We start from the raw sequence: 115,343 nt of genomic DNA on the forward strand, positions 1-115,343 counted from the left end.
CTCATCAATTACTGACAAAAAATTCTCAAATAAACTTCGAGTAATTTCTACCAATCAATCAATGATAATATTTCATCAACTCAACCAGTAAAAATCCACACAAGTTGTTCTTCATAATCTCTTAATGATTCACTTTCTACTTCGTCAGCAGCAAGCTAGGTCGGCTATATTACTCTCTATTTCCAGAAAGTCAACTGAAATATTAAATTATTTCAAACTCATAAATCTAAGTAACTTTCAGATCAATCTACTCTCAGTAAATCATCCTACTTGCCTAACCACTTGATTTATCAGAAGTTTTATTTAACATCACCGCCGATGGATGTGCATTATAGGCTAATTTTTTTAGACTGCAAGGGCTTTTTACAGGTTTTTTTACTAAATGTCTATTTTTTAATCAAAACTGCATTTTTTAACGATTTTTTAAGCGAAATATACGCTTTAAACAATTTTCAAATAAATACTGATAGAATACAAAGCATACGGTTCTGGTCAACTCAGACTTTTCCACCTTATTAATATATCTATATATTCAGGGTATTATATGCATCGATATCATTTATTATGGCTCAGTATAGTCAGCATAAGTTGGGCATCTACGGTAAATGCACAAGAAAAAACATTAGATAATCCAAGTAATACCTCTCTTGATAATCAAATTGTGGTGAAGCAAGCCGAAACAAATGTTATTCAAGATACTGAAACAAAAACCGCCCAACCTTCAGTAATGAAGGAACTTAAACAGCTTAAGTTCCAAGATCTCAAAGTGAATGCTAATGCCGCACAAGCAGATGAAGTAAAAGATCCATTACAAGCACTCAATCGTGAAATTTTTAAGTTTAATGATATGCTTGATCGGAATATTGTTCGTCCTATTTCAGTACAATATGTCACTAAAGTGCCTGAAGATGTTCGTAGCTCTTATCGTCTCTTTAGAAAAAACATGGCTGAACCTTGGAATGCAACAAACCAAGCTGTGCAGGGACGCCCAATGCGTGCCCTTAAATCTATTGGTCGTTTTACGGTGAATACTTTAACTTCTTTGGGTATGGCAGATCCTGCTCGACGTATGGGGTTAACAACTGAAGAAGAAAGTCTAGGTACCACTTTAGGTTATTATAACGTCCCTACTGGTCCTTACCTCATGCTACCCGTTTTGGGCCCAAGCACACTAAGACACTCTTTGGACTATGTTGTTGAAGGATATGCTCGACCAATTAACTGGGCATTTATCAACAATAAACAATATGGCCTTGAATTAGCTTATATGTCATTAAATGGTATTGATGCGCGTGCGCAATTCTTAGATCTTGAAAGTGCGCTTCAAGGAGATCGTTATGCCGCAATGCGTGACATCTACCTACAACGTAAAAGTTTTGAAATCTCTGAGAAAAAAGGTAATGATGCTGAACCAATGAGTTTTGTTGGTGATGATGATGCTGATAATGAAGAAAACTAATCATTCTAAGCACCATCTCAGTCAATATTGATAAACTTTTTTACAAGTATGCATTAGGTTAAGGCTGGTCAGTTCACAATCGCTGCGAGTATAGTAATTTACTTAACCTTAAATTTTTCACTAATTCCTAACAGGATATCGTATTCACTCTATGTATTTCATTCAGCCAACGCGAAAAATTGTAAACTTGGAACAGATGTTAGAAACGCTGCCCAATTTACAGATGATTAACATAGAGGATATACATCTGTATGATCCCACAATTATTGCGATTGCTGATGTTCAAGATTTTCTTGTTCATCAATGGTCTTTACCAACAATTGTTATCGCACATGAAAATGAAGGTAATGCACTGTCGCAGGCTTGGGAATTAGGTGCATTGGCAGGTTGGATTTGGAATAAACTTCCAGCCCACCCAGAGCATTCTTTACTTAAAATTGATGCGCAATACAAACGCAATCAGGACAGCCGAGACCTACCATCAGCAGCTGATCTACAAAAGCGCTTACTACCTAATCCAATTCAAGTTTTAAACTACCAAATAGAAACGTTTTTTCAGCCTTCGGCATATCTTTCTGGAGATTGGTACGATTATTGGAAAATCAGTGACAAAGAAATTTTGTTCTATTTAGCCGATGTCTCTGGTCATGGTGTCACTAGCTCATTACTGACTTCTTGGATGGCTGCATTTCACGGTCGATCAAAAACACCACGTGAATTAATTAAAAAATTGAATGGAATGCTAGTTCAAGAAAATATTGAGAAGCACATCACAATGATTGCTGGCACACTCAATTTTGAAAGTCATGAATTGCGTTGGTCGAGTGCAGGACACTATCCTCCTGCGATTATTTTTGAACCAGATCAAGCACCAAAAATTTTAAATACCAGTAGCTTCCCTTTGGGTCTCACTGAAGATTTAGAAGTTGAGGAATTTGTGTGCCAATTAACACGACATGCACGCTTTATTATTTGTTCTGATGGTGCGCTAGAACCCTTTAGTGGCGGACTAAATGAACAATTTTCCCAACTGGTTTATCACCTGCAAAACCAGTCATTCCAAGCACCAGAACACGTCGCAGATGATATTGCAATCTTAAGTTTGCGAAGAATGAATTAGCCATACAATCAAAATATTACAAAACAAATCCCCTTACCATCAGCTCTGAACACTTGAGTATAAAGATTGGCTATGGGATAATTTTGCCATCCTTTCTTCAAATGGCATTTTTATGTCAACAGGTCATATTGAATATGCAAGTTTGGATGGAACACATATCTTCAAAATTATTGGAGAAGTACGTGCCCAATCTTGTATTAGTCTAGACAAACTTTTGGCAAGGATTGAACAACAAAGTAACGTCGTTGGCGCAATTGTTGATTTAACCCAAACCACCTTTATAGACAGTACGGTACTCGGTGTCTTAGCTAAATTAGGCTTAAAGCTTAAACAAGCTCACCAAATCCAAGCTGTAATGTTATCTACCAATGCAGATATCACCACTCTGGCCAATAGTATGGGGCTAGGGCAGGTATTTGTTATCTTAAATTATTGTGGGGATCCTAATGTCTGCACTCGCGCCCTCATAGATGAGCACATTTCACAAAATGCAATGCTCTCTACAGTATTGGACGCACATAAGACATTAATGAAACTTAACAAAAACAATCAAAACATGTTTGAACCGCTTGTTAAAAAGTTAGAAGAACATCACGACACAATGGATTCTGTGTCTGATCAATAAAACGCAAATATAACTTAAACATGGAAATGTTATGACTCTGATTTCTATTGCCCAAATGAATTCTCAAAATGATATCGAAGAAAACTTCGATACCGTTGAGCAGTTATTACAACAGAGTCAGAGTCAAGGTTCTAACCTGCTTGTGCTGCCAGAGAATTTCATTTGTTTTGCTGCGGGTAAACAACGTGAAACAGCTGCACAGTTTGAAGATATTCAAGCACGATTAGAATCACTAGCACATCGTTATCAAATATGGATTGTCGCAGGTACATTACCATGCCCTTTTCGCCCAGATGGTACGCCTGTTCCAGATGGACGTGTTCGTACGAGTAGTCTTTGCATCAGTCCAGAAGGTACTGAAGCTCGTTACGATAAAATTCACTTATTTGATGTAATGGTCGCCGATGCCGTAGGTGGATATCAAGAATCTAAATTTTTTGAACCAGGCACAGAAATAGTCACTGCAACATCACCATTTGGGCAAATTGGCCTTATGGTTTGTTATGATCTACGTTTCCCTGAACTTGCACTTAAACTTAGAACACAAGGTGCCAATATTCTCACTGCCCCAGCCGCATTTACTTATGCAACAGGACAATTGCATTGGCAATTGTTATTACAAGCAAGAGCAATGGACAGTCAATGTTTAGTTGCAGGTGCAGCTCAACAGGGGTGGCATGGGGCAAAACGCCAAACTTGGGGACATACTGCTGCTGCAGATAGTCGTGGCCAGCTACTCAGTATGATTCATACTGATGGTACTGGACTCATTCACGTAAACTTTGATTTGGCTGAACAAAACCATATTCGTGCATCTATGCCTTTGATACAACATCGTAGACTCATTCAATTATAATTAAAGTAATTTACCCTAACGCCAAGAAGACTAATACAAATGACTCCCCCTCAAAGGCTCCGTATTTATTTATCGGATCACTTTATGTTGAAAGTGCTTATTTTAGCTTTGAGTACAATGCTACTCAGTACGATCACTCAAGCAAAACAAGAACTGTCACAGGCTCAGCTTAATTTTGACAACAACTGTGTACGTGCCTTAGCCACCCCAGCCCTGATTAAAGAAAAGTTACAACAACATCAGTTTAAACTTGAAAATACTGAAGGCAATCTACACATTCCTTTTGGTATAGAAACGGCCCAACTTGGACAAAAGCAGTCCATACAACTCAAAAATAGTGGCTGCGAATATTATACTTTTGATATCACATTGATTTTAAATGCTGAAAAAATTGAGCGTCAGCAAAAACTCTGTCAACAATGTTTAATTACTGAACTGAAAAATATCGGACAATACTTTCAACTAGAGGAACGTCAATTTTATCTCTCTGGAATTGAAATCTTAGAACAACAATTCAAACAACAAAAATCCTTCCAGGTCGGTAAAAGTTATCAGCTCAATGATGATGAAGAAATGCCTCAAGTTTTTCTATTTAATCAAATAAAAAAACAAAGTAATGGGCAATATTCGATTAAGTTTAGCAACACCTTAGGGCCTCTTTAAACCGTTTTGTCCCCAGATATAAAAATGGCGCATCAATTGCGCCATTTTTAATGATATACATCATTCTGCAGACTTATTGGTTACACGTAAAACTTCTTCAACTGTGGTCTTACCTGCCAATACCTTACGCAAACCATCATCACGAATAGAACCAGCATGTTGACGTGCATAGTTTTCCAATTCAAATTCAGCAGTATTACTATGAATTAAACGTCGCATTTGATCATCAACAGGAACTATTTCATAAATTGCTGTACGACCACTAAATCCAGTATGTGAACACTGCTCACATCCCTGTGGCTGCGGTAGCTTTAAGACCGTATCCGTTTGCTTATGAATAAACTTAAACATTTCGGCCTCTGTACCATCAGCATCATACCAAGTATGGCAATGTGGACATAAAGTACGGACTAAACGCTGTGCAATTACACCAATTAATGAGCTTGCCAACAAAAAGGGTTCAATACCCATATCTTGCAAACGTGTCACAGCCCCAATAGCAGTATTCGTATGTAGGGTTGATAAAACCAAGTGCCCTGTTAGTGATGCCTGTACCGCTATTTCTGCTGTCTCTAAATCACGAATCTCCCCCACCATCACCACATCAGGGTCTTGACGTAACATGGCTTTAAGTGCACGAGCAAAAGTCATATCTACTTTTGTATTCACTTGTGTTTGCCCAATCCCCTCAAGTTGATACTCAATCGGATCTTCTGCAGTTAGAATATTTCTAGAACCATCATTTAAATCTGATAATGCTGCATATAAAGTTGTAGTTTTACCTGAACCCGTTGGCCCTGTGACCAAAATAATACCGTGTGGTCTCTGTACTAAATGTGATAACCGCTGATAGTCATCTTGGATCAATCCTAAGTGTGTCATATTCAAGCGACCGGCCTGCTTATCTAATAAACGCATCACAACACGCTCACCATGAGAAGAAGGTAAGGTTGACACACGAACATCAACCTCACGCCCAGCTAGACGAAGTGAAATACGACCATCTTGGGGAACACGTTTTTCTGCAATATCAAGCTTTGCCATGACCTTAATACGTGAGACTAATAATGGTGCAAGTTCACGGCGTGGCTGAACAATTTCACGCAATTGCCCATCAACACGCAGACGTACAGACAATTTCTTTTCAAAAGCTTCAATATGTATATCTGAGGCATTTACTCGTATCGCCTCAGACAAAAGTGCATTAATCAATCTCACTATAGGTGCATCATCTTCCTGATCCATCAGATCCTCTGTTTCAGGAACTTGATCTGCGAGGCTCAGTAGATCTGGATGATCTTCTAATCCCGCAGCTACCTGTTGAGACTCCCCTGTCTCTCCGACATAACTTGAACTTAATAATTGATTAAAATCACTTTCACTACATAATTCATGTTGGGCAGCTCGCCCTAAGAAACGACGTGCTTCCTGCAGTGCAATTTTTGCGGTATCTTGACGACGAACGATATATACTTGATCGCCTTCATAACGCAATATCACACCATGCCTTTTTGCAAAACTATATGGTATTTGTAATTGTTTCAAAACTTGCATGATAAAAGCATTTATCTAATAAATTGCTTTGAGTGTACTCCAAGCTTATGACACCGTGAAGTCTGTAGTGAAAAAAGAAAAGCATTAGAGGAAACAGATCAATTGACTGAACATATACAGCCAAATTCACCACATATAAAATGGTGGGGTGAAGAAACATTTGAGCTGAATCAAACCAAAACATGGCAATTTGGTTCGCTACTTTTTCGTTTGACACGTGGCCTACAAGAATGGCGACTTGAATATCATCGTCCCAGTATTCAATTTGACTATGAGCAGCAATGGTGTCGTATTCATGATATTGAAATGCCATTTCCTCAACCCACGCATATAGAGCGTTACATGTTCAAGGAAACCCATCGGACCTTCCTGTTAATGCCTAGACTTTCAGATCGCTCTGTCGTGATTCGACCAACAGATCCAATCTACATTCCTGCAGGTCAGCGTGGCACCTTATTTATCAGCACCCCTCTTTGGCTATCAGGTTTTGTACAAAGCCAAAAAGATCCTTTATTTGATATTCCAGTTATTTTACCCAAAGACACATGGTTTGGACCTGATAAACGTAGCGGTGAAATGTGTTATGCCACTAAAGTTGATGGACGTACAGATTTAAATCAATTACGTACACGTGCCTTCCGAGCAATTACACCAATAGATTTTCACAACGTGAGTAATCACCAACTCCGTTTTGACAAAATGAATGTCCCTGTTACAGCTTTACCTCTATTTTATAGTGAAAGTACAGGGCGTTTATGGACATCACAAATAAAAGTCTTTCATGAAAATTCAAACACACCGCCTCGAATTAAAATTGAAAGCCGTACACCACCTTTGGCTGGTGAAGTTAGTTATGTACACCCTCCACGTGCACCAGGCAGTGCACTATTTAATATGTTTGATTCATTCTTTTAAGGGGAAGCTATGCCAACCAACCCCAATTTAACCCAAGATTTAAGCAAAAGTATTAATAGTATTATCGGCAGTATTAATACCAGCCGCATAAGTGAAATATTGGTCGCTCTAATTCTCTGTTTATTTGGTTTCTTTTTAGCACGACTCATCTCCAATGGTTTTATTAAAACAATTGGTGTTCGTTTCAATGCGCATCAACAACTCGTATGGCGTCGAGGCATTTTTTATTTTATTTTTATGCTATTTGTTATGGCTAGCCTAAAAGAGGCTGGTTTTAAACTCAGCGTATTCTTAGGTGCTGCTGGTATTCTTACAGTCGCCATTGGCTTTGCATCACAAACATCTGCCTCAAACTTAATTAGTGGGTTATTTCTCATTGGTGAAGGCTCTTTTGAAATTGGCGATACCATTCAAATTACCTTAATTCGTGGACATACAATTGAAGGTGAAGTGATTTCTATTGATTTACTTTCAGTTAAGTTACTTACTTGGGACAATGTCTATGTACGCCTTCCTAATGAACAACTGATTCGAGCACCTGTACATAACTTATCTAAATTCCCAATCAGACGTATTCCCATCAGTATTGCCATTAATTTTGATCAAGATATCAACAAAGTACGTGAGGTACTTATGAAAGTTGGCGAACATTATCCGTTGGCCTTGGCTGATCCTAAACCACGTATTAGTGTGACTTCTTTTGGTGAATCCTCAATTGAGATTTTATTTGCGTTGTGGTGTAGACAAGAAAACTTTATGCAGGTCAAAGATGAAATGCACGAGTTAATTCGCAATGCTTTTGTGGAAAATAATATTGAAATTCCTGTGCCCAAAATTGGATTTGTTGATCATCCACTAACACCACACAGCGCGCTTTCACCAGATGATATCGATCAATATGCCAATCATCAGGCCATAAAAAAAGAACCTAAACTTTAACACTCAATCGATTACTGTATTCATTCGATAAGGCGGTGGGGCCATTTTGCCCCACCGCATTTTTCTAAGCTTCATTTTCTTTTTTAAGTTCAGGCATGGGTGCTATATAGGCAATAATAAGCATAATTAGACCAGCCAATAAAAATGATCCGACACGTAACAAGGTTCCAATATGAGATAAATCAAATAGAACCAATTTCAACGTTACAATGACCAACAAGCTTGCTCCCAACAACCATAATGCACGAATCGCTTTTTTGGTTGCCAGTGTCATCGTAATAAAGGCCAAACTTACCCAAAGCATAGTCAAACTGAACTGTACCGTAGCATTTTGCCATAATTGTATTTGATTATAAGGTGTGTCCAAATACACATGTAATGCACGAAGCAGCACATAGCTACTTAACCACAATACGCTCAGCACAACCATAATTGCCAGAAGCCCTTGATCGACCTTGCGTTTTAACTGCAAATTCAGCATCCATAAGAAACACAGCAACATGGCCATAGAAACTGCATCAAATGGATTAATTAAAGGCAGAAGATAACTGTTAAAACTCGACTGTGCAAAGAGCTGCGAAGTGATGATCCAAACAGCAATTAAATATAATGCACTATAAGATTGCCAAATCAACACTAGATTTAACTGTTGTTTTGAACCTTTCCAACTCCATAGTGCAAATAAGGCGATTAAAATAACGACACTTACATATGGCATACTTGGAATCAATGCCAAACTCGCTAAACCCAAACTAACTAAAATAGTAAAACTACTCAATTCTCGTGTTTGTTGCAGGGTTAAACGAGTCCGTAATATTAATAGCACCAGCAACAGGCCACTCAGTACAAATAAGCCTCTCTGTAAGCCATTTGGCCAAATTAATTGGCCTGATTCAGCATATTCATACAGACTAACAATGGCATAAAAGTAAATAGGTACAATCGCTGCACACTGTACAATCCACCAACTCCACATTGCTTGAGTACGATACATCCATTCATTAATACACAGTAGAGCACACACCAGTAACAACAACACACCAGCTTCTGGTTGGTGTAAAGCAAGCGCATCTATAATGAGCCACATCAATACAGACATAGCACTAAACATTTGTAAAACATGCTGTACTAACATCGGTAGATCGTATTGTTTACGATAAGATGCACATGAATTGGCAATGAGTACCATGGCAATTGCCACTAAACTCAAACACCAATATAGACTACGTGGAACAAACTGTTCTGCCAACAGATAATAAACACCTGACAAGCCTGCAACCACACTGAGAGCCATGGCAAGATAACGTGCTATTTTTGATTGGCGCTGTAAAGCAAAAATAAAAATCAGCAATGCCTGTATAGACCACCCCATTGCACTCCAATAACCTTCCGCTAAAATTGGTGGAATAAATGCAATAAAAATGAGCATTAAACTAAAATAACTCTGTGCAATTACATTCACTGTCTGCATACGTTTCGCTAGCAGATAAAGCACCGCATAAACAGCCACAAATAATAAGCTTAAACTAGCTTGCCAGAATCGTTGTTGGAAATAGATGAGATAAATTAGGCCATAAGAGACCATCGGAACGCCAAAAACCAGTGCTAAATCGAGCATCGGTTTTAAGTTAAAGTGTTGTAAATCTTGCTTGGCCAACAACTGACTGTAGCGAAACCCTAACCAAATAAAAATAGCACCATGTGCCAATATCGCAACAACCAATTGAAATTGTTCAGCATATGGATGCAGCATCCCATAAATCGTGCCAATGAACACTGTCAATAAACATGTAATCTGAGTCAGTACTTTCCAAGGTCTTAAGCTACTTAACAATGCAACGGCTAAATTAACCAGCCAATAATATGCTAATAATTCAACACTACTCATTTCTCTTATTGGCAGAGTAAAAGGCGCGATATATGCAATAATGATTGCCATCAACGCTAATTCTATAGATTGTTGTTTAAGACTAAAACGTACTGTAATCAACATCAAGACAACGAATAATAGAGCAGCAACAATCAAATTGGGGATGAGTTGATTGTAATAGGCAAAGAAAAGGTTTAGGCATAGACCCGCCATCCCCAACCCTTCAAGCCCAAGAGCAAAGCCGCGGTTTTTATCAAATAAACGCTGTCCTAAAAGAACCACTGCCGCACATACCACACCCACAACAGTTAATTGTACAGCAAGCTCTAATTGCCAATGCTCTGTTGCAAAACGCAGAAGTAAAATAATGCCAATTAACAATATGCCAATTGCCACTTTAAGTACTGGATTACCTTTAAAAATCCACTGTTGCAGTTGTTGATATAGATTTAACGGCTCGCTGTTGTTTGCTTCAGTACGTTGGGTAGAATGGATACGACCTGAAGATGACAATACAGCACTTGTCACTGTCTTTTCATTCACAGTATCAGTCGCTACATTATGTATGACATGAGCTTGAGCGCTTGATGCTATTTCATTGGCATCATTTAGTGTGATATCACTTAAAGGGATTGTTTCTAATAGCTCGGTATGAGCTGGCACTGCTACAGAAGTATCCTCAAATTGCGATGGGACAACCATAGCCTCTGCTTGATCTTGCTTTGTCATCATATGAGGCTGATGTTGTTGCTGTATTTGCTGTTGAAGCAATGCCAGCGTACGTTCCACTCGTCCTAACCACCTCAGAAAAAAATAGATCCAAATCATCAACCCAACCACAGTCATCCAATGTCGATCTATAAATAAACCAGCCCCAATGAGCAATACGGCCAAATAAAGTGGCGTTTTTGAAAATGTAGTCATTGTTATCTGTTGATGCTGTGCAAGTTTAAGGCTTGTTTGCTGAGTGGTATCTACATAGTGCATTACACTCAGCACAAATGCTAAACCGCAAAAATAGCTTAACAATGGAATCGACAAAAACCATGAAATTATCCCCATCATGACAAGCAACACTAACCAAATGATTCGTATCTCACTATGTACACCCAGCATTTTTTTTATATTCTCTATTTTCAATAAACAAATCATAGCGGAAACTTAACCATAACATTGTGTTTGTTCTTTTATTCACATAGATATAACAACAACATTATTTTTCAACTTAGCGAACTCTGTGCAACACGTCAAAATCACGTACAATAGTCGAGTTAATTGATGAGGATTGTTGTAATGCCACCATTTGTATTGGTTGATGGATCATATTTTTTATTTCGTGCATACCATGCGCTTCCACCACTGACTACATCTACTGGTCTACACACCAATGCAATTCGTGGAGCTATTTCTGCGATACAAAAATTGATGCGTCGTATTCAGCCTACCCATATGGCAGTCATCTTCGATACCAGTGAACCAACATTTAGACATGCACTATCACCTATCTATAAAGGTGATCGGCCAAGCATGCCTGATGAATTAGCACAGCAAATTCCTTATTTGCATCAGTTAATCCAAGCGCTCGGAATCCCATTACACACACTTCCAGGAGCGGAAGCAGATGATGTTATTGGGACGCTTGCCAAACATGCTGAAAAAGTTGGTCACCAAGTGCTCATCTCAACGGGTGACAAAGATATGGCGCAACTTGTGACAGACAAAGTCACTTTAGAAGATAGTTTTAAAGATAAACCCATGAACGTCGATGGCGTATTTGAAAAATTTGGTGTTTGGCCACATCAAATTATCGACTATCTCACACTTATGGGTGATGCCTCTGATGGTATTCAAGGTGTCCCTGGCGTAGGTGCAAAAACCGCAGCAAAATTGCTTACAGAATATGAATCCCTTCAAGGCATTTTAGCTAACGTTGATAAAATCAAGGGTAAAGTCGGCCAAAGCTTAAAAGACAACGTGGAAAATATTAAACTCGACCACCAGTTAGCAAGTATCGTATGTGATCTTGAGCTTAGTCTAAGTTTTGACGATTTAAAACTTGCCCAACCGAATGTTAATGAACTACGTCGTTTATATACAGAATTAGAATTTCGTAATCAATTACAATCTTTAGATCATCCAAACAATCCAAATGGCAAAAACTATCAGCAAAGCATACAAGCATCAAGTTCGACTGCAACTGAAAATGTAGTTGTTACAAATGATCAAGCCAGCAGTAGCAGTATTGATGATCAACTTGGCCAAGCCAATTACCACACAATCTTAACAGAACAACAGTGGGACAGCTTTTTTGCCCGTTTAAGTAATGCTAAACGTTTTGCAATTGATACTGAAACAACCAGTTTGGATTATCGTATTGCTCAATTGGTTGGTTTTTCTGTAGCTTTCGATGCTCAAGATGCTTATTACATTCCTTTAGCTCATGATTATGAAAATGCACCAAAACAACTTGATCGTGAACAAATATTATCCCTGATCAAACCAATACTGGAAAATCCACAAGTAGAAAAAATTGGTCATCATTTAAAGTACGATGCACATATTTTTGCGAATCATGGTATTCAACTTCAGGGTTGGTATTTTGATAGTATGCTAGCTTCTTATGTACTCAATGCTGCGGCAACACGTCATGGTATGGATGATGTTGCTCGATTGTATCTAAGTCATCTCACTACAACTTTTGAACAAATTGCTGGTAAGGGTGTGAAACAAAAGACCTTTAACCAAATTGATATTGAGGTTGCAGCCCACTATGCCGCAGAAGATGCACATGTCACCTATCGCTTATATGAAGTACTTGATGAGAAACTTAGCCAAAATCCTGAGCTAAAACATATACTGCACAATATTGAAATGCCTGTAGCCAGTGTACTGACCAAAATGGAAGAAAATGGCATACAGCTTGATCTAGGCTTCCTCGACCAGCTCAGTGTTGATTTTAATCAACGTATTACTGAACTTGAGCAAAATATTCAAGAAATTGCTGGAGATAGTTTTAATGTCAGTTCTCCCAAGCAGGTGGGCGAAGTCCTTTTTGATAAATTAGGTCTAAAAGGTGGCAAAAAAACAGCAACTGGACAATATAGTACCAGTGAGAGTGTACTTGAAAAAATCGATCATCCAATTACTGAGCTTATTTTAGACTATCGAGGACTCACGAAGCTAAAAAGTACTTATACTGATGGCTTACAAAAACAAGCGAATGATGAATCACATCGAGTCCATACCAGCTATCACCAAGCCCTAACAGCAACTGGCCGTTTATCTTCAACTGATCCAAACTTACAAAACATTCCAATTCGTACTGAAATTGGTCGTCAAATTCGTAAAGCATTTGTTGCTCCTGAAAACCGTATTCTACTCGCTGCCGACTATTCACAAATCGAGTTACGGTTAATGGCACACTTCTCCCAAGATGAAGCTTTGCTTGATGCTTTCAAAAATGGTCAAGATGTACATCGCCGTACGGCTGCTGAGGTGCTAAATATTGCACTTGAAGATGTCACATCCGATCAACGTCGCCAAGCAAAAGCGGTAAATTTTGGTTTACTTTATGGTATGTCAGAGTTCGGCTTGATTCGCCAGCTCGGTTTTACCCGTGAAGAATCACAAAATTATATTAAACAATATTTCCATCGCTACCCAGGTATCTATGAATATATGCAACGCACCCGCCAAGTGGCTTCGGAACAAGGTTTTGTTGAAACAATCTTGGGACGCCGTTTGTATACACCAGAAATTGATGCTCGAAACATGATGGTACGTAAAGCAGCTGAACGTGCTGCAATTAATGCACCATTACAAGGAAGTGCGGCTGAAATCATTAAACTTGCAATGATTCAAGTCAACCAAATATTAGATCCTCAGCACGCTAAACTCTTGCTTCAAGTTCACGATGAATTGGTGCTTGAAGTTGATCAATCAATGGCAACGGAAGTTGCTCATACAGTACAACAAGCAATGCAAAATGTTGTTGAGCTGTCTGTTCCTTTAATCGTAGAAGTTGGTCAAGGGATCAATTGGGACGAAGCGCATTAAAATAAAAAGAAGGCTGCCTTTAGGCAGCCTTCTTTTTATACTCTGTAAGTGGATAATCTATTAAAATCCACTAAGTAAGCGTATTGCGACCTCGCTCATTAATCTATCTGCAATCACCAGCGCTAAAATCGCTAAGATTGGTGACAAATCAATCATCCCCATATTAGGTAAAATACGACGAAAAGGTGCCAATAATGGTTCAGTTAACTCTTGTACCACCTCAATATAAGGTGAACGTGACTGAGTAAACATGACCACCCAACTTAAAATAATTGTTGCAAAAATCAAATACTTAAGAATACGAATAAGTGATTGTATACTTTCCATCAAGGTTGCAACCAATAAGAAAGTACCGTTATACAGTGGCAATCCACTCAAGTGCATTACACCAAACTTTTTCAATAAACATAGCAACAATAATAAAATGAGTGCGGCAATATTCACTCGCCCTTTTGCAATTGTCGGAAAAATTCGACTAAAAACATCAACAACCTTTGTCGCTTTGATTGTTGACATAACGACAGGGTTATAAGGGTTAACTACTGCCAATTGCATTAAAAAACGGAAGAAAACCAGCAATATTGCGACGTTCATGATGATTGCAAAAATATCAGCAGATTGCGCCATATTTAAACTTTCCTAATAATAATAAAAGTTACTTAACACTTTCACTTAAGTCACGTGCTAACTCTTGGCTACGTTTTTGTGCTGCAGCCAAAGCAGCTTGAATATTTTGTGAAACCTGAGCACGGTCAAATACTTCCAAAGCTGCTTGTGTAGTGCCATTAGGAGAAGTCACATTTTTTCTCAATTCAGCTGGAGTATTTGAGCTAGTAATAGCCATTTGTGCTGCACCTAATGCAGTTTGCAAAGTCAGTGCTGTAGCTACCTTTTCATCTAGCCCAAGATTTTTTCCTGCACGAATCATACTTTCCATCATGTAGAAGAAATATGCAGGCCCTGAACCAGATACAGCTGTTACAGCATCAATCTGAGCTTCATTATCCAACCAAAGTGTTAAACCTGTTGCTGCCAATACCTGACTTGCCAAATCACGCTGCTCAGCGGATACAGCATTCGTCGCAAACATCCCATGTGCTCCAGTTTGCACCAATGCAGGTGTGTTTGGCATTACACGTACAATTTGATCAGTTTCTAATAGGTGCGCAATACTATCAATTTCAGCACCAGCAACAATTGAAATGATGAGTTTATTTTGTAACAGACCCTTTAAAGGGCTCAATACTGTAGTTAAAACTTGTGGTTTTACAGCAAGTACGACCACATCAGCTTGTTGCACTGCAGCCAAATTGTCATCAGTAACATGTAATTCCTTCTCAAGAAGAACCTGTCTTACTTTTTCAACGGGATCTGCAACTGTAATGCGAGTTGCAGGCATACCACGACTTAACAAGCCTCCAATTAAGGCTTGAGCCATATTACCGCCGCCAATAAAACTGATATTACAATTTAAAACTGCACTCATAAATCACGCTCAACATAAAATTTAGAATGGCTTGGGATCAATTGAGGTATCCATCCCCCTGCCTCACAATACTCGGACTGACTTAGCCAAAAACCCTTCGGAGTAAAAACACCAAGCATAACATTATCTATACTTAATATTTGAATTGTATGACGTTGCCAAGGGAAAATATGTGCTTCTTGTACGGCTTTCTTCAATGGCCAACGACCGATACGACCATGAAGGTGTATTTTTTCTCCACCTCGGCGTACCTGCAAACAGAGATTCTGCTTCAACAATTTGGGATGCAATCCCATAGCTGTATTTTGAATTTGAAATTGTCCTGATGCAAGCGACAATTTCTGTGACAGTTCGAGCTTTAAATCGCAATCATGAATATCATTGTCCTGCTTAGATGCCAAATATTCTTGTTGTTGTAAACGATAAATTACACCTTGATAACGTACATAATAATAACCATTACTATGCAATGCCGCTTGAGCATCAGTTTTTGCAGCAATCACTTCCTGTTGTAACCTTTCTACCATCTGCAAAGCAGGCCGATAGTTCTGCTCACCTTTCATCCAAGCTGACAAAAGCTGGCGTTGGCGTGCTATGGATAAACAGCACAGCTTTTCAAGATTCAATTCTTGTGCATTACCGCAATTTTCCCAATCTTGTTGCAAAACTTCTTGTAAAATTTGATCAGCATCGTGCATTAACTCACTACAACGTGCCAATGCAGATTGCATTTTGGGATAACGTTGTTGCAGCATAGGCCACAACTCAGCACGACACCAAGCTCGATCATAATGTAAGTCAAAATTACTCGGATCATCAACAAAAGGAAGTTGTAACTCCCCAACCCATTGCGCAATTTGCTCACGTGTTAACTTTAAAAAAGGTCGCCAAAGTTTAAATTGATCACGTGATTCATAAGGCTGCATTGCAGCTAGCCCTTTAACACCTGTACCAGTCAATAGTCGAAGAAACATCGTTTCTGCTTGATCTTGTTGATGATGAGCGAGAACCAATATCTCGTGCTGAGAGAGGTGTTGAGAGAATGCTTGATAACGCGCATTTCGGGCTTGATTTTCTAGATTACCCTGTTGAACATCAACAGCTTGCACAATACATTCCACCCCTATTTTTTGGCAAAATGTTTGCACAAGCTCACCCCAAGATGTACTTGGTGCCTGTAATTGATGATTAATATAAATTGCCCGTATACGGTCTGGAAAAATTTCAGATAGTAAAAACAATAACAGCATGGAATCCATGCCGCCACTACATCCAACTAAGAAGCGAGCCTCTGTAGAGAAACTCGCTGTTTGTGTTAAGCAGTAAGACCTAAATTCTCGCTGCCAAATTTCATTAAACGTTGATAACGTGCTTCGCATCGCTCATCTGCATCCATAGGTTGCAACTGCTGCAAAGCTTGCGTCAGTACAACTTTAAGTTTATCCATGACCTCTTGAGGGTTAATATGCGCCCCCTCACCTTCATCGATCACGTCCTCAACTATACCCATTTTTTGCAGTTTGTCAGCTGTTAATGCTAAAGCTTCACTGGCTTGTTCTGCTTTCTCTGCTGTTTTCCAAAGAATAGAAGCACAACCTTCTGGAGAAATCACAGAGTAAATACTGTGAGAAAGCATAACAACGCGATCGGCAACGCCTATACCAATAGCACCACCAGAACCGCCTTCACCTAAAATTGTGGCAATGACTGGAACACGTAAATTAGACAATTGAGCCAAATTTACAGCAATTGCTTCTGCTTGCCCACGCTCTTCTGCACCAACACCAGGGTAAGCACCCATGGTATCTACAAAAGTAAATACAGGAAGGTTAAAACGCTCAGCCATATCAAATAGGCGTTGAGATTTACGATAGCCCTCAGGATTACACATACCAAAGTTATGTTGTAACTTTTCACGAGTACTACGACCACGATGTTGGCCAACAACCATTACCGCTTGTCCATCTAAACGCGCCAAACCACCAATCATCGCACCATCATCACCATAGAGACGATCGCCATGAAGGGCATCAAATTCGGTAAAAATTTCACTCACATAGTCCAAAAATTGTGGACGATCTGGATGACGTGCAACTTGGACTGTTTTCCAAGCCTTAGATTGAGCTGCTTTATTTTTCATATGTCGATCATTATCCCTAAATTAACTCAAATTTCGGTTAACTGATAAATTGTTCCGACTGAATATTCAAGTCAATATCCCAGTGCTTGAACTGGATTTGCTCATCATGCAAATCGGCAACAAGCAGTGGCCATTGTTTGGCATCACCAGAAACGCTAAGCTGCCATTGTTGCGCATCTATAGCAGTCAATTCAATGGCAGGAAGCATCGCATCGCTACGACTATGATTAAGACAAACTGCTAGCCTTAAAATCAAACAAAGGTGCATAAGCTTGCGGCTACCAGCACGAATAACATCAACTTTATCATCGGTGCGGAGTTTGCGACGATGATGACCGACCAAATGTGCCAAATGAATTTGATCAATTTGTGAGAAGCCTGGAATATCTGAATGCTGTAACAAATACGCCCCATGACGATGATAGCCACCATGACTGATTGCTAAACCAATCTCGTGCAAATAAGCAGAGCGTCTTAATAGGTCACTATCTTCAGTATTAAAATCAAATTGTTCAGCAATATTCGCTAAGAGCTGCTGAGCAACATCATCAACACGACGAGCCTGTTTCAAGTCCGCCCCATAGCGTCCCATCAGTGCTTGAACACTACGATCTCGGACATCTTCATGTTGAAAACGTCCTAAAAGGTCATACATCACACCTTCACGTAATGCACCATCTGAATACACGAGCTTATCAATCTCTAGTACTTCAAAAATAGCGTATAAAATAGCAAGCCCAGCAGGTAGAACCCATCGACGATCGTCTTTTAATCCATCGAAATCAAGTTCAGAAACATGTTTAAATTTGAGTAGTTTTTCTTTTAATTTTTCTAGGCCTTCGCGTGTTAAGTTTTCCTTATCATCACTCCACCCCATGTTAATGGTAATTTGACGACAAGCTTTAATCGTACCGCTCGAACCAACGACTGTATCCCAACCTGCTTCACGGTAGGTATTGGCAATACCTGACAATTCTTTACGTGCAGCCACAACTGCTTTATCAAAATCTTTCTGGCTAATCTCACCATTTGGGAAAAAAGCTTTACTGTATGCTACACATCCCATTTGTAACGATTCAGTATGAATTGGCTCAAATTCTTCACCAATAATCAATTCAGTTGAACCACCACCAATATCAATCACTAAACGACGACCGCTGTTAGCCAAAGTATGAGAAACGCCCAAATAAATTAAACGCGCTTCTTCACGGCCTGCAATAATTTCAATAGGCTTGGGTAAAATTTCAGCTGCTTTTTGAATAAATTCATGACCATTTTTAGCCTGACGTAAAGCATTGGTTGCAACAATTCGTAAACGATTAGGTTGTACAGAACTCAAACGACCAACAAAACGCGCAAGACAAGCCAAACCACGTTGTTGCGCAGCTTCCGTTAAATTTTTATTTTCATCTAGACCGGCAGCGAGTTGCACTTTTTCTGACATCGAAGCGACTTTTTTTACTTCACCGTGATCCACTCGAGCAATCGCCAAATGAAAACTATTTGATCCCATATCAATCGCTGCGAGCAGCTCTTCATCAATCAAAAAATCAGACATTATCTATACAAACCCTTGCAGAATTGTGCCTAGATTAATTCACATAACTGTAATTTAAAAGCCATTTATGTAGACTTATCGATGAGTACTTAATTTTTGTCTATATGTGACATTAATGTGACAACTAAAACCCTCCGATCAAGTAAATCGGCAAGCTCAATTGGACAAATGAGCAATTAGAAATCAAAATTCAAATGATTCTATACATTGTTAATGATGTCTGTGTAATACTAAATCTATTCTAGATTATCCTTCATTTTAATTATTTTGGAGCAACAACTATGTCAGGCAACATCGTTAATACTACTGACACAAATTTTGAAACTGATGTACTCAAATCAGATGTCCCTGTTTTAGTAGACTTTTGGGCTGGCTGGTGTGCGCCATGTAAAGCAATCGCACCAGTACTTGAAGCACTATCAAGCGAATTTGAAGGTAAAGTAAAAATTGTAAAAGTTGATGTAACTTCATGCGAAGCAACAGCAGTAAATTACAATATCCGTAATATCCCAGCACTATTGATGTTTAAAAATGGTGAAGTTGTTGCACAACAGATTGGTGCAGTGCCTAAATCTAAATTAACGGCATTTATCGAAGAGCATATCTAATATTTTTTTGATTAATCAAAGCCATTAAATGCGTTATTTTTTATAACGCATTTTGCATTGTCAAATTGACAAAGCCTCATATCTCCCTTATATTGCATGCTCAAGAAACGTGAAGATCTTTACTACGTCGTTTCTTAAGGACATAGAACATAAATCGCCGCTCGGCAACAGGAATTGTGTCATACATTTCTCCTTGAAAGTATATATTCGATTTTGAGTTTAGATTGGCCTCCAATCAGCCTTCTCATATCTTGCATTGCGGACGATTTTTTTTACTTTTTCCCCCTATCTGTGTATCACACACATCCTAATATCTATCTGATAATTTATGAACTTAACTGAACTCAAGAAAAAACCTATTGGCGAACTCATAAAAATTGCTGAGTTTATGGGCCTTGAAGGAATGGCGCGTAATCGTAAGCAAGATATTATCTTCGCCATCTTGAAACGCCATGCCATGAATGGTGAAGAAATTTTTGGTGATGGTGTACTAGAAATTCTCTCTGACGGTTTTGGTTTTTTACGTTCGGCCGCTGGCTCTTACCTCGCGGGCCCCGATGATATCTATGTTAGCCCGTCACAGATTCGTCGTTTTAACCTACGCACTGGTGATACGATCACGGGTACGATTCGCCCCCCGAAAGAAGGTGAACGTTATTTTGCTTTATTAAAAGTTAATCAAATTAACTACGACACTCCTGAAAACTCACGTAATAAAATCCTATTTGAAAACCTCACACCACTTTTCCCAACTGAACAATTGGTAATGGAACTTGGTAATGGTACAAGTGAAGATTTAACAGCACGTGTTGTTGATCTCATCGCACCAATTGGTAAAGGACAACGTTCAATTATTGTTGCCCCACCAAAAGCTGGTAAAACCATGCTTTTGCAAAATATCGCTCAATCCATTGTACGCAACAACCCAGAAGTATTCCTTATCGTTCTTCTTATTGATGAACGTCCAGAGGAAGTCACTGAAATGGAACGTACTGTTCGTGGAGAAGTTGTTGCTTCTACCTTCGATGAATCCCCTGCACGTCATGTCCAAGTTGCAGAAATGGTGATCGAGAAAGCAAAACGTTTGGTTGAACACAAAAAAGATGTTGTCATTCTACTTGACTCGATTACACGTTTAGCACGTGCTTATAACACCGTTATTCCATCTTCAGGTAAGGTGCTTACAGGTGGTGTTGATGCACACGCTCTAGAACGTCCTAAGCGTTTCTTTGGTGCAGCACGAAATATTGAAGAAGGTGGTTCATTAACAATCATTTCTACAGCCTTAATTGAAACAGGCAGTAAAATGGATGAAGTGATCTACGAAGAATTTAAGGGTACAGGTAACCAAGAAGTTACTCTTGATCGTCGTATTGCTGAAAAACGTGTTTTCCCAGCAATGAACATCAAAAAATCAGGTACTCGTCGTGAAGAGCGTCTAATGGACGAAGATAAACTACGTAAAGTTTGGATTTTACGTAAACTTCTCCACCCAATGGACGAACTTGCGGCTATGGAATTCTTACTTGATCGCATGAAAGAAACCAAAACAAATGATGATTTCTTCGATCAGATGAAACGTAAAGCAGCAAACTAATTTATTGTCGCGCAAAAGTATCATTTTTTGTACATTAAGCCCTTGTTAATCTTGGGCTTTTTTATTGGTTGACTTGAGATACATATAATTACAATACGTCTTTAGAAGTGTAATTTTTATTGCCAAAGAAATTCTTCATAATTTTTAATATCTTTAACTCTATAATTTTAAAGAATTAATAATTTATAAAACCCAAAAAGCAATGAATTATTATTGTAATTTCCTGTTAATAATGCCAGTTTTTTTAATGGAGAGAGTAGCAATTCGTTTTGCTCAGTGATAGCATATCCCCAGACCAGTTAGGCTGCTCATGCGTTGTTAACCTCTTGCGGGTTTTAATCAATAAAAGCACACAACAGACTAACTAAGGTTTTTTTTATCTCAATTTATTTTTATGAGAGTGATGCCATGTTATTCAAAAAAATCGCTATTGCTGCTGCAGTTGCTACTACTCTAGCTTTCGTTGGTTGCTCTAAGAAAGAACAACCTGCTGATACAGCCGCTGCTTCTGAAGCTTCTGCTGCTACTGAAGCTTCAACTGTTACTCCAGACGTAACTACTGCTGCTTCTGAAGCTACTAACGAAGTTTCTGCTCCTGTTGATGCTGCTCCTGAAGCTTCAGCTCCAGCTTCTACAGCTGCTCACTAATAATCTTTTAGATTATTAGCAAAAGAAGGGAACCTTATGGTTCTCTTTTTTTATGCTTAAAATTTTGTACCACAAATAAAAAAACTCCAAACCGATAACGATTTGGAGTTTAGTCATTTAGAATGATTCAATTGAAATTAATCATCAACCTGTTCATTACCAACACGCTGTCTGAACTTTTGACCAGCACGGAAGGTCACCACACGACGAGCAGAAATTGGAATTTCCTCACCCGTCTTTGGATTACGTCCTGGACGCTGGCGTTTATCACGCAGTTCAAAGTTACCAAACCCAGAAAGCTTTACATGCTCACCGGAGATTAGTGCTTGACTAATTTCATCAAAAAACAACTCAACCATTTGTTTCGCTTCACGACGATTTAAACTCGTGAGCTCACTTAAATGATCAGCCATTTCTGCTTTTGTTAATGCTGTCATGAGGCCCTCAATGTCGCCTTATAAGTGTCTTCCAACACCTGTATTATATGCTCCATACCCGATTTTACTTCTTGATCTTCAAGAGTACGTGATGGATGCTGCCATAAAATTGCAAATGCTAAAGAGCGCTTGCCCTGTTCAACACCTTGACCAGTATACACATCGAATAACCAAGTCGAACTCAAGAATTCGCCACCCGTTTTTTCGATAAGTTGCTGAATTTCACTGACATTAATATTATCATCAATTAAAAGCGCAATATCACGTCGAACCGATGGAAAACGTGATATTTCTGTAAAATTGGATACATAACTTTGCAAAACAGCCTGTTGATCCAGTTCAGCCACCCAAGTTTGGCCTAAATCCAACTCATTTTCTAAGCTTGGATGTAAACGACCAAAATAGCCAATCGATTGACCTTGATAAATAATTTCAGCAGATTGACCAGGGTGCAACATTTCGCGTGTAGAACGTTGATACTCAACCTCTAAACGACCAGCAGCTAAAATATTCTCAATTTCACCTTTTAGGTCAAAGAAATCCATCGCTTGGTTTTTAGCATGCCAAGATTCATTAACATAAGGTCCAACCGCAATCATCGCCAATGTCGGAATTTGTTTTAACTCATCAATAGAGTTCGCATTCTGATAATCAAAACGTAAACCTAATTCAAAGAAACGTACACGACTTTGTTGGCGATTCAAGTTATGTTGCACACAAGGAATCAAGCTAGAAAGTAATGTTGAACGCATTACCGCTAAATCACTAGAAATAGGATTCGCTAGCTTTAACAACTGTCCAGTTGGATTTAATTGTTTCTCTAGTTTCTCATCTGCAAAACTAAAGCTAATCGCTTCCTGATATCCTAAACCAACCATCAACTGACGTAATTGAGGTAATTCAAATTGATCCGCATGTGCTGCAAATTTCACATCAATTTTCGGCAAGCTAATTTGAATATTATCGTAACCATGAATACGTGCAACTTCTTCAATTAGGTCTTGATAAATAGCCAAATCATAACGATATGATGGTGGAATTACCGACCACTGCCCTGTTGCTAAAGTCGTTACTTCACAGCCCAAGCGAGTTAAAGCATTCGCAACAAACGTACTGTCTATTGAATAACCTAAAAGTGTATCAACTTGCGCTTGTTGTAATGCAATTGCAGTACGTTTAGGTAAAAGATCTGTATTTTCTACAGTCGTAATTGGACCAAACTCACCGCCCGCCAGCTCTTGAATCAATTGAGATGCGCGTTGCATTGCCAATAATGGCAACTCAAAATCCACACCACGTTCATAACGCTGTGAAGCATCAGTATGCAATCCATAACGACGAGCGCGACCAACGACAGCCAATGGAGCAAAGAATGCTGATTCAAGGAAAATATCTTGTGTATCATCAGTTACAGCAGAACTTAACCCACCCATGACACCAGCCATTGCCAAAACTTTTTCATCGTCAGCAATGACCATAACATCTTCACTTAACTCAACATCTTGTTCATTAAGCAGAGTCAGTTTTTCTTGCGCTTTCGCTTGACGGACGGTTATAGCACCTTGAATTTTAGCAGCATCAAATGCGTGCATCGGTTGACCCAATTCCATCAAGACATAATTCGTCACATCAACAAGAAGGCTATGTTGACGAATTCCTGAGCGTGCTAAAGCTTGTACCATCCATTCTGGAGTAACCGCTTTAATATTTACATTCTTAATGAATCGACCTAAATAACGCGGACAGCCATCCGTTGTTATCTGAATCGTTTTTTGGTCTTGAATCGTTGCTTCAATATCATTGATGCTTGGTGCTTGAGCTTGTAATTCATTGATTACAGCTATTTCACGTGCTACACCACGAATACTAAAACAATCACCACGGTTTGGAGTAATACTGATATCAATCACATGATCATCAAGTTTTAGATATTCACGTATATCCACACCAATTGGCGCATCCGCTGGCAATTCAAGCAAACCATCTATTTTATCTTCAAGATCAATTTCAGATGCACCGCATAACATGCCGTGAGATTCTACGCCACGTAATTTACCTTTCTTGATTTTAAAATCACCTGGTAAAACAGCACCAATCATCGCCACAGGCGCTTTCATACCTGCACGTACATTTGGAGCACCACAAACAATTTGCAATGTCTCAGCCTGACCTATGTTCACTGTAGTAACACGTAAACGGTCTGCATCTGGATGTTGTTCAACAGTTAACACCTCACCCACAACAACCCCTGTAAATGGTTTTGCAGCAGGTGACATTTCATCTACTTCTAGTCCAAGCATAGTGAGTTGATTAGATAACGTTGTGCTATCAATAGTTGGGTTCACCCAAGTACGTAACCAATTTTCGCTAATTTTCATCTTATAAAAACCTTAAAATTCGAAATGTGTTTAAGCAAATTGGCGTAAGAAACGCACATCGTTTTGGAAAAATAATCGCAAGTCATTAATCCCATAACGCAACATAGCAAAACGCTCAACCCCAAGACCAAATGCAAAGCCTTTATATTTATCAGGATCTACACCAGAAGCACGCAGTACGTTCGGATGAACCATACCGCAACCTAACACTTCTAACCAACACCCCTGTTCATCCATAATATCGACCTCAGCACTAGGCTCAGTGAATGGGAAATAAGATGGGCGGAAACGAACTTGTAGATCTTTCTCGAAAAATTCGTTTAACAAGTTGATCAATAGGCCTTTTAGCTCAGCAAAGTTAGTATTCTCCGCAATGTATAAGCCCTCAATCTGATGGAACATTGGAGAATGCGTCTGATCTGAGTCACAACGATAAACACGGCCTGGACAAACAATACGAATTGGCAGACTTTCAGTTTCCATGGTACGTACTTGTACTCCTGAAGTATGCGTACGCAATAAATGTGTCGCATCAAAATAGAAAGTATCATGCATTGCACGTGCTGGATGGTAGTCTGGGATGTTTAAGGCTTCAAAATTATGATAATCATCTTCAACCTCTGGACCAGTTGCCACAACAAATCCAGCTTTAGTGAAGAATTGACAAATACGTTCACGCACTTGAACAACAGGATGAATACTTCCCAAAGTTTGACCACGGCCAGGCAAACTAATATCAACCTGTTCGCTTTCTAATTTTTGCTGTAAAGCAGCTTGTTGCAGTTGGGTTTGCTGTGCAGTGAGTGCAGCATTAATTGCTTCGCGCACTGAATGCAATGCAGCACCTTGAATCTTACGTTGTTCTGGGTCCATTTTACCCAGAGCTTTTGATTGTTCCGCAAGCTGGCTTTTCTTCCCTGTAAATTGCACTCGAACTTGGTCCAGTGCAGCAAGGTCTTGAGCTGCTGCTATTGCAGCAAGCGCTTCGGTGGTCAAGGCTTCCAGTGACATATAAACTCTCAAAGCTACAATTTAATAAAACAATATGATTGGTGGTTTAGGCTACCGAACTTAGGCACGATCGACCACCCCAAATGAATGACATCTGAAAAATAAAACATCAATCTGATAGAAATAAACTCAAAAATCACTCAAATAGCGATAAACGTCATAAGAGTAAGGGTTTACTGCTTAGTTATTACACAGAATGTATCAAAATATCGTATGCATTCTAACAGTTTTTACTCAATTGAATGAAGCCTCCTAGACAGGAAAATCCAATTAACGTTATGATCGTTAAATCGCCTAAAATATGTGCTCTATCAAAGAGATCACCTTATGAGTTTAGATCAAATTTGGAAACAACAACTCGCCCTCGTTAGCTATGGCAATGAATACCTAACAGGTCAAATTGCAATGCAACAATGGCTACAACATCAAATTTTCAATCTACATCAATTTTCTTTTCGTGATCTAAATACTCAGCATCTACTGGCTCAGCATTTTCAAGTCTGGTTAGAGACCTTAAAAAAACAAGGCGTGCAACGTATCAGCTTGCACCACTCAAATATTTTAAGACAAGAACAGAATCCAAATGCAAATGTAGAGTTACTTTCCTTTGCACACTTCATCGTAAGCCATCACGATACTCATATGACAGCTTGGATTTTTGGACAAGAACTCGCTGAGTGGTATAACGCTGAAGAAGATTTTATTATTCCAGAATCACAACGTTCAGCCGTGCGTAGCATGACGTATTGGCGTTTCGAGTTAAATCACAAACTCACTAAACAGATAAAACAAGATCTCACCCAACCCAATTGGGATGAAATTCAGAGTTTCACTAAAGCAGAATTGTTTCAACATCACTATGCTCAGGACTTCAAATATGATTCTAAAGATGAACGCTTTTACTATGGCTACTCAATAACCGAGCAGCACAGTACTAATACAATCGCTCCTCTTCCCTTGTTACCAAGCCATATTCCTGCGCCATATGCGCATGAAATGCTTTACCAACTAGAAGATCTTTCGACTTTTATTGAACAAAAAATTAACCATCCTTATGACGAACATGGTGTGATTATTAGTCCTGAACAACAGCTTAATCTCAGACACTTTTCAGAAAAAATTGATGACATTACGGCAAAATTCATTGTAAAAGTTGCTAACCACTATCCAACGGCAAAATTAACCGTTACAGCTGTGCAAGAACCTTTCGATGAAACTATGCAAATTCAACTACCTTCCACACAAGCTACCCAGCGCCCCACTGAACAGCAAAGTAAAAAAATGAGTGTATTTACATTAATCATTGTCACTGCACTACTGTGCTTAATTGCGTTTTACTATGGCTTCTAAGCAATCAGACTCTCATAGACCGTGATCTACACCTTGTTGCAATTGTGTACGAACTTGCATTAGTGCAAATCCTAGCAAATTTAAACCTTGCCAATGTTCTGGCTGCTGAGCAAATTCGTGATTTGCAGCCAGACCAATCCCCCAAATTTTGTCTACAGGTGAAGCCTCAACCAAAACTCGCTCATAAGTATTTAATAAATATTTTTTTAAAGCTGAGTTTTGACTAAATTTAGCCAAATTACCCTCTACCACAATATCAAAACAATGTTGTTGCCAAATACATTCGTCATAATTCTTAATTTTTCTTCCCAATGCTTTGACCTCACCAGGATTATTACTTGCCAAAATCTGCCGATATATATCTTGATCCTTAAAAAGCTCTGCTTTTTTTGCCATCATGAATTGTTCTGCTGAGCAAAATGCCACACCCTCAACACTAAACTGTGCTGGAAACCATTGACTCAAACAGCTCGCATCAACATGTTGTGGGCTTTTAGGAGTATGCCCCCAAAAACATAAATATTTAAAATATTGACCTTGTTGTATAGATAAAATTCAGCACAAAAAAAAGATCGCCTTCGCGATCTTTTTTCTATCATCAATGATGATTAAGCAGCTAAAGCGCCTTTTGCTTTTTCAGCAAGAGCAGCAAATGCTACTGAATCATGCATTGCGATATCAGCAAGTACACGACGGTCGATAATCACTTGAGCTTTTTTCAAGCCAGCGATCATACGGCTGTAAGATAAGCCATTTTGACGCGCACCAGCGTTGATACGAGCAATCCATAAAGCACGGAATTGACGTTTCTTTTGACGACGGTCACGGTAAGCATATTGACCTGCTTTAATTACCGCTTGGAACGCTACACGATAAACACGTGAACGCGCGCCATAGTAACCTTTAGCACGAGCAAGAATTTTTTTATGACGGCGATGAGCCTGTACACCACGTTTTACACGAGCCATTTATAATCTCCTTAGATGTATGGGCACATACGACGAACTGAAGCAACGTCACTTACGTGAACCATTACACAGCCGCGCAATTGACGGATACGCTTAGCAGATTTTTTGGTCAAAATGTGGCGTTTAAACGCTTGTTTACGCTTGAAACCGTTTGCAGTCGCTTTGAAACGCTTAGCTGCACCACGGCGAGTTTTTAACTTTGCCATAACAACCTCTTTAAGCACCTGTTCGGCACGCGTGCACCATTGCAACGACGACCTGCAGGTAAGGGAGGCAGTATTCTAATCTATATATGGATAAAACAAAAGCATTTGCTTCTTGTAGAAACAATTTTATCTAGCGCAAATATTAGATCATCCCCAATGTAATCCAACAAACAAAAAGATAACGCCCAATTTTTGCAAGACTCACCATAAATAAAAATCGTGTAAATTTTTCCTTCAGTAAACCTGAAATTAAAGTAATAGGATCACCAATAATTGGTACCCAACTTAATAATAATGACCAATAACCATATTTTTGATAAATTCGCTCAGCTTTAAGCATTTGTCGTTCTGAAACTGGAAACCACTTGCGATCTTTATATTTCTCTATTTTTATTCCCAAATACCAGTTCACACAGGAACCCAAAATATTACCAATACTCGCAGAGAGCAAAAGTATGCTAACCCAATATTTTTCTTGTAATAACAGACCAACTAAAACCGCTTCTGATTGAAGCGGCAATAACGTTGCAGATAAAAATGCGCTAGCAAATAAAATTAAGTACGCCACGGTGAAAACTATTGAATCATTTAAAGTTGGATTGCCAAAGCTTTTTGCACTGCTGGTCGTGCTTTAATACGTTCAAAATAATCTTTGACCTGTGGATAATCTTCTAGATTAATCTGTTGCCAATCATGGGTAATAATCCAAGGGAAAATTGCCATATCGGCAATTGAATACTCACCTGCCACATATTCTTGACCGATCAATTGCTGATTTAATACACCATATAATCTTTTGCTTTCATTCACATAACGATCAGTCGCATATGCAATACGCTCTGGCGCAAATTGACTAAAATGATGATTTTGCCCCAACATTGGCCCAAACCCACCCATTTGCCACATTAACCATTGTTCAACCTCAACACGTGCTTGTTCATCATGAGGGTAAAACAAGCCTGTTTTACGTCCAAGATATTGTAAAATTGCACCAGATTCAAAAATAGAGATGGGCTGATGATTCGGCCCATTTTGATCGACAATTGCAGGAATTTTATTATTAGGTGATATTTTCAGAAAATCAGCCTGGAATTGATCATTTTCTAAGATATTTATTGGATAAATATGATATTCCAAACCCATTTCTTCTAGGGCTATTGAAATTTTACGGCCATTTGGCGTAGCCCAATAATACAAATCAATCATATTTTAACCTAGTCATCAGTTGCTCTACTTTTATATACATCTTTCTGAACAAAAAAACCATCTCATAAGTGACACAGAACATAGCATTTAAGATAGCAATGATTAATCTAGTATTAACTATTTATCATTTTTCATTTCCAAATATTGGTTTGTTTGCAAACCCAAATAACGACGTCCTGGATTGTCTCCCTGAATCCACTCCTCAACCGTAAATAAATCAAACAAACCCACTTTAAGCAAAGTAGGAATAGCCAGTTTTAACTCGACCTCTACTTCACCACGCTCGCCATTATTGTAGCGTTGAATGTTTGCCAACATTGTTGCAACAGTCCCTGTTTGGACACGACTGCCATCTTTCAACCTCACTTCCGGCAAATACTCACCTTCTGCTACAACTTTTTGATTTGCTTGAGCCAATTCTTGGTTATTACTTTTAAATGACATTATGTACCTCTTAACCACTAGACTTCATTGAGCTGGATGAAATTTAGACACAAAAAAGCACCGCGATTGCGATGCTTTTTATACGGGAGATTACTTTTTCTTTTTCGGTCCAAGTAACATACCCATTTGACGACCTTCCATTTTCGGTGCTTGCTCAACAACACCACATTCAGCAACGTCAGCTTCAATTTTTTGTAATTGAGCGAGACCTAACTGTTGGTGAGCCATTTCACGACCACGGAAACGTAGAGTAATTTTGACTTTGTTGCCTTCTTCCAAGAAGCGAAGAATAGCACGCAGCTTCACATTGTAATCACCAACATCAGTACCAGGGCGCAATTTAATCTCTTTTACTTGCACTTGATGCTGTTTTTTCTTGGCATCTTTTTGCTTTTGCTTTAGATCGAACAAATGCTTGTTAAAATCCATGATTTTACAAACAGGTGGTTCAGCATTAGCAACAATTTCAACCAAATCTAGATCAACTTCTTCTGCAGCACGTAAAGCCTCAGTTAGTGAAACAATACCTCTTTGCTCACCATCTGCTGCAACGAGGCGAACCTCTTTTGCACGGATTTCATCATTAAGCGCAGGACGATTGCTTTTCGCACCTTGTTGTTGGTTACGTTCAGGCTGTTTAATCTTTCTTACTCCACAATATACCGGCCACGTTCGGCAACGGCGACATTTACTAGGTCAATAAAGGCATCTACTGACATAGTCCCTAAATTTTTTCCAGAGCGAGTACGAACGTTTAACGTACCCTCTTCCACTTCTCGATCACCAAGGACAACGAGATAAGGAATGCGCTCTAATGTACGCTCACGAATCTTAAAGCCGATCTTCTCATTTCTCAAGTCTGAAATGGCACGAATTCCATTTTCTTTGAGTTTTGCGACCACTTGCTCACAAGCTGCAGATTGAGAATCGGTGATATTCATCACACATGCTTGGATTGGAGCCAACCATGGTGGCATAAAGCCAGCGTAATGTTCGATAAGTATACCAATAAATCGCTCGAAACTACCAAGAATTGCACGGTGCAACATGATTGGGTAATCACGATCATTATCTTCAGTTACAAAAGTTGCGTCTAGGCGTTCAGGCATATTTGGGTCACACTGAATCGTACCACATTGCCATACACGACCGAGGCAATCTTTCAGTGAAAATTCAATCTTAGGACCATAGAATGCACCTTCACCTGGTTGTAATTCCCAAGGTAAACCAGCTGCATCTAATGCATCTGCAAGTGCTTTTTCAGCTGTATCCCACATTTCTTCGCTACCCACACGTTTTTCAGGACGTGTTGAAAGCTTCATCTGTACTTCATCAAAACCAAAGTCACGATACACATCAAGTGTTAACTGAATGAATTTCGCCACTTCCTCTGCAATTTGATCTTTAGTACAGAAAATATGAGCATCATCCTGAGTAAAGCCACGTACACGCATGATACCGTGTAAAGAACCCGATGGCTCATTACGATGACAAGAGCCAAACTCAGCCAAACGAATTGGCAATTCACGATAAGACTTTAAGCCTTGGTTAAAGACTTGTACGTGACACGGACAGTTCATTGGTTTTACAGCATATTCACGGCTTTCAGAATGAGTCGTAAACATATTCTCGGCATAGTTTTCTGCATGCCCAGATTTTTTCCATAAACTTAAGTCAACGACTTGTGGTGTACGAATTTCTTGATAACCATTGTCCTGTTGTACTTTTCGCATATATTGCTCAAGCACTTGGTAAATAGTCCATCCATTTGCATGCCAGAACACCATACCTGGTGCTTCTTCTTGCATATGAAATAGATCAAGTGCCTTACCAATTTTACGGTGATCGCGTTTTTCCGCTTCTTCAATACGTTTGATATAAGCCGCTAATTCTTTTTTATCAGCCCAAGCTGTACCATAGATACGTTGTAATTGCTCATTTTTAGCATCACCACGCCAATATGCACCTGAAATTTTAGTCAACTTAAATGACTTTAAAAATTTAGTATTTGGCACATGTGGACCACGACACATATCTACATATTCTTGGTGGAAGTACAAGCCCATTGCTTGCTCATCCGGCATATCTTCAACTAAACGCAATTTATAATCTTCACCGCGCTCAGTAAATAACTTAATTACTTCGGCACGAGGAGTCATTTTTTTAATGACATCATAATCTTGGTCGATCAGTTGCTTCATACGTGCTTCGATCGCTGCCATATCATCTAAAGTAAATGGTTTTGGCATCCAAATATCGTAATAGAACCCTTCTTCAATAACCGGTCCAATTACCATTTTTGCTTCAGGAAACAGTTGCTTAACAGCATGACCAACCAAATGTGCGCATGAGTGGCGAATAATTTCCACTCCTTCGGCATCTTTTGGGGTAATAATTTGTAGTTTCGCATCTTCGCTAATCAGCTCGCATGCATCAACTAGACGATCATTGACACGCCCTGCAACCGTGTTTTTAGCAAGTCCCGGCCCTATACTTTTCGCTACATCTAATACAGATACAGCTTGATCGAAACTTTTTTGGTCGCCATTTGGCAGTGTGATAATTGGCATATAAAAATCCTTAAGGAGTGATGCCCCATACTCAAGAGCATATCACCGCGAGATTATGATCGAGGCTTAACCCCAAAATAAAAACGGTGGAAATAGTTTAAGTCCAAATTTTACACGCTTCGCCCAAATTAATAAACCTTTGAATGTATATTTACTTGCCTGCTTATATAAAAATATTTTAATTATACTTGTTACTAATTTCTTAAAATAAAATGATAGATTTATTTTAACTTGTTTTATATTAACCACATAGTTATAAACTTAAAATGAAGGCGAACCTTCATTTTAAGTTAGAATCCCTGTTCAAAAATGTATTAAACTGATTCAGATGAATTACTCTTAATTAAAGCATCAATTTGACAACTAATATGTTGCCCCAATTTATGACTTCTCTCTATTTTTCGAATTATTTCAATTCGTTCAAAAGCTTTCATTTCTAACCAAGCAGTTAATAAAGCGCTTTCAACCATAGCGGTAAACTCACTATTATCTAGATAGCTTTTTACTCGAAATAAAATTTCATCGAAACTGTTTAGAATCTGTTCACGGTATGTGGGATATTGAATTGAAAGCTTAGCCAAACTCTCAGTTAAAATAAATAACAGATCAAACTTAATATAACGGCACGCTTCAATTAAATATGGAATGACCTTTTCCCCCAGCATTTCAAATACATTAATATAATTTGAAATCCATTCATCACCCCTATTCATACGATTTAAATGTGCCAAAATCTCTGGACACTCTTCAACTTGTCTTAATGCCCCCCAAGCGTAGAGTGCATAATACATAGCGAAAAACTCTCGATCACTCCCATAATAAAGTTTATCATCTGTCGCAATAGAAACTAACTCTTGAATATCCTTCAAATCAATTTGATATTGCGACAAAGAGGTAGAAAATTGATAAAATAACGCTAGATTACCCACAGGACTTGGTAGCTGAAGCAACCGATTAAGAAGCATAATGTCGCACCTCTGAACTCCCCCCAAAGAAAGCCTATAGAACAGCTCAGAATTATAATACTTTTACTTAAGCATTATAAATAGATTTTTCACCCCGTATTCTATTGATTTATTTTAAATTGTCTTTATTACAAATAAGTAACTTTATATATATTACATCTATTATTTTCTTATTTTTGACCTCATTATTGTTATGGCAATACTCGACTAAAGCATAAATGCAAGATAGATTTGAACTACATATCTTAATATCAGCACAAAATAATTAAATGGAGTTAATTGAAATGAGTGCATATGATGAATTAGAACGTAATCCTGCTAATTTTGTAGCACTTTCACCGCTACGTTATTTAGAACGCGCGGCATATATATACCCAAAACAAGATGCCATTATTCATGGTACGAGACGCATTAATTGGCATGATATACCTATCAACGTTGCCGTCAATTTGCTCATCAACTCAAACAGTTAGGGATTGGTAAAAATGATACGGTTTCGGTATTACTCCCCAATGTTCCTGCAATGATTGAAGCTCACTTTGCTGTTCCTATGGCTGGGGCAGTCTTGAATACGCTCAATACCCGCTTAGATGCGAAGACAATTGGTTTTATGCTCGAACATGCTGAAACCAAGGTATTATTGGTTGATCCTGAATTTTCAAACTTAGCCAAAGAGGCGGTTGCCCTACTTTCTCATGATATTTACATTATTGATGTAGCAGATACTGAATATGAATTCCAAAACACAACTACGGGTATTGGACAAATTGAATATGAAGACTGGATTGCAGCAGGTGACGAAAATTATGAATGGCACCTCCCCCAAGATGAATGGGATGCAATTAGCTTAAACTATACTTCTGGCACAACAGGAAATCCTAAGGGAGTTGTTTACCATCACCGCGGTGCATACATTAATGCAGCCAGTAATATCATTGCCTGTGGCATGACTCCACGCGCCAAATATTTATGGACCTTACCTCTTTTTCACTGTAATGGTTGGTGCTTTGCATGGACAATCGCAGCCAATGGTGGAACCAATATTTGTTTAAGAAAAGTTGATCCTGCCCTAGTCTTTAAACTCATAGAAACCCACCAAGTCGATTATTTTTGTGGTGCGCCAATTGTGCTTTCTATGCTGATTAATACTCCAAAACAACAACAAATTCAATTTAAACATCATGTTGAAGTCATGGTTGCTGGGGCTGCTCCACCTGCTGCAATTATTGAGGGCATGCACCATATTGGTATACAGGTCAATCATGTTTATGGTTTAACAGAAACCTATGGTCCTTCCGCACTTTGTGCTTCTCAAGCGGGCTGGAGTGAACTCTCCATTCAAGAACAGGCTCAACTACACTCACGTCAAGGTGTACCTTATCCTTTACAAGATGGTATGCGAGTTTTAGATCCAGATACCATGCAACCTGTCCCTAATGATGGCACAACCATGGGAGAAATTATGTTCCGTGGCAACATTGTTATGAAAGGCTATCTGAAAAACCCTGAAGCAACAGCAGAAGCATTTAAAGGTGGTTGGTTCCACACAGGTGACTTAGCAGTATGTCAACCTGATGGCTATGCCAAAATTATGGATCGTTCAAAGGATATTATTATTTCTGGAGGAGAGAATATTTCATCATTAGAAATTGAAGATGTACTTTATACTCATCCTGCAATTATGACGGCTGCTGTTGTTGCCAAACCAGATCCACGCTGGCAAGAAGTGCCTTGCGCTTATGTTGAGCTCAAACCTGATGCGAGTACCACTCCTGACGAAGTCATTGAGTTTTGCCAAAAACATCTTGCTCGCTTCAAAGTGCCGAAGGAAGTCATTATTACCGAAATTCCAAAAACATCGACAGGTAAATTACAGAAGTTTATCTTAAGGGAATGGGCACAAAATAGTCTAGATAGTGCAATTAAATAGAACACAAGTATTGAGTAAAAATAATCCGGCATTGCCGGATTATTTGTATCAAACGATTACTTTGTATTATCAGAAATCAACGCGACTTGCTGTACATAGTTAAATAATTTAAGTTTAGAAGCTGCAATTTGCTCTTCATCGGCTTGTTGACTCATATCACGATGAACTCGCAATAAATGTTGTCGTAAAGTATGCCGCTCAGTAGCATTATACATTTTAGCAAACTCATTAATGACTGGGTCGCCTTGCGCAATGATACGATCGACCCAACGCTGTAATTGGGCTGTTTTCTTTAAACCTTGTTGCGGCGTTAAATAAGATAAAATGACGGTTTCATCTTCATTACGTAATAGTTTACCAATACGCTGAAATTGACGACGACGTGCTTCAAAAGAAGTAATCAGTTGTACATCCAACAGCGCATCAATTAAACGCTCCTCGACAGGAAGCTGCTGAATTTGTTTTTTGGACAAATTCGCCAATTGCTCACCCAATGCAGCCATACGTTGTACAGCCTTTTTTTGTTCTGTTTTGCTTGCACGCCCCTCTAAAGATTCAAAATCATCTTCATTAAAACGCTGTTGCGGACGTCGTGCCACGATTAATCTGCCTCATAAAATTTTGCTGCAAACAATGCTTGTATCTCTTGCAATGCCTGCTCTTCATCCACACCTTCGATCACCAATCTCAAGGTAGACCCTTTGCCTGCCCCCAGCATTAATAAAGATAGAATATTTTTGGCATCCACCAATTTATCTCCTTTACCAATTTGAATAGTTGAACGAAATTTGGTAGTGATTTCAATCAAACGACCAGATGCGCGTGCATGTAAACCGAGTTTATTAATTACATCAATCTGAGTGTCAATCATGACCAGTGCTTCATTTCTCTATGTAAAACTTGGATCGGCCAATCTTTTGCAAGAGCCTTTGTCAGCCGATCAACCATATATACTGAACGGTGCTGTCCTCCAGTACAGCCTAACGACACAGTAAGATAGTGTCGATGACCTTCTGCAAAAGTTGGCAACCACTTTAACAACAACTGATAAATATCATTGAACATCTCATTGGCAACTTCACTCTGAGAGAGAAATTCAACCACAGGTTGATCTAGACCTGAAAGTTTACGCAGTTCTAAATCCCAATGCGGGTTCGGTAAATGACGCACATCAAACACAAAGTCGGCATCCAAAGGGATGCCATATTTATAACCAAAAGATTGTAAAATTAAAATCAAGCGATCAGACTGACCCAATTTCGTCAATAATACATCTTTAAGATCATGCACCGACTTATCGGTAGTATCAATTTGCACAGTCGCTTTGAGTTGAATTGGAAGTAAAAGGTTCTTTTCTGCCTGAATACACTCATTAAGACTTTGAAAGCGCATTGATAATGGATGTGGTCTTCTTGAAGCACTAAAACGCGAGATCAAACCTTGGTCTTGCGTACTTAAGTAAATCACATCCACAGTACCATGTTTTTGTAACTGCTGGAAAACCTGTTCAAAACCTTGCAGATCTTCTTGAGTACTACGAACATCTACTCCTAGTGCCAACTGCTCCAAATTGTTTTCTTTATCTAGTTTTCCAACAATTTCTGGAAGTAGTGCCAAAGGCAAATTATCGATGCAGTAGTAACCCAAATCTTCCAATACCTGCAAAGCAGATGATTTTCCTGAACCAGATTGTCCTGTAACGATAAGAATACGCTTCATGGCAGACTGTCCTAACCAATTAACTTTGAATATTTAACCACCAAATTATCGATCAAACGCGTATTACCGAGTTTGGCCGCGACAAACAATACAACATCTTGCTCAAAACTTTCAACATGCGATAAATTTACAGCTCTAGCTTCGACATAATCAACAACAAAACCAGCTTCTGTAAGTGATTGTCTTATATCTCTCAGTACCATATCTAAAGTTGCACCTTCTTTCAATCGAGCAGAAGATGTTTGTAATAACTGATAAATAATAGGAGCTATTTTGCGTTGTTCAACAGTGAGATATCCATTGCGAGAACTTAAAGCAAGACCATCTCCAGCACGTGTAATGGGTACACCAATAACATCAACAGGAATACTTAAATCTTGCACAAACTGTTTAATAACAGCTAGTTGTTGATAATCTTTTTCGCCAAAGAAAGCATAAGTTGGCTGCACAATATTCAACAACTTCGTTACGACCAAAGCTACACCATCAAAATGGCCTGGACGTTGTAAGCCACAAAGATCTTCAGTAATTTTTTCGACATGAATAGTCGTTAAACGCGGTTGAGTGCCATACATTTGCTCTACAGAAGGCGCAAATAAAATATCACATTCAACTTCAGCCAATAGATGACTATCCTGTTCTAAAGTACGAGGATAATTATCAAAATCTTCATTTGGACCAAACTGAGTTGGATTCACAAAAATACTGACAACAACAACATCACATAAACGACGCGCTTCACGTACTAAGTTTAAATGACCTTCGTGTAAATTACCCATGGTTGCAACAAAGCCAATTACTTTACGTGCAGCACGAGCTGTCTGTAAGGATGCAGAAAGACCTTGTATAGTGGTTTCAGTTTTCATGATTCAAAGCTCAACCTGGAAAGTATGCTCTATAGCTGGAAATTGGGCTGTTTGTACAGCTTGATGATAAGATTTAAACGCATCATGAATGGCTTGTGGGCCTGACTGCTCTTGCATAAAGTTACGAACAAAACGTGCCACATGGCCTGAGTTGAGCCCCAACATATCTTGTACCACTAAAACCTGACCATCGGTATCTACACCAGCACCAATGCCAATCACAGGAACATCAGCAAACATTTCCGCAATTTCTTTACCTAGTTTTGCAGGCACACATTCTAATAAAAGTATTGCGGCCCCTGCTGCTACAACAGCTTGACAATCGGCAATCAACTGATCTGCGGCAGCACGAGTTTTACCTTGCACTTTATAACCACCAAACACATGTACAGACTGGGGTGTCAAACCTAAATGTACACACACAGGAACGCCATTACGTGTTAAGACCTCTACAGTCTCAGCCAACCAAGCACCACCTTCAATTTTAACCATTTGCGCGCCTGCCTGCATAACAGCTCGGGCATTGCTAATCGTATCATTAATATTTGCATAACTTAGAAATGGCAAATCAGTCATTAAAAAAGCATGGCGATTACCACGGCGTACAGCTGCAGTATGATAAACCATATCGGCGACACTCACAGGTAATGTAGAGTCGTGCCCCTGAATAACCATTCCTAATGAATCACCAACCAAAATACTATCAATTTCAGCGCGTTCCATGACTTGAGCCATACTGGCATCATAGCAAGTTAAACACGAAAACTTTCGACCTTGCTGTTTGAATTGTCTTAAATCGCTGAGACTAATCATCACACTTTTCCTCTCATGGTCTATGTTGTGTATTACACCGTTGGTTCTTGTATCCAAGGACAATCTGCAAGTACATTAAGTTCTGAGTTTCGAACCACAGGCAAGTCTCTTAATAATTGCCCTTTTAACGTCATATCAGGCGCTAAATCAAGTAAAGGGATCAAAACAAAATCACGAAGCATAATTCCAGCATGTGGAACTTTTAAACGTTCATGTTCAATTTCTTGGTCTGCATAAAGAAGCAAATCAAGATCCAGAGTTCGCTCTCCCCAATGACGTAAACGAACACGTCCTGCTTGCTGTTCAAATGCTTGTAATTGATCTAATAACTGTAACGGTTCCAATGTTGTATACAACTCAACCACCGCATTATGAAAATGTGGCTGATCTTGAGGCCCCATAGGTGCACTATGATACAATTTGGAAACGCGTACATCCCCTAAACTTGTTAATTTATAAACAGCATCACTTAATATCTGTAGTGAATCCCCGAGATTACTCCCCAGACCAATATAACTTAGTTGTTTCATTATTGCGTTGGCCCAAAAATTACATGGCTTAAATCACGCTGCACGCGCTTACGTCTTAAAATAGGATGATCCATATCAATCGCTTTTGGATCAGTCGCCACTGTACTTGATTCGAACTGTGAAGAATGCGAATGATCCGATGAACGTTTACGTGTCTGAGCATCTCTAGATTTTCGATTTCGACGTGGACGTTCAAGTTCTTTCACCAGTGGTTCAACTTGTGTAGAGTTGGTCTTATCTTGTTCCACATCAACTGTAGCAGTGTTCTTACGACGAGACTTAGCACGTTGACGATTGTAAGCACTAATCGCTTTTTCTTTTTCATCAATGCTTAGGTTTTGATAATTTTCCCACCAAGCAGCCATTCCCTGAGTCGTATCATCACCCGATTTTTCTCGCAACAACATAAAATCGAATCCGGCACGGAAACGTGCATGCCCAGACAGTGCTTCAATTTGTTGCGGTTTTGGATTCAGTAAACGACTCTGCATTTCCCAGACTTCACGAATAAAAGTCTCGGCAAAACGAGGTATAATTGTCCGTGTTGCTTGACGTTTAAGTACATCCAAACCTGCTTGAGCACGAGATTCAGTTGGTGGTAAACCACGCCCCTGATAAAAAGCACAACGTTGTAAAAACGGTTCCCAAAGCATTACTGCATAGAAAAAAGCAGGGTTAATGGTTTTACCCATTTGAATTCGTTGATCCGTGTTTTTTGCAGCACGACGTATAAATGGGGTGAGCTGTGCAGGAATATCTGCAAACAGTTGTTTCCACACACCAAACTCAATCAACATATCTAGAACACGTTCTAAATGTCCCATCGTAAAGAGTTTTTGTGACTCGTCATAAAGACGATGAGGAGAAACATCACCCAACAAACGTGCAAGCTCTGGTTTAAAAACCTGAAGAATTTCTGGTGCAATACTGAAATTCAATTTTGCTGCAAAACGTAGTGTACGTAACATACGTACAGGGTCTTCCTCAAATCGAACTAATGGATCACCTAATAGACGTAAAGTTTTTTGTTTAATATCGTCTACAGCATGACAAAAATCTAATACGATGCCCTTATGTGGTTGATAATACATTGCATTAATTGAAAAATCTCGGCGAGCAAAATCTTGCTCAATGCTTCCCCAATTATTATCACGTAAAATCATCCCAGCAGCTGAAGTCACTGCTTTCTTTGGCGGTGCTCTGAAAGTCGCAACCTCAATAAGTTCACGACCAGAATACACATGAGCCAATTCGAATCGACGGCCAATAATTCGGCATCGTCTACCAAAAACCTCTTTCACTTGTGAGGGTGTCGCATTGGTCACTGCGTCAAAGTCTTTCGGCTTTAACCCCAACATTGAATCACGCACGCCACCACCCACGATATATGCTTCGTAGCCTGCTTTAGTTAAACTTTCTATAACATCTAAAATTGAAGAAGGTAATTGAGCGGTGGATAATCCACACTTTGACGCACGCAAAGTTTGCAAAAGACATTGTCTCCCACGTCGGGACGTAAAAAAATAATTATGCTAATCATATCTCTTACACAATCAAACGGCAATTTGAATCTTTAGTCGGGTCAGAAATAATCCGTGAATTGGTTCAAATGTATTTTTGTTCTTTTTAAAACGAAGTAGTTAAAGACTCAACTGTGCTTTATTTTTTAAATAGATATTTTCACCAATACCTTTAACCTGCTTAAGTTCCTCTATATGTTTAAACATGCCATGTTGTTGGCGATATTCAATAATTGCTCGTGCCTTTCGCTCCCCGATGCCTTTAAGCTGTTGTAACTGTTTTTCATTTGCCTGATTTAAACTCACCATGACCAATGCACTCTTTACATCAGTCATAGCAGCAACTTGCTTGGTTTTCACAACAGCAACATCCTCGCTGGGCATAGGCGTTGGCTGCTGATCTAAGCTTTGTTTTTCACGAGATAAGCGTTGATCATGCAACTCCTGTTGAGCTTTCCACGCTAAATACTGATGATCAAACGGCTCAGCCAACACTGATGGAGAAAATAATGCAGCTCCTATAATCAAAATAAAATGCGCCCAATAGTAAAAACACAAAGGATTATTTTTCATAATCAACCCAATCAAAACTGGCCTATGTATGCAGTTCTAGTTGTTTTGCTTGTTGCCAAAACTGCTCCATTTCCTCAAGACTCAATTGTTCTATATTTTTATTTTGCTGCTGAGCTTGAGTTTCGATGTAAGCATAACGTTGTCTAAACTTCGCAACTGTTGCAAGTAAAGCAGACTCACTCGACTGATTCAGTTTACGACCGACATTCACCAAAGAAAATAGACAATCACCCAGTTCGCCCTGTATCTCATCGGAATCCCCTTCAGCCATTGCTTGTTGTAATTCAGCCAACTCCTCCTCTAATTTGCCGTAAGCTTGCTGAGCATCTTCGAAATCAAAACCAGATTTCGCTGCAATCTTCTGAATTTCATGTGCTTGCAAAATTGCAGGTCCAGGTTTGACCTGATCTAAACTCAGACTAACTTTGCCACGCTTTTCTTCAATTTTTATTTTTTGCCACAGTTCACTAACTTCATCTGCAGATAAACTTTGAAACTTTTCAGCCTGAAAGACATGTGGATGACGGCGCACCAATTTATCAGATAGTGTTTGTACCACGTCTGAAAAATCAAAAGCCCCTTGTTCTGCGTACATCTGAGATTGAAAAACAACCTGCAATAACAAATCACCTAACTCTTCACGTATTGCTTGCACGTCACCAGAGCGAATCGCTTGTTCAACCTCATAAGCTTCTTCAATTGCATAAGGCGTTAAGCTCAATGGTGTCTGAGCTTGATCCCAAGGACATTGCTCACGTAGTTGCTGCATTATTTTAAGCAATTGCTCCATTCTGTAGTTCCTCTCATCTCACTTTAAAACCAGCATTACTATCATAGGCCTGCAATCATTCTTGTATTGACGACTGAGTTAAGGCCACGTGGAGATCATTAGCTCACCCATGACGAAAATCACTTGCTATATTTGATCCATTACCATAATAAGCAAAAAACAAAAAAGACACCCTAATGGATGTCTTTCTTAAAACCACACGCTCTAACCACCTTGAACCAAACGGCGCGCTGAAATAATGCCAGGTTGCTGCTCTAAACGAGCCAACAATCTAGATAACTGCGCAAGCCCTTTAACCTCAATGAGTAGCTTCATGTTGGCAATACCATCAGACTCAGAAATTGTATTGACCTGACGAATATTAATTTGATCAGAAAAGATCACTTGGGTTAAATCTTTAAGTAAGCCACGGCGATCATAAGCCTCAACCACAATTTGTACGCTCTGTCCGCGTGTTGGTTGCATTTCCCAATCAGCTTCAACTGCACGTTCAGGCTCTAAACCAATCATACGAATATAATCAGGACAAACCACCTTATGGATGCTCACGCCACGATTTAAAGTAATATACCCAGCAATAGGCTCACCATGCACCGGCTGACAACATTGCGCGATATGCAATTCAACATTATCTAAACCATCAATTAAAATACCGTGGGCAGATAAAGTATGACTAGCACGAGGATTAAGTGTTGGTTTTAACACCAACTCAGGCTCGTCTAAGTCAGGATGCATATGACGATTGACCTGATTAATGAGTGCATGCAGACTAATGTCACCACTCACCAATGCCACTAAGATATCATCGCCTGTTTTAACATTGAAATGACCACAATAATCACCCAAATCAATACTCTTTGGATGAATTGCTAAACGAGCCAATTCTTTAGTTAATAAATCTCGCCCAACTTCAAGGTTTTTACTGCGATCTTGTTGTCTAAACCAATGACGAAGCTTATCTCTTGCTCTCGGAGTCTTAATATAACCTAAAGAGTTCACCAACCAATCACGATTTGGCTCACGATCTTTTTTGGTTAAAATCTCAACCTGCTCACCAGTTTTCAGCGTATATGTCAGTGGAACATAACGTTGATTGACACGTGCTGCATAACATTTATTGCCCACTTGAGTATGTACATGATAAGCAAAATCGAGCACTGTCGAACCTTGTGGCAACTCTTTAATATCGCCATCACGACTAAAAACATAGATTTTTTCAAAACCAGCAAAGTCTTGTAAACGATCAAAATCTTCAGTCTCATCCTCATTCGGATGTGCACTAGTCTCATTTCGCTCTTGATAATGCTCTAGAACTGAACGCAATGAATGTAAACGGTGATTAAAAGAGTAGTCTGTACTTTTCGCACCTTCTTTATAGTTAAAATGCGAACACACACCGAGCTCTGCTTCTTCATGCATTTCGTGTGTACGAATTTGTATTTCTAAAGATTTGTTTTCAGCAATAACGGCTGTATGCAATGATCGATAACCATTAGGTTTTGGATTGGTAATGTAGTCATCAAACTGGTGCGGAATATGCCGCCAAATCTGATGAGCAATCCCCAAAGCGTGATAACACTCTGGTACGCTCTTCACTAATACACGTACAGCACGAATATCATAAAGCTGATCAAAGCTTAGGTTTTTACTCTTCATCTTTCTGTATATCGAGTAAATATGCTTCACTCGACCAGAAATTTCCGCTTCAATACCATGTTTAGCCAGTTCAGTTTTTAATTCATCAACAACAAACTGAATGTACTGCTCTCGCTCTAAACGCTTTTCATTTAATAGAGAAGCAATCTCTTTATACCGATCAGGCGCTAAGAAACGAAATGCTAAATCTTCTAGCTCCCATTTCAACTGAGCAATACCCAAACGGTGCGCTAGAGGTGAATAAATTGTTAAAATTTCTCGCGCTACACGTTCCTGACGTTCACGTGGAGATTTTGCCAATTCACGTAGTGAATAAGTCCGTTCAGCCAGTTTAATCAATACCACACGTACATCTTCGGTGACCGAAATCAGCATCTTATAAATGCCGCTTAAATGCTCGCGCTGGTTATTATTAAAATGATCCTCAAGGCGTTTATTGTTTTCGATTAATTCTGATAATTTACCCATGGCCAAAGTACCTTTGACCAAATTTGCAACTTGCTCACCAAATTTCTCTAAAATCTCATCCATGGAGATAATTTCTTCACGAACACTACGATAGAGAATAGCAGCAGTTAACGTACTTTCATCAACATGAAGGTGGGCCAAAATATCAGCCATACCCAAACCTGTTGCAAAGGTATTCGGATGATTGCGATTGGTCTGATGTGCAGACATCAGCTCTTTATCAAGTAAAAGTTGGCCTGCCGCAGCCAACTGCTTTAGTTCACTCTCGCCTAAAATTTCACATACACGACTTAACCAAGATATTAAGCCCTGCTGTGCTTCGACGGCATGTTCTACAGTCGTTTCTTCTGCCAACTCACTTAGTTGCGCAGGTAAAAGTTCACGTACTGTGACCATCCCTTTCTCCTATCAACCCAATCTCAATGTAACGCAGCTCATATGGACTGCGTTGTTAATTTTTCAAATAAAGTAATAGATTCAACATGCCCTGTATGAGGAAACATATCAATTACCCCTGCTTTTTTTAATTGATATCCGTGCTTCACTAAAATACCAGCATCGCGTGCCAAAGTTGCAGGGTTGCACGACACATATACGATTCGTTTCGCATTGAAATGATGGAGATAATGCATTACTAACTCGGCACCAGATCTGGGCGGGTCTATCAATAATGCATCAAACCCTTGATTTACCCAAGGAAATTTAGAAAAGTCTTTTGTTAAATCTTGTGTATAAAACTTTAAGTTACCGATTTTATTACGTTTTGCATTTTCAGCACCACGTCGTACCATCGCTTCACTTCCCTCAACCGCTACAACACGGCCACTCTCGCCAACGGCTTGTGCCAATGGTAATGAAAAATTACCCAAACCACAGAACAAATCCAGTACAGATTCGCCTTCTTTTAGATCTAGCAACTCACATGCCAGTTTAACCATTTTTTGGTTAACAGCTGGATTGACCTGTATAAAATCAGTTGGATGAAATGCCAGTGTTAACTGTTGTGTCGACTCACCCAAATGATAGTGCAATCGACTTTCAGCCTGAGGTTGGTCTATTCTTTTTACACTATTTATATCATGAGCTTGCAAATACAGCTGCCAAGACCGTTGCTGAGCAAATAAACGCAATGCTTGTAAATCTGCAGCAACCAAATCTGCGGTATGTCTGACCAATAGAGCAATTTCAGTGGTGCCTTTACTTAACTCAATGTGACCAATATCAGCACATCCCTGCAATTGCTTTAACAATTGGTGTAAGGCTGGTAAAGCTTGATCAAGCTCTTTATCTAGCACTTTACAGGTCTTAATCGGAGTTAAATGATTACTTTTTGCTTCACGAAAACCCATCACCAGTTGTTTTTGCTTAGCCAAGTAACGCACGCCAATTCGCGCTTTATGTCGATAATCCAAACGTGGTGAACGTAGTGCATCCAACCACGTTTCTGGTGTTAACTGAGCAAAGTGAAGTAAATGAGATTGTAAGGTTTGCTGTTTTAACTCAATCTGCATGTCACCTGACATATGCTGCATAGTACAACCACCACACTTAGTAAAATGTGGACACACGGGTTCTACACGTTCAGCACTGGTAGTTCCAAGCACTTCAATTAACTCTGCCTCATCAAGCTTTTTACTTTGATGAGTCAATTGTGCACGTACAGTCTCACCTACTAGTGCCTGAGTAATGAATACATTTTTACCTTGCTTATCTACAGGATGCCCAAAATCATCTGAATAACGAGCAATTCCTCGCCCTTCATGTGATAGACGTTCAACCCGAAATGTATAACTGGGTAATTGTGTTGTTTGAGTTTTAACTCGACCTTTCAAAGGAATATCCTAACTGGATTGAACTGGAAAATCAGCGGCGCTAAAAGCTGTTCGTTGAGAACTTTCACGCCACACATTTAAAAACGCTTGTTGCTGCGGTTGAGTGCTTAAATATTGAATCGTTGCTTGTACCCAAGCCTGATGCTCATGAGTGAGTAATTGACCTTTCAACAATAGCCAGCGCAAATAGATCAGCCAAGTATTCAGCACATCGCCCTCACAATAGCTAGTCAACTTCAACCACTGTTGTTGTTTCACATACTCAGGAACAAAATAGCCTGCATTATCACGTTTGCCGGGATAACCTAGCATTTGCGCTATATCATCAAGTTTTTGAAAATTACGGCCATTAAACATTGCCATCACATCCATCAAATCGACATGACGCTGGTGATAGCGATTTTGATAGTTATTATAGCGTTTTTGTTGATTACTCTCACCCTGATCAAATAGGCTCATTGCACTCAAACCATGATACATCGCACGGAATAAGATTACGGGCAAATCAAATTGAGAGCCATTCCAACTCACTAATGTCGGTTCACGTTTATCGAATATAGATAAAAATTTAGCCAATATTTCAGCTTCACTATATTGTTCTTGGCTAAATGAAAACAAACGCATTGTGCCGTTTTCGTCCACCCAAAAACCTGAAATACAAACAATTTCATGTAGCGGTATTCGCTGAAAATCCATACCTGACTCTTGGCGACGCAGCTTAGCAAGTGCCTGCTCTAGATCAGCATCCGCCAAGTCTAGCCCATACAAATGTGCACCTGTTTTCAAGTCAGTTAAGGTTTCAATATCAAAAACCAAAATCGGTAAACGCATACTGCAACACCATATCAATCTTTATTTTTGGCCACATCATTGTTGTAGCACCACAGATTAATCCTCTACAGAGTACAGCCCTGTAGATAAATAACGATCACCACGGTCACAAATAATACAAGCAATCACTGCACCAGGGTTTTGTTCAGCCAATAAAAGCGATGCCCACACAGCCCCACCCGAAGAAGTACCCGCAAAAATACCTTCCTCACGCGCCATTTTACGCATGGTTTTTTCTGCTTCGATCTGAGGAATATCAATAATTTGATCAACTCGACTACGATCAAAAATACTTGGTAGGTAAGCTTCTGGCCATCGACGAATACCCGCAATACTTGAACCATCTTCAGGTTGCAAACCCACAATTTGTATCTCAGGATTTTGTTCTTTGAGATATTTTGAAATGCCCATGATGGTTCCAGTTGTTCCCATGGCACTGACAAAATGAGTAATTTTACCAGCTGTTTGCTGCCAAATCTCTGGCCCAGTTGTTAAGTAGTGTGCTTGTACATTATCAGGATTACCAAACTGATTAAGTACCAAACCTTGACCTTGTTTTTGCATTTGTAAGGCCAAATCACGAGCACCTTCCATACCTTGTTGCTTAGTCACTTCGATGAGTTCTGCACCATAGGCACGCATAGCATCTTTGCGCTCCTGACTCATGTTATCAGGCATAATTAATTTAATTTTATATCCGCGCATAGCAGCAACCATTGCCAAAGCAATACCCGTATTACCACTCGTTGCTTCAATCAAAGTATCACCAGGACGAATCTCACCACGCCTTTCTGCTTGCATAATCATATTGTAGGCTGGACGATCTTTCACAGAGCCTGCAGGATTATTACCCTCTAGCTTTGCCAATACCGTTGCTTGAGTATGACTTGCCATTCGTTGTAAACGTACTAAGGGAGTATTACCGACAAAATGATCAAGAGTAAATTCGTCAGCAGAAAAATCAGTTTGAGAATAAAGCATGGCTTAAACCTATAACGCGCTGGCGGCTATTGTATGAAATATTGCCCCCCACTGCACCCATTTCCATAGCTTTTTCATCAATATGCTTAAACTGCCGCCATTTGCAGTAAAGCATGTTAATATTTAGCGCAAGGGAAAAAGTGACTCCAGTCATGCAGAACATCAACAAAACACTGTATAAACGCTTAAAGCTCAACCATGCTTATGGTCAACTCATTGCACTGATTTTTGTGCCTATTATGGTTCTTGCTTGTGTTGGGGCTTTACTCGTCCTACACGAAACCTCGCATTCAGCAAAGGCGCAGCAACAGTCAGCTGCCATTGCAATTTTGAGTCGTTATCAGCACATTGCTGAGCTTTTATTGCAACAACAATTTGTAGAAAACACCATACTAAGTCAGCAAGTTACAAAAAACTCACTACAAAACATGCTACAAGAAAAGTCATTAGTGAGCGTTGCTATTATTGATGCCAACAACCAAAACTTGAGTAGTATTGGCTTTCGTAGAACTGATCAATGGCCACAAATTCCAACCAATATTGAAAGCTTTGGCCCAATTCAAAGTCAGGGCAATTCAATCTATGGTATTCAGCTGAATGTTCCTCAAGCATCACGTCATCTTTGGCTCGTCATTGAACTTGACAACCAGCCATTACAATTATCACGTTATCGCGTTTTTATTGTTTTAATCACAACAGGTTTATTAACCCTATTACTCCTCGTACTGTGCCTAAACTTCTATTCACGGCGTTGGATTGCTCCAATGTACGAGATTCGCATGCAATTACAGCGTCTAAGTGCAGATACACTTGATCAACATGTACTCGTCAACAGTACAGGAGAGCTACGTTTACTCCAACGAGACATTGCCAATGTTGTCAAACGATTACACTTTAGTTTTTTAGAGCTAAAAGAACATACTGAACAAACGGAAGATGATTTACGCCGTACACTCGATACGCTTGAAGTACAAAATATTACCTATAAGCAAGCACGCGATCAGGCAATCTCATCTAACCAAGCCAAATCAGTCTTTCTAGCCAATATTAGCCATGAATTACGCACACCACTCAATAGTATTGATGGGTTTATTCATTTGATGTTGCGACAAGACAATCTAACTCACGATCAAAGTCTCTATTTACAAACGATTCGTAAATCCTCAGCCCATCTTTTAGCACTCATTAATGACGTGCTTGATTTCTCTAAAATAGATGCAGGCAAACTTGAACTTGAAACAGCACCTTTTGACTTAGAAGAAGCTGTTTTTGACGTTATGGATATGCTGTCACCCTTAGCAGCGCAAAAACAAATTGATATGGCATTTTATTATGCTGACAATGTACCTCAACACGTTATTGGTGATGCCTTACGTGTTAAACAAATTTTAACCAACCTCATTTCAAATGCGATTAAATTTACCCCTGATGGTGAAATTATTGTACGAGTGCGTGTTGAACAAGATCTACAACAACACTTCCTCTTACACTTTAGTGTTCAAGACAGTGGTATTGGCTTAAGTGGGACTGACCGTAAACGTTTATTTGAATCATTCTCTCAAGGAGATGCATCTGTAACTCGTCAATTTGGCGGAACCGGACTTGGTTTAGCTATTTCTAAGCAGCTTGTTAGCCTTATGCAAGGGCAAATTGGCTTCGAAGATAACCAAGAGCGTGCACCAACAGAAAAAGGTTCAACCTTTTGGTTTACTGCAAACTTTGAATGTCCAGCACGCAACAATTTAGTACATCCATCTTTCCCAGATATGCATGTAGTGTCTTACGTTGCACACCCAGCAACAGCAACAGTGTTACGTCATTATTTAGAAAACTATCAAGTTCAGCATACCGAGACACAGTCCATCTTGGATTTGTTTAGCCGTCTAAATGGTCTTGACCACACATCTGACAATACTTGGCTCATTGTAGATCACAGTGGTGACACTGAAGCCATGTTGAAAGAAATTCGAGGTCGCTATCAGGGTAACTTAGCAGTATACGGCTACCAAATGATGCTTGATCCAAATATGTTGCATCAATTTAAAGCCCGTGCACTTTATCAACCAATTAGTCGTAGTGCCTTATTAAATCTGTTGGAAAACAAGCCACTCTTTGAAGCAGAATCACACACTAAATTTGAAGGACGCGATTTACAGGTACTCATTGTTGATGATCACCTCCCGAACCTGATTGTATTGGAAGCGCTATTAGGTGAGTTAAAAGTTGAAGCGATTAAAGCCATGAGTGGGCAAGAAGCATTACAGATTATCCAACAACGTATTGAACAAGGGATCAGCCCATTTGACTTAATTTTCATGGACATTCAAATGCCTGTTATGTCTGGTATAGACACGACTCGCGCCATTCGCTCGCTAGAATCCACCTTAGATGGCATGCGCATGCCAATTATTGCACTTACTGCACATGCACTCGCTGATGAAAAACAAAAATTACTGAAGGTAGGTATGGATGACTATGTCACCAAGCCAATTCAAATTGAACAAATCATCCAAATTTTGACGCACTGGACCAGTGAAAAATTTGTTTCATCGACAACCACTCACAATAAAAATGAAAAAACTGTTTTTATTGAAAGTATTGACCCACAAATTTTAGACTGGAAACAAAGCTTACAATTGGCTGCTAATAAAGAAGAACTGGCTCAAGATTTACTAAAAATGCTTGTTGATAGTTTCCCCAACGAACTTGCGGAAATGCATCAATTAATAGAGTTAGAAGATTTCCCTCAGCTTGAACACGTTTTACATCGTTTATATGGGGCAACACGCTATGTAGGCACACCACGATTACAACAGCTAAGTGGTAAATTTGAACAGTTTGTATCTACGCTACGTAAAGAACGTCGCAAAGCTGATGAACAGTTTATTCAAGAAGTTCTGCATCGTTTAACAGCACTTGAACATGCAATTGATGATGTTACTGCAGCAGCTAAAAAAATGTTGAATTTGGATGAATAAGTTCAAAGCAATACAGGTCTAAAAAGCAAGCAGCACAGTGTGACTGTGCTGTCATGCTCCACCTAAATACACATGCTATGCTGCAAAACAAAACATATTGAGAGAATGATCATGGCACTCGTACAGTTTGAAAAAAACAATGGTCTAGCCATTGTGCGCTTAAACCGTCCAGAAAAACGCAATGCAATGAGCTTTGCACTACTGCAAGAACTTATTCATGTTGCAGAAAAAATACGTAAAGATCGCTCAATTCGCTGTGTAATCTTAACGGGTGAAGCACAGGTATTTAGTGCAGGTATAGATTTAAAAGATTTAAATGACCCTAAAAATATGCTGTATGCAGCATGGGAACTGCTCAAACCAGGACAAAGCCTATTTCAAAAAGCCTTTTTAATTTGGCAAGACTTACCTGTTCCTGTTATCGCTGCAATTGAAGGTTTTTGTTTTGGTGCTGGAATGCAACTTGCTCTAGCTGCTGACTTACGTATTGCACATCCTGCAACACAAATGTCAATTATGGAAAGTCGTTGGGGCTTAGTTCCCGATATGGGGCTTTCCCAATCCTTAAAAGGATTAATTCCCATTGATTTGGCTAAAGAGCTCACACTAACAGCGCGTGTGTTTGATGCAAACTATGCACATCAAATTGGTTTGGTTACACATCTTGATGAAGATCCTTTAAATAAGGCATTTAGTCTCGCTGAAGAAATGCAACAACGCTCACCAGATGCTTTATTGGCGGTTAAGCGTGTACTCGATGCAATGCAACACCAACCAAGCAAATCATTACGTTTAGAAAAGATTTGGCAACTTAAATTACTCTTAGGTAAAAACAGTAAAATTGCACGTCGCAAGGATAAAGAACCAACGACACAATTTTTATCACGTCAGTTTAAATAAGTCATGGCTTAAGCGCCAACGATTGCACATGTCATTGAAGGAACAATATGTCTAATCAACAACACTCAAAAATCGCTTTTCTTGGGATGGGACTCATGGGCAGTCGTATGGCAACACGACTGATTAATGCAGGTTTTGATGTAGCAGTATGGAATCGCACAACGCATGCCTGCAATGCGTTGCTTGAACTCGGTGCACACCCACTAGCATTAGATCAAATAGCAGATTATCCACTTATTTTAACTTGTCTTTCTGATGATATGGCAGTACAGCAAGTCTTTGCTCAGTTTTCTCCCTACCTAAAAGCCAAACAAATCATTATTGATTTCTCTAGTTTATCAGTACACTGCACGCATCAATTGGCAGACCAAGCAGCAAGCCAACAAGTGAGTTGGATCGATTCACCTGTATCTGGCGGTATTTTAGGTGCCGAACAAGGTAGCCTTGTCATCTTTGCTGGTGGTGATGCTGAGCAGATTCAACAATTAAATTATCTCTATCGCCATTTATCACAGCGCGTTACTTGTATGGGTGCGGTAGGTACTGGACAAGCGACAAAAATATGCAACCAATTGATTGTTGCCGCAAACAGCACCTTAATTGCAGAAGCAACTGCACTGGCTCAACAAGCTGGTGTAGATACCACTTTACTTGCTCCAGCCTTGGCGGGTGGCTTTGCTGACTCCAAACCATTTCAAATATTAAGCCCTCGTATGGCAACACATCAATTTAAACCTGTTCAGTGGAAAGTTAAAACGCTGAGTAAGGATCTTAATAATGCAGTACAGCTTGCGGCAGACAATAATTTAACTCTTCCTGTAGCTTCACAAGCATTACAACAACTACAAAACCATCAAAACAAAGGATTTGCAGAAGCTGATTTATCCAGTTTAATTTGTCAGTTTCAAAAGACAACTCACACCTAAACCCCATACTTTATAGGTGCTTGATATAACCGTTAAATCAAGCACTTATCTTTCAATTAAACACAACACACTCATCATTGCTTGGATGCGAATTCGAATGAAACTTGCTGCTAATTTATCTACATTATTTACAGAAGTGCCTCTAATTGACCGTTTTGCTCTCGCTGCTAAGCAGGGATTTCAATACATTGAAATTCAGTTTCCTTATGAACTTAGTATTCAACAAATACAATATGCCTTAGACAAACATCAACTTAAGCTATGTTTAATTAATGTTCCTGCTGGTGATCTAATGCAGGGAGGTCATGGCTTAGCGGCCATTCCCGGACAAGAACACGCTTTCCAACAAGCTGTCAAACTTGCGATTGAATATGCAAATGCACTCCAAGTTCCCCAAGTGAATATCCTTGCTGGGCGCCAACCGCAAGATATCCCCTACAGCCAATGCCATCAAACTTTAGTCAATAATCTAGCATGGGCTTGCCCATATCTTACCCAACATCATATTCAAGCCGTCGTTGAAGTGATTAATGGCGTCAATATGCCTAATTTTATATTACAAACTATGCAACAAGCTGTTGATTTGCTTAAACAGCTTAATCAAGCCAATCTGAAGTTACAGTATGACTGTTACCACATGGCGATGATGGGTGAAGATATAGTGCGTTGTTTTGAACAAAATTTAGACTATATTGGGCACATTCAATTTGCTGACTTCCCCGGCCGTCATGAACCAGACAGCGCAACTTTAGCTTTTGCAGACTTTTTTCAAGCCATACACCATAGTCATTATAATGGCTATGTTGCTGCCGAATACTTCCCTCAACAGCATACCCTTGAATCTTTTGCGTGGAAAAACAAGTATTTTTAATCATGGTTTATACAATTCAAGACATCGGTCTGTCGTGAATAATAGACAGACTGAGCAGGATTGAATTGAAATTTGACCACAAAAGCGTTATATTCACCAATGAGTAATTTTCAGGAAAATGTACTTCACATGAATTTAGAACCATCGCCCAGCACTTCTAATTCTTCTCAAGCATTAAATACTTCACAATCTCAAGACGTTCAAAACTGTCTAAATGTTGTCAACGAAGCCTTACAAGATGTAAAAGCAAAAGACATCATTGAAATGGACATTAGCAACATCAGTAATGTTGCGGATGCAATTGTGATTGCAAGTGGTACTTCTACACGTCATGTAAAAGCACTAGCTGATAATGTTGCTGATGAAGCACGCAAAGCTGGCTTTCGCCCACTTGGAATCGAAGGTGAACGTGACGCCGAGTGGATCCTTATCGATCTAGGTTTCGTTGTCGTTCATGTTATGTTGCCTACAGCGCGTAAATTCTATGACTTAGAAAGCTTATGGCGTACTGGCACAGAATCTGTAGCCTAAAAGAATACTGCATCAGTTGTTAATACTAGCAACTGATGCCCCCCTTCTCGGTTTCACACTACACTTCTTCTATAGTTTTCAATTTTGTCTTATTAAACTTTTTTCGATACCAAATTAATATTGAAAACAACAACCACGCGGCAGAAAAACTCCAAATAAAATTAACAATTACACCAAGTAACTGTACCCAGATGCTCATATCACCACTCACTAAAATCACTGGATGATTAGAGAAAACCACAGCCAAAGTTCCCCAAACCCCACAAATACCATGCACAATGAGCACATCCACAATATTTTTAGCAGCAATTTTTTTGGCAAATAAATCAGGCAGATAAAAAACCAAGATACCTGCGACAATCCCAATAAACATCGCACTTAGTGCTGAAACCAAACCACAACTTGCAGTGATTGCAACCAATCCACCTAGCGCTGCCTTAATCATTCGCTCAAAAGAAGCACTTTGAGAAAAAATTAACGCCAAAATCTTAATGGACATCATTGCACCAATGATTGTTGTCATAGTATTAACAACGATGTCTTGAATATTAACTGGAATAACTGAAATATAACTGGCATTTAATCCTGACCATGCAAGCCACAAAATAAATGCGCCAAGTGCCATGGCTAACAAGCGCCCATCATCAGATGCCAAATCACGACGTTGAATTTGATCTTGTTGATCTTTACCAAAAACCCAATATCCTGCTAAAACAATCCATGCCGCAGTAGAGTGAACAATCGTTGCACCAGCAAAATCAATAAAACCGATCCGCTGCAAAAGCCCTTCATTTTCCATAAAACCACCCAAAATCAATTGACTATTAATTGCAAAAATAATCGAACTGATTGTTAGAGCGACCCACCAATATTGCAAAATTGAGATACTTTTGGGCATGATACGACTAACAACCATATTTACAGTTGTTGCCATAAGCATATAAAAGAAAAATAAGTTCCAATGCCAATCAAATATTAATAATTTCCAATACAGTCCAAATTCTAGTTTGTTTGGCATCAACCAATTGCTTACGAGTAGGTAAATAAGACACCCTAAAAACGCAGCTAAGAAATTAATTGCATAAACCAAACCCACCCGTGTATCAGGATCATATCCACCTTCTACGACTGCCAAACCAGATTGCATAAGCAGCACAAATAAGCCACCTAAAATCAAAAGCAGATAGTGTGGTGCAAAATAAATATCCTGAATCAGAGGGAATGTTGTTGCTGCATGTATTGAACACGAAAAAATAGCCAACCCAATGATTGGAAAATAACGGCTTAACCCCATAGGCGCACGATCCATTCCAAAACCACGTCAAAATTATTTCTTCGTTATTTACAGCCTTAGAAACAAACGGACAAAAATAATTACTAAAATTTTATGAATATAATCACATACAGGTAAGTTTATGAAAGTATTTATACTTATTCAACAATTGCTATCATGCAATTTAAGAAATTAATCTAAAGTAATAAATTAAATAAAAAAATGAGGCGAATGTTGCACTCTTTTAAAGAGTATACATTCGCCTCATTCACACCAAAACATTCAGCTCATGGTATAGTCACAGATTTAATTAATGTCCAGTACCATTAATCGCTTTAGTCATATCTTCAACAACTTTCTTAGCATCACCAAAGACCATCATGGTTTTTTCATTGTAGAACAAATCATTATCCAAACCGGCATAACCTGTAGCCATTGAGCGCTTAATCACCATAATGGTACGTGCCTTATGCGCTTCTAAAATAGGCATACCATAAATTGGTGAACTCGTATCATCTTTTGCAGCTGGGTTAACCACATCATTTGCTCCAATCACCAAAACAACATCTGTAGCAGGAAAATCTGAATTAATTTCGTCCATTTCCAAGATATCTTCATAAGGTACATCAGCTTCAGCCAGCAAAACGTTCATATGCCCAGGCATACGACCAGCAACAGGGTGAATAGCAAAGCGTACTGTTACCCCTTGTTCTTTTAAAATTTCAGATAACTCTTTTACTGCATTTTGTGCACGACCTTGTGCCATACCATAACCAGGCACAATCACAACACTATCAGCATTTGACATTAAGAAACCTGCATCATCAGCTGAACCCGAACGATAGTTACGTTGTACCTGCTCACCCGCATTTGCATTTGTTGCAACTGCTGCACCACCCATAGCTCCGCCAAATAAGACGTTGATAATGTTACGGTTCATTGCCTTACACATAATATAAGACAAAATTGCACCAGATGACCCTACTAATGAACCAGCAACAATCAACATATTATTTTCTAAGGTAAAGCCAATACCAGCTGCCGCCCAACCTGAGAAAGAGTTCAAAAGTGATACCACGACAGGCATATCACCACCGCCCACTGGAGCAATCCAAACCCATCCAAATACAAGTGCTAACGCGGTCATTGCCCAAAATGCTGTCATATTTCCTGTAGTAAAGAAATATACCCCACATGCCAGCATTGCAATAAAAATCAATGCTTGTACTGGTTTTACCCAACCACCTGCGATGGTTTTAGCCCATTTTTTTGCCGCCAATTTACCATATGCAAACACAGATGCAGTAAAGGTAATCGCCCCTACAAAGCAGCCTACAAATAATTCAAACAAATGAACTTGATTCATATGTGATGGTGCTACACCAGCCGCGCTCATTGTTGCCGCATCTTGAGCATACAAACTCACAAGTTGATTATTATGTAAAATTGCAGCTATTGCGATTAATACCGCTGCCAAACCAACTAAAGAGTGCATTAATGCAACAGTCTCTGGCATTTGTGTCATTGGTACAGTTCGAGCACGTGCAATACCCACAATCGCACCCAACACCATCGCCCCAATAATCATCCAAACAACAGGCTGTTCAGCAATAAAGAAGGTTGTAATAACAGCAATCCCCATAGCGATCATGCCATAACGATTACCTTGAATTGCTGTTTTTGGCCCTGAAAGCCCACGCAAAGTTAAAATAAAGAGTATTGCACCAATGAGATAAAGCCAATTTGCATGCTGTTGTATAAATTCCATGGCAAGCTCTCCTTATTTCTTTTGCTTTGGTTTGAACATTTCCAGCATGCGTGCAGTAACTGCAAATCCACCAAAAATATTAATACTGGCTAAAAATACTGCTACAGCACCTAAGATGCTAATAATGTTAATACTTTGAAATTCAACCATCGGCTGCATTCCCATCACAGGCAATGCGACCGTTTGTAGCATTGCACCAACAATAATGATCGATGACAAAGCATTCGTTACTGCCATCAATGGCGTATGCAGTGCAGGTGTAACCCCCCAAACAACGTAGTAACCTACAAAAATCGCTAATACGAAAATCGTAATTGTTTCAACCATGAGGCAACTCCTTATCCACGCTTCAACAGCACTTGGCCGTTATGGGTAATTAACAAGGCTTTTTGAATTTCATCTTCAAGATTTAAGGCCAATTTTTTTTCTGAATCAAAAAGTGTTTCAATAAAGTTAAACACGTTACGAGAATAAAGCGCGGATGCCTCAGTAGACACCGTAGATGGAATATTCGGAATACCCAAAATCTTCACGCCATTATCGGTCATGACATTTTCACCACAGCGTGAACCTTCAACATTTCCACCTGTTTCCACAGCCATGTCTAAAATAATCGAACCAGGTTTCATCTTAGCCACAGTAGCAGCTTGAATTAAACGAGGAGCAGCACGCCCAGGTAATAGAGCTGTTGTAATCACGATATCGGCATTCGAAACAGCCTTATCTACAATCGCAGCTTGGTCTTGAATATACTGTTCACCTGGCATCCAACCATAGCCATTTTTAGCTGCATCTGCCGCGCGCTGTTTCTCTTCCTCAGACATAGGCACATCAAGCCACTTACCCCCTAAGGACTCCACCTGATCACGTGCTGTTGGACGTAAATCGGTGGCTTCAACCACTGCGCCTAAGCGTTTTGCTGTTGCAATCGCTTGTAAACCAGCCACACCAACACCCATAACAACAACACGTGCGGGTTTTACTGTTCCTGCTGCTGTCATCAGCATTGGAAACATTCGTTGATATTCAGCTGCTGCCAATAAAACAGACTTATACCCAGCAAGGTTGGCCTGTGATGAAAGAACATCCATATTCTGTGCACGTGAAAGTGTTCGAGGTAACAACTCCAATGCAAATGCAGAAACTTGTTGTGCAGCAAACTGATCCAAATCAGGATTACGATATGGATCAAACATTGCAACCACTATGCTTTGTGCAGGAATTTTTTGAATTTCTTCACCTACTGGGGCACGAACCTTCAAAATTATTTGACTGCCGCTATAGGCATCTGTACGAATCAAAGCACCAGCTTGTTCATAAGCACTATCAATATAAGCCGCTTTTAATCCAGCACCTTGCTCGATCACAACCTGATGACCTGCTTGAACCAGCTTTTTTACAGTTTCTGGTGTCGCAGCAACACGGTGTTCATTAGCGACTGTTTCTGTTGGAATTCCTATTTGCATGAGCGTCCCTCAAGCTAATTTTCTCTAAGACAGCATCACAATCTGTAATGCTTCCATCAACGATGCGTTGTACTGAATTTTTGGATTCTAATTGAACTAATTTAAATTACCAGCCACTATTTTTTTAATAAATGACCATATTTTTATTTTAAAGTTCAAGTATCTTTTCAATTAATTTAAGATTCACGGTTTTTTAAAATTTTATATGATTTTCCATAGATAGATAATCTAGAGCTTCAAGCTCGTGTTTTCGTACATCAAAAAAAATACTGTTCCCTCTCAAAAAAACAACCAAATACTGTATAAAACATAGCTACACCATATCGGCAATGCAGTTTAATTAACCAACAATAACAAGCGATCAATAGGGTTAATTTTAAACAAAACAGCCTCAACAAGATCAAATATCTTCTAAATTAAAACACCTAGTCTCAAGCTTACAAACAAGTGAAAAATCAGCAAGTAATTCTGGTTTGGGTTTGTCAAAACGGCATATTTACTACAGTTATTAACTAATTAAAAATACTATTTTCTTAAGCTAAATTAAGTAAAAAAAAATTTTTATTTTTTTTAAAATTTATAGGCCAATCATTTTGAAAATTGATATTCAAGGAAATTTATAGCAAAAACGCACCATTTTGAAACATTATCCGAAGATGTTTTTTAACTTTTAGCTGCTATGCATTGATTTTATTTAAACGAACTGACTGACTTTTTGATTAGATGTTTTTGTCAGAATTGTCATAAGAGACTAATTTTGTCTTTATTACTTCATTTTTACGTTAAACTCAAAGTCAACATAAGTATGTCATGAACGTTTGGGGAGTCTCCCCATATGGTATATGGAAGCACATTTTGAGCAAATTGAACCAGAACCCGATCTTTATAGGTTCCCTCTACTCTATCGCAGCAGCCTTTTTATTTAGTAGTAAAGCAATTTTTATTAAACAAGCTTATGCGGTTTCCCCCGACATTAATGCAACCCTTCTTATGGCACTACGTATGGCAAGTGCATTACCCTTCTTTCTACTCTTATGTTGGTACTGTCGCAAACAAAGCCACAATATTCCTCTTAAAGATTGGGGATTACTAATTGTGGCAGGTGTGATTGGTTATTATCTTGCGAGTTGGTTAGATTTTTACGGCTTGATGTTTATCAGTGCTTCCTTAGAGCGTATTATTCTATTTCTGTACCCAACCTTGACTGTACTTGCCTCTGCTGCCATTTATAAGCAAAAACTGAGTCCAAAAACTTTATTTGCTATTGCACTTAGTTATGGTGGGACCGTTATTGTTATGCTACAAGAACAAACTCAAAATGCAGCACAAGATCAATTTTATTTTGGAGCAAGTCTCGTATTTGCCAGTGCCGTTGCTTTTGCAGCATATCTATTATTGACACCACGTTTGATACAGCGCTTCGGTTCTTGGAATTTTACTGGTCTCGCACTTAGTATTGCCTGCATTGCCACATTGGTTCATTTTTTCGCCACCACATCTGAGCCAATAACTCAAATTCAACACCTCCCACACAGTGTCCTTCTTTATGGTTTTGCCCTTGGACTATTTGTTACGGTATTACCCAGTATTTTTTTAATGCAAGGCATTCGGCGATTAGGTGCATCTCAATCTGCCATGATTGCTTCAATCGGGCCAATCTTGACTATTATTCTTGCTGTATTCTTTTTAGGAGAAAAACTCAATTCTTTACAATGGTTCGGCTGCTTACTCAATATCATCGGTGTCATGATGATTACCTTATCACCCAAAAAACTTAATCACTAATTTGGATTTTTATGCACTTTCATATCGTCACTCCAAGTAGTTGTGTAGATCTCGAACACATTCAATTAGCGCAGCATCATTTACAAGAGCTTGGCCATCAAGTCAGTTTAGCTAAACATATCTCAGCCCAGCATCGCTATCTAGCTGGTACAGTAGAACAACGTATTAGCGATCTAAAGCATGCAGCCTTAGACCCATCAATTGATGTCATTTGGTGTGGTCGTGGTGGTGTAGGTGCAGCGCAGCTTGTTCCACATCTAGATAACTGGATCCTCAATAAACCAGTCATTGGTTATTCAGATAGTACTGTTTTATTAAATTATATTGCGCTACAAGGTGGACAAGCCTTACACGGACCTGTGTTTCAAGAAATTGCAGTAAAAAATATCGGGACACAAGCTCTATCTAATGACGCACTAGCAACGATTGAGTTGATCAACAGTCCAACATCACCCGTAGGCTTAAAGCTTGAGGCAGTGAATCATAAAGCACAAAATACTCCACAGCTACAAGCACAAGTCCTTGGTGGAAATCTTACCGTCCTGTGCAGTTTACAAGGTACAGCAGCGGCTTTAACCTTTAAACAAGACAGTATTTTATTGCTTGAAGATGTAGGTGAAGCCTATTACCACTTAGAACGCTGTCTGACCCAGATACTGCAAAGTACCGATACCTCTTTACTTAAAGCCGTTATCATGGGCGACTTTTATAATTGTCCTCAAAAAAATGTTCCCCACAGCTTAGAACATATTTTTGCAGAACATCTCGACCGCTTAGGTATAGCACTTTATCAAAGTTCTCAGTTCGGGCACGGGCTTTCAAACCACCCCTTATGGATTGGCAAAACAGCACAAATCCAAAATTTAGAATTGGTGTATCTCTAAGGAGTCCACCAACTCTTGTTTGAGCAACAAGCTCAAAGTGTCTTGATAGTGTTGCCCTGTAATTTGCTCACCACATTGATCTTCTGGATTACGCAGTGGGCATTGCTTTACAGATAAACAACCACAGCCTATACATTTATCTAGCTGCAGGCGCAATTTAAGTAAACCTAAAATTTGCTTATCTAAATCAGCCTGCCACTGCTGTGACATCACCTGCCAATCTTCACTGCTTGGAACACGGTCTTTGGGTAATGTATCTAATGCAATCTTAACCCGTTCCAAACTTACCCCAACCTGTTGCGCAACTTTAATAATCGCAACACGTCGCAACATTGCACGCTGATAACGGCGTTGATTCCCTTCAGTACGCACACTCCAAATAAGCTGTCTATCCTCATAAAAGCGTACAGCAGAAACACTTACACCACTGCGTTTCGCTAACTCACCAATACTAATCCATTGATGTGCATTTTTTATTGTCATTTTTCTTGACCTCAACCTAACTTGAGATTTTAGACTAACACAATCATCTTTCTCATGACTGAATATTATGCATTCCAAGGTACAAGCTCAAAACATCCAAGCATTTAAATTATTTAATCCTCATACACTCTTTAACCCTAAAGCCTTTGCCTTTAGCCATGTTGCGGAGGTGCGTCACTACAATCGAACTTTACATATTTCAGGACAAGGTGGACAAAATAATCAAGGTCAGCTCTCAGCAAAATTTACCATGCAATTACAGCAATGCTTTGAAAACATTCAGTACATTTTACAAGATCGAGATGCTACACTTGCGGACATTGCGGTATTGAGAATCTATATCGTCGATCATAATAATAAGAAACATCAACAGTTGATTGAAACCATGCAACAACTTTGGCAGGGTCTTGACTTTCCTGCATGTACGCTGATTCCAGTACCATGTTTGGCACTTTCAGGTATGCAAATTGAAATCGAAGCCACGGCGTATACACTCTAGCCGTCACCCAAGGAAATCTCATGTCTGCTCAACTCGATATTAGTCAAAATAAATCTTTACTTTGGCTAATGGCTGTTGCTTGTGGCCTCTGTGCTGGCGCAAACTATTATTGTCAGCCATTGATCCACTCGATTCAGCAACACTTTGCTGTAACAGCAGCCCAAGCCTCTCTCACTGTTACTTTTGCCCAAGTCTCTTATGCATTAGGGTTATTTCTTATTGTTCCTGTTGGTGATATTGTCAATAAAACCAAATTTATTCCATTGCTGATGTTCTTTGCTGCAGTTGGACTGTTTATTTGTGCCTTTTCAAGTAACTTAACGATGCTTTGGATGGGTACGATTATCGTAGGTATGTTCTCTGTTGCAGCACAAGTATTGATTCCTCTTGCAGCTATTGCAACACGTCCTGACCGAACTGGACAAGTTGTTGGCTTTCTTATGAGTGGACTATTGGTCGGTTTACTGATCTCTACCAGCATGGCAGGCTTACTTTCCAACCTATTTAATTGGCAATTAATTTACCTACTCAGCGGTATCTGCATGTTGGTTTTAGCAGTATTACTCATGCTCAAACTCCCTACCGTCAGCACCGTAAAAATGAATTATCTGCAAATTTTCCATTCTATGGGACAACTAATTCATACTGAACGACGTTTAGTTTATCGTTCTTTACTCGGTGGTTGTGCATTTGCAGCAATGAGTATTTTATTTTCAACGATTGCTGTTTTACTGACCTCAGAACCTTTTCAGCTCTCTGATGTAATGGTAGGTGTAGTCACTTTAGTGGGCGTATTTGGTGCATTATCTACAACATATTTGGGACGTATTGCTGATCGCGGTTATACCAAACAACTTACATGGTCTGGTATTGTAGTACTTGCTATTAGTTGGTTATTTCTTTACTTCGGTGGGCAATATCTCATCAGTTATATTCTTGGTTTTGGAATAATCAACTTAGGATTAGTTTTAGTGCATACTTCCAACCAAAATATTATTTTCCGCTTACGTCCAGATGCCAAAGGACGAGTTAACTCAGTTTATATGACTTGTTATTTCATAGGTGGGGCTTGTGGCTCTGCACTTGGTGTATATGGCTGGCATCATGGTGGATGGAGCATGGCCTGCATGATTGGGCTCATATTAGTCATGGTTGCAGCATGCTTTGCAGCGCTTGATTTGCTCCACGTACGTAAACACGCTTAAACTCAGCAATAGGGTATTAAACCGTTATTTTAAAATCTCCATTAGAAGTTGGCTTTAATTAAAGCCAACTCAAATTACCAAATATTAGACTTTCAAATCATTTATAAAAACAAATACCCAATGATGCCCCCCATACACACCACTAGCCATACTGGGCATTTCCAAAACATAAGTGCCACAAAAAACAATAAGGCCAAACAAAAATCTAAAGGGTTTAAAATACTGCTATTCCACATGGGCTGATAAAGTGCAGCTAATAAAATCCCGACTACTGCTGCATTTACAGCAAAAAGTGCTGCCCTCACCCATCCTAGAGACCTAAATGATTGCCAATGAGGAAGTACTGCAAAAAGTAATAATGATGATGGTAAAAAAATAGCAATAACTGCAACTATCGCAGCAACTATTGGCATTTGTACTGGCATTGCAGCCCCAACAAATGCGGCAAAGCTAAACAAAGGACCTGGCATCGCTTGTGTCAAAGCATAACCTGCTAAAAAATAATCAGCACTTAACCAACCACTCTGCACCACCTCAGCCTCTAGTAAAGGCAACAATACATGCCCACCACCAAAAACCAATGCACCACTACGGTAAAATGCATCAAATAATGCCAATATTGGATTGGAATACATCTGCAATATCAGTGGCATCAACAAAAATATTGATAGGAATATTGTTAAACAAATAGCACTTTGATAAAGCTTAGATCTAGGAAGAATTAAAGTATTCTGTTGTACCACCTCTGCGTCTGAAACCTGATGACGAAATAAATATCCGCCCAAAATTGCGGCCAAAAGAATCACGCTGACCTGTAGCCAAATACCATTCATAAGTAAAATGCTAGCGCAAGCCATTAACATAATACTCACCCTAGGCGTGTCGGGGCATAGTTGTCTGGCCATTCCCCATACAGCCTGAGCAACTACTGCTACCGCAACAATTTTCAAACCATGAATTAGCCCTGATGATATTCCATGCTCTAAATACCTTATGCCCTCGGCAGCAATAATTAAAATCAGCACTGAAGGCAAACTAAAGCCCAACCATGCAGCAAAGGCTCCTCTATACCCACCCTGACGATAACCTAATGCCATGCCAACCTGGCTACTTGTTGGCCCTGGCAACAACTGACACAGTGCAATTAAGTCTGCATATTCTTTTTCATTAAGCCACGCATGCTTCATTACAAAACATTGGTGAAAATAACCCAAATGCGCAACTGGCCCCCCAAAAGAACTGAGTCCCAATTTTAAAAAGAGCCAAAAGATTTGCCTAATGGAAATCTGACTTAGAATAGAAGAGCTTGTCATAACGAATACTTTGTCTCATATGTAAATCATGAAATACATAGAGAATCTCTCTAATGCTCTTCATCACATAAAACCGTAGTTAAAACGAATATACTTACAGAAATACGTGACAATGCAATGAAGCACTATGCCTGAAATCATCACCATAAAAATTGCTTTATAAGACTAAAAACAAGACAAGCTAAAGTAAATCTAAACAATATCAATTTTCAAAATCAAAAATAATAAAACTATCAATATTTTGTTTAAATAAAAATACTTATGAAAATAATAGTAAGATTTAAATGGCTATTCACAACCTTTATAAGTATATATTATCAACCACAAAAACCAATCTATCAAGCTTATATATTAGACAAAAATACTCTGATTAATAAAACAATAAATAGTGAAAAAATAAACAATACTTTTTTAATTATTTAAAAATACAATTAGCATACAGATTAAGAAACCCGAAACCACATTTATGTTATTCATTGGGAGGCTTATATGAAAAAAGTTATTTTAGTTATTATTGCTTGTTTTGGAAGTATTGAGGCTATAGCAGAAGAGGTCTCCACTACTGCCATAGCTAAATGGCAAACTAGTGCATTTAAAGATACATCTAGTGCTCTTGTTATTACCCCATTAAGTTCGCTGAACTTTAAATATACTGAAGGAAACAAGTCCTTTAATAAAGAGTTAGGAAAATTCAATGTCACCCTTAAAGGTGTTCCTGGCTCAACAGACTTTAAACTCACTTCTAAACTTATTTCAGATGAATTGGTCAGATTCGATGACCCATCTAAATTAAAAGTTGCTGTAAATTGGAATGGGAAAGAATTGAGTAAAGCAGAAGAAACAGTATTAATTAGCACAGATCATAGTACCCGTTCTGGCCTATCTTCGTTAGCAAATAAATCTGCTTATTCTGCAAATAATCGGGAAAGTGCTGAGGGTTTATTCGGATTCAGCATCAAAAATGCCACAAATACATCTGGTCAAAATACCGACTTTAGTAAACTAAAAGATGGGACATGGAATGGAGAGGTTGCTATACAATTTACAGCTGTATGGATTAAACCTTAACCCCATTTATTAACGAGTAAAAACGTATGGTTGCTTATCTCCTACGCATTCTCCCAACCATACGTTTAATACTCATCTTGTATCTAACTCTTAAACTAAGCTGCTCTTCGCTCTAAACGCCATTTGCGCGGGGATTTACCAGTCCATCCTTTAAAAGTATGATGAAAAGAAGCCTGTTCTTGATAGCCAAGTAACTCTGAAATTTCACCTATACTCAACCGATCATTTTCAAGATAGCGAAAAGCAAGCATTTTTCTTACTTCTACCAACTGTTCTGAGTAGCTACTGTTATGCTGCTTTAATCGATTTTGAATCACGCGTGGTTTTAAGCCCACCTTTTCAGCAACATAATGTATATCAGTACGATTTTCTTTAATAGCTGCAATAATATTTCTATAGATTAGCTCTTTAAAACTAATATCTTCAGCATATTTCTCTAATTGCACGTCCGCACTATGGGTCAGCAAATTTCTTAAATAGTGATCTTTATTCGGTGATGGAATTTTTAAATCTAATATCTTAGGTCGAAAATAAACCCTATTTGATTCTGCATTAAAAACTACTGGACATGAAAAATGTTTGTTATACAGCTGAGTCTCTGCAACAGATACATTCTCTAAGCGCAGTTCAATTTTTTCAATTTTAAAACTTTCTTCGCAGACTAAATTTGAAAAAAACTTCATAAAAATATACAAGTTAATCATGAGCGCAATTCGCATTTCTTTCATGTATAACCCTGCTTCTAAATAAGCAGGATTATTCCAATGCAATATAAAATGTTTTTTACTTTCCCACGTTTCAAATGAAACAACGTCATACCAAACTTTTTGGTAATGCGTATAAACTTGAAAAACCTCTCTAACATTTTCACAATACAAAGCCAAATAAGAAACCAATCCCATAGTCTCAGGTTCACTTAATTTACCGAGTTGTATTGCCAAGTCATTTTTACGATATTTTTTATTTAAATAATTGAGAATTCTAAACCATTCTTGCAATGGTATTCTTTCATTAAGAGCATAATTTTTATGTATTGGAGATATGATATTTTGCTGCTGACAAAACTTATTTACAATATTAACTAAACCATTACCTACACCTTGATACACCATTGATGATTTCAATATTTAGCCTCCTTAACACTCGCCCACCATTTATAGAATCAATTAAAATCAGTAAAAAAGATAATGAAAAAAAATTAAATTTAAGTAAAGAAATATCATGACAATTCATTTTAATATACTGCTTAAAAAATTAACAATTGAAATTATGTTAACCAATTTAACATTTAAATCATCTCTTTCTCACTTACAGGGCGATTATTAAGCATTTTTATTTATAAGTTTAATTTAACGATCTACTTGAGATCTAGATAGATTTTTTTATGTTTACACCATCTCCCAAAATTAAAAATAGGCCACTAGGGCCTATTTAAATATTGCTATTAAACTCTTAAGTAAAGGATTATGCAGCCAACGTCTTAGAAAAAATCTGCGCTAAAATCTCTTGTAATCTTGCATTATCATGCTGCCATTGCGGTTGCTTGTCCTTATCAACTAATAAAGCACGTACACCTTCAATAAAATCACCGTGATCAAACCAAATATCCTGCAAATTACGCTCTAACTGTAAACATTGTTCAAGTGTCAACTGACGTCCTACATGCTGTAAACGTAAACTAATCTGCTTGGCCAATGGTGAACGTTGTATCAGTGTTTTCGTGGTTTTTTCAGCCCATTCAGACCAATTGGGCTGTTGCTCTACCAAAAGACTCTGCTCAATTTGAACTAAATCAGAATGTGAGAAATGCTTTTTAATTACAGGCATTAACGCTTCAAGCGAACTTGTGGTGGCTTGCGTATCAAAATCTGCTATGAGTTGTTTAATACTTTGCTGATCAAGTTCTGTTGAGGTATATAATGCAGCTTCTAAGCTTTCCAAACGCTCACTCTCAACGATGGCATCGATCAGACCTAAATATAATGCATCACTTGCACTAAATTGCTCTCCTGTTAATGCCAAGTAAACTCCAGCATCTTGCAATCGTGATAGAAAATAAGTCCCGCCAACATCTGGGAAAAAACCTATGCCTGTCTCTGGCATGGCAAATCGGGATTTCTCACTACTTACTCGAATATGGCATGCTTGCACTAAACCCATTCCACCACCAAAAGCATAACCATCAATCAAGGCAACCACGGTTTTAGGATAGCTACGAATCATATTTAACATATGATATTCGGTAGCAAAATAATCTTGATAAGCTGTAGTCCCTGCTTTAAACGTATCATATAAATAACGTACATCACCACCAGCAGAAAAAGCCTTTGGACTAGTAGAGTTAATGATTACAGCCTTAACTTGTGAATCATTTTCCCAGATCTGTAGCTGCGCAATAATGCCTTCTGTCATTCCAACAGATAGTGCATTTAAATTTGCAGGTCGATCCAAACTGATGATACCAACAGCACCTTGGCGACTGACCAGTAAATTATTTTCACTCATACTGCTCTCCAAATTATTGGGTAAATTTCGCAGGACGCTTTTCTACAAAAGCCTGCATCCCTTCTTTTTGGTCACTACAAGCAAAAACCGAGTGAAATAAACGACGCTCAAAACGTAAACCTTCAGCTAAACTCACTTCAAAGGCACGATTGATTGATTCTTTAATCATCATTACTGCAGTTAACGATTTTTCAGCAATTTTCTCAGCAGCAGCCAAAGTTTCTGTTAATAACTCTTCCCGAGTAAAGACTTTTGCGACCAACCCACTTTGCTCTGCTTCTACAGCACCCATTTGTCTTGCTGTTAAACACATCTCCATGGCTTTCGCTTTACCTACTGCAAGCGTCAATCGCTGAGTTCCCCCAATGCCCGGCAATACGCCTAAGGTCACTTCAGGCAGAGCAAATTTGGCATTATCTGCACAATATATAAAGTCACACATTAGTGCCAATTCACAACCACCACCAAGAGCATAACCACTTACAGCAGCAATAAGTGGCTTACGTCGCTGCGCAATACGATCGGCCAGGTTAAAAAAATCATCAAGATAAATGTTAGGAAAACTCAAGTCCGCCATTTCTTTAATATCTGCGCCTGCCGCAAATGCTTTTTCTGAACCTGCAATCACGATACAGCCAACATTACGGTCTTTCTCTAACTGGTCTAAAGCGAGATTGACTTCATTAATTAATTCACTATTTAGTGCATTTAATGCTTTTGGGCGATTTAATGTAATGAGCCCAACGCCCTTATTGATACTTAATTCAATCGTGTTCCATTGCATGATCTGTATTCCTAATAATAACTTTAAAATTTATATCGAATAATATAGATTCAATGATGACTATAAACTTCGTGCTATCACCAAACGCTGAATATCACTCGTTCCTTCATAGATTTGACAGATACGTGCATCACGATAAATACGTTCAATTGGAAAATCTTTTAGATAGCCATAGCCACCAAACACTTGTAGTGCATTTGAACACACACGCTCTGCCATCTCAGAAGCAAAGAGCTTTGCCATAGAGGCTTCTGTTAAACAAGGTTGACCTGCTTCTTTTAATCGTGCTGCGTAATGAACCAATTGACGTGCAGCTTCAACTTCCGTAGCCATACTTGCTAAACGAAATGAAATCGCTTGATGTTCAAAAATAGGTTTTCCAAATGTGGTTCGTTCATGTGCATAACGTGTTGCTTCTTCTAATGCAGCACGAGCAAGTCCGACAGATTGAGCGGCAATACCAATTCGCCCGCCCTCAAGATTTGCTAAGGCAATTTTTAATCCATCTCCCTCAGCACCCAAACGTAAACTTTCATGAATACGGACATCAGTCAGCGCAATCTGACAAGTATCAGAGGCATGTAAACCTAGTTTTTCTTCAACACGAATAACCTCATAGCCTGGGGTATTCCGTGGGATAAGAAATGCACTAATTCCTTTTTTCCCTGCACTCGGATCGGTAACCGCAAAAACAATAATCACCCCTGCATTATGGCCTGATGTAATGAATTGTTTTGCACCATTAATAACATAATGGTCACCATCTTTAACCGCACGAGTTTTGATTGCTGCGGCATCAGATCCTGTATGTGGTTCTGTCAATGCAAAAGCACCAATCATTTCTCCACGAGCAAGTGGTACAAGAAACTGTTGTTTTTGTTCTTCACTACCAAACTTTAAAATAGGGACACAACCTACTGAATTATGTACACTCATGATTGCAGAAGTCGCGCCATCCGCCGCAGCAACCTCCTCAAGTGCAAGTACATAAGCTAAATTTCCTGTTTCAGAACCACCATATTGTTCTGGAACTAACATACCGAGGAAACCCAATTCACCCATTTGCGCCAATGCTTCTGCAGGATATTGCCCCTTTTCATCCCACTCACTCGCAAACGGTTTAATTTGTTCTTGGGCAAAGCTTTTCGCCATATCACGAATTAATTGTTGTTCTTCGGTGAATTGCATAATGTCGTTCCTTTGATCTATTGCTGTAACGCTATATTTTTTCATCTAACTGGCGATATTACTTTCATGTAAATTCGCCCAATCTGGCATTAATTTAATGCTTTTTAGCTGAAGGCATAAGAGATTTCACCTTAAAGTCTAAGTGCTTAAATTTATTACCACTCCTCAAACACCTAGACTCAGCCTGAATACACGACTTAACTTGCAGCACCAGCCACTTTTTGTTTCTCAATTTCTTGATTACGCAATAAAAAGCGTTGAATTTTACCACTTGGTGTTTTTGGTAATTCTGCTACAAACTCAACCAAACGTGGATAAGCATGTGCTGAAAGGCGTTTTTTAACAAATTGTCCTAAATCCTCAGCCAATTTTTCGCTTGCTTGGATACCTTCAGCCAAAATAACAAATGCTTTGACCAGTTCAGTACGATCAGGATCAGGTACACCCACCACAGCAGCTTCAACCACGGCATCATGTTCGAGTAAAGCACTCTCTACATCAAATGGACCAATACGATAACCAGAAGTTGTTATCACATCATCACTACGGCCAACAAAACTCATACTGCCATCTGCATGTATTTCAGCTGTGTCTCCAGTTAAATAGTAATTCTTCACAAATGGTGATTTACGTGTTTCATGATAGCCGCCAAACCACATCATTGGTGACTGCTCAATATCAACCGCAAGTATTCCCGGAGTATCAGCAGGAAGCTCATTACCTTCATCATCTAAAGTTGCTATACGATATCCTGGGCTTGCAAAACCAGCAGCACCAGGTTGTACGGCATGGGATAAACCATGATGATTACAAACCACCATCCCAACTTCAGTTTGCCCATAATGATCAAAAATTGGCGCATCAACAACTGTCTTAAACCAGCGTATAACTTCTGGATTGAGTGGCTCGCCTGCACTACTCACTACACGAAAGCGCCCTCGAAGTTTGGCCATTTCATCTTGGTCTGCAGCCATCATCATACGATAAGCTGTTGGTGCACCAGCCAAGTTATTGATTTTATAATCTTTCACAATTTGACAAAGACTATCGCTACTAAATCCACCTTCGTAGAATAACGTTGCATGTCCTAATAACAATGGACCAGTAATGCCATAATACAAACCATATGCCCACCCAGGATCAGCAATATTCCAGAATTTGTCTTCAGGTAACAATTGAATGGCATCATGCATATAACGACCAAAAGCAATTAGAGCCTTTAATGGAACATAAAGTGGTTTTGCAGGGCCAGTGGTTCCTGAAGTGAACATTAATAGAAATGGGTCATTAATTGAGAGCATTTCTAGCTCACATTGATCTGACTGCGCTTTCACAGCCGACCAAAAGTCGATATCTCCAGCTTCAAGTCCATGACCATCGGCAGTAGCAACAGTAATAATACTTGGACAATCAATAACATCATTTAATTTATGTCGGTTACCCACATCGGTCACGACAAATTTGCTTTGCGCTAATTTCAAACGATGTTCAATCGCCTTAGGACCAAAAGCTGTAAATAAAGGCTGATACACTGCACCAATGCGCCAAGCGGCTAAAATCGTAATAATTAATTCTGCGGTACGAGGCAATAAACCAGAAATACGGTCACCCTTACCTACACCTTTAGATTTTAAAAAGTTAGCAAACTGGCTAGAACGCTGTTTTAATTCAGCAAAAGTGTATTGTTCTTGGCGGCCATCTTTGCCCTGCCAATATAATGCGACTTTATTACTATCTGCATGACGATCACAACACTCATAACATGCATTCAGGGCCTGAATTGATCCTGATAAAATTTGCTTAGCGGCATGATTTAAATCAAATTTTTGAGCCGCATCTTGATAGTTCAACATGGCATAACCTCAGTCTATATCTGTTCTAATACTTGACCGGTAATTTCTGTCTCAGAAGATTGCCGCAGTCCGATTGCTTATATTGTTGTTTCCTCCAGCAGGGGCCCTTATCCTTGGGCTTGCTGAGGTAAATATTGTTGAATAATACTTGAAAAATCGAGTGTTGCATTACCTTGCAGACACATTTGTTGATACATCTGCTGCACTAAACCACCTAACAAAATGGGTTGTTTGGCTTGTCCAGCAGCCTCAATGGCAAGACCTAAATCTTTAAGCATCAACTGTGTTGCAAATCCGTCTTGATAACCATGAGCAGCTGGGGCATTTGGACTAATATTCGGCCATGGGTTACATACCTCAGAACTCCAACAACGCCCACTTGAACTATTAATCACACCAGCCAAAGCTTCAGGATCGATGCCGAGCTTAGCACCAAGTGCCATACCCTCAGCAACAGCGGCCATCGATATTCCTAAAATCAAGTTATTACAGATCTTAGCGATTTGCCCAGTACCAATATCACCACAATGCACGATATTTTTGCCCATATGTACCAAAACAACCTTAGCACGCTCTAATATTGCAGCATCGGCACCGACCATAAAGGTCAATGTCCCTGCTTGAGCACCAATGGTTCCACCAGATACTGGTGCATCACACATAGCAATACCCTGTGCTGCTGCTACAGCTGCAACATCTTTTACTGTTTGAGGGTCAATGGTACTGCTATCGATGCACAGACTACCCTTCTGCATCACCGATAGAATACCCTCCTCACCCAAATAAACCTCTCGTACATGCTTTGCTGCTGGCAACATACTTATCACGATATCCGCTTGAGCAGCAGCCTGCTGAGGACTTGCACAAACCACACCACCTGCTTCTGCAAAATGTTGGAGTGCTTTTTCACTCAAATCAAAACCATAAACATGCTGTCCAGCCTTAAGTAGGTTGTGTGCCATTGCACCACCCATATTGCCGAGTCCAATAAAAGCAATCTTCATGGGCAATCTCCTTAACGCAAGCTAATCGTTGTATTTACGCCACCAGCATCGTGCTGATCTTCAAACCAACGACTGGTAATGGTTTTGGTTTGCGTATAGAACTGCACGACTTGTTTACCATAAGGCCCCAAATCACCCAATTTAGAACCACGTGATCCTGTAAAGCTAAAAAATGGTACAGGCACAGGAATAGGAATATTAATTCCAACTTGTCCAATATCAATCTGATTTTGGAAAGTACGTGCAGTTGCACCATTTTGCGTGAATAAACCTACGCCATTACCAAATGGATTAGCATTAATTAGATCAATTGCTTCTTGCAAAGTATCTACACAAATAATTGCCAATACAGGACCAAAAATTTCTTCTTTATAAATCCGCATATCAGTTGTGACATGACTAAAAATAGTGGCACCCACAAAGTTACCTTGTTCATAGCCAGGAACTTTGACTTGACGACCATCTAAATGGAGTTTTGCTCCCTCTGCCACACCACTGTCAATGAGCTCCATCACACGTGCTTTAGCTCGTTTAGAAATCACTGGGCCAATATCGGTATCTGCTTCATGTCCTGCATTGACTTTAAGTGTCTTGGTTTTTTCAACCAGTTCATCAATCCAATTTTTTGTTTCACCCACCATAATGGCAACCGAAAGTGCCATACAGCGCTGACCCGCGGCACCAAATGCAGCACCAACCAAAGCATTCAGACTTTGTTGTTTATTCGCATCTGGCATAACAACTGCATGGTTTTTCGCTCCCATCATTGACTGCGCGCGTTTACCATGTTGGCCTGCAAGGTTATAAACATGCGTACCAACCGCAGTAGATCCTACAAAAGAAATCGCTTTAATGTGCTGATGTGTACACAATAAATCAACGACCTCTTTGCCACCATGTACAACGTTTAACACACCTGCAGGAATACCCGCCTCAATGGCTAATTCAACCAGCATCATGGTTGATAATGGATCTTGCTCAGATGGTTTTAGTACAAAAGTATTTCCACAAACAATTGCCATTGGGAACATCCACAATGGAATCATTGCTGGGAAGTTAAATGGTGTAATTCCAGCACAAACACCAAGTGGTTGAATAACGGTATAAGAGTCTACGCCACGTGCTACACCCTCAACGTATTCGCCCATTTGTAAAGTTCCAACAGAACACGCATGCTCTACAACTTCTAAACCACGTTGAATATCACCTTCAGCGTCACTTAAAGTTTTGCCCTGCTCCGCAGTTAAGACCTTGGCAATATCTTTCGCTTTTGCACGAATTAATTCTTGTAGTTTCAACATGATACGCATACGCGCTTGAATTGGAGTTTGACGCCAACTTGCAAACGCCTGCTGTGCTGCATCAATTGCAGCATTGACTTCTGCGGTTGTTGCAAAAGGCACACGCCCTAAAACTTCTTGAGTTGCTGGATTGACAATGTCTTGCCAATGATCTGTTTTAGATTCAACCCATTCGCCGTTAATAAGTAATTTAACGCTGGCGACTTGTCCTTTTTGCCCTGCTTGTTGAATTGCGTTCATGCTCTCTCCATTGCTATCCATTGTTGTGCATTTGCACTTATGCTTATTCGGCTTAATTGTTTTTGCTTAGTGATTCAAATGAACCCCTTAGGGTGCTAAGCAAAGTTCTTCCATGGAATACGTATCATCCTGATACGTTATAGTTCTCAGACTAGCAAAGAAAACTTTGACCACCAATGGAAATTAATGCACGATGATTGTGCAAATTTTCACAGGGGATGTTGAGGATCAATGAGTACGGATTGGAACCACTTACGCTTCTTTTTAGTCTTGGCGCGTGCAAAAACACTGACCAATGCAGCACGTTTAATTGGTGTTGAACACAGTACAGTTGCACGACGCATTCAGGCACTAGAGCAAAGTCTGGGTACACAGCTCTTTAAAAGGGAAGCCACTGGTTATGAACTCACTATAGAAGGTGCTGCATTAGTTCCTCGGGTAGAACAAATGGAACGTGCATTTTTGCAAATTGAAAAGTCACATCATCCCGTGCAAGGTCATGTTCGTATAGGTGCGCCAGAAGGTTTTGGTACTGCTTTTTTAGCTGCGCTTTTAGCTGAATTTTCCAAGCAATATCCACAAATCAGTATCGACCTGATTCCTGTACCTAAAATGATAAAGCTCTCGCATCGTGAAGCAGATATTGTGATTTCAATTGAGCGCCCGAAAACTGGACCATATATTATTACACGACTTACAGACTATTGTTTAAAGCTATATGGTAGCCAAAACTACTTATCAACCCATAGTCCAATTCAACAATTAAATGACTTAACTGAACATCGTTTTGTTAATTATATTGATGATCTTATTTACAGTCCCGAGCTTTACTGCCTAGAACGTATTCCTCTTCAACTTAATGCTCACTTTCGAAGTAGCAGCATTTTGGCACAGCAAATTGCGGTCAGTGCTGGAGCGGGGCTAGCAATCTTACCTAAATTTCTCGCACAAGATAAAGCCGAACTCCAACAAGTACTCTCAGATGAAGTCAGTTTTATGCATACATTCTGGATGCTTACCTTGGTTGATTTACAGCATGAGCCACGGATTAAACTGGTCTGGGACTTTTTAAGACAGCAAGCAGAAGCACAACAAGCTTTATTAATGGATGTTTGATATTTAAATTAACCTTCTGATTGAATCATTGACCTTAAAGATATAATTCAGATACTCAATTTTAAGTGTCTGAACATTATTCGTGATCAATGTGCATCTGTTCGTTAGTTAAAAACTTTCTGACAATGCTCGAATATTAATTGTCTTAAAAATTGATGTTCAGGATGTGATTGAAAACGTGGATGCCAAGCTTGGGAAATACGAATTCCTGCTGTTTGAAAAGGTAGATTATGATAAACCACACCTTGTTGCATAGGCTGGGTTAATAACGTTGGTACAGTAGCGATTAAGTCTGTTTCTTTTACAATTAAAAGTGCTTCAGCAAAGCTATGTGTTACAACAGCAACATGTCGTAATAAACCGAGCTGAGCCAATGCTGAATCAACAGGACCACTCATCACTCCCCGACGAGAAACACTCACATGCCGTGCAGCAGCAAAAGTCGAAACAGTTAAGCTAGCATCTTTTGCCAGAGGATGTTGCTGCCTCATAACAATCTGATAATGATCATGAAACAAGGTCTGGCGAACAATTTCAGGGCCAATGTCTTCAATGACACCAATATCAAGATCAACCACCCCATCACGCAGAGCACCTACATCTTGTTGTCCTTGAGCAATAAAACGCAAAGTAACCTTTGGTGCTAATTCAGCCATTTTTTTTAGTAATCCAGCAGCCAATAAAGCCACAGTGCCATCATCCGCACGAATAGTGAATACACGTCTTAATGTGAAGGGCTGTAACACCTTTGTTTTTTGTAATAATTGCTCGGCTTGTTGTAAACATAAACGCGTAGGTTCGCGAAGTTGTTCAGCATATGGTGTTGTGACTAATCCTCGACCTGCCCGTACAAATAAAGGATCATCAAACAAAATACGTAGGCGGTTTAAAGTACGACTCATTGCCGGTACGCTCAAGTTTAAACGCTGGGCAGCTCCCGTGACACTCCCTTCTGCAAGTAAAGCATCTAAAGCCACGAGTAAATTTAAATCTACGGATTGCATCATACGCAATGATTCATTAGCACTATGTATATTTATGCAATACTATATATTATTGATAATCAAAACAAATATTAATCAATGAGAATGAATATCTTGAAAAAGACACATACAACTATATCTTGCCACATTCTTTCTGCCACACTCATTACTCCCAATATGCGTCGTTTAGTCCTTGGTGGGCCTAATGTGAATGCATGGCTAGCCAATCCAGAAGTACATAGTCCAAGTGCATGGGTTAAGGTATTTCCTGAAGGAATTAAAGGAAGGGCTTATACGATTCGACAAGTTGATCTTAATCAATCAACCATAACCCTCGATTTCGTTTTACATGACCATGACCAACAAGTTAATCATCGTTCTGTATCATCATGGGCTAAGCAATGCCAAGCAGGTGATGCAGTAAACATTGCTGGACCACAAAACGGAGGGTTTCAAATTGCTGATGAAACAGATTGGGTATGGATTGGTGCTGACCTCACTGCCTTACCCGCTGCAATACGCATTATTGAATCCTTAGACCAACATATCCAAGTTTCTGCATTGTTTATTGTTGATTCGCTGGAAGATAAACAAGATATTGCCAACAAATGTAAATTACAAACTCGTTGGCGTACACTCGCAGTGCGACCTGACCTTTTAGCAGACCACAACATACTCATTAAAGATATCGCCACTTTGCAAGGTCATGGACAGGTCTGGCTTGCTGGAGAAGCACGCTGGACGCAAAGTTGGAAACAATATTGGCTGACACAAAAACAACTCCCCGCTCATAAAATAAAAAGCCAAGGATATTGGAAATTAGGCGAAATGGATTATCGAGATTAAATACGCTTATCTAGCGTATCTTCTATCAACAGTTCAGTTGATATTTGATCATTCCAAAGAAAGATGTATTATTTATATATTAAAGTGTCAAACGCCTTACTACTGGTCAAATGTAGAGAAGCTCCACCACTGGGTAGAGCCTCTTTCGAAATGAATAAAAAATTATTGTGCTTTTTCTATCCCCGTAATTTCAACTTCAACACGACGATCTGGCTGTAGACAAGCACGTTGGGCATTACCTTTTGCTACATCATAACAGCCATTCGTCACAGGCTGTGTTTTCCCCGCACTCGAAAAGCTAATGACTTGTTCAGATATACCTGAATCAATCAAATAATTACGTACTGTTTCAGCACGTTTTAGCCCTAACTGATAGTTATAAGCATCAGAACCCAAACGATCAGTGTGTCCAATCAGATTAATCTTGCTAACACTGGTATAACCATGTTGAATTGCATTAGCCAAGTGATTGAGTTCTTGTTGCCCTTTTGGCAATAAATCACTGCGTGAAGCACCATTGAACTTAAACAAAGCATCTGCACTTAAGTTAAGATTCTTGACTTGCAAAGGCCTTGGCACTACTTGTTGTATCACTCTTTGTTCAGCTGGATACATAAAGTTTTGACAGTCTTGACCGTTCCAACTCAAGCGTTCAGCCAAATAAGACTTGTCAAAATCAATACGAAGTTGACAACGCTTATATTCTTGAGTGTTCGGCTTACGAATGTCTAAAACATAGTTCCAGGTTTTAACAAATATCAAGCCTTCACTAAAGTGTGGATTACCTAGAATATGACGGAATTGATCCTTATTTGAACCCGCGCCTAGTCGTGCAACATCTGAATACTCATAACGTTTCACTTCTTTTAAGTAACTACGATCAATCTCTGGAAACGTTACTTCGTTCGTTGAGGTTAAAGCTACTTCTTCTGCATTTGTCGACATGCTTGTGATGACCACTAAACTGCCGATTAAACTTTTAACAATACTTTTCATAATATGTGAATCTCTATAGTTAAATTTGATAGGAAGGCTGAGTTCAGCCTTCCTACTGTTCATCGATCGTTTAATTAATCTATTACACCACTGATACCGATACGGAAGCTTGGATCACCTTCAGAAGCCGCTGCAATACCACCAGTCAATGACCAGCGACCGCTGTCAGCAGTTTTACGTAAGGTTACACCTACCGCATTTTCACCACCATGGTGTGCAGCAGCTGCCGCATACGACCACTTGCCTGCTACATATGGTGCTGTTTCAAGCGCCATTGCAGCTGCAATACCTGCATTGGCACGTTTCTCAACATTATCAATACGTTGGTTGGTTGTTTGGAATAAGTTATCTACCTTGTTATTTATCTGAGTATTACGGTCATCCAAGGCATGAAGTGCATCACCTACATTGTTATAGCTACCGCCATTTACATTGTAAGTTGGACCTGTCCATTCGCCATTTTCAAACTTCGTACCACCACCCAGGTAATTACTTACATTGGTATTAGTTGTATTCAACTGACCACCGTTCACAGCATCTTTAGAGTCTTTAGCAATCTTACCATCTGCAACACCCGTTACTTTCTTGTCGCCAGCATGAATACCAGTATCTTTGTTGATTACAACATCGCCAACTTTAATATTGTCAGAAGTTACAGTTTTAAATTTGACATCATCGCTGGTTGCAACTGTGTAAATATCCTGACCATTTTTACCTGGTGTTTTACTTACAGTAATGTTATTGCCAGCTTTTACCTCAGTTTTAGCACCAGCAACAGCAGTACCAACGGTATTACGTAGATCGTCAATATTGACTGCGTTATTACCATCTGCTTCAGCAATATCAGTTACAGTCTTACCATTGGCATCTTTCATACCACTACCAACCCCAGTAACTGTCTTGTTACCAGCGTTAATACCATCTTTAGTAACACTTGGGCCTCCAGCAATAACTAAACCATCATTGTTGATTGTTGTATCGCCATTTTTAATGCTGCCGTCTTTACCAAGATTAAGGTCTTTAGCCAAATCAACTTTAATGTCATTGCCATCTTTGCTGATATTGACATTGCCATCTTTATTTGCAAAATCAACAGTTTCACCTGGTTTTACTGTGCTCTTATCTCCACCATTAGCTGTTAAGTTCCAACCTGGATTCGCATTGGTCACTCTATCATTGATTGAAGAAATTGCATCGTGGATATTATTTTTACCCGTATTACCAATATTGGTCATCGAAACATTGCCGGCATTATTTATCGCATTCCCACCAAGGATTGTTACAAAATTATTTTGTGTATAATTAAGTTGTTCCTCAGTTGCAGCACGACCTTTGGTTGCAAAGTCAACACCACCTAACTGGGTATTACTTAAACCAGTAATATCATTTGTTTTCTTATCAATTGTAACTTTACCTACTGTTACTTTATCAAAGTCCACAACACTATCAGTTGCTACAGTAAACTCTGTACTACCATCAGCATTGACTTTCGTATCAACTTTGATGTTTTTGCCATCTTTCACATCAACTTTCGATGCAATAGACGCTTTATTCAACTGATTCAAGTTAACAGCATCTGTACCTTTTACACCCTCAGCGACATTGCTAATAGCTTTACCACCAGCGCTAATACCGCCAGCGGTGATACTTGGACCATTATTAATGGTTAACCCAGCATTATTAATCACCGTATCGCCAACTGTTACAGACTCAAGACCAGTTAAGTTTTTCGACAATTCAAGTGCTAACTTACCATCTTTGTTCACAGTACGAAGATTTTCAGAACTTGCCGCACCAGCAGTCATGTCTGTCATACCACCAACAATTTCAAGCTCTTGATTCAATTTCTTCGCAATACTGTCACCAGCATTACCTTTAAACTTCAAGCCATCATTTAAGGTTGCAGTTTCTATGATCTTACCATCTCTAGTTTCATAGATAATCCGTGTTTCACCGTCTGCACCTTTACTACCAGTAATTGTAAGGCCGTCTTTACCATTGGTACCATTTAACACCAAGCTGTCTGCCTTAAGATTCTTGTCCATGGAAATGATCAAGTCGCCGTTGGCATCAACCGCAGTTTTAATATTTTCTGCTGAGTATTGATCATCAGCTTTAACACCAGCACCTTTAATGTTTAGGGTTTCACCAAGTTTCTTCGCAACTGGCGTACCTGAGTTTCCGGCAAAGGTTAATGGCTTATCAGGAATGCCTGTACCACCAGTACTACTTACTGTGTACGTATTAGTCTTATCATCAAAGGCAACTGTCGTATTATCCCCAGCTTTAACTTTGGTTTTTGCCGCATTTAACTGATCAACGTTAACTGCATCACCACCTTTAACACCAGCACCAACATTACTAATCACTTTACCACCAGCGCTAATACCACCAGCGGTGATACTTGGACCATTCTTAATGGTTAACCCAGCATTATTAATCACCGTATCGCCAACTGTTACAGACTCAAGACCAGTTAAGTTTTTCGACAATTCAAGTGCTAACTTACCATCTTTGTTCACAGTACGAAGATTTTCAGAACTTGCCGCACCAGCAGTCATATCCGTCATACCACCAACAATTTCAAGCTCTTGGTTCAATTTCTTCACAATACTGTCACCAGCATTACCTTTAAACTTCAAGCCATCATTTAAGGTCGCAGTTTCTATGATCTTACCATCTCTAGTTTCATAGATAATCCGAGTTTCACCATCTTTACCATCTAAACCCGGTGCACCTTTACCACCAGTAATCGTAAGACCGTCTTTACCATTGGTACCATTTAACACCAAGCTGTCTGCCTTGAGGTTCTTGTCCATGGAAATGATCAAGTCGCCGTTGGCATCAACCGCAGTTTTAATGTTTTCTGCTGAGTATTGATCATCAGCTTTAACACCAGCACCTTTGATATTTAGGGTTTCGCCAAGTTTCTTCGCAACTGGCGTACCTGAGTTAGCTGCAAATGTTAATGGCTTATCAGGAATGCCTGTACCACCAGTACTACTTACTGTGTACGTATTAGTCTTATCATCAAAGGCAACTGTCGTATTATCCCCAGCTTTAACTTTGGTTTTTGCCGCATTTAACTGATCAACGTTAACTGCATCACCACCTTTAACACCAGCACCAACATTACTAATCACTTTACCACCAGCGCTAATACCACCAGCGGTGATACTTGGACCATTATTAATGGTTAACCCAGCATTATTAATCACCGTATCGCCAACTGTTACAGACTCAAGACCAGTTAAATTTTTCGACAATTCAAGTGCTAACTTACCATCTTTGTTCACAGTACGAAGATTTTCAGAACTTGCCGCACCAGCAGTCATATCCGTCATACCACCAACAATTTCAAGCTCTTGGTTCAATTTCTTCGCAATACTGTCACCAGCATTACCTTTAAACTTCAAGCCATCATTTAAGGTCGCAGTTTCTATGATCTTACCATCTCTAGTTTCATAGATGATACGTGTTTCACCATCTTTGCCATCTAAACCAGGTGTACCTTTACCACCAGTAATGGTAAGGCCGTCTTTACCATTGGTACCATTTAACACCAAGCTGTCTGCCTTGAGGTTCTTGTCCATGGAAATGATCAAATCACCGTTGGCATCAACTGCAGTTTTAATGTTTTCTGCTGAATATTGATTATCAGCTTTAACACCAGCACCTTTAATGTTTAGGGTTTCACCAAGTTTCTTCGCAACAGGCGTACCTGAGTTTCCGGCAAAGGTGAGAGGCTTATTCGCAAGTGAGGTTATCGCATCATGAACCGTATCTTTTTTAGTTCCACCAATGTCTGACATTATCAGTGTGCCATCAGTTCCAATCCTAGCATTACCACCTAAAATGTTTTTGGTACTATTTGCCAAATTCCCAATCGTTACATTGCTTGCAAATAGCTGGCTACCATTGATACCGTCAGTACTTGTGGCAGTTATTTGACCTGCTGCAAGGTTTTTCAGTTGGCGTTCTTTACCTTTAGAACCTATGGATACTTGCATACCAGATGAATTAACTTGACCGGCAAATCCTTTGTACTCTATGCCATGAAACTTAAGGTCCTGAGCTTCTGTCACCACTACTGCAGCCCTATTCGCTGTAGAGGAAGCACCTAATGCGACTGCTAGATCAAAATCTACACGAGCACCATTCCCTAATGCAACTGCCTCCTTATTATAGGACTCAGACATACTACCAATAGCTATGCTTCTTTCACCCAATGCTCTACTATCAACTCCCATTGCAATAGACTGCTGAGAGAGTGCTTTTGAAAAACGGCCAATTGCTATTGCCTGCATGCCTGCGGCCTCTACGTGTGTTCCTAGGGCTAATGAATCATGACCTTTTGCTTCTGCAAGGTTACCCATTGCAACCGATTTAATCCCTGCTGCATTAGACTCAGCCCCTAATGCAATAGAATGAGAACCACTTGCTGTAGAATCACGCCCAACAGCAATATCAGAATTATCTAATGCCTTTGAAGCATGACCAATTGCTACCGCAGATATCGTCTTTGCATCACTATCTTTCCCCACTGCAACGGTGTAACTCCCACCAGCACTAGCTGCAACTCCTACAGCAATTGAACCAACTCCCACTGCACCGTTATTATCATAATTTCCACTTTTTATATTGCCATCATTAACACTATAGTAATGAATCAATGGATCAGGACTAGCTGCATTTTCCACTAAATTTATTGTGTGGAGTGAGCTATCTCTATTTACAGTTGCACTATTCCCCAAAACACCTTTAGTTGTATTTGTATTATCTATAGAGGATAAGCTCTGACTTATAAATTTGGCACCTTCATTCCTTGTCGTATTTGCACCTAATATAAGTTGAGGCTGTACCCAATCAGTGCTGTTCTTATTATTTAAGTACAAATTTTTTAATTTACTTGTATTTTCTATAGAATGATCTATTGATATATCTCCTCCAAACATATCAACCTTTTGCCCTGCGTATAAATTTGATGCAAGTGAAAGCATCGCTAGACTCAATAAGCTTAAATTCAAAATTTTATTTTTAGAAACTAAAAAATTAAATCCTCTATTTATAGAAGATTTAACCGTTGAAGTCTTCCCTTTTGATTTTGCGATTTCTGATACTGCAATCCATGCTCCAGATGAAGCACTCCATATAACTCGATATATTTTATTCATGTAATAAACCAATTATTTTAAAGATAATAAAGCAAAAAACAGAACAAAATAAAATACAGCACAAAATTAAAAAATAAAGACCAATTTCAAATATAAAAAAATTAAAAATAAAATTAAAAATAAATAACCTACACAATATATTTCAGTTAAAAAATAAATAAAGAAATATTTAAAACTTCAATTAAAAAAACTAAATAATTTTACATTTTTCATTAAAAATCAAAAAGTTAATAATAAAAACCAACCAACACAACAATTTAATTAATATAGAGGAATTTAAAAATTAAACACAACCCTAAACAAACACCAAATCCCAACCAAACCAATCAACAATAAAATAGATAAGAAAAAATATCAAAAAAACAAAATTAAAAATAAATTAAAATTTTAAAAACAAATAAAAAGTAGCCCATATAATTATCATTGGAAATTAAGTTTAAAAAATAAAATAATCACATTTATTTGCATTTTTTAATTTATAAATATTTAACTGTAATTAAAAAGCTAGGAAAGTAACTGAGATAACATCTCAAGCTGACTACAGAGATACCACCTTGTAGTAGTAAATGAACAATATAATTTTTACCAACTCAAAGCACATTCCTATTCGCTCTCTTGAATCAGCATCATATGCATTACTACCCCCAGTGATGCTCATAGTTACAATATCATTGATGACTATAACCGTGAGTCATTAGATATCCTTGTTGATTTTCACTTCCAATAGAACCTATATTACAGTGGGGCAGATCAATTGATTGAATTGTAAGGAAAACCCAAGCAAAAGAAAAACAATCACCCCTATTTATCTAATAGTATAAGTTGCTGGATATACCATCTGACTCTTAAAGGGGCTTATCATAAATTTGGACATGAGGTACGACCATTTAAAACTTTTATGATAATTAATAAGTTCTGAAAATGCTTCGAGAAGTATCTGCCATCTTTTTATTGCATCATAAGTAATACTGTTGAATGATGGCATCCATATTGATCAAATAAATTAGTAGCAACTTGAATAATAGTAAACTCTACTGACTGATTTTAATAATATGGTATTCTCCAACCAAAAAATTATTTAATAAAAGCTGTACATTAGCTCCCATCTATATCAACCACAATTAATAATAGGTTTTCAACCCATTTCCAAAAGTTTAGATTTCTTGTATACCGTTTGTACTTATGAGCAATATTTACGTTAATAAAAGTGAAATTTTTTTAATTATTCTTTTAGAAACTAAAATATTCAAAAAACTTACATTATCCTATTTAAATTAAATATTTTAAATTAAGTGTTTTATAAAGAATAAGTACAAAATTTCAACTTAATCCCAAGTTAAAATAGTCTTTTTTATCGCTTATTATTGAAAATTGACATTTAAAAATTTACTAAATAAGCTAACTAAAAATAGCAAGTAGACACATCTGGTTTACCAGCTAAAGAAGTCTGTTGAGTAGCAACATCTTCTATCATGAATAGTAAAAGTAAATAAGACATTGTTTTGACTAATTATATTTCTACATTTTCTATTGTATATGATGATTAATAAAAATAAGTAAAAATTAAGGGAGTTAAGTTATGACCACACATCAACAATTAAATGACAACTTACTTCAAGATGAAAAATATTTTGAGAGTAAAGTAGTCGAACGCCTTAAGTCCAATGAATTAACAAATGATACAAATCACTTTTTTTTCAATAGTAAGAGAAGTTAAATTAATTAATCCTAAAGCAGCTCTCCGAATAACTTATTGTTGGAGAGAAATCACAAAAACATTCATGTTTACACGCTGAAAATGAAGATGTTTTCATATGAGACATGGAGAAATTTGGTTTTTAGATGCTAAACATTTGCATTCTGCAATTAATTTATCTCCAGAACGTCGTTTAAATCTATGTCTAGATTTTGAGATAAGAGATTGTCTATATCAAAGTATTTTTAGAAAGCCAATCAATGAAAACTCTTTACAACACCCCCAAATGATTAATAGAGAAAATTTGACTACCGATTTCAAAATGGTTTAGTTAATTTTTCTAAGATTATTAATAAAGATAATTATTGGGACATTGTTGGTTTTTTATCAAAAGTACCATTTTATAAAAATATTAGTTTATCAAAGTGTTATGAATGGATGCTAAAAATTTCAGAACAATCTGGTGATGAATATCTATTTTCAAAAACAAAGCAATTCTGTCAGTTTCTTAAAGCAGAGAGAAAAATGTATGAACGCTTTTCTCTATAAATGAAACTTAATAAATATATTGGAAAAGGCTATGAAAGATAAAAGTTTAAGCCTCAAAATTGGAACAATTGAAATGGTCATTGCAATGCTTCTATCCGGAAGTATTGGTTTATTTGTTATCAAATCTGGTCAATCACCAATCAATATTGTTTTTTTTCGGTGCATAATTGCTGCAATTTGCTTAGCTCCTATCTGTTTTTATTATGGATATTTTAAAAATAAATACTTAGATAAGAAAAAAGTCTTATTGATGATCGCTTCAGGTTTGCTCATCGTTTTCAATTGGGCTTTATTATTTGCAGCATTCCCTAAAACCTCTATTTCTTTGGCAACAATAGTCTATCATGTGAATCCATTTATTATTTTATTTTTAAGTATGATAGTCTTTCATGAAAAAATAAATAAAAATGATATTTTTTGGACCATTTTAGCTTTTATTGGACTCATTATTATTATTGGTTTAGGAAAATCTTCAGTTAATTATAATGAATTATTTGGTTTACTATTAGTTCTGATAGCAACTACACTTTATTCATTTTCAGTATTAATTACAAAAAAATTAACAAGCACACCTCCATTATTAATTATTTTAATTCAGACAATTAGTGGAACCATTGTTATGGTACCTTTTATTTCTATCCTTCAAGCACCTCCTATAGGTATCCAATGGATCTATATCATTTTTTTAGGTATGTTTCATACAGCTTTAGTATATTTCCTCATGTATTCAGCAATAAAGAAAATACCACTCAATAATATCGCAATTCTGTCTTTCATATATCCTTTGTCAACTGTGATTATAGACTATTTTTTCTTTAATCATTTGTTAACTATAAACCAAATCATAGGTGCTATTTTAATTTTGTTTGGCATATTGGGTGTAAAACTACATTGGAAAATCCCAGAACTAAAAAGGACATTACCTTAAGTTAATTAATTGAATAGCTACCAAATATTTAGACACACCGAATTATCATTTAGACTACCATCATATTAGCATCCAATTTCAGTTCAACTTAGATACATTCCTTATATTAGTTGAATAAAATTTCTATATTATATGATGTGGCGACTTTACTTAATAAAATCTACAATCCACTAGTTTGGGAAAAAAATTATTTTCTGAAAGAAAATTTGCATATCTGGGCTAAATTACTACACAAAGCAATTTTAGTAATGATCTCTTTCCTTGTTACAATTGATTTGATAAGTTACACCACCATTTTTTTCGATTTATGCTGTAAATTTAACTTATCTGGCAATGGTTAACACAGCTAAACACAGGTTTAAACAGATTCTCGCAGGTTGAGAAACAAGACTTAAAGGTATGATTTTTAATGACTATTAGCAATAACATTGAAAACACTCAATCTCCACGAATCAGTGTTGCCCCGATGATGGATTGGACAACCAAAGATTATCGTTATTTTGCACGTTTATTTAACCCTCATATCACCCTCTATACTGAAATGGTGACTACTGGGGCGATTATATATGGCGATGCTGCACGCCATCTAAATTATAATCAACAAGAACACCCTCTGGTTTTACAACTAGGAGGATCTAATCCTAAAGAATTAGCAACTTGTAGTAAAATGGCTGAGGATTGGGGTTATGATGAAATCAATCTCAATGTTGGCTGTCCAAGTGATCGTGTACAAAATAATAAAATCGGTGCTTGTCTCATGGCTGAAGCTGATTTAGTTGCTGAATGTATTGCAGCAATGCAAAAAAGCACTCATATCCCAGTCACAATCAAGCACCGTATTGGTATTGATGACATGCAAAGTTATGAGGAAATGTTAAGTTTCGTTGATACAGTAGCGGCAACTGGCTGTAAACACTTTGTGGTACATGCACGTATTGCACTATTACAAGGACTTTCTCCTAAAGAAAACCGTGAAGTTCCACCATTACGTTATGAAGATGTCTACCGTCTTAAACGAGAGCGCCCAAACTTATATATAGAAATTAATGGTGGGATTAAATCCTTGGCAGAAACAAAAAGTCATCTACAACATGTTGATGGTGTAATGATTGGACGTGAGGCTTATCATAACCCTTATTTACTTGCTGAATTGGGCGAGTTATATGGTGTAGATACCATGCCAAATCGCTTTGATATTATGCAGCAGATGATCCCCTACTTCGAACAGCGGATGGCTGAAGGTGCCCCAATTTCAATACTCACTCGTCATATTCTTGGTTTATTTCAAAACCTACCTGGAGCACGCAAATGGCGTCAATCCTTAAGTGGTGGTAATGCCAAAACTTTAGATGATGTAAAAATAGCAATTGATAATATTCAGGCTGCAATGCAACGCACTGAAGATTATATTAAAGAAAATCAGTAAATACCCATTTGAAACCACAATAAAGTCTAGAACGAAAAACACGTTAGTCTTTTCCTCTTCAAGAGCAAAAGGCTAACGTGTTGATACATTTTACTGAATTTTATTTAATAGACCTTTTTCGACTTGATAAATCGAACCATTCGCAAAGTTAATTTGCTGTTTAATCCCGTCAAGGTTTGGGTAACCTTGAATTTTTTCTAGTTGAGTTGAGCGCTGAAACTTAGCCGTCTTAGGGTTATACATCCAATAAATGTGATGCTGATCTTCTGCCCAACGACCATTAGAAGCATCAGATAATACTAGATCATAATGGCCATCAAAATTAATATCTTTGTAATCGACTGTTTGGTTGTAAGCTTTAAACCCTGTTAATTGTTGCACAACTTTTTGTGTTTTTTGATCAACGACATCTATGCGTTCAATAAAATTGTTTAAAGTCGCTGCATTACTTGGCGTATAAAACTTAAAGAGAAATGCAGGTTTATCTGTCACTTTAAATGCTGGCTCAAACTGAATCTCTTGGCTTTGCAACTGACCTTTTTTAACTAATCTTGCGGTGAACTGGCCTGTAATTGCATTCAATTGACCATTTAACTGATAATCACCAGCCTCAAGACTCGCATCACTAGGAGAAATCAACGAGGCCATATTCAACTGATTAGCCTTTTGCAGACCTTCAAAACGAATGCTTTTCTCGGTCTTTATCTCTGTTAATGTTGCACGCGGATTCCACACACCTGCGTATAAATCTAAATAATACTGACCATCTGTTGACCTTAACATGCGTTGCATATTTACTTTAACATTACTCAAACTTTTAAATTGTGCTTGAGCTGTGGTCGCAGTGGTTTTTTGAACAATTTCTGCTTGCGCAACCGTTGATGCTACCAATACAGCACCCAATAAACTATTTGTCAAAATTCGGCTTAATTTCATATGCCTATTACACTCATCAATTGAGATTAAATATAGCCTAATTTAACATACAATGATTGAGAAAAACTGCAACAAGTAAGCCTATTCTATTGGAGTTAGCTTACTTATACGTGCAATCTTAAAAATTTATGTTTCTATATAAAGGTAAAATTTAAATCAAGCTCATCACATTTGCACATTTTTCATCATTATAGATAGCTCATAAATCAGCATTTAACGTAAAACTATTCTTCTGTTTCCTGCTCAGACTCAACTTTATTTGATATATCATTTAATTCTTCCTGTTTTGAATTAGATGATGCACTTTCTTGTGCTAATTGCTTATTCTGCTGTTTTTCTACTTCACATTGTTGACCAATCTTAATGTAGGTTTTATTGGCAACGATAAATTTTTCATTTCTTTGTTTAACCATATCATTTTTAAATTCTTCACCTGGCAACATATAAAATTGTGTTGAGCTTTCATCATTTAACTCACAACTCTTATGAATAATGACTCGAAAAAAAGTGTTACCAGTATTTTTAATCACCCCTTGTTTTTCATCAATTTCATATTGAAGATGTTGTTTACGTGGACGAACAACTAAAATTGTACTCATCGATACTGTTGGAACAAAAGTAGTTGCCTGTGCTTTATTACCTTCTTCAAAAGCCGCTAATGGAACTTCTGAAAAAACCACCCGATAGTAACGTTCCTGATCATCTTTAGGCCCAATATAGATGAGCTTAAAAAAATTAGTGCTTTTAGGGCTAATCTGTAGACTCAAAGGTGTAAAAATGACTTCCCTATTTTTAGCATAAATAACATTTTCCCCCCCCACACCAGGCTTATCAATTTTAATTGCTTGTAATGTATAAAGGTTTGAACTATCTGTATTATTCTCAACAGGTTTAGATATAAAACTCTCTTCTGAACCCATTTCATAAATATAAGAAGAAAGATAAACCGCTGAGGCGATATGACTACCCCCCAAGCCAGCGAGGAGCAGCAACATTCTACTGAAAAATCTATTCATCATATCGCGTTCAACAATCCATTTATTATTAAGGGAATGTGACACCAAGCCACTTTGCAACGACTTTAATCTCACCTTCTGCACGAACTTTACCAATCCAATCCTGACCTTCCATTGAAATACCTGAAACTTCATGATTCATAGGAAAAAGCAACTTAAGATCTGTGGTAAAGAAAAAGCCATTATTAAAACTATCCCAAGGTTCCACTTGCCACATCGCATTTCTCATATTGAGTCTTTTATTGATGTCACAACCACTATAAGCAGTAACATCCTGATTAGCGATATTTTTCATACTCAATACTGCTGGAATCAACACATTGGTTTTTTTATCATCCGAACTAAACAAACAATAAGACTCATTATCTTTTCGTACACTTTGGGCATTTACATAAGCTTCTATGGTGTCTGACATTCGTGGTGCAGATTGTTTTACCACATATTCAAAAGTGATGGGCTTTGTATCCCCAATTTTCCCTGTTTTGACAGGTGTTGTTCCTTCAGGTAATCCCTTCGGTTGAATACTGACACTATACTCACGAGGGATCAGCTCAATTTCAGTTGATACAGAGAATTGATAAAAACCTGACTGTGATAACCCACTATTTCTCAAAGCAAAAGTAAATAAGCTTTCGGTATTACGAAGATTAACTTTTGCTGCAGCTAATTTTTGAAAAAAGGCCTGAGAGAAAAACATAGAAATATAGCTTTCTCCATTTACGATCATTGTCTTAATTTGAGTCAAAGCTGTATGGTTTTTCCAAGCACCATTACCCCCTTCAATTAATAAGTCGGCAGCAGCTGGAGTAAACTTAAGTTCATCTACATCTGGAATTAATGAAAGTTGGTAACTGGTGTCATATTTCGAAATATCGCCTTTTGCATTATATTTAAGCATTTTACAAGCGATACCATTTTGACGATTTACAACAGTGTACTGGCAATATTGAGCGTTTGGTGAAATGTATGGTGTACCATCTGTACCATACCAAATCTCTTGGAAAGCTTTCGTATCAAGAAAAGTAAGATGTCCCATTTTAGTTAAATTAAAACCATATACCCAGTAGTTCCCCTTATTTGCATCCTTACAACGACCACCACTAAAAGGTGAATAATTCTCAGCGGTCTCACATACATGCATATAAATATCTTCAGTAGAATTCACTGACATATTTTTAAAATATTCATACGCTCCTGATGCTAATGATCCCCGAGCATAACCACCGTTATAATCACGACTCCCCCCTGGAACAAGCATTTTAAATGCCCCCTGATTATTGACTAACTCAGCTGGCACAAATCCAGTGCTTGGGCACTCATATGAACTATGAGTACGACAACGAATCCCCTGATACGGCCTAAAAAATGTGCCATTCTCCATCCAGATATCGGCATAATTTCCTCTGGTAAGCGTTTGATTTGTACCCATATAACCTAACGAATCCTGTGTACCTCCCTTATATTTTCCATAACGCGTCCACACATTAGCGCCACTAAAACGTGGGTCAACCTTATATGGTGCAAGAAAGTACTCCTTATCTACATTATTTTCAATAAATACAAAATCTTGACTCCCAGCCTTCACAGGCTTAGGAGTAAGTGCTGCAAAGGCATCGAAAGTAATTAGGGCTGTCGAACACAGCAGACCATATTTTATCCATTTTTTAATCATGTCGAGCCGCCTCTAAACTATTTTTCAAACTACTTGTTGGTTTATATTGGCAACGGACATCACCGAGCCATGCTGCACCACGTGCATGTTCAAGTTGTAATGTAGATTCACAAATATCGCCATTGGCTTCAATCAAGGTCAACACTGGATAACGCTTGTCAACATCAAGTGAAAATTCACCCTTATTATCGGTTTTCGTCTTACCGATATGGTTATGAATATTGGCATTTGCAGCAAGCTCACCATTTGGATAGTAAACTCGGCCAAATATAGTTACCATCTGCTTCACTTCTGGTTGTAATAAGGCAACGTTACCTGGATACAATGTCACACGGCTCTTACGTCCCTCAGCAATACTGACACTATCAATTGATGTTTTATCATTCATTAATTCAATGACATAGTCAGCATATGGAGCAAGTGGAATAAAGTTATTTTTACCTGTGAGGGTATAATTTTGCCCATTGATTTGTGCAGCCATACTGCCCTTATCTTTTAATCCAGTCTCAATAATCACACCTGAACTTAAATTATGATTACCCAAGACCAAATTTTTACCCGAAGTTGCAGCTGAACCTTCACTGGTGTAATTCACAGAGTAGTTATTCCGTGAAGCACTCATTGACAAATTACCACTATTATATTTTGCGGTATAACCGACATAACCCGAAGCTGTAAAGTTATCCATCAAATCTTCATTATTTCGGCGATTAAGCATTTGAGAGACATCAATACCAACAGTGTTAATCAGTTGATCACTAAAATTTTGTTTATAACTTGCATTAGCAAGAATATTTTTATTACGCGTATTTATCCCTGCACTAAACCATCTTGAGAAGGGTAAACGCAGATCAAAATAGATGTATTTATCATTATAATTTTTTTGATTGTCATAATCAGAACGTTGTAATCCCATGCGTACTTGCATATCAACATAGCGATTAGTAAACAAATTTTGAAAATATTCAACATTCAGCACTGAATTATCGCGCTTAATATCATCTGAATAATTAAGGGTTAACATACCTAACTTGCGATGAACTTGATTTAAATTAAGCGACATCCCCAAGCTATAGTTTTTACTATCAGTAAAATAGAGCTTATCTCCGATCTCACTAATATCAAATGCTCCCCAAAGGTTTGCATAACCCTTTGGTAAGTTATAACTTAATGATGTTCCAGCTCGATATGAACCATCTGATGCCAACATCGATTGAAAGTTAAAATTGGTATTTGATGTAAATGCAATATTACTCTCAAGTTCTGCCACAAAATTTTCATCAAAACCATATAAGGTTGACGTCAATCCAACACCTGAAAAATAGGCATAATTTTTCGCTGCGGCAACACCCATTAACCATGTTTTTTGATTATTTTTAATTTCTTGATCATCACGTTTTTTACTGTACTCCAGCATTCCACCAAAGGCCTGCCAACTCAATTGTCCTGTAACACTAGATTGGCGTGCATTGGTTTTATTGACCTGTGCAATACTGCTTGAGGTCTCTTGCCCATTAATAACTGTTTTAACTTCAACATTATATACCCCCATTGGGAATGTCGAAGTATCTAATTCATGGCTACCCATAGAAAAATTTTGAATACTCAGTAGGCGCCCATCACGATAAACTTGAATGGTTCCTGCACTTGGTAAAAACACCAAAATAGGCACCAGCGTCTGTTTTTTATCTTCTATGACTGTACTGCTTTTATTACCATAGGTTACACCGTAGATTTTACTTGAATTTAATGCACTTAAACTGGCAATGGATTGCATACTCCAAGTATCCATCATTCCGACAGCTAGACGATTACCTTCAAAATCACGTTCATAGAGTGCACGGTACAAATCAAAATCTGTTTCTGAGTCATTGCTATAAAAAGAGCCATTAGCAATAAAGTGATGCTCTTCGATTGAACTAACACTATCTAAGTTAACAAAAGTTGATGATGTGGTTCGACTATCAAAGTCGCTATAAGATGCCCCTAAACGATAATTCAATATTGAGGAGAAATTCGAGGTCGTAGACTCACCTAATACACCAGAACGTTTAATCAATTTAGTCCCTAAAGCTGATTTATTTACTTTAAGTTCCAAATAAAGTGACTTTAAGTCAAAAGTTAAACTTGCATCTGGACCAAGCTCCAACTGCATATCTTCATCAAAAGCTTGATCTAATGTTTTAATTTTATCTTTAACTTCTGTAGATAGTTCTGTTTTTTGATTAGTTTCATCAAAAATTACTTTTCTAATAAATAATTGATTATCTTTAAATTCAACAACAGCATCAGCAATTTTTTGTTGACTTTTATGCTCACCAACAACCAAATCTTCTTCGAATTTTAAATAAACTGGAACCGTAAATCCTTGGGCTAACATACTTGAAAGTGCTGCTGGAAATGTATATTTACCAATATGAATCGCACTTTGTTTTTCTTCTGCATATATATTTTGCATACTCGTCAGCAAGATCCCCATGACTCCAACAACAATCGGCCTGTTCATGATCACCTACCGTGGGACATTGATATATTCGCTATCGTGCCAAATACCGATATTTGTTCTAGGATCTGCAACTTGGGTATACTTCAGAGTGACATTGTCATTCGGCATAACGTAATAACGCTCACGGCACCCCTTGCCATTAATATCTTTGCTTGCATCTTTACATGCACCTGCAGCTACCACTCGAAAACTGACATTTCCAGTATTGCTTACTAAACCATCTTTATAGGTGTAATCGAATTTTTGTTTACGTGGTGCAACAACCAAAATAGTATTAATCTGCGCAACAGCAGAAGCTTGTGCAGTTTTCGTGGAAGTAGAATCTTCTGAACTACTTACAGGTGCATCTAACCATGACAACCGATAATAACGTTCTTGATCATCTGCTGGCCCTTGGTAAATAATTTTAAAAACATCTTTAGCCCCACCTGGCAGCACTAAACCTGAAGGTGTAGATAAGACCTCAGATAAGTTTTCCATGGGAATCACATTACCATCTTCCATGGGACTACTAATGCGTTGTACTTTTAAACCAACAAAACGGGCAACATCAGAAGGATTTTCAATTTCTTTTGCAATTAAAGACTGCTTCGCTTCAATAATGGTGGTCACATCGCCAACATTAATTGCAAAACCATGCATGGAAACAGCTAAACAGCTGATTAATATTGTTATTTTAAAGTTCACTTATTTACCCCTTATGAAACAACAAGGGAAATGACTCCCTTGTTGCTTTTATATTTAATAAAAATATTCAACTACTTTTATTAAATTTTATTTTTTCCAAAGAGCGGTAAATTGCACTGCAACTTCCCCATCCCAACGACCATCAGTTAAAGTTGATAAGTCAGCAATTTCAGCACCAGCGCTGCTTTTTGCTGAAGCAACGTTAAATACAAAATTACTTTGAGCTGATGAACGACCAGTACCAGCATATGCTGTATCTACAGCTAAGTTTTCAAGACCAGCACTTACGTTGTTCGCTGTATCAATCATTGTTGTAGCAGTTGATTTGCTTAATTGTTGGCCATTCCAAGAAACGCCTACATCTAAAGTTGAACGGTCACCACCGCTACGAGTAAGTGTGTTACCCAATAGTTTTGAAGTTAAAGTGAAGTCTGTTGCACCACTTTGACCTTCAATTGTTACGTCAAAAGCACCAACTTGAGTATTAAAACCTTTAATACCTTCAGCATATTGGAATACAAGTGATTTCAATGGAGTAACAACTAATAAACTCTTAGTATCTTTAGTTGCACTAGCATCCCATTTTGCAGTTGCACTTGCAGTTACATCAGCAAAAGCTGAAGCAGCAAATAATGAAGAAATAGTTGTTAATGCGAGTGTTGACATTAGTTTTTTCATAAAAACCTCAATTAATATTTAATTGTCACTGGATTATTGCTTAGTCATATTTCAGTCTTGAACACGACCCAATTTTTAGTTTTGTTGTGTCTCAACCTATAAAAAACACAGATTTAAAATTATGTATTAATCATGTGTTCTAGTCAGATGATAATCACCAAAACAAGCACCATCAACAAAAATATTAAAAATAATTATTTAAAAACAACAATTTAATTCAAATCATTTCAGTCTGAATTATATTTTATCCTGCATAAATTAAGGCTTTTTTCATACATTTTTCTTAAATACAAATAGCCAAAACCACGAATAGAATGCCTTACAGAAAAAAAATAAATAAATTATCAAACCAAACTTGTAGTACATAATTTAGTTTTTATTAATAAAAAATAATTAATCTCAGTTACAAAAATAAATTTCAATATATTATTAAAACTTAATAATTATTATAAATTGAGTTATTTTATTAATTAAAAAGTTATATTTTTAATAAACCCATTTGCATTTCTTTTCATTTCTAAACATCAAAAATAAATTTCAAAACATTAATGTATACATATTTTAAGGAAGGAATCTCTGGAAGTTAGATTCATTTCAAAAAGTTTGCTTTGTGTAATCCAAAGAATACTTCTTTTACAGCAATGAACTTATACTCGCTATTAGGCTTAATAAGGCTCATGAATGCTCTGAGTCTCATTGATATTGTTTCTGCTAATCAAATTAAAGATAAAAAGAATGAAATATCACTCAAATAAAAAGGACCTAGCCCTGTAAATTACAGAGCTAGGTCCTTGAAGCCTATTAAATAATATACTGACTTATAACAGCTCAGTGAATCATCTAGACTAGGCGTTTAACTAAGTAATAACTTAGTTCTTTTCTTTATCTACGATTTTGTTTGCTTGAATCCAAGGCATCATCGCACGTAATTTAGAACCAGTTACTTCAATACCGTGCTCAGCATTTTGACGACGACGAGCTGTCATAGAAGGATAGTTTAATGCACCTTCTTGGATAAACATCTTCGCATATTCACCAGACTGAATACGTTTCAATGCATTACGCATAGCTTCACGAGATTGTTCGTTAATCACTTCAGTACCAGTTACATATTCACCGTACTCAGCATTGTTTGATACTGAATAGTTCATGTCAGCAATACCACCTTCGAACATGAGGTCAACAATAAGTTTTAACTCATGTAAGCATTCGAAGTATGCCATTTCTGGTGCATAACCTGCTTCAACCAAAGTTTCATAGCCCATTTTAACCAATTCAACAGCACCACCACAAAGAACAGCTTGCTCACCGAACAAGTCAGTTTCTGTTTCTTCACGGAATGAAGTTTCAATAATACCAGTACGGCCACCACCTACACCTGAAGCATAAGACATAGCAACATTACGTGCATTGCCAGAAGCATCTTGATGTACAGCGATTAAATCAGGAACACCTGAACCACGTTGGAACTCAGAGCGTACAGTGTGACCAGGTGCTTTAGGTGCAACCATGATTACATCAAGATCTTTACGTGGAACAACTTGGTTATAAAGAACAGAGAAACCATGAGCAAATGCAAGTGTAGCCCCTTGCTTGATATTTGGTTCAATCACATCACGATAAAGCTGTGCTTGAAACTCATCAGGTGTCAAAATCATTACAAGGTCAGCTTGCGCTACAGCAGCAGGAACTTCAGCTACTTTAAGGCCAGCATTTTCTGCTTTTTTCCATGATGTAGAACCTGCACGTAAACCTACAGTTACGTCTACACCAGAATCTTTAAGGTTCAATGCATGTGCATGGCCTTGAGAACCATAACCAACGATTGCTACTTTTTTACCTTGAATGATTGATAAGTCACAGTCTTTATCATAAAAAATTTGCATTGCTATCTCCACTAAAATGCGTTTAATTGCGTTGAATTTAAAATTAGATGGTGAGTACTTTCTCGCCACGGGCAATACCCGAAACACCTGATCGAACCACTTCGAGGATGGTGTTTTCAGCGAGTGCATCAATAAACGCATCTATTTTTTCAGTTGTCCCTGCGATTTGTATCGTGTACGTCGTTGGTGTGACATCTACAACTTGACCACGGAATATATCAGAAGTACGTTTAATTTCATCACGTGCAATACCAGATGCTTTTACTTTAATGAGCATCAACTCACGTTCAATATGCGCACCTTCTGACAAATCAACAACTTTTACCACTTCTACAAGCTTGTTAAGTTGTTTAGTAATTTGTTCAATCTTATGGTCATCGCCATAAGTCGTCAGCGTCAAACGCGACAGTGTAGCATCTTCAGTAGGCGCAACATTAAGCGTCTCAATGTTATAACCACGTTGTGAAAATAAACCCACTAATCGAGAAAGCGCACCCGCTTCGTTTTCAACGAGGACAGAAATTATATGTCTCATTCAGTACGCTCCCCTTTTGCTAACCACATATCACACATCGATTGACCAGCAATCAACATTGGATACACGTGTTCAGTACGGTCAACCATTACGTTGATAAATACACATTTATCATTAATAGCCATTGCTTCAGCCAACTTAGACTCTAGCTCATCGGCATGATCAATCTGAATCCCGACGTGACCATATGCTTCCATCAGCTTAGGAAAGTCTGGTAAAGACTCTACATATGAACTTGAGTGTCGGCCTTCGTAGTTCATATCTTGCCACTGCTTAACCATTCCTAATGCACGGTTATTTAAGCACAAGATTTTCACGTTCAAACCATACTGTTTACAAGTTGAAAGCTCTTGAATACACATTTGAATTGAAGCTTCACCTGTAATACATACAACTTGCTGGTCTGGACAAGCCAGTTTAGCTGCCATGGCATAAGGCAAACCTACGCCCATAGTCCCTAAACCACCAGAGTTGATCCATTGGCGTGGACGTTTGTATTTATAATACATTGCCCCAAACATCTGATGTTGGCCAACGTCAGATGTAATAATGGCTTCACCTTCTGTCACTTTATATAGTGCTTCAACCACTTGTTGTGGCTTCATACCACCATCAGCTGCTGGCTGATAACGCAGACCATGAACTTTACGCCACTCATTAATTTGCGCCCACCAGCTAGCAATAACTTCTGAATTTGGCTTAGAAACACCTAATTGCTTCAACTGTGTCAACATTTCTTGTAGAACAGGTTCTACCGCACCCACAATCGGGATATGCGCCATAATTGTTTTTGAAATTGTAGCTGGGTCAACATCAATATGAATGACCTTAGCATTTTGACAAAATTTAGCTGGATTATTTGTTACCCGATCGTCAAAACGTGCACCAATTGCCAAAATTACATCTGCATTATGCATAGTCATATTGGCTTCATAAGTTCCATGCATCCCCAACATGCCCACAAACTGCGGATCATCTCCAGGGAAACCACCCAAGCCCATAAGCGTGTTGGTTACAGGGAAATTTAATAAGTGTGCCAATTCAGTTAATAAAGCAGAAGCATTACCTTGAACAACACCACCGCCAGTATAGATGACTGGGCGCTTGGCATGTAATAACTCTTCTACTGCTTTACGAATCTGCCCACTATGACCACGTGTTGGTGGCTGATAAGAACGCATTTTCACTTTTTCAGGATAGTGATAGGCAAACTTCTCATCAGGATTGGTCGCATTCTTTGGAATATCGATCACCACCGGACCTGGACGACCACTTGAGGCAATATAAAATGCCTTTTTGATCATTGCAGGAATTTCGCTTGCATGGCGAACTTGGAAACTGTGCTTAACGATTGGGCGTGAAATGCCGACCATGTCGGTTTCTTGGAATGCATCTTCACCAATCAAATGCGTTGCGACCTGACCAGACAGAATAACCATCGGAATGGAATCCATATAAGCTGTCGCAATAGGTGTTACAGTGTTGGTCGCACCTGGACCTGAAGTCACAAGGACCACACCAGTTTTACCAGTAACACGCGAATAAGCATCTGCCATATGACCAGCAGCTTGCTCATGGCGCACGAGATAGTGATTAATTTTGTCTTGTTGAAATAGCGCGTCATAAATATGTAATACAGCACCGCCTGGATAACCAAAAACGTGCTCAACGCCCTCGTCCGCCAAAGCGCGAACGAGCATTTCACCACCAGATAGAAGTTCCAACGTGATTCACCCTAATCTTTATTCCATCCACCTATGGGAGACATAGATGATGATTCATTGATTCATTTGTGCACTCAGTTATAGCACACATAATTCTCAGTTTTTGCAACAATAAAAAATTTTTTATAACGTCGTTGCTGTTTAAGCAAGGCTGTTATGTAAGACATGTTGGGATAAACATGTCTTGCTGATTTCACCACACCAGATTAGGTGCAATGTATTGTATGCGATGTCATGGATTCGAAGGGTGATCGAACCAAGTCATATAAAACTCAAGCAGCCATTTTTGATGTTTTGTCGCACAAAGTCAAGCATTCTAATTGAGTTTTCTTGACTTTTTAAAAAATCAATTCAGACGACATTTCATACAGCAACATTCAACAACTGTAGCTTAATATTTTCAACAAAATCATATTAATGTGAATGCCCTATTCAACTTAGATATATTTTTATAACATTTAAACCAGCATCAGCATTCAAAGCGCTTCTCTTGTTTAGCCTGAAATGAAAAAAAGCCCTGTCATCATTCACATTTTAGGTCATTATGCGCTATGCTGTGCGACACACTTTCTTTCGACTATTGTTCTGATACGACGTTTATGACTACAAATCACATTGACCCTGAATATCAAGCCAGTGCGATTGAACCCAATGTCCAAATGGATTGGGAACAACGCAAGGTATTTAAAGTTGCTGACACTGTAACTGGGCCACATCGCTATATCCTGTCGATGTTCCCTTATCCAAGCGGTCGACTGCATATGGGTCATGTGCGCAACTATACCATTGGTGATGTTATCAGCCGCTTTCATCGCTTAAAAGGTGAAACTGTATTACAACCAATGGGTTGGGATGCCTTTGGCTTACCAGCAGAAAATGCTGCCATTGCTCACCAAGTTGCTCCAGCAAAATGGACCTTTGAAAATATTGCTTACATGCGTGATCAGCTCAAACGTCTTGGACTTTCAGTCGATTGGGACAGAGAATTTGCAACATGTACTCCTGAATACTATCACTGGGAACAGTGGTTATTTGTACAACTTTATAAGAAGGGCTTGATCTACCGTAAGTTGTCCACTGTAAATTGGGACCCAGTAGATCAAACAGTATTGGCTAACGAGCAAGTAGAAAATGGCCGTGGCTGGCGCTCTGGTGCATTGGTAGAAAAACGCGATATCCCAATGTACTATTTCCGCATTACTGATTATGCACAAGAACTTCTTGATGACCTTGACCAGTTACAAGCAGGTTGGCCACAACAAGTGTTAACCATGCAACGCAACTGGATTGGTCGTTCACAAGGGATGGAAATTCAATTCCCTTCTGCACATCCTGAAATCTATGCAGATAATATTTCAGTTTATACCACTCGTGGCGACACCCTAATGGGTGCAAGCTATGTTGCAGTTGCTGCTGAACATCCACTTGCTTTAAAAGCTGCTGAAAGCCTCCCGGAATTAAAAGCATTTATTGACGAATGCCGTATGGGTTCTGTTGCCGAAGCTGATCTCGCTGTTGCTGAGAAAAAAGGCATGGCAACTGGATTATTTGTTAAACACCCACTCACAGGTGCTGAACTTCCTGTTTGGGTTGCGAACTATGTCTTGATGTCATATGGTTCTGGCGCAGTAATGGCTGTACCAGCTCACGATGAACGTGATTTTGAGTTTGCCAATAAATATAACTTACCTATTCAACAAGTTATTGATGCAAAAACAGCAGATGATAGCGAATTTAATCATACTGAATGGCAAGAATGGTATGGCTCTAAACAAGGTAAACTCATTAACTCAGCTGAATTTGATGGTTTAGACTTTGATGCAGCCTATGCCGCAATTTTAGCTAAGCTAGAAGCACAAGCGTTAGGTAACAGTAAAGTTCAATTCCGCTTACGTGACTGGGGTGTATCGCGTCAACGTTATTGGGGTTGCCCAATTCCAATGATCAACTGCGATAGCTGTGGTCAAGTTCCAGTACCAGAAGAACAGCTTCCTGTTATTTTACCAACTGATGTTGTTCCAGATGGCTCAGGTAATCCATTAAACAAGATGCCAGAGTTCTATCAAACCACTTGTCCGTGCTGTGGTGCTGATGCTCGACGTGAAACAGATACACTTGATACCTTCGTAGAATCTTCTTGGTACTATGCACGTTTTGCTTCACCTGACTTCACTGGTGGTTTAGTTAAAGCGGAAGCTGCACAAAATTGGTTACCAGTGAACCAATACATTGGTGGTGTAGAACACGCAATTTTACATTTACTCTATGCACGTTTCTTCCATAAACTCATGCGTGATGAAGGTGTCGTACAAGGTAATGAACCATTTACCAACTTGCTCACACAGGGCATGGTGCTAGCAGATACTTTCTATCGTGAAGAAGCTTCTGGTAAAAAAACTTGGTTTAATCCTGCCGATGTTGAATTAGAACGCGATGAAAAAGGTCGTAGTATTTCAGCACGTCTCCTCACTGATGGCGAACCAGTTGTCATTGGTGGCCAAGAAAAAATGTCAAAATCGAAAAATAACGGTATTGACCCTCAATCGATCATTGAACAATATGGTGCAGATACTGCACGTGTTTTCATGATGTTTGCAGCCCCACCCGATCAATCTTTGGAATGGTCAGATGCTGGTGTTGAAGGCTCACACCGTTTCCTAAAACGTGTTTGGCGTTTGGTTACGGGTTATCTTGAGCAAGGTTATAACACGACTGAAATTGATCGTAATAATCTCAGTACTTCAGCTCAAGATCTACGTCGTAAAACACATGAGACCATCCAAAAAGTGGGTGATGATATTGAACGACGCTATGCTTTTAATACCGCCATTGCTGCACAAATGGAACTATTAAATAGCATCAACAAATTTGTAGTTCAAAGTGAAAATGACCAAGCTGTGGCGCGTGAAGCGATTGTGAGTTTACTCACTATGTTGGCACCTTTTGCACCGCATTTAAGTCAAGTCCTCTTAAAAGAATTTGCTATTGATCTTACTGCTTCAATGTTCCCGTCTGTTGATGAAACTGCGTTAACACGCAATACACAAACGATTGTGGTACAAGTCAATGGTAAACTTCGTGCTAAACTTGATGTTGCCGTTGATATCAGTAAAGAAGATTTGTTAAATCTAGCGAAGACACTACCAGAAGTTCAACAATTCCTCACAGGGCCAACGAAAAAAGAAATCGTTGTACCGAATAAATTGGTGAACTTAGTGGTTTAATTCTAATTAAACTGCTTTAAACTGTGATCAACTAATATAAGTCTCATCTACGGATGGGACTTTTAACTTGATATATTCTCATGGGAAATAAGCATGCACTTGATCCAACGAATTGCTGCAATTACGTTAACACTCGGCTTAAGTGCGGGTTTGGTTGGTTGTGGCTTTCATCTAAAAGGCACAAATCCAACTGTAGTCCCAGTGGCCTATAATAAATTACAACTCGCAATGCCCAATAATAGCAACACTCAAGAATTAGAAAAAAAATTGAGCATGTATCTCACTGCTGCTGGTGTTCAAATGAGTAACTCCAGTGATGCTTATGTATTACGTATTTTAGATTATAGCCCTCGCCGTTTAGAGCTGAATGGTAAATTGGTTGAAACTTTACTTCGCTTAAATGTCACTTTCCAAATTGAAGACCAGCAAGGCCATGCTTTAACTGCACCAAGAACTTTAACAGCGACACGTTCATACCAATACGATGTTGCTACTGTAAATACAGATGACCAAGAAAATCGTTATTTGAGTCAAATTTTAGTCGATGATCTTGCTCAACAAATTACACGCCAGATTTCTTCAAATCGATTACCTAAAGCACCTGTAGCTTCTACTGAAGCACAATAGCAGACAGGCTTTATGAAGATAGACTATTTACAAGCCCTAAAACGTGCTCCAGAAGCACGAGGTGTTTGGTTGATACATGGACAAGAACCGTTATTAGAGCAAAACCTACTAGCAACGTTTCGTCAACATTGGCAAAGCCAAGATATTGAACGTCAGCGTTTTGACCTCAACAATGTCAGTGAGTGGAAAAATGTTTTTGTTGCACTCAATAGTCTATCTTTATTTTCCTCTCAACTCGCAGTTGAGGTACATGGCAATATTAAGCCGGATGCCCAATCACTCAAGCAACTCAAACACTTTATTCAGCACAATCAAGATAATTTACTCTTGATTGCCATGCCCAAGCAGGATGCCAGCAGCCTCAAATCTAGTTTCATTCAGACAGTAGAAGCAAATGGTGTTTTAGTTACGCTTGCAGCAAATGCTGCTAATGATCGTTTAAATATATTAAAAGTTGAGGCTGAACAACTCAACATTCAGCTTGATCGTGATGCTTGGCAGTGGTTAGAACAACATCATGAACATAACTTACTTGCTGCTAAAAATAGCTTAATGCGTGTAGCGGATACTTTCCCCGATGCTCAACTCATTCAAATAGACCATTTACAGCAATGTCTGCAAGATCAATCGCGTTATAGTAGTTTTGACCTCAGTGATGCATTAATTACTGGTAATTTTGCTCAATCTATTAAAATCCTGCACTATTTACTTGAGTCAGGTGAGGCATCTAGCCTGATTTTATGGACCGTAAGTAAAGAAATGCGTTTGTTAATGCAACTCTTTGAACAACCACAAAATGCTTTACAGTTGGGAATTTGGAAAAATAAAGTTCCACTTTACCAACAAGCACTACGCCGCTTCCAACCCCAACAATTTCTCACCTGGCCAACATTATTACGACGTGTTGATGCAGCCATTAAAGGTATGAGTGTGGAAAATCCAGAACATGTCTTACAGCTTTGCGTTGCGCAACTCTGTAATCAAACATTGTTTAAATGATAATTTTTCGCATTTTTGATGCCCAAGCATCCAATCTATAGTAAAAATTCACCTTTTATCCTAAATTGAGCTCTATAATTTGTTCAATTTTCAGATAAATCGCCCCAAGATCCCTATGCCAAAAATAAAACCGATCAAAGCTCTGATCATTTTAATCTGTATTGCTCTCATTGCTGCTCTCGCTTGGTCATACTTCAAACCGCAACAAAAACAACCTGACTACATTAGTAGCGAAGTTACAACCGCAGATTTAGAAGATTCTGTACTTGCAACAGGTACGCTACAAGCTGCGCAAATCGTCAGCGTTGGTGCCCAAGTATCGGGGCAGGTCAAAAAAATGTATGTCAAACTTGGTGATGAAGTTAAACAAGGCCAACTGATTGCACAAATTGACTCTGTACCACAGCAAAACGAGTTTAAAACAGCTGAAGCCAGTATTAAAAATCAAAAAGCACAATTGGCAATTAAAATTGCAAATTTAGCCAAAGTCGAAGCGGAATATAAACGACAAAGTAATATGTATAGCCAAGATGCGACATCACGTGCGGAATACGAAGCAGCCTTAGCAGCATTTAAAACAGCACAAGCAGATATTGCAGCTAGCAATGCACAAATTGAACAATCTTATTTAACACTAGCAACAACCAAAGAAAAATTAGGTTATACCAGTATTGTTGCACCAATCAGTGGAACAGTTGTTGCTATCGTGACTGAAGAAGGTCAAACCGTAAACTCGAATCAAACGGCACCAACGATTGTAAAACTCGCCAAACTTGACACAATGACTATTAAGGCACAAATTTCTGAAGCGGATGTAATGCGTGTTCATCAAGGCCAAAAAGTTTACTTTACAACTTTAGGTGACAGTGAAAATAAACGTTATGCAACTTTACGTCAGATTGAGCCAGCACCTGATTCAATTAACAACGATACAAAAACAACCACCACAAGTAATTCGAGCAGTAATGCAATTTACTATAATGCCCTATTTGATGTGCCTAACACTGACGGTAAATTACGCATTGATATGACTGCACAGGTTTATATTATTTTAGCCGAAGCAAAAAATGCACTTACAGTACCATCAGCTGCGTTACAAACCTCAGCACGTGGTTCTCGTCGTACGAATGCAGCATCTGCTCCTGATGCAGGCGATAAAAAATCACGCAATAAAGATGGCAAAGAAAATGATGCTAGCCAACGTCCAAAACTTCTAGAACTCACAGCTGATGAAAAAGCACTCATCAAACAGAATAAAGCATCGCTTGCCATGGTTCGAGTTTTAAATGACCAAGGTGAGATGAGTCGTCAACAAGTTTTAGTGGGTTTAAACAACCGTATCAATGCACAAATTTTACGCGGCTTAAAACCTGGACAAAAAATCGTTATTGCAGATGGTTCGGATGCTTCAAATGATTCAGCCAAACGCCGTGGTGGATCAGTGAGAATCTAAACATGAGTGAACAACAGGCATTACTCGAGGTCAAACAGCTGACACGTGAGTTTCCTGCTGGCGAAAGCACTGTGCAGATTCTCAAAAGTATTGATCTTAAAATTTACCAAGGCGAACTGGTTGCTATTGTTGGTCAGTCAGGCTCTGGTAAGTCGACCCTAATGAACATCTTAGGATGTTTAGACCGACCAAGTTCTGGCAGTTATCAAGTCAATGGGCGAGAAACCCGTGAACTTGAACCTGATGAGCTAGCAAAATTACGTCGTGAATATTTTGGTTTTATCTTCCAGCGTTACCACTTACTTGGTGATCTTAGTGCTGCAGGTAATGTCGAAGTTCCTGCTATTTATGCTGGAGTTGAAGCCAGTGTACGCCAACAACGTGCCAAACAGTTACTTACAGAACTGGGGATTGGAGACAAAACACAAAACCGTCCAAGTCAACTCTCTGGTGGTCAACAACAACGTGTATCTATTGCCCGTGCCCTAATCAATGGTGGAGACGTTATTTTAGCCGATGAGCCTACAGGAGCTTTGGATAAAAATAGCGGGATTGAGGTCATGCGTATTTTGCGTGAACTCAATGCCTTAGGGCATACCATTATTTTGGTAACACACGATATTAATGTTGCTAAAAACGCAACACGTATTATTGAAATCAGTGATGGCCGTATTATCTCTGATCAAGCAAATGTTCCTGAGCAAGAAGCTGTTGCCCCTTTAGGTCACGAAAGTAAGACCCAACGACAACAGAAGAAATCTTCAGCTTGGCGTTCGGTGATTGACCGTTTTGCAGAAGCATTTCGCATGGCCCTCTTGGCGATGAACGCACATCGAATGCGTACCTTTTTAACCATGCTCGGGATTATTATCGGGATTGCCTCGGTTGTATCGGTAGTCGCACTAGGTAAAGGATCACAGCAACAGATATTGGAAAATATTAGTAGCTTAGGAACAAACACCATTACCATATTTCAGGGACGGGGCTTTGGTGACAACTCCAAAACAGCACAAGCCAAAACCCTCATTCCAGCGGATGCAGAAGCCCTCGCCTTACAACCCTATGTGGATGGTATTAGCCCATCTGCAAATAGCAATGTCACTGCACGCTTTAAAGATATTGAAGCTGCAACCACAGTAAATGGTGTGAGTGAAGATTATTTCTATGTCAGAGGTATGCAGTTTAGTGAAGGACAAGCCTTTGATAAACAAAGTGTCCGTGTAATGGCTCAAGACGTCGTCATTGACTCAAATACTAAAGATAAATTTTTCCCTGATGGTCAAGACCCACTAGGCGAAGTTATTTTACTTGGAAGCGTACCCAGCCGTATCATCGGTGTCATTGATGTACAAAAAGGCATGTTTAACTCAGATAGTCTTAATGTCTATCTTCCTTACTCTACCGTACTGAGTCGTATGCTTGGGCAAGCCAATGTGCGTAGTATTATTGTTCGAATTAAAGATCAATATTCGAGTACAGCAGCTGAAAACGCAATTTTAAATCTACTTGAACAACGTCATGGCAATCTTGACGTATTTACCCAAAACTCAGATAGCATCCGTGAAACCATTGAACAAACCACAGCAACAATGACCCTATTGGTTTCTGCAATTGCCGTCATTTCATTGGTCGTCGGTGGTATTGGGGTTATGAATATTATGCTAGTTTCCGTCACTGAGCGTACACAAGAAATTGGTGTACGTATGGCAGTAGGTGCTAGACAAAGTGATATCTTACAACAATTCCTCATTGAAGCTATTTTGGTTTGTCTATTAGGTGGTGTACTCGGTGTCTTACTCTCTTTAGGGATTGGACAAGTGGTTGAACATTTTGCCAAGGGCACGTTACAAATGGCCTATTCAACTACATCTATTGTGGCTGCTTTTGTCTGCTCAACATTAATTGGTATCGTTTTTGGCTTTATTCCAGCTCGAAATGCGGCTCAGTTAGACCCAGTTGATGCACTATCAAGAGAATAACAAGGAAAATACACATGCAGCGTCATTTTAAACCCTTATTGAGTATTGCCTTACTGAGTCAATTGCTTATTGGCTGTAGTGCGATGGTAAAAACACCATATCAAGCACCTGCAGTTAGTGTCCCAAGTGAGTTTGCCAATCGAAATGAGCAAGGCCTACAAAGCTCAGCTTATGCGGATCAATGGTGGACACTTTTTCAAGATCAACAACTTAACCAACTGGTACAACGTGTTATTGAGCGCAATGCCGATCTTGCCATCGCAGGTATTAACTTACAACAAGCTTGGCTACAAGCAGGTCTTGCAACCGATAAACAAGGTATTCGAATTGGTAATGCCAGTGTTGGATTAGGCCATCAATTTGAGCTTGATGGTTCTGGGCATCGTGATACTGGAATTAATATTGGCTATCCACAGCTTAGTTATGAAATTGATTTGTTTGGGAAACTTGCCAATCAAACTGAAGCCGCAAAATGGGCTGCTGTTGCAACAGAAGCAGATTTACAAGCGACAGCTCAAACGCTGATTGCCACAACGGCAACATTGTACTGGCAGCTTGGTTATTATCATGAAAGTGATGCAACGGCGCGACAAAGCTTAGCCACAACTGAAAAACTCTATCAGTTGGTCAACAACCAATATAAAAATGGTGCTGTTTCAGGGCTTGATCTTGCTCAAGCTGCACAGGCTGTACAAAGTCAGAAAGCCAATTTAAGTCAAATTCAGCAAAAGCTAGTGCAAACGCGTACTGCCTTAGCTGCACTACTACAAATTCCAGTACAACAGCTCAACATTCAAGAACCGCAGCGTCTTCCTCAAGCGACTTTACCAGTCATTGCTGCTGGACTCCCTGCTGAAATCTTGGCACGTCGACCAGACCTGCGAGCAGCTGAACTTCGTTTGAAACAAGCACTTTCGAATAAAGATGCAGTAAAAGCCAGTTATTATCCTTCAATTAGTTTAACTGGCACGCTCAGTACAGGTGTTGGTATTGGAAGCAGTACATCTCTGACGAATGTATTAAAAAATCCAGTGGCAACTTTAGGTGCAGGCTTAACACTTCCCTTCTTGCAATACAATGATATGAAAAAGAATATCAACATTAGCAAGTTAGACTATGAAAAGGCTATTGTACAATATCGGAAAACGCTCTATCAGGCATTTGCGGATACTGAAAATGCACTTTCTGCCCAAAACCAACTGGCCATACAAGTCGCAGCACAACAGCGTAATCTTGACTTGGCAATTAAAACCGAATATCTAACCGAAGTGCGTTATAAAAATGGTGCAATTCCGCTAAAAAATTTACTTGATGCACAAACCACAACACGTAATGCACGTTTATCACTGGTTGAATTAAAGCAAAGCCAATACAGTGCTTATGTCACCTTAATGCAAGCTCTCGGCGGTAGTCCAATCACTCAGCTACCTAAAGCAGTCTCTTAAACACCATTCAAGACAAAAAAAATCAGCACAATGTGCTGATTTTTTTGTTATGTAGGCTTATTCACCCATCATCAACTCTGGACTCATGCCCACAGTATTGAAACCTGCATCAACATACAAAATTTCACCTGTAATGCCATTTGCCCACGGCGAGCAAAGGAATAATGCCGCATTACCTACATCTTCAATAGTAACATTGCGTTTAAGCGGTGCAGTTTTCTCATTAGCATCCAACATCTTACGGAAAGATTTAATACCTGATGCAGCTAAAGTACGGATTGGGCCTGCAGAAATTGCATTTACACGAATACCCTCTTCACCCAAACTAGAAGCCAAGTAACGCACACCAGCTTCAAGTGATGCTTTCGCTAGACCCATAACGTTGTAGTTTGGCAATACACGTTCAGAACCTTGGTAAGTCAAAGTTAATAGACAACCTTGGCGAGCAAGTAATAATGGTTTTGCTGCTCGTGCCATCGCAATAAAGCTATATGCACTGATGTCATGTGCAATACGGAAGCCTTCACGATCAGTAACTTGAGTAAAGTCACCATCTAAAGTATGGGCTGGTGCAAAGCCAATTGAATGTACTACACCATCCAAACCATCCCAATGTTCAGCCAAAGAAGCAAAAGCTTGATCAATATCAGCATCAACAGCAACATCACAAGGAAAAACTAAAGTTGAACCAAACTGTGCTGCAAACTCATCTACACGTTTTTTTAATTTTTCATTTGGATAAGTAAAAGCAAGTTCAGCGCCTTCACGATGTAACGCCTGTGCAATACCAAAAGCAATTGAAAGTTTGCTTGCGATACCAGCAATAAGAAAACGTTTACCTGCTAAAAGTCCTTGTGCCATATTTATTTACTCAAATTTAATTTGCCTCATGATGCCAAGTTTAGAAAAAATTCGAAATTGCATAATGCATCTTTTTTAAAAATTAGCTGATTTTTTTCTGATTATGGCCTAAAACTAGGCAATACAGCTATTATGAACTTTAAACAATACGAATCCCCAGTTATAGGTATATTCACAATAGTATTTATCAGGCAAATTAATACATAGAATGATGTGAGAGTGAAGTTATGCAGCAAAGCGAGTCAATTTTTCCTGTACCTGTATTGGTGGTTGAAGATGAACCACTCATGCAAGCACGTTTAAAAGAAATTTTAGAATTTATTGGCTACCAAGCAAACGATATCATTTTTGCACAAACACTTAAGCAAGCAGAAGAACTCTATAAATTACATCGTGTCTCGTTGGCATTGATTGATCTAGGTCTACCCGATGGTAGCGGTAATGAATTTATCCGTTACCTAAGAAAACATGATGCGTCTATAGGCATCTTAGTCATCTCTGCCTGGAGCACTGAAGATGCGATTTTTGAGGCGCTTAAATCTGGCGCAACTGGCTATGTACTCAAAGAACGAGATGACATTGAAGTTGCTATGGCGATTCGTAGTGTACTACGAGGCGGCGCACCCATTGACCCATTTATGGCACAAAAAATCTTAAAACAACTTGATTTAGAAGAAAAAAAAGCTTGTGAAGAAAGCCCCCAACAGGCTATAACCAAGATACTCACTAATCGTGAACAACAAATTTTAGAACTGGTTGCGACTGGATTAAGTAACAAAGAAATTGCAGACCAAATTAACCTCTCTCGCTATACGGTCGAGTCGCATATTAAACACATCTATCGGAAACTTGCAGTATGCACCCGAACCAAAGCTGTCGATACCGCACGCAATTTAGGCTTACTCGATTAATTTGTTTATGGGTATTTTTATGCTGTCTAATGAGCATGTCATTGCATGCATCAACTACAGAGTTTTTGCATTTTGATCATCATCAATGTAAAGCTCAGCTAAAGCACATCCGCGCAACTCAAGATGCCCCTGAGCTAGCTACTCGACACTGGGTTGATGTCAATCTACCAGATCGGTGGGAGAATCGTTGGAAAGGTTATAGTGGCCCAGTCTGGTATCAAATCCTCTGGTCACAGCAATGTGACAGCACTCAAAATACACCTATCGCTCTAGCAATACACAGTATTAGCATGGCAGGTGAAGTGTATTTAAACCAACAACTCATCTGGAAAGATCGTGCATTAGTAGAACCTTTAAGTCGCAGCTGGAATGCTCCTAGATACTGGATGTTGACCCCTGCAAACTTTAACACTGGTCTTAACCAGCTTGATATCAAAGTTATTGGTGTTGCCACTCAAACACCTGGTCTTGGTGAAACTCTTTTAGGGCACCCCGAAGCCATTATTGATCAACATGAACACTATGCATTTTTTCATCGTACTTTATACTTTATCAACCTAGTTGCCTCGCTCACCTTAGGCATCATTGCTTTTATCATCTGGCTACTCAGATCCAAAGAATCGACCTTTGGCTGGTTTGCACTCACTTCATTTTTTTGGGCGCTCTTTGTCTACAATATCCTAAGCCTGACCACTTTTCCCCATAGCGATACCATACAATTTTCTAAAGTTAATCTGTGTATCCTCATACTATATAACTTATGCTTTATCACTTTTAGTTGGCGCTTTGCCAATCTAAAATTTAAAAAAACTGAAATTGTGTTGTGGGGTATTTCAATCTTACTCGGCCTTTATCTTGTCTTTGCATCAAATCATCATTTACGACTCGCTTTATTTATTGGCTTTATTTATATCGTTGTTCTTTTTCTTTTCAATTGCCTATTTTTCCAATGGATTGCTCTTAGAACCAAGCATCCAGAAGTGCGTTTTTTAGCCTTAGTTTTTTTACTTTACATTATCATCTGCATACATGATGTCGCTAAAATTTTTCTACAACATCAAATGGGTATATTCATTACCCCCTTTAGTGCCCCTTTAATGACTTTAGCCATTGCCTTGATTTTAGCTTGGCGTATTGCACACAATATGAACCGTATAGAAAACTTTAACCAACAACTCGCACACAATATTGAACAAAAAAAACTGGAATTAAAACAAGCACTAAAAAACGAGCATGAACTCGAAATAGAAAATATTCGTCTACAAGAACGTATTCACCTTTCACATGAACTACATGATGGACTGGGTGGCTCTCTAGTACGCTCAATGTTTTTAGTTGATAAAGCTGAACAGTTTAACAAACAACAATTTATGTCCATCTTAAAGTTATTACGTAATGACCTCAGGCAAATCATTGACTCAGGATCAAGCCTAGGCGTTGCGGTTCCTGAATCTCCAATTATTTGGGCAGCACCCTTACGGCGCCGTTTTATAGAAATCTTTGATGAACTCGATATACACTCAAATTGGGACATACCGCAGCAATGGCCTGTGCCACCTACAGCATTAGAATTTTTAACCATGGCTCGAGTTGCAGAAGAAACATTAACCAATGTCCTTAAACACAGTAGAGCCCAAAATGTTCACATTAGTTTGTCACACCATCAGCAACAAGAAATGACATTGCGTATTGAGGATGATGGCATAGGCTTTGATCCTAATATGGTACAAACAGGTCTACATGTAGGCTTACATAGTATGCAAATACGTGTTCAAAGAATAGGAGGTATTTTAAATATCCGATCACAAGCAGGCCAGACCGTTATTGAAGTGATTTTATGTCGTCAACATCACCATTTACCGAACCCAAACTAAACCACACTCAAGATATATGTTTAGAGAGTTTAGGAAATATGCTAGGCCAATACTTACAACGATTGATCATTGATAAGTCATGCTCATTGTCATGGTGGCATAAACTTGCCCAGGCGTAATTTTCGGTAAAGTTTGATAATAACTCGCGCTCAATCGAATCTCTGGAAGGTAGCTATAATTACTATATCCTAGTGTATTACCCGCTACTAATGGCGAATAAAAAGGGGAACCTACCTGTAAAGCGATACCTACACCACGAGCAAAACCCTCTGCTGTGCTATTTTTTACTACATTGGGGTTAATTGCATCTGCATCTCTTTGATAGTCAAACTTCACACTAACATAGTTTGGTACATGACCAGGTGAACAAACAAATCCCACGGTAAACTGTTTTTCACCTGCAGTTGCTCCAACAGCTGTCAACTGTCCAGACCTCAATGTCCCCATATTAACAGTTTGATTAATACTCTGATCACTAAAACCACATGTTGGGTGATTTAACACCGTACTATTAGCTTGTAACTGAGTCGTTAAAAAAGGTCGGCTTGGGCCATCTGCATCTAGGTAGTAATGCGTTGTAATATTGGCTGCCAAAGGTCCACTGCCTATGACATTCTCTGTTTTAACCAGCTCAACTGTGAGCTGTTGTCCCAACCCTTGCTTTATATTACTTTGGACTGGGGTTTGAAAGGGAAAATTAACTGGGGACTGTGAAGCTTGCAAGAAGCGGATGCCAACGCCTTTAATATTGGTTCTATACACATGAGCGAATGATGTTAACTGACTGCCTGTGATCTCTGCTTTAATCATGCCTCCTGATGAGTCACATTGAGGATGGACTTGCTCGAGTTGGGCCAAGGAAAAATTGCGTGAGCTAATTACAGCACCAATCGCAAGTTTCGGGTCTGGTGCAATCGTGCCAAATGCCAAATCTAGCTTCTGTGGCATTTGTGTGCCTATGCTACATGCTGCCCAAATATTTTGACTTGATGCAAACAATCCCACTGCAACGACAGTGAATAAATATTTTTTCTTCATTGACATTGCCCCTCAACGAATTGATAACCTTCTTTTTTAAGTGATTCTGCTGTAAGTACATAAGATACTTGGCATTGATGCTCTTCAGCATCCCCCCACTTAACATAGAGTGTATTACTAGGCTGATCGGTACGTAACATAATTTGGCTTGCTTGACTTACCACCCCTACAAGCTGATTTTTTGTATCATAAACATTAGCAGCAAAAGGCAAAGATTCTCCAGAGCTTCGCTTAGCTTTAATCAATAATGGGAAACCTGTTTTTGTTTTGAATTCAACCCGTGAAATTGCACCAGCATAAGGAGCAAGCTCTATACGATTTGATAATAACTCAACCTTAGATAAAGCTGCTTTAGGATCAATTGAAATTTCATTTAAACGATATGGTGTGACGTTGGGTATGACTGCATAGCCACGATAATCTATTTTTAATCCAGTGCTGTTATTAACTGCACTTCCTGTCGCTTGATCAGCTTTAACCAAAACCATGGTATCAACCATATCAGGGCTAAAACTTACGCCATCAGCATGAGCAACGACAGCGCCTGTTAGAGTCGCTCCCCATTGATTATAGTCCTGTCCACGACTTGCAGAAACAGCGGCTGTAGCATAAGGG

General features: G+C 38.8%; 95 protein-coding genes and 2 pseudogenes (1 of these 97 running past the window's edge). 37 read left to right on the forward strand and 60 right to left on the reverse strand.

The genetic code is table 11. The features are described from left to right. Positions 1 to 544 precede the first annotated feature (544 nt). The 5 genes from RFH42_RS07530 to RFH42_RS07550 all read left to right on the forward strand — a co-directional run bounded on the left by RFH42_RS07530 (position 545) and on the right by RFH42_RS07550 (position 4,723). Positions 545 to 1,459 (forward strand): MlaA family lipoprotein, encoded by a 915-nt coding sequence (locus RFH42_RS07530; RefSeq protein ID WP_308974983.1) that lies wholly within the window; start codon positions 545 to 547, stop codon positions 1,457 to 1,459. A gap of 151 nt (positions 1,460 to 1,610) precedes the next feature. Further along, complete coding sequence (gigA, locus tag RFH42_RS07535) at positions 1,611 to 2,579, forward strand: RsbU family protein phosphatase GigA (protein ID WP_308974984.1); 969 nt, start codon at positions 1,611 to 1,613, stop codon at positions 2,577 to 2,579. A 112-nt stretch (positions 2,580 to 2,691) separates the two neighbouring features. After that, positions 2,692 to 3,204 (forward strand): anti-anti-sigma factor GigB, encoded by a 513-nt coding sequence (gene gigB, locus RFH42_RS07540; protein WP_308974985.1) that lies wholly within the window; start codon positions 2,692 to 2,694, stop codon positions 3,202 to 3,204. A gap of 31 nt (positions 3,205 to 3,235) precedes the next feature. Continuing rightward, complete coding sequence (locus tag RFH42_RS07545) at positions 3,236 to 4,060, forward strand: carbon-nitrogen hydrolase family protein (RefSeq protein WP_308974986.1); 825 nt, start codon at positions 3,236 to 3,238, stop codon at positions 4,058 to 4,060. 84 nt (positions 4,061 to 4,144) lie between these two features. Then, positions 4,145 to 4,723, forward strand: a complete 579-nt coding sequence (locus RFH42_RS07550) for a hypothetical protein (RefSeq protein WP_308974987.1) — start codon at positions 4,145 to 4,147, stop codon at positions 4,721 to 4,723. 60 nt (positions 4,724 to 4,783) lie between these two features. Here the strand turns inward: RFH42_RS07550 and gspE are convergent, their stop codons facing one another. Continuing rightward, positions 4,784 to 6,277, reverse strand: coding sequence for a type II secretion system ATPase GspE (gene gspE, locus RFH42_RS07555; protein WP_308974988.1), 1,494 nt, complete (start codon positions 6,275 to 6,277; stop codon positions 4,784 to 4,786). A 102-nt stretch (positions 6,278 to 6,379) separates the two neighbouring features. On the opposite strand from gspE, the gene RFH42_RS07560 reads away from it, so the two are divergent. Both RFH42_RS07560 and RFH42_RS07565 read left to right on the forward strand, forming a co-directional pair. Then, positions 6,380 to 7,192 carry a hypothetical protein gene (locus RFH42_RS07560; RefSeq protein ID WP_308974989.1) on the forward strand — a complete coding sequence of 271 codons (813 nt, stop codon included), beginning with the start codon at positions 6,380 to 6,382 and terminating at the stop codon, positions 7,190 to 7,192. Positions 7,193 to 7,201: 9 nt separating this feature from the next. Continuing rightward, complete coding sequence (locus RFH42_RS07565) at positions 7,202 to 8,131, forward strand: mechanosensitive ion channel family protein (RefSeq protein WP_308974990.1); 930 nt, start codon at positions 7,202 to 7,204, stop codon at positions 8,129 to 8,131. A 64-nt stretch (positions 8,132 to 8,195) separates the two neighbouring features. Here the strand turns inward: RFH42_RS07565 and RFH42_RS07570 are convergent, their stop codons facing one another. Next, entirely contained in the window at positions 8,196 to 11,117 is a 2,922-nt protein-coding gene (locus RFH42_RS07570) for a DUF2339 domain-containing protein (protein WP_308974991.1), read from the reverse strand. Between the two features lie 177 nt (positions 11,118 to 11,294). On the opposite strand from RFH42_RS07570, the gene polA reads away from it, so the two are divergent. After that, complete coding sequence (gene polA / locus RFH42_RS07575; protein ID WP_308974992.1) at positions 11,295 to 14,057, forward strand: DNA polymerase I; 2,763 nt, start codon at positions 11,295 to 11,297, stop codon at positions 14,055 to 14,057. Positions 14,058 to 14,117: 60 nt separating this feature from the next. Here the strand turns inward: polA and RFH42_RS07580 are convergent, their stop codons facing one another. From RFH42_RS07580 to ppx, 5 genes are read right to left on the reverse strand one after another with little or no spacing between them, the layout of a single operon-like run. Further along, positions 14,118 to 14,684: a YggT family protein gene (locus RFH42_RS07580; protein ID WP_308974993.1), complete on the reverse strand. Its 567-nt coding sequence runs from the start codon at positions 14,682 to 14,684 to the stop codon at positions 14,118 to 14,120. Positions 14,685 to 14,712: 28 nt separating this feature from the next. Then, complete coding sequence (gene proC, locus RFH42_RS07585) at positions 14,713 to 15,543, reverse strand: pyrroline-5-carboxylate reductase (protein WP_308974994.1); 831 nt, start codon at positions 15,541 to 15,543, stop codon at positions 14,713 to 14,715. Continuing rightward, a complete protein-coding gene (tilS, locus tag RFH42_RS07590) occupies positions 15,540 to 16,922 on the reverse strand; it encodes a tRNA lysidine(34) synthetase TilS (RefSeq protein ID WP_308974995.1) in 1,383 nt (460 codons plus the stop codon). The genes proC and tilS overlap by 4 nt, the downstream gene beginning before the upstream one ends. Next, a complete protein-coding gene (locus RFH42_RS07595; protein ID WP_308974996.1) occupies positions 16,859 to 17,683 on the reverse strand; it encodes an acetyl-CoA carboxylase carboxyltransferase subunit alpha in 825 nt (274 codons plus the stop codon). The genes tilS and RFH42_RS07595 overlap by 64 nt, the downstream gene beginning before the upstream one ends. A gap of 37 nt (positions 17,684 to 17,720) precedes the next feature. Then, a complete protein-coding gene (ppx, locus tag RFH42_RS07600; protein ID WP_308974997.1) occupies positions 17,721 to 19,241 on the reverse strand; it encodes an exopolyphosphatase in 1,521 nt (506 codons plus the stop codon). Positions 19,242 to 19,522: 281 nt separating this feature from the next. Here ppx and trxA point away from each other — a divergent pair, with 281 nt between their 5' ends. The 3 genes from trxA to RFH42_RS07615 all read left to right on the forward strand — a co-directional run bounded on the left by trxA (position 19,523) and on the right by RFH42_RS07615 (position 22,094). Next, positions 19,523 to 19,849, forward strand: coding sequence for a thioredoxin (gene trxA / locus RFH42_RS07605; RefSeq protein WP_308974998.1), 327 nt, complete (start codon positions 19,523 to 19,525; stop codon positions 19,847 to 19,849). 328 nt (positions 19,850 to 20,177) lie between these two features. Further along, positions 20,178 to 21,446, forward strand: a complete 1,269-nt coding sequence (gene rho / locus RFH42_RS07610; RefSeq protein WP_016657408.1) for a transcription termination factor Rho — start codon at positions 20,178 to 20,180, stop codon at positions 21,444 to 21,446. Positions 21,447 to 21,854: 408 nt separating this feature from the next. Next, positions 21,855 to 22,094, forward strand: coding sequence for a hypothetical protein (locus tag RFH42_RS07615; protein WP_308974999.1), 240 nt, complete (start codon positions 21,855 to 21,857; stop codon positions 22,092 to 22,094). 137 nt (positions 22,095 to 22,231) lie between these two features. On the opposite strand, the gene RFH42_RS07620 is transcribed toward RFH42_RS07615, so the two are convergent. The 3 genes from RFH42_RS07620 to pheS are packed head-to-tail and all read right to left on the reverse strand — an operon-like array spanning position 22,232 to position 25,920. Then, positions 22,232 to 22,531, reverse strand: coding sequence for an integration host factor subunit alpha (locus tag RFH42_RS07620; RefSeq protein WP_016657410.1), 300 nt, complete (start codon positions 22,529 to 22,531; stop codon positions 22,232 to 22,234). Then, a complete protein-coding gene (gene pheT / locus RFH42_RS07625) occupies positions 22,528 to 24,909 on the reverse strand; it encodes a phenylalanine--tRNA ligase subunit beta (RefSeq protein ID WP_308975000.1) in 2,382 nt (793 codons plus the stop codon). Before pheT ends, RFH42_RS07620 begins: the two co-directional genes overlap by 4 nt. 30 nt (positions 24,910 to 24,939) lie before the next feature. Then, positions 24,940 to 25,920, reverse strand: coding sequence for a phenylalanine--tRNA ligase subunit alpha (gene pheS, locus RFH42_RS07630; protein ID WP_308975001.1), 981 nt, complete (start codon positions 25,918 to 25,920; stop codon positions 24,940 to 24,942). Positions 25,921 to 26,247: 327 nt separating this feature from the next. Between pheS and RFH42_RS07635 the strand changes: the two genes are divergently transcribed. Beyond that, on the forward strand, positions 26,248 to 27,270 hold the full coding sequence (locus RFH42_RS07635) for a hypothetical protein (RefSeq protein WP_308975002.1): 1,023 nt from the start codon (positions 26,248 to 26,250) through the stop codon (positions 27,268 to 27,270). A gap of 12 nt (positions 27,271 to 27,282) precedes the next feature. On the opposite strand, the gene RFH42_RS07640 is transcribed toward RFH42_RS07635, so the two are convergent. From RFH42_RS07640 to RFH42_RS07680, 9 genes are all read right to left on the reverse strand, one after another. Next, positions 27,283 to 27,825 (reverse strand): NADAR family protein, encoded by a 543-nt coding sequence (locus tag RFH42_RS07640; RefSeq protein WP_308975108.1) that lies wholly within the window; start codon positions 27,823 to 27,825, stop codon positions 27,283 to 27,285. 53 nt (positions 27,826 to 27,878) lie between these two features. Further along, a complete protein-coding gene (gene rplT, locus RFH42_RS07645; protein WP_180164426.1) occupies positions 27,879 to 28,238 on the reverse strand; it encodes a 50S ribosomal protein L20 in 360 nt (119 codons plus the stop codon). Between the two features lie 11 nt (positions 28,239 to 28,249). Beyond that, complete coding sequence (gene rpmI / locus RFH42_RS07650; RefSeq protein WP_001096359.1) at positions 28,250 to 28,444, reverse strand: 50S ribosomal protein L35; 195 nt, start codon at positions 28,442 to 28,444, stop codon at positions 28,250 to 28,252. A 142-nt stretch (positions 28,445 to 28,586) separates the two neighbouring features. Then, positions 28,587 to 29,012 (reverse strand): YqaA family protein, encoded by a 426-nt coding sequence (locus tag RFH42_RS07655; RefSeq protein WP_308975003.1) that lies wholly within the window; start codon positions 29,010 to 29,012, stop codon positions 28,587 to 28,589. A gap of 20 nt (positions 29,013 to 29,032) precedes the next feature. Continuing rightward, a complete protein-coding gene (locus RFH42_RS07660) occupies positions 29,033 to 29,650 on the reverse strand; it encodes a glutathione S-transferase N-terminal domain-containing protein (RefSeq protein WP_308975004.1) in 618 nt (205 codons plus the stop codon). Positions 29,651 to 29,767: 117 nt separating this feature from the next. Beyond that, positions 29,768 to 30,094 carry a DUF7709 family protein gene (locus RFH42_RS07665; RefSeq protein WP_308975005.1) on the reverse strand — a complete coding sequence of 109 codons (327 nt, stop codon included), beginning with the start codon at positions 30,092 to 30,094 and terminating at the stop codon, positions 29,768 to 29,770. Between the two features lie 90 nt (positions 30,095 to 30,184). After that, entirely contained in the window at positions 30,185 to 30,736 is a 552-nt protein-coding gene (gene infC, locus RFH42_RS07670) for a translation initiation factor IF-3 (RefSeq protein ID WP_308975109.1), read from the reverse strand. A gap of 5 nt (positions 30,737 to 30,741) precedes the next feature. Next, positions 30,742 to 32,664: a threonine--tRNA ligase gene (gene thrS / locus RFH42_RS07675; protein ID WP_308975006.1), complete on the reverse strand. Its 1,923-nt coding sequence runs from the start codon at positions 32,662 to 32,664 to the stop codon at positions 30,742 to 30,744. 314 nt (positions 32,665 to 32,978) lie between these two features. Next, on the reverse strand, positions 32,979 to 33,629 hold the full coding sequence (locus tag RFH42_RS07680; protein ID WP_308975007.1) for a hypothetical protein: 651 nt from the start codon (positions 33,627 to 33,629) through the stop codon (positions 32,979 to 32,981). Positions 33,630 to 33,913: 284 nt separating this feature from the next. Here RFH42_RS07680 and RFH42_RS07685 point away from each other — a divergent pair. Beyond that, positions 33,914 to 35,559, forward strand: a pseudogene (locus RFH42_RS07685) (acyl-CoA synthetase). Positions 35,560 to 35,615: 56 nt separating this feature from the next. On the opposite strand, the gene yjgA reads toward RFH42_RS07685, so the two are convergent. The 13 genes from yjgA to cysM all read right to left on the reverse strand — a co-directional run bounded on the left by yjgA (position 35,616) and on the right by cysM (position 48,138). Next, positions 35,616 to 36,158 (reverse strand): ribosome biogenesis factor YjgA, encoded by a 543-nt coding sequence (yjgA, locus tag RFH42_RS07690; protein ID WP_308975008.1) that lies wholly within the window; start codon positions 36,156 to 36,158, stop codon positions 35,616 to 35,618. Between the two features lie 2 nt (positions 36,159 to 36,160). Beyond that, on the reverse strand, positions 36,161 to 36,430 hold the full coding sequence (locus RFH42_RS07695) for an HPr family phosphocarrier protein (RefSeq protein ID WP_308975009.1): 270 nt from the start codon (positions 36,428 to 36,430) through the stop codon (positions 36,161 to 36,163). Then, positions 36,427 to 37,278, reverse strand: coding sequence for an RNase adapter RapZ (gene rapZ / locus RFH42_RS07700; protein ID WP_308975010.1), 852 nt, complete (start codon positions 37,276 to 37,278; stop codon positions 36,427 to 36,429). The genes RFH42_RS07695 and rapZ overlap by 4 nt, the downstream gene beginning before the upstream one ends. An 11-nt stretch (positions 37,279 to 37,289) precedes the next feature. Next, positions 37,290 to 38,144, reverse strand: coding sequence for a pantoate--beta-alanine ligase (gene panC / locus RFH42_RS07705; protein WP_308975011.1), 855 nt, complete (start codon positions 38,142 to 38,144; stop codon positions 37,290 to 37,292). A gap of 3 nt (positions 38,145 to 38,147) precedes the next feature. Then, on the reverse strand, positions 38,148 to 38,957 hold the full coding sequence (gene panB / locus RFH42_RS07710; RefSeq protein ID WP_308975012.1) for a 3-methyl-2-oxobutanoate hydroxymethyltransferase: 810 nt from the start codon (positions 38,955 to 38,957) through the stop codon (positions 38,148 to 38,150). Between the two features lie 32 nt (positions 38,958 to 38,989). Next, positions 38,990 to 39,487 (reverse strand): 2-amino-4-hydroxy-6-hydroxymethyldihydropteridine diphosphokinase, encoded by a 498-nt coding sequence (gene folK, locus RFH42_RS07715; RefSeq protein WP_308975013.1) that lies wholly within the window; start codon positions 39,485 to 39,487, stop codon positions 38,990 to 38,992. Next, positions 39,487 to 40,977 (reverse strand): polynucleotide adenylyltransferase PcnB, encoded by a 1,491-nt coding sequence (pcnB, locus tag RFH42_RS07720; protein ID WP_308975014.1) that lies wholly within the window; start codon positions 40,975 to 40,977, stop codon positions 39,487 to 39,489. Before pcnB ends, folK begins: the two co-directional genes overlap by 1 nt. A 150-nt stretch (positions 40,978 to 41,127) precedes the next feature. Further along, positions 41,128 to 41,580, reverse strand: a complete 453-nt coding sequence (locus tag RFH42_RS07725) for a ComEA family DNA-binding protein (RefSeq protein WP_308975015.1) — start codon at positions 41,578 to 41,580, stop codon at positions 41,128 to 41,130. Between the two features lie 22 nt (positions 41,581 to 41,602). Then, the gene (gene mazG / locus RFH42_RS07730; RefSeq protein WP_308975016.1) at positions 41,603 to 42,370 is read right to left on the reverse strand and encodes a nucleoside triphosphate pyrophosphohydrolase; all 768 of its coding nucleotides are present in this window, start codon (positions 42,368 to 42,370) and stop codon (positions 41,603 to 41,605) included. Between the two features lie 204 nt (positions 42,371 to 42,574). Next, the gene (locus RFH42_RS07735) at positions 42,575 to 44,890 is read right to left on the reverse strand and encodes a RelA/SpoT family protein (protein WP_308975017.1); all 2,316 of its coding nucleotides are present in this window, start codon (positions 44,888 to 44,890) and stop codon (positions 42,575 to 42,577) included. 38 nt (positions 44,891 to 44,928) lie between these two features. Next, a complete protein-coding gene (gene rlmD / locus RFH42_RS07740) occupies positions 44,929 to 46,326 on the reverse strand; it encodes a 23S rRNA (uracil(1939)-C(5))-methyltransferase RlmD (RefSeq protein ID WP_308975018.1) in 1,398 nt (465 codons plus the stop codon). 9 nt (positions 46,327 to 46,335) lie between these two features. Then, positions 46,336 to 47,157, reverse strand: a complete 822-nt coding sequence (locus RFH42_RS07745; protein ID WP_308975019.1) for a 3'-5' exonuclease — start codon at positions 47,155 to 47,157, stop codon at positions 46,336 to 46,338. 57 nt (positions 47,158 to 47,214) lie between these two features. Next, the gene (cysM, locus tag RFH42_RS07750) at positions 47,215 to 48,138 is read right to left on the reverse strand and encodes a cysteine synthase CysM (protein ID WP_308975020.1); all 924 of its coding nucleotides are present in this window, start codon (positions 48,136 to 48,138) and stop codon (positions 47,215 to 47,217) included. Between the two features lie 152 nt (positions 48,139 to 48,290). Here cysM and RFH42_RS07755 point away from each other — a divergent pair, with 152 nt between their 5' ends. From RFH42_RS07755 to rsfS, 5 genes are all read left to right on the forward strand, one after another. Then, the gene (locus RFH42_RS07755; RefSeq protein WP_308975110.1) at positions 48,291 to 51,116 is read left to right on the forward strand and encodes a GacS-like sensor histidine kinase; all 2,826 of its coding nucleotides are present in this window, start codon (positions 48,291 to 48,293) and stop codon (positions 51,114 to 51,116) included. A 111-nt stretch (positions 51,117 to 51,227) separates the two neighbouring features. Next, positions 51,228 to 52,016, forward strand: coding sequence for a crotonase/enoyl-CoA hydratase family protein (locus RFH42_RS07760; RefSeq protein ID WP_308975021.1), 789 nt, complete (start codon positions 51,228 to 51,230; stop codon positions 52,014 to 52,016). A 47-nt stretch (positions 52,017 to 52,063) separates the two neighbouring features. After that, positions 52,064 to 52,942 (forward strand): NAD(P)-dependent oxidoreductase, encoded by an 879-nt coding sequence (locus RFH42_RS07765; protein ID WP_308975022.1) that lies wholly within the window; start codon positions 52,064 to 52,066, stop codon positions 52,940 to 52,942. A 97-nt stretch (positions 52,943 to 53,039) separates the two neighbouring features. Next, a complete protein-coding gene (locus RFH42_RS07770; protein WP_308975023.1) occupies positions 53,040 to 53,813 on the forward strand; it encodes a hydroxypyruvate isomerase family protein in 774 nt (257 codons plus the stop codon). Between the two features lie 129 nt (positions 53,814 to 53,942). Beyond that, positions 53,943 to 54,344 carry a ribosome silencing factor gene (gene rsfS / locus RFH42_RS07775; RefSeq protein ID WP_308975024.1) on the forward strand — a complete coding sequence of 134 codons (402 nt, stop codon included), beginning with the start codon at positions 53,943 to 53,945 and terminating at the stop codon, positions 54,342 to 54,344. 58 nt (positions 54,345 to 54,402) lie between these two features. Here the strand turns inward: rsfS and RFH42_RS07780 are convergent, their stop codons facing one another. From RFH42_RS07780 to RFH42_RS07795, 4 genes are all read right to left on the reverse strand, one after another. After that, positions 54,403 to 55,653: an ammonium transporter gene (locus RFH42_RS07780; RefSeq protein WP_308975025.1), complete on the reverse strand. Its 1,251-nt coding sequence runs from the start codon at positions 55,651 to 55,653 to the stop codon at positions 54,403 to 54,405. A 274-nt stretch (positions 55,654 to 55,927) separates the two neighbouring features. Further along, entirely contained in the window at positions 55,928 to 57,385 is a 1,458-nt protein-coding gene (locus RFH42_RS07785) for an NAD(P)(+) transhydrogenase (Re/Si-specific) subunit beta (RefSeq protein WP_308975026.1), read from the reverse strand. Positions 57,386 to 57,397: 12 nt separating this feature from the next. Next, positions 57,398 to 57,712, reverse strand: coding sequence for a proton-translocating transhydrogenase family protein (locus tag RFH42_RS07790; RefSeq protein WP_308975027.1), 315 nt, complete (start codon positions 57,710 to 57,712; stop codon positions 57,398 to 57,400). An 11-nt stretch (positions 57,713 to 57,723) separates the two neighbouring features. Then, entirely contained in the window at positions 57,724 to 58,851 is a 1,128-nt protein-coding gene (locus RFH42_RS07795; protein WP_308975028.1) for a Re/Si-specific NAD(P)(+) transhydrogenase subunit alpha, read from the reverse strand. 855 nt (positions 58,852 to 59,706) lie between these two features. On the opposite strand from RFH42_RS07795, the gene RFH42_RS07800 reads away from it, so the two are divergent. Continuing rightward, the gene (locus tag RFH42_RS07800; protein WP_374990737.1) at positions 59,707 to 60,636 is read left to right on the forward strand and encodes a DMT family transporter; all 930 of its coding nucleotides are present in this window, start codon (positions 59,707 to 59,709) and stop codon (positions 60,634 to 60,636) included. A gap of 11 nt (positions 60,637 to 60,647) precedes the next feature. Next, the gene (locus tag RFH42_RS07805; protein WP_308975029.1) at positions 60,648 to 61,520 is read left to right on the forward strand and encodes a S66 peptidase family protein; all 873 of its coding nucleotides are present in this window, start codon (positions 60,648 to 60,650) and stop codon (positions 61,518 to 61,520) included. On the opposite strand, the gene soxR is transcribed toward RFH42_RS07805, so the two are convergent. Then, a complete protein-coding gene (soxR, locus tag RFH42_RS07810; RefSeq protein ID WP_308975030.1) occupies positions 61,500 to 62,003 on the reverse strand; it encodes a redox-sensitive transcriptional activator SoxR in 504 nt (167 codons plus the stop codon). The two genes, RFH42_RS07805 and soxR, sit on opposite strands and share 21 nt — an antisense overlap. 67 nt (positions 62,004 to 62,070) lie before the next feature. Here soxR and RFH42_RS07815 point away from each other — a divergent pair, with 67 nt between their 5' ends. Further along, entirely contained in the window at positions 62,071 to 62,502 is a 432-nt protein-coding gene (locus RFH42_RS07815) for a RidA family protein (protein WP_308975031.1), read from the forward strand. Between the two features lie 20 nt (positions 62,503 to 62,522). Beyond that, on the forward strand, positions 62,523 to 63,707 hold the full coding sequence (locus RFH42_RS07820; protein ID WP_308975032.1) for an MFS transporter: 1,185 nt from the start codon (positions 62,523 to 62,525) through the stop codon (positions 63,705 to 63,707). Positions 63,708 to 63,808: 101 nt separating this feature from the next. On the opposite strand, the gene chrA is transcribed toward RFH42_RS07820, so the two are convergent. Then, positions 63,809 to 65,020, reverse strand: a complete 1,212-nt coding sequence (gene chrA / locus RFH42_RS07825) for a chromate efflux transporter (RefSeq protein ID WP_308975033.1) — start codon at positions 65,018 to 65,020, stop codon at positions 63,809 to 63,811. 489 nt (positions 65,021 to 65,509) lie between these two features. On the opposite strand from chrA, the gene ecpA (RFH42_RS07830) reads away from it, so the two are divergent. Next, positions 65,510 to 66,088 (forward strand): common pilus major fimbrillin subunit EcpA, encoded by a 579-nt coding sequence (gene ecpA / locus RFH42_RS07830; RefSeq protein WP_308975034.1) that lies wholly within the window; start codon positions 65,510 to 65,512, stop codon positions 66,086 to 66,088. A 95-nt stretch (positions 66,089 to 66,183) separates the two neighbouring features. On the opposite strand, the gene RFH42_RS07835 is transcribed toward ecpA (RFH42_RS07830), so the two are convergent. The 7 genes from RFH42_RS07835 to RFH42_RS07865 all read right to left on the reverse strand — a co-directional run bounded on the left by RFH42_RS07835 (position 66,184) and on the right by RFH42_RS07865 (position 74,963). Then, complete coding sequence (locus RFH42_RS07835) at positions 66,184 to 67,212, reverse strand: AraC family transcriptional regulator (RefSeq protein ID WP_308975035.1); 1,029 nt, start codon at positions 67,210 to 67,212, stop codon at positions 66,184 to 66,186. Positions 67,213 to 67,552: 340 nt separating this feature from the next. Next, positions 67,553 to 68,593, reverse strand: coding sequence for an enoyl-CoA hydratase/isomerase family protein (locus RFH42_RS07840; protein ID WP_308975036.1), 1,041 nt, complete (start codon positions 68,591 to 68,593; stop codon positions 67,553 to 67,555). 13 nt (positions 68,594 to 68,606) lie between these two features. Beyond that, positions 68,607 to 69,377, reverse strand: coding sequence for an enoyl-CoA hydratase-related protein (locus tag RFH42_RS07845; RefSeq protein WP_308975037.1), 771 nt, complete (start codon positions 69,375 to 69,377; stop codon positions 68,607 to 68,609). A gap of 60 nt (positions 69,378 to 69,437) precedes the next feature. Further along, the gene (locus RFH42_RS07850) at positions 69,438 to 70,565 is read right to left on the reverse strand and encodes an acyl-CoA dehydrogenase family protein (protein ID WP_308975038.1); all 1,128 of its coding nucleotides are present in this window, start codon (positions 70,563 to 70,565) and stop codon (positions 69,438 to 69,440) included. Between the two features lie 197 nt (positions 70,566 to 70,762). Next, positions 70,763 to 72,418 carry an AMP-binding protein gene (locus RFH42_RS07855; RefSeq protein WP_308975039.1) on the reverse strand — a complete coding sequence of 552 codons (1,656 nt, stop codon included), beginning with the start codon at positions 72,416 to 72,418 and terminating at the stop codon, positions 70,763 to 70,765. Positions 72,419 to 72,525: 107 nt separating this feature from the next. Next, entirely contained in the window at positions 72,526 to 73,422 is an 897-nt protein-coding gene (gene mmsB / locus RFH42_RS07860; RefSeq protein ID WP_308975040.1) for a 3-hydroxyisobutyrate dehydrogenase, read from the reverse strand. 11 nt (positions 73,423 to 73,433) lie between these two features. Beyond that, positions 73,434 to 74,963, reverse strand: coding sequence for a CoA-acylating methylmalonate-semialdehyde dehydrogenase (locus RFH42_RS07865; protein ID WP_308975041.1), 1,530 nt, complete (start codon positions 74,961 to 74,963; stop codon positions 73,434 to 73,436). 231 nt (positions 74,964 to 75,194) lie between these two features. Between RFH42_RS07865 and RFH42_RS07870 the strand changes: the two genes are divergently transcribed. Next, positions 75,195 to 76,079 (forward strand): LysR family transcriptional regulator, encoded by an 885-nt coding sequence (locus tag RFH42_RS07870; RefSeq protein WP_308975042.1) that lies wholly within the window; start codon positions 75,195 to 75,197, stop codon positions 76,077 to 76,079. Positions 76,080 to 76,183: 104 nt separating this feature from the next. Here RFH42_RS07870 and RFH42_RS07875 read toward each other — a convergent pair whose 3' ends face one another. Beyond that, positions 76,184 to 77,086 carry a LysR family transcriptional regulator gene (locus tag RFH42_RS07875; RefSeq protein WP_308975043.1) on the reverse strand — a complete coding sequence of 301 codons (903 nt, stop codon included), beginning with the start codon at positions 77,084 to 77,086 and terminating at the stop codon, positions 76,184 to 76,186. Positions 77,087 to 77,176: 90 nt separating this feature from the next. Between RFH42_RS07875 and RFH42_RS07880 the strand changes: the two genes are divergently transcribed. Then, complete coding sequence (locus RFH42_RS07880) at positions 77,177 to 77,908, forward strand: siderophore-interacting protein (protein WP_308975044.1); 732 nt, start codon at positions 77,177 to 77,179, stop codon at positions 77,906 to 77,908. Between the two features lie 162 nt (positions 77,909 to 78,070). Here RFH42_RS07880 and RFH42_RS07885 read toward each other — a convergent pair whose 3' ends face one another. Both RFH42_RS07885 and RFH42_RS07890 read right to left on the reverse strand, forming a co-directional pair. After that, complete coding sequence (locus RFH42_RS07885) at positions 78,071 to 78,853, reverse strand: OmpA family protein (RefSeq protein WP_308975045.1); 783 nt, start codon at positions 78,851 to 78,853, stop codon at positions 78,071 to 78,073. Between the two features lie 125 nt (positions 78,854 to 78,978). Further along, positions 78,979 to 84,078, reverse strand: coding sequence for an ESPR-type extended signal peptide-containing protein (locus RFH42_RS07890; protein WP_308975046.1), 5,100 nt, complete (start codon positions 84,076 to 84,078; stop codon positions 78,979 to 78,981). Positions 84,079 to 85,754: 1,676 nt separating this feature from the next. Between RFH42_RS07890 and RFH42_RS16885 the strand changes: the two genes are divergently transcribed. From RFH42_RS16885 to dusA, 4 genes and pseudogenes are all read left to right on the forward strand, one after another. Continuing rightward, positions 85,755 to 85,874 carry a DUF6202 family protein gene (locus RFH42_RS16885; protein WP_374990822.1) on the forward strand — a complete coding sequence of 40 codons (120 nt, stop codon included), beginning with the start codon at positions 85,755 to 85,757 and terminating at the stop codon, positions 85,872 to 85,874. A gap of 227 nt (positions 85,875 to 86,101) precedes the next feature. Beyond that, positions 86,102 to 86,323 (forward strand): annotated as a pseudogene (locus RFH42_RS16890) (hypothetical protein); the annotation flags it as partial. A gap of 31 nt (positions 86,324 to 86,354) precedes the next feature. After that, positions 86,355 to 87,251, forward strand: coding sequence for a DMT family transporter (locus RFH42_RS07895; RefSeq protein ID WP_308975047.1), 897 nt, complete (start codon positions 86,355 to 86,357; stop codon positions 87,249 to 87,251). 409 nt (positions 87,252 to 87,660) lie between these two features. After that, positions 87,661 to 88,677, forward strand: coding sequence for a tRNA dihydrouridine(20/20a) synthase DusA (dusA, locus tag RFH42_RS07900; RefSeq protein ID WP_374990779.1), 1,017 nt, complete (start codon positions 87,661 to 87,663; stop codon positions 88,675 to 88,677). 90 nt (positions 88,678 to 88,767) lie between these two features. Here the strand turns inward: dusA and RFH42_RS07905 are convergent, their stop codons facing one another. From RFH42_RS07905 to RFH42_RS07945, 9 genes are all read right to left on the reverse strand, one after another. Further along, positions 88,768 to 89,613: an XAC2610-related protein gene (locus tag RFH42_RS07905; RefSeq protein ID WP_308975048.1), complete on the reverse strand. Its 846-nt coding sequence runs from the start codon at positions 89,611 to 89,613 to the stop codon at positions 88,768 to 88,770. Between the two features lie 224 nt (positions 89,614 to 89,837). Beyond that, positions 89,838 to 90,689, reverse strand: coding sequence for a fimbria/pilus periplasmic chaperone (locus RFH42_RS07910; RefSeq protein ID WP_308975049.1), 852 nt, complete (start codon positions 90,687 to 90,689; stop codon positions 89,838 to 89,840). Continuing rightward, positions 90,658 to 92,301: a hypothetical protein gene (locus RFH42_RS07915; RefSeq protein ID WP_308975050.1), complete on the reverse strand. Its 1,644-nt coding sequence runs from the start codon at positions 92,299 to 92,301 to the stop codon at positions 90,658 to 90,660. Before RFH42_RS07915 ends, RFH42_RS07910 begins: the two co-directional genes overlap by 32 nt. Then, positions 92,294 to 94,807: a CS1-pili formation C-terminal domain-containing protein gene (locus RFH42_RS07920; protein WP_308975052.1), complete on the reverse strand. Its 2,514-nt coding sequence runs from the start codon at positions 94,805 to 94,807 to the stop codon at positions 92,294 to 92,296. The genes RFH42_RS07915 and RFH42_RS07920 overlap by 8 nt, the downstream gene beginning before the upstream one ends. A gap of 6 nt (positions 94,808 to 94,813) precedes the next feature. Then, entirely contained in the window at positions 94,814 to 95,494 is a 681-nt protein-coding gene (locus tag RFH42_RS07925) for an EcpB family pilus assembly chaperone (protein WP_374990780.1), read from the reverse strand. Positions 95,495 to 95,581: 87 nt separating this feature from the next. After that, positions 95,582 to 96,172, reverse strand: a complete 591-nt coding sequence (gene ecpA / locus RFH42_RS07930; protein ID WP_308975053.1) for a common pilus major fimbrillin subunit EcpA — start codon at positions 96,170 to 96,172, stop codon at positions 95,582 to 95,584. An 869-nt stretch (positions 96,173 to 97,041) separates the two neighbouring features. Further along, complete coding sequence (ilvC, locus tag RFH42_RS07935; protein ID WP_308975055.1) at positions 97,042 to 98,058, reverse strand: ketol-acid reductoisomerase; 1,017 nt, start codon at positions 98,056 to 98,058, stop codon at positions 97,042 to 97,044. Positions 98,059 to 98,101: 43 nt separating this feature from the next. Further along, the gene (gene ilvN / locus RFH42_RS07940; protein ID WP_016657481.1) at positions 98,102 to 98,593 is read right to left on the reverse strand and encodes an acetolactate synthase small subunit; all 492 of its coding nucleotides are present in this window, start codon (positions 98,591 to 98,593) and stop codon (positions 98,102 to 98,104) included. Further along, positions 98,590 to 100,317 (reverse strand): acetolactate synthase 3 large subunit, encoded by a 1,728-nt coding sequence (locus tag RFH42_RS07945; RefSeq protein WP_308975056.1) that lies wholly within the window; start codon positions 100,315 to 100,317, stop codon positions 98,590 to 98,592. Before RFH42_RS07945 ends, ilvN begins: the two co-directional genes overlap by 4 nt. A gap of 599 nt (positions 100,318 to 100,916) precedes the next feature. On the opposite strand from RFH42_RS07945, the gene leuS reads away from it, so the two are divergent. The 6 genes from leuS (at position 100,917) to RFH42_RS07975 (ending at position 110,044) form a co-directional block, all read left to right on the forward strand. Next, positions 100,917 to 103,541, forward strand: coding sequence for a leucine--tRNA ligase (gene leuS, locus RFH42_RS07950; RefSeq protein WP_308975057.1), 2,625 nt, complete (start codon positions 100,917 to 100,919; stop codon positions 103,539 to 103,541). Positions 103,542 to 103,634: 93 nt separating this feature from the next. Next, complete coding sequence (locus RFH42_RS07955) at positions 103,635 to 104,168, forward strand: LPS-assembly lipoprotein LptE (protein ID WP_308975058.1); 534 nt, start codon at positions 103,635 to 103,637, stop codon at positions 104,166 to 104,168. Positions 104,169 to 104,180: 12 nt separating this feature from the next. After that, positions 104,181 to 105,167 (forward strand): DNA polymerase III subunit delta, encoded by a 987-nt coding sequence (gene holA, locus RFH42_RS07960; protein WP_308975059.1) that lies wholly within the window; start codon positions 104,181 to 104,183, stop codon positions 105,165 to 105,167. 115 nt (positions 105,168 to 105,282) lie between these two features. Beyond that, entirely contained in the window at positions 105,283 to 106,620 is a 1,338-nt protein-coding gene (locus tag RFH42_RS07965) for an efflux RND transporter periplasmic adaptor subunit (protein ID WP_308975060.1), read from the forward strand. Between the two features lie 2 nt (positions 106,621 to 106,622). Further along, entirely contained in the window at positions 106,623 to 108,599 is a 1,977-nt protein-coding gene (locus RFH42_RS07970) for a MacB family efflux pump subunit (RefSeq protein WP_308975061.1), read from the forward strand. A 14-nt stretch (positions 108,600 to 108,613) separates the two neighbouring features. Then, on the forward strand, positions 108,614 to 110,044 hold the full coding sequence (locus tag RFH42_RS07975) for an efflux transporter outer membrane subunit (protein WP_308975062.1): 1,431 nt from the start codon (positions 108,614 to 108,616) through the stop codon (positions 110,042 to 110,044). A gap of 57 nt (positions 110,045 to 110,101) precedes the next feature. Here RFH42_RS07975 and RFH42_RS07980 read toward each other — a convergent pair whose 3' ends face one another. Then, positions 110,102 to 110,905, reverse strand: a complete 804-nt coding sequence (locus RFH42_RS07980; protein WP_308975063.1) for an enoyl-ACP reductase FabI — start codon at positions 110,903 to 110,905, stop codon at positions 110,102 to 110,104. Between the two features lie 227 nt (positions 110,906 to 111,132). On the opposite strand from RFH42_RS07980, the gene RFH42_RS07985 reads away from it, so the two are divergent. Further along, positions 111,133 to 111,816 (forward strand): response regulator transcription factor, encoded by a 684-nt coding sequence (locus RFH42_RS07985; RefSeq protein WP_308975064.1) that lies wholly within the window; start codon positions 111,133 to 111,135, stop codon positions 111,814 to 111,816. Between the two features lie 35 nt (positions 111,817 to 111,851). Continuing rightward, entirely contained in the window at positions 111,852 to 113,690 is a 1,839-nt protein-coding gene (locus RFH42_RS07990) for a sensor histidine kinase (protein ID WP_308975065.1), read from the forward strand. A 66-nt stretch (positions 113,691 to 113,756) separates the two neighbouring features. Here RFH42_RS07990 and RFH42_RS07995 read toward each other — a convergent pair whose 3' ends face one another. Beyond that, a complete protein-coding gene (locus RFH42_RS07995; protein WP_308975067.1) occupies positions 113,757 to 114,728 on the reverse strand; it encodes a fimbrial protein in 972 nt (323 codons plus the stop codon). Continuing rightward, a protein-coding gene (locus tag RFH42_RS08000; protein ID WP_308975068.1) for a fimbria/pilus outer membrane usher protein crosses the window boundary here: on the reverse strand, positions 114,725 to 115,343 show its final stretch. It continues 1,883 nt past the right edge of the window; only the last 619 of its 2,502 coding nucleotides appear in the window; its start codon lies beyond the right edge, outside the window; the stop codon is at positions 114,725 to 114,727. Before RFH42_RS08000 ends, RFH42_RS07995 begins: the two co-directional genes overlap by 4 nt.

Origin of the sequence: Acinetobacter rudis, from assembly GCF_031157835.1 — a bacterium.
Classification (GTDB): Bacteria; Pseudomonadota; Gammaproteobacteria; order Pseudomonadales; family Moraxellaceae; genus Acinetobacter; species Acinetobacter rudis_A.

Coding starts and splice junctions, on each gene's coding strand:
- RFH42_RS07530 (WP_308974983.1), top strand. CDS start 545: ATGCATCGATATCATTTATTATGGCTCAGTATAGTCAGCATAAGTTGG.
- gigA (WP_308974984.1), top strand. CDS start 1,611: ATGTATTTCATTCAGCCAACGCGAAAAATTGTAAACTTGGAACAGATG.
- gigB (WP_308974985.1), top strand. CDS start 2,692: ATGTCAACAGGTCATATTGAATATGCAAGTTTGGATGGAACACATATC.
- RFH42_RS07545 (WP_308974986.1), top strand. CDS start 3,236: ATGACTCTGATTTCTATTGCCCAAATGAATTCTCAAAATGATATCGAA.
- RFH42_RS07550 (WP_308974987.1), top strand. CDS start 4,145: ATGTTGAAAGTGCTTATTTTAGCTTTGAGTACAATGCTACTCAGTACG.
- gspE (WP_308974988.1), bottom strand. CDS start 6,277: ATGCAAGTTTTGAAACAATTACAAATACCATATAGTTTTGCAAAAAGG.
- RFH42_RS07565 (WP_308974990.1), top strand. CDS start 7,202: ATGCCAACCAACCCCAATTTAACCCAAGATTTAAGCAAAAGTATTAAT.
- RFH42_RS07570 (WP_308974991.1), bottom strand. CDS start 11,117: ATGCTGGGTGTACATAGTGAGATACGAATCATTTGGTTAGTGTTGCTT.
- polA (WP_308974992.1), top strand. CDS start 11,295: ATGCCACCATTTGTATTGGTTGATGGATCATATTTTTTATTTCGTGCA.
- RFH42_RS07580 (WP_308974993.1), bottom strand. CDS start 14,684: ATGGCGCAATCTGCTGATATTTTTGCAATCATCATGAACGTCGCAATA.
- proC (WP_308974994.1), bottom strand. CDS start 15,543: ATGAGTGCAGTTTTAAATTGTAATATCAGTTTTATTGGCGGCGGTAAT.
- tilS (WP_308974995.1), bottom strand. CDS start 16,922: ATGCGAAGCACGTTATCAACGTTTAATGAAATTTGGCAGCGAGAATTT.
- RFH42_RS07595 (WP_308974996.1), bottom strand. CDS start 17,683: ATGAAAAATAAAGCAGCTCAATCTAAGGCTTGGAAAACAGTCCAAGTT.
- ppx (WP_308974997.1), bottom strand. CDS start 19,241: ATGTCTGATTTTTTGATTGATGAAGAGCTGCTCGCAGCGATTGATATG.
- trxA (WP_308974998.1), top strand. CDS start 19,523: ATGTCAGGCAACATCGTTAATACTACTGACACAAATTTTGAAACTGAT.
- rho (WP_016657408.1), top strand. CDS start 20,178: ATGAACTTAACTGAACTCAAGAAAAAACCTATTGGCGAACTCATAAAA.
- RFH42_RS07615 (WP_308974999.1), top strand. CDS start 21,855: ATGTTATTCAAAAAAATCGCTATTGCTGCTGCAGTTGCTACTACTCTA.
- RFH42_RS07620 (WP_016657410.1), bottom strand. CDS start 22,531: ATGACAGCATTAACAAAAGCAGAAATGGCTGATCATTTAAGTGAGCTC.
- pheT (WP_308975000.1), bottom strand. CDS start 24,909: ATGAAAATTAGCGAAAATTGGTTACGTACTTGGGTGAACCCAACTATT.
- pheS (WP_308975001.1), bottom strand. CDS start 25,920: ATGTCACTGGAAGCCTTGACCACCGAAGCGCTTGCTGCAATAGCAGCA.
- RFH42_RS07635 (WP_308975002.1), top strand. CDS start 26,248: ATGAGTTTAGATCAAATTTGGAAACAACAACTCGCCCTCGTTAGCTAT.
- rplT (WP_180164426.1), bottom strand. CDS start 28,238: ATGGCTCGTGTAAAACGTGGTGTACAGGCTCATCGCCGTCATAAAAAA.
- rpmI (WP_001096359.1), bottom strand. CDS start 28,444: ATGGCAAAGTTAAAAACTCGCCGTGGTGCAGCTAAGCGTTTCAAAGCG.
- RFH42_RS07660 (WP_308975004.1), bottom strand. CDS start 29,650: ATGATTGATTTGTATTATTGGGCTACGCCAAATGGCCGTAAAATTTCA.
- RFH42_RS07665 (WP_308975005.1), bottom strand. CDS start 30,094: ATGTCATTTAAAAGTAATAACCAAGAATTGGCTCAAGCAAATCAAAAA.
- thrS (WP_308975006.1), bottom strand. CDS start 32,664: ATGCCAATTATCACACTGCCAAATGGCGACCAAAAAAGTTTCGATCAA.
- RFH42_RS07680 (WP_308975007.1), bottom strand. CDS start 33,629: ATGCTTCTTAATCGGTTGCTTCAGCTACCAAGTCCTGTGGGTAATCTA.
- RFH42_RS07695 (WP_308975009.1), bottom strand. CDS start 36,430: ATGATTGACACTCAGATTGATGTAATTAATAAACTCGGTTTACATGCA.
- rapZ (WP_308975010.1), bottom strand. CDS start 37,278: ATGAAGCGTATTCTTATCGTTACAGGACAATCTGGTTCAGGAAAATCA.
- panC (WP_308975011.1), bottom strand. CDS start 38,144: ATGAAAACTGAAACCACTATACAAGGTCTTTCTGCATCCTTACAGACA.
- panB (WP_308975012.1), bottom strand. CDS start 38,957: ATGATTAGTCTCAGCGATTTAAGACAATTCAAACAGCAAGGTCGAAAG.
- folK (WP_308975013.1), bottom strand. CDS start 39,487: ATGAAACAACTAAGTTATATTGGTCTGGGGAGTAATCTCGGGGATTCA.
- RFH42_RS07725 (WP_308975015.1), bottom strand. CDS start 41,580: ATGAAAAATAATCCTTTGTGTTTTTACTATTGGGCGCATTTTATTTTG.
- mazG (WP_308975016.1), bottom strand. CDS start 42,370: ATGGAGCAATTGCTTAAAATAATGCAGCAACTACGTGAGCAATGTCCT.
- RFH42_RS07735 (WP_308975017.1), bottom strand. CDS start 44,890: ATGGTCACAGTACGTGAACTTTTACCTGCGCAACTAAGTGAGTTGGCA.
- RFH42_RS07745 (WP_308975019.1), bottom strand. CDS start 47,157: ATGCGTTTACCGATTTTGGTTTTTGATATTGAAACCTTAACTGACTTG.
- cysM (WP_308975020.1), bottom strand. CDS start 48,138: ATGCTTTATTCTCAAACTGATTTTTCTGCTGACGAATTTACTCTTGAT.
- RFH42_RS07755 (WP_308975110.1), top strand. CDS start 48,291: ATGCAGAACATCAACAAAACACTGTATAAACGCTTAAAGCTCAACCAT.
- RFH42_RS07760 (WP_308975021.1), top strand. CDS start 51,228: ATGGCACTCGTACAGTTTGAAAAAAACAATGGTCTAGCCATTGTGCGC.
- RFH42_RS07765 (WP_308975022.1), top strand. CDS start 52,064: ATGTCTAATCAACAACACTCAAAAATCGCTTTTCTTGGGATGGGACTC.
- RFH42_RS07770 (WP_308975023.1), top strand. CDS start 53,040: ATGAAACTTGCTGCTAATTTATCTACATTATTTACAGAAGTGCCTCTA.
- rsfS (WP_308975024.1), top strand. CDS start 53,943: ATGAATTTAGAACCATCGCCCAGCACTTCTAATTCTTCTCAAGCATTA.
- RFH42_RS07780 (WP_308975025.1), bottom strand. CDS start 55,653: ATGGATCGTGCGCCTATGGGGTTAAGCCGTTATTTTCCAATCATTGGG.
- RFH42_RS07785 (WP_308975026.1), bottom strand. CDS start 57,385: ATGGAATTTATACAACAGCATGCAAATTGGCTTTATCTCATTGGTGCA.
- RFH42_RS07790 (WP_308975027.1), bottom strand. CDS start 57,712: ATGGTTGAAACAATTACGATTTTCGTATTAGCGATTTTTGTAGGTTAC.
- RFH42_RS07795 (WP_308975028.1), bottom strand. CDS start 58,851: ATGCAAATAGGAATTCCAACAGAAACAGTCGCTAATGAACACCGTGTT.
- RFH42_RS07805 (WP_308975029.1), top strand. CDS start 60,648: ATGCACTTTCATATCGTCACTCCAAGTAGTTGTGTAGATCTCGAACAC.
- soxR (WP_308975030.1), bottom strand. CDS start 62,003: ATGACAATAAAAAATGCACATCAATGGATTAGTATTGGTGAGTTAGCG.
- RFH42_RS07815 (WP_308975031.1), top strand. CDS start 62,071: ATGCATTCCAAGGTACAAGCTCAAAACATCCAAGCATTTAAATTATTT.
- RFH42_RS07820 (WP_308975032.1), top strand. CDS start 62,523: ATGTCTGCTCAACTCGATATTAGTCAAAATAAATCTTTACTTTGGCTA.
- chrA (WP_308975033.1), bottom strand. CDS start 65,020: ATGACAAGCTCTTCTATTCTAAGTCAGATTTCCATTAGGCAAATCTTT.
- ecpA (WP_308975034.1), top strand. CDS start 65,510: ATGAAAAAAGTTATTTTAGTTATTATTGCTTGTTTTGGAAGTATTGAG.
- RFH42_RS07840 (WP_308975036.1), bottom strand. CDS start 68,593: ATGAGTGAAAATAATTTACTGGTCAGTCGCCAAGGTGCTGTTGGTATC.
- RFH42_RS07845 (WP_308975037.1), bottom strand. CDS start 69,377: ATGCAATGGAACACGATTGAATTAAGTATCAATAAGGGCGTTGGGCTC.
- RFH42_RS07850 (WP_308975038.1), bottom strand. CDS start 70,565: ATGCAATTCACCGAAGAACAACAATTAATTCGTGATATGGCGAAAAGC.
- RFH42_RS07855 (WP_308975039.1), bottom strand. CDS start 72,418: ATGTTGAACTATCAAGATGCGGCTCAAAAATTTGATTTAAATCATGCC.
- mmsB (WP_308975040.1), bottom strand. CDS start 73,422: ATGAAGATTGCTTTTATTGGACTCGGCAATATGGGTGGTGCAATGGCA.
- RFH42_RS07865 (WP_308975041.1), bottom strand. CDS start 74,963: ATGAACGCAATTCAACAAGCAGGGCAAAAAGGACAAGTCGCCAGCGTT.
- RFH42_RS07870 (WP_308975042.1), top strand. CDS start 75,195: ATGAGTACGGATTGGAACCACTTACGCTTCTTTTTAGTCTTGGCGCGT.
- RFH42_RS07875 (WP_308975043.1), bottom strand. CDS start 77,086: ATGATGCAATCCGTAGATTTAAATTTACTCGTGGCTTTAGATGCTTTA.
- RFH42_RS07885 (WP_308975045.1), bottom strand. CDS start 78,853: ATGTCGACAAATGCAGAAGAAGTAGCTTTAACCTCAACGAACGAAGTA.
- RFH42_RS07890 (WP_308975046.1), bottom strand. CDS start 84,078: ATGAATAAAATATATCGAGTTATATGGAGTGCTTCATCTGGAGCATGG.
- RFH42_RS16885 (WP_374990822.1), top strand. CDS start 85,755: ATGATACAAATCACTTTTTTTTCAATAGTAAGAGAAGTTAAATTAATT.
- RFH42_RS07895 (WP_308975047.1), top strand. CDS start 86,355: ATGAAAGATAAAAGTTTAAGCCTCAAAATTGGAACAATTGAAATGGTC.
- dusA (WP_374990779.1), top strand. CDS start 87,661: ATGACTATTAGCAATAACATTGAAAACACTCAATCTCCACGAATCAGT.
- RFH42_RS07905 (WP_308975048.1), bottom strand. CDS start 89,613: ATGAAATTAAGCCGAATTTTGACAAATAGTTTATTGGGTGCTGTATTG.
- RFH42_RS07915 (WP_308975050.1), bottom strand. CDS start 92,301: ATGATTAAAAAATGGATAAAATATGGTCTGCTGTGTTCGACAGCCCTA.
- RFH42_RS07920 (WP_308975052.1), bottom strand. CDS start 94,807: ATGAACAGGCCGATTGTTGTTGGAGTCATGGGGATCTTGCTGACGAGT.
- ecpA (WP_308975053.1), bottom strand. CDS start 96,172: ATGAAAAAACTAATGTCAACACTCGCATTAACAACTATTTCTTCATTA.
- ilvC (WP_308975055.1), bottom strand. CDS start 98,058: ATGCAAATTTTTTATGATAAAGACTGTGACTTATCAATCATTCAAGGT.
- ilvN (WP_016657481.1), bottom strand. CDS start 98,593: ATGAGACATATAATTTCTGTCCTCGTTGAAAACGAAGCGGGTGCGCTT.
- leuS (WP_308975057.1), top strand. CDS start 100,917: ATGACTACAAATCACATTGACCCTGAATATCAAGCCAGTGCGATTGAA.
- RFH42_RS07955 (WP_308975058.1), top strand. CDS start 103,635: ATGCACTTGATCCAACGAATTGCTGCAATTACGTTAACACTCGGCTTA.
- holA (WP_308975059.1), top strand. CDS start 104,181: ATGAAGATAGACTATTTACAAGCCCTAAAACGTGCTCCAGAAGCACGA.
- RFH42_RS07965 (WP_308975060.1), top strand. CDS start 105,283: ATGCCAAAAATAAAACCGATCAAAGCTCTGATCATTTTAATCTGTATT.
- RFH42_RS07970 (WP_308975061.1), top strand. CDS start 106,623: ATGAGTGAACAACAGGCATTACTCGAGGTCAAACAGCTGACACGTGAG.
- RFH42_RS07975 (WP_308975062.1), top strand. CDS start 108,614: ATGCAGCGTCATTTTAAACCCTTATTGAGTATTGCCTTACTGAGTCAA.
- RFH42_RS07980 (WP_308975063.1), bottom strand. CDS start 110,905: ATGGCACAAGGACTTTTAGCAGGTAAACGTTTTCTTATTGCTGGTATC.
- RFH42_RS07985 (WP_308975064.1), top strand. CDS start 111,133: ATGCAGCAAAGCGAGTCAATTTTTCCTGTACCTGTATTGGTGGTTGAA.
- RFH42_RS07990 (WP_308975065.1), top strand. CDS start 111,852: ATGTCATTGCATGCATCAACTACAGAGTTTTTGCATTTTGATCATCAT.
- RFH42_RS07995 (WP_308975067.1), bottom strand. CDS start 114,728: ATGAAGAAAAAATATTTATTCACTGTCGTTGCAGTGGGATTGTTTGCA.